This window comes from Bradyrhizobium sp. ORS 278 (genome assembly GCF_000026145.1).
Taxonomy (GTDB): Bacteria; Pseudomonadota; Alphaproteobacteria; order Rhizobiales; family Xanthobacteraceae; genus Bradyrhizobium.
In genome coordinates this window covers 4,963,505-5,047,500 of the sequence record NC_009445.1, presented here as the reverse complement: position 1 = coordinate 5,047,500, position 83,996 = coordinate 4,963,505, and the positions used below count along the sequence as shown (strand labels likewise).

71 protein-coding genes (2 of these 71 running past the window's edge) are annotated in these 83,996 nt (G+C 65.5%); 53 read left to right on the top strand and 18 right to left on the bottom strand.

Going from position 1 to position 83,996, the window contains the following annotated elements; genetic code table 11:
* Window positions 1–923, bottom strand: the 5' portion of a protein-coding gene (locus BRADO_RS22550) for a polysaccharide biosynthesis/export family protein (protein ID WP_011927664.1). Its footprint begins 238 nt before the window's first position; 923 of the gene's 1,161 nt are visible here — the first part of the coding sequence; the start codon lies at window positions 921–923; its stop codon lies beyond the left edge, outside the window.
* A 465-nt stretch (window positions 924–1,388) separates the two neighbouring features.
* On the opposite strand from BRADO_RS22550, the gene BRADO_RS35820 reads away from it, so the two are divergent.
* The 3 genes from BRADO_RS35820 (at window position 1,389) to BRADO_RS22530 (ending at window position 4,001) form a co-directional block, all read left to right on the top strand.
* A complete protein-coding gene (locus BRADO_RS35820) occupies window positions 1,389–1,793 on the top strand; it encodes a hypothetical protein (RefSeq protein WP_244422874.1) in 405 nt (134 codons plus the stop codon).
* Window positions 1,794–2,282: 489 nt separating this feature from the next.
* Window positions 2,283–2,627, top strand: a complete 345-nt coding sequence (locus BRADO_RS22535) for a hypothetical protein (protein ID WP_244422873.1) — start codon at window positions 2,283–2,285, stop codon at window positions 2,625–2,627.
* A gap of 990 nt (window positions 2,628–3,617) precedes the next feature.
* On the top strand, window positions 3,618–4,001 hold the full coding sequence (locus BRADO_RS22530) for an H-NS family nucleoid-associated regulatory protein (protein WP_011927662.1): 384 nt from the start codon (window positions 3,618–3,620) through the stop codon (window positions 3,999–4,001).
* Between the two features lie 253 nt (window positions 4,002–4,254).
* On the opposite strand, the gene BRADO_RS22525 is transcribed toward BRADO_RS22530, so the two are convergent.
* Window positions 4,255–5,730 carry an undecaprenyl-phosphate glucose phosphotransferase gene (locus tag BRADO_RS22525; protein ID WP_011927661.1) on the bottom strand — a complete coding sequence of 492 codons (1,476 nt, stop codon included), beginning with the start codon at window positions 5,728–5,730 and terminating at the stop codon, window positions 4,255–4,257.
* Between the two features lie 485 nt (window positions 5,731–6,215).
* Between BRADO_RS22525 and BRADO_RS22520 the strand changes: the two genes are divergently transcribed.
* Window positions 6,216–7,013 (top strand): glucose-1-phosphate cytidylyltransferase, encoded by a 798-nt coding sequence (locus tag BRADO_RS22520; protein WP_011927660.1) that lies wholly within the window; start codon window positions 6,216–6,218, stop codon window positions 7,011–7,013.
* Window positions 7,010–7,663 (top strand): PIG-L deacetylase family protein, encoded by a 654-nt coding sequence (locus BRADO_RS22515; protein WP_011927659.1) that lies wholly within the window; start codon window positions 7,010–7,012, stop codon window positions 7,661–7,663. The genes BRADO_RS22520 and BRADO_RS22515 overlap by 4 nt, the downstream gene beginning before the upstream one ends.
* A gap of 187 nt (window positions 7,664–7,850) precedes the next feature.
* Here the strand turns inward: BRADO_RS22515 and BRADO_RS22510 are convergent, their stop codons facing one another.
* A complete protein-coding gene (locus BRADO_RS22510; protein ID WP_011927658.1) occupies window positions 7,851–8,951 on the bottom strand; it encodes a hypothetical protein in 1,101 nt (366 codons plus the stop codon).
* A 323-nt stretch (window positions 8,952–9,274) separates the two neighbouring features.
* Here BRADO_RS22510 and BRADO_RS22505 point away from each other — a divergent pair, with 323 nt between their 5' ends.
* The 11 genes from BRADO_RS22505 (at window position 9,275) to asnB (ending at window position 22,652) form a co-directional block, all read left to right on the top strand.
* Window positions 9,275–10,312, top strand: a complete 1,038-nt coding sequence (locus BRADO_RS22505) for an NAD(P)-dependent oxidoreductase (protein ID WP_011927657.1) — start codon at window positions 9,275–9,277, stop codon at window positions 10,310–10,312.
* 70 nt (window positions 10,313–10,382) lie between these two features.
* Window positions 10,383–11,645: a class I SAM-dependent methyltransferase gene (locus tag BRADO_RS22500; protein WP_011927656.1), complete on the top strand. Its 1,263-nt coding sequence runs from the start codon at window positions 10,383–10,385 to the stop codon at window positions 11,643–11,645.
* A gap of 86 nt (window positions 11,646–11,731) precedes the next feature.
* Entirely contained in the window at window positions 11,732–12,274 is a 543-nt protein-coding gene (locus BRADO_RS22495; protein ID WP_011927655.1) for a dTDP-4-dehydrorhamnose 3,5-epimerase family protein, read from the top strand.
* A gap of 52 nt (window positions 12,275–12,326) precedes the next feature.
* On the top strand, window positions 12,327–13,652 hold the full coding sequence (locus BRADO_RS22490; RefSeq protein ID WP_011927654.1) for a DUF4910 domain-containing protein: 1,326 nt from the start codon (window positions 12,327–12,329) through the stop codon (window positions 13,650–13,652).
* 28 nt (window positions 13,653–13,680) lie between these two features.
* Window positions 13,681–14,838, top strand: a complete 1,158-nt coding sequence (locus BRADO_RS22485) for a glycosyltransferase (RefSeq protein WP_011927653.1) — start codon at window positions 13,681–13,683, stop codon at window positions 14,836–14,838.
* A 179-nt stretch (window positions 14,839–15,017) separates the two neighbouring features.
* On the top strand, window positions 15,018–16,517 hold the full coding sequence (locus BRADO_RS22480; RefSeq protein WP_011927652.1) for a lipopolysaccharide biosynthesis protein: 1,500 nt from the start codon (window positions 15,018–15,020) through the stop codon (window positions 16,515–16,517).
* Between the two features lie 110 nt (window positions 16,518–16,627).
* The gene (locus tag BRADO_RS22475; RefSeq protein WP_011927651.1) at window positions 16,628–17,956 is read left to right on the top strand and encodes a glycosyltransferase family 4 protein; all 1,329 of its coding nucleotides are present in this window, start codon (window positions 16,628–16,630) and stop codon (window positions 17,954–17,956) included.
* The gene (locus BRADO_RS22470; RefSeq protein ID WP_011927650.1) at window positions 17,953–18,993 is read left to right on the top strand and encodes a Gfo/Idh/MocA family protein; all 1,041 of its coding nucleotides are present in this window, start codon (window positions 17,953–17,955) and stop codon (window positions 18,991–18,993) included. Before BRADO_RS22475 ends, BRADO_RS22470 begins: the two co-directional genes overlap by 4 nt.
* Window positions 18,990–20,018, top strand: a complete 1,029-nt coding sequence (locus tag BRADO_RS22465; RefSeq protein WP_011927649.1) for an NAD(P)-dependent oxidoreductase — start codon at window positions 18,990–18,992, stop codon at window positions 20,016–20,018. The genes BRADO_RS22470 and BRADO_RS22465 overlap by 4 nt, the downstream gene beginning before the upstream one ends.
* 8 nt (window positions 20,019–20,026) lie before the next feature.
* A complete protein-coding gene (locus BRADO_RS22460) occupies window positions 20,027–20,683 on the top strand; it encodes a hypothetical protein (RefSeq protein ID WP_011927648.1) in 657 nt (218 codons plus the stop codon).
* 28 nt (window positions 20,684–20,711) lie between these two features.
* Window positions 20,712–22,652, top strand: a complete 1,941-nt coding sequence (asnB, locus tag BRADO_RS22455) for an asparagine synthase (glutamine-hydrolyzing) (protein WP_011927647.1) — start codon at window positions 20,712–20,714, stop codon at window positions 22,650–22,652.
* A gap of 21 nt (window positions 22,653–22,673) precedes the next feature.
* Here asnB and BRADO_RS22450 read toward each other — a convergent pair whose 3' ends face one another.
* The 5 genes from BRADO_RS22450 to BRADO_RS22430 all read right to left on the bottom strand — a co-directional run bounded on the left by BRADO_RS22450 (window position 22,674) and on the right by BRADO_RS22430 (window position 28,429).
* Window positions 22,674–23,453, bottom strand: coding sequence for an alpha/beta fold hydrolase (locus tag BRADO_RS22450; protein WP_244422871.1), 780 nt, complete (start codon window positions 23,451–23,453; stop codon window positions 22,674–22,676).
* An 11-nt stretch (window positions 23,454–23,464) separates the two neighbouring features.
* On the bottom strand, window positions 23,465–24,664 hold the full coding sequence (locus BRADO_RS22445; RefSeq protein ID WP_011927645.1) for an NAD(P)-binding domain-containing protein: 1,200 nt from the start codon (window positions 24,662–24,664) through the stop codon (window positions 23,465–23,467).
* On the bottom strand, window positions 24,661–26,001 hold the full coding sequence (locus tag BRADO_RS22440; protein WP_244422870.1) for an ATP-grasp domain-containing protein: 1,341 nt from the start codon (window positions 25,999–26,001) through the stop codon (window positions 24,661–24,663). The genes BRADO_RS22445 and BRADO_RS22440 overlap by 4 nt, the downstream gene beginning before the upstream one ends.
* Before the next feature lie 138 nt (window positions 26,002–26,139).
* On the bottom strand, window positions 26,140–27,396 hold the full coding sequence (locus BRADO_RS22435; protein ID WP_011927643.1) for an acyltransferase: 1,257 nt from the start codon (window positions 27,394–27,396) through the stop codon (window positions 26,140–26,142).
* Between the two features lie 82 nt (window positions 27,397–27,478).
* Window positions 27,479–28,429 (bottom strand): glycosyltransferase, encoded by a 951-nt coding sequence (locus BRADO_RS22430; protein WP_011927642.1) that lies wholly within the window; start codon window positions 28,427–28,429, stop codon window positions 27,479–27,481.
* 301 nt (window positions 28,430–28,730) lie between these two features.
* Between BRADO_RS22430 and BRADO_RS22425 the strand changes: the two genes are divergently transcribed.
* Window positions 28,731–30,572, top strand: a complete 1,842-nt coding sequence (locus BRADO_RS22425; RefSeq protein ID WP_244422869.1) for a glycosyl hydrolase family 28-related protein — start codon at window positions 28,731–28,733, stop codon at window positions 30,570–30,572.
* A gap of 32 nt (window positions 30,573–30,604) precedes the next feature.
* Here the strand turns inward: BRADO_RS22425 and BRADO_RS22420 are convergent, their stop codons facing one another.
* Window positions 30,605–31,993, bottom strand: a complete 1,389-nt coding sequence (locus BRADO_RS22420; protein ID WP_011927640.1) for an O-antigen ligase — start codon at window positions 31,991–31,993, stop codon at window positions 30,605–30,607.
* A 215-nt stretch (window positions 31,994–32,208) separates the two neighbouring features.
* Between BRADO_RS22420 and BRADO_RS22415 the strand changes: the two genes are divergently transcribed.
* Window positions 32,209–33,486, top strand: a complete 1,278-nt coding sequence (locus BRADO_RS22415) for a WecB/TagA/CpsF family glycosyltransferase (protein ID WP_244422868.1) — start codon at window positions 32,209–32,211, stop codon at window positions 33,484–33,486.
* 214 nt (window positions 33,487–33,700) lie between these two features.
* Window positions 33,701–33,961 (top strand): hypothetical protein, encoded by a 261-nt coding sequence (locus BRADO_RS22410; RefSeq protein ID WP_011927638.1) that lies wholly within the window; start codon window positions 33,701–33,703, stop codon window positions 33,959–33,961.
* Between the two features lie 22 nt (window positions 33,962–33,983).
* On the opposite strand, the gene BRADO_RS22405 is transcribed toward BRADO_RS22410, so the two are convergent.
* Together BRADO_RS22405 and BRADO_RS22400 are read right to left on the bottom strand one after the other, a co-directional pair.
* The gene (locus BRADO_RS22405; RefSeq protein ID WP_011927637.1) at window positions 33,984–36,347 is read right to left on the bottom strand and encodes a polysaccharide biosynthesis tyrosine autokinase; all 2,364 of its coding nucleotides are present in this window, start codon (window positions 36,345–36,347) and stop codon (window positions 33,984–33,986) included.
* An 861-nt stretch (window positions 36,348–37,208) separates the two neighbouring features.
* Window positions 37,209–38,207 (bottom strand): LysR family transcriptional regulator, encoded by a 999-nt coding sequence (locus BRADO_RS22400; protein WP_011927636.1) that lies wholly within the window; start codon window positions 38,205–38,207, stop codon window positions 37,209–37,211.
* Window positions 38,208–38,737: 530 nt separating this feature from the next.
* Between BRADO_RS22400 and BRADO_RS22395 the strand changes: the two genes are divergently transcribed.
* The 6 genes from BRADO_RS22395 to BRADO_RS22370 all read left to right on the top strand — a co-directional run bounded on the left by BRADO_RS22395 (window position 38,738) and on the right by BRADO_RS22370 (window position 43,971).
* On the top strand, window positions 38,738–39,892 hold the full coding sequence (locus BRADO_RS22395) for a CaiB/BaiF CoA-transferase family protein (protein ID WP_011927635.1): 1,155 nt from the start codon (window positions 38,738–38,740) through the stop codon (window positions 39,890–39,892).
* A 40-nt stretch (window positions 39,893–39,932) separates the two neighbouring features.
* Entirely contained in the window at window positions 39,933–41,141 is a 1,209-nt protein-coding gene (locus BRADO_RS22390; protein WP_011927634.1) for an ABC transporter substrate-binding protein, read from the top strand.
* 6 nt (window positions 41,142–41,147) lie between these two features.
* The gene (locus BRADO_RS22385; RefSeq protein ID WP_244422866.1) at window positions 41,148–41,747 is read left to right on the top strand and encodes a glutathione S-transferase family protein; all 600 of its coding nucleotides are present in this window, start codon (window positions 41,148–41,150) and stop codon (window positions 41,745–41,747) included.
* Between the two features lie 11 nt (window positions 41,748–41,758).
* On the top strand, window positions 41,759–42,517 hold the full coding sequence (locus BRADO_RS22380) for an SDR family NAD(P)-dependent oxidoreductase (protein WP_011927632.1): 759 nt from the start codon (window positions 41,759–41,761) through the stop codon (window positions 42,515–42,517).
* 38 nt (window positions 42,518–42,555) lie between these two features.
* Window positions 42,556–43,482: a glutathione S-transferase family protein gene (locus tag BRADO_RS22375; RefSeq protein ID WP_011927631.1), complete on the top strand. Its 927-nt coding sequence runs from the start codon at window positions 42,556–42,558 to the stop codon at window positions 43,480–43,482.
* A gap of 72 nt (window positions 43,483–43,554) precedes the next feature.
* Window positions 43,555–43,971, top strand: a complete 417-nt coding sequence (locus BRADO_RS22370; RefSeq protein ID WP_011927630.1) for an ester cyclase — start codon at window positions 43,555–43,557, stop codon at window positions 43,969–43,971.
* Between the two features lie 220 nt (window positions 43,972–44,191).
* Here BRADO_RS22370 and BRADO_RS22365 read toward each other — a convergent pair whose 3' ends face one another.
* Genes BRADO_RS22365 through BRADO_RS22355 form a run of 3 tightly spaced genes read right to left on the bottom strand, consistent with a single transcriptional unit; the run spans window position 44,192 to window position 47,373 of the window.
* The gene (locus BRADO_RS22365) at window positions 44,192–45,217 is read right to left on the bottom strand and encodes a class II aldolase/adducin family protein (RefSeq protein WP_011927629.1); all 1,026 of its coding nucleotides are present in this window, start codon (window positions 45,215–45,217) and stop codon (window positions 44,192–44,194) included.
* 15 nt (window positions 45,218–45,232) lie between these two features.
* Window positions 45,233–46,102, bottom strand: coding sequence for a TIGR01459 family HAD-type hydrolase (locus tag BRADO_RS22360; protein ID WP_011927628.1), 870 nt, complete (start codon window positions 46,100–46,102; stop codon window positions 45,233–45,235).
* Window positions 46,099–47,373, bottom strand: a complete 1,275-nt coding sequence (locus BRADO_RS22355; RefSeq protein ID WP_011927627.1) for an FGGY-family carbohydrate kinase — start codon at window positions 47,371–47,373, stop codon at window positions 46,099–46,101. Before BRADO_RS22355 ends, BRADO_RS22360 begins: the two co-directional genes overlap by 4 nt.
* Window positions 47,374–47,556: 183 nt before the next feature.
* On the opposite strand from BRADO_RS22355, the gene BRADO_RS22350 reads away from it, so the two are divergent.
* The 10 genes from BRADO_RS22350 to BRADO_RS22305 all read left to right on the top strand — a co-directional run bounded on the left by BRADO_RS22350 (window position 47,557) and on the right by BRADO_RS22305 (window position 59,081).
* Window positions 47,557–48,546, top strand: a complete 990-nt coding sequence (locus tag BRADO_RS22350; RefSeq protein ID WP_041756802.1) for a sugar-binding transcriptional regulator — start codon at window positions 47,557–47,559, stop codon at window positions 48,544–48,546.
* Between the two features lie 33 nt (window positions 48,547–48,579).
* Window positions 48,580–50,019, top strand: coding sequence for an extracellular solute-binding protein (locus BRADO_RS22345; RefSeq protein WP_011927625.1), 1,440 nt, complete (start codon window positions 48,580–48,582; stop codon window positions 50,017–50,019).
* A 105-nt stretch (window positions 50,020–50,124) separates the two neighbouring features.
* Window positions 50,125–51,051, top strand: a complete 927-nt coding sequence (locus tag BRADO_RS22340) for a carbohydrate ABC transporter permease (protein ID WP_197535389.1) — start codon at window positions 50,125–50,127, stop codon at window positions 51,049–51,051.
* Window positions 51,052–51,063: 12 nt separating this feature from the next.
* Complete coding sequence (locus tag BRADO_RS22335) at window positions 51,064–51,921, top strand: carbohydrate ABC transporter permease (RefSeq protein WP_011927623.1); 858 nt, start codon at window positions 51,064–51,066, stop codon at window positions 51,919–51,921.
* Window positions 51,922–51,927: 6 nt separating this feature from the next.
* Complete coding sequence (locus BRADO_RS22330; protein ID WP_011927622.1) at window positions 51,928–53,031, top strand: ABC transporter ATP-binding protein; 1,104 nt, start codon at window positions 51,928–51,930, stop codon at window positions 53,029–53,031.
* 15 nt (window positions 53,032–53,046) lie between these two features.
* A complete protein-coding gene (locus BRADO_RS22325) occupies window positions 53,047–54,156 on the top strand; it encodes an ABC transporter ATP-binding protein (RefSeq protein ID WP_041756800.1) in 1,110 nt (369 codons plus the stop codon).
* A 2-nt stretch (window positions 54,157–54,158) separates the two neighbouring features.
* Window positions 54,159–55,739, top strand: a complete 1,581-nt coding sequence (locus tag BRADO_RS22320; RefSeq protein WP_011927620.1) for an FGGY-family carbohydrate kinase — start codon at window positions 54,159–54,161, stop codon at window positions 55,737–55,739.
* Window positions 55,732–56,772 (top strand): 2-hydroxyacid dehydrogenase, encoded by a 1,041-nt coding sequence (locus tag BRADO_RS22315; RefSeq protein ID WP_011927619.1) that lies wholly within the window; start codon window positions 55,732–55,734, stop codon window positions 56,770–56,772. The genes BRADO_RS22320 and BRADO_RS22315 overlap by 8 nt, the downstream gene beginning before the upstream one ends.
* Before the next feature lie 15 nt (window positions 56,773–56,787).
* Complete coding sequence (locus BRADO_RS22310) at window positions 56,788–57,576, top strand: class II aldolase/adducin family protein (RefSeq protein ID WP_011927618.1); 789 nt, start codon at window positions 56,788–56,790, stop codon at window positions 57,574–57,576.
* Window positions 57,573–59,081, top strand: a complete 1,509-nt coding sequence (locus BRADO_RS22305; RefSeq protein ID WP_011927617.1) for a glycerol-3-phosphate dehydrogenase — start codon at window positions 57,573–57,575, stop codon at window positions 59,079–59,081. Before BRADO_RS22310 ends, BRADO_RS22305 begins: the two co-directional genes overlap by 4 nt.
* Before the next feature lie 36 nt (window positions 59,082–59,117).
* On the opposite strand, the gene BRADO_RS22300 is transcribed toward BRADO_RS22305, so the two are convergent.
* The 4 genes from BRADO_RS22300 to BRADO_RS22285 all read right to left on the bottom strand — a co-directional run bounded on the left by BRADO_RS22300 (window position 59,118) and on the right by BRADO_RS22285 (window position 63,828).
* Window positions 59,118–60,098, bottom strand: coding sequence for an ABC transporter permease (locus BRADO_RS22300; protein ID WP_011927616.1), 981 nt, complete (start codon window positions 60,096–60,098; stop codon window positions 59,118–59,120).
* Window positions 60,095–61,075 (bottom strand): ABC transporter permease, encoded by a 981-nt coding sequence (locus BRADO_RS22295; RefSeq protein WP_011927615.1) that lies wholly within the window; start codon window positions 61,073–61,075, stop codon window positions 60,095–60,097. Before BRADO_RS22295 ends, BRADO_RS22300 begins: the two co-directional genes overlap by 4 nt.
* Window positions 61,072–62,613, bottom strand: coding sequence for a sugar ABC transporter ATP-binding protein (locus BRADO_RS22290; RefSeq protein ID WP_011927614.1), 1,542 nt, complete (start codon window positions 62,611–62,613; stop codon window positions 61,072–61,074). Before BRADO_RS22290 ends, BRADO_RS22295 begins: the two co-directional genes overlap by 4 nt.
* Before the next feature lie 90 nt (window positions 62,614–62,703).
* Entirely contained in the window at window positions 62,704–63,828 is a 1,125-nt protein-coding gene (locus tag BRADO_RS22285; RefSeq protein ID WP_041757665.1) for a sugar ABC transporter substrate-binding protein, read from the bottom strand.
* A 554-nt stretch (window positions 63,829–64,382) separates the two neighbouring features.
* Here BRADO_RS22285 and BRADO_RS22280 point away from each other — a divergent pair.
* From BRADO_RS22280 to BRADO_RS22195, 18 genes are all read left to right on the top strand, one after another.
* On the top strand, window positions 64,383–65,633 hold the full coding sequence (locus tag BRADO_RS22280) for an ABC transporter substrate-binding protein (protein ID WP_011927612.1): 1,251 nt from the start codon (window positions 64,383–64,385) through the stop codon (window positions 65,631–65,633).
* A gap of 127 nt (window positions 65,634–65,760) precedes the next feature.
* A complete protein-coding gene (locus BRADO_RS22275; RefSeq protein WP_011927611.1) occupies window positions 65,761–66,582 on the top strand; it encodes an AraC family transcriptional regulator in 822 nt (273 codons plus the stop codon).
* A gap of 408 nt (window positions 66,583–66,990) precedes the next feature.
* Entirely contained in the window at window positions 66,991–68,001 is a 1,011-nt protein-coding gene (locus BRADO_RS22270; RefSeq protein ID WP_011927610.1) for a branched-chain amino acid ABC transporter permease, read from the top strand.
* A 1-nt stretch (window position 68,002) separates the two neighbouring features.
* Window positions 68,003–69,091: a branched-chain amino acid ABC transporter permease gene (locus BRADO_RS22265; RefSeq protein WP_041756798.1), complete on the top strand. Its 1,089-nt coding sequence runs from the start codon at window positions 68,003–68,005 to the stop codon at window positions 69,089–69,091.
* Window positions 69,084–69,866 (top strand): ABC transporter ATP-binding protein, encoded by a 783-nt coding sequence (locus BRADO_RS22260; RefSeq protein WP_011927608.1) that lies wholly within the window; start codon window positions 69,084–69,086, stop codon window positions 69,864–69,866. Before BRADO_RS22265 ends, BRADO_RS22260 begins: the two co-directional genes overlap by 8 nt.
* Complete coding sequence (locus tag BRADO_RS22255) at window positions 69,859–72,078, top strand: ABC transporter permease (protein WP_011927607.1); 2,220 nt, start codon at window positions 69,859–69,861, stop codon at window positions 72,076–72,078. The genes BRADO_RS22260 and BRADO_RS22255 overlap by 8 nt, the downstream gene beginning before the upstream one ends.
* Before the next feature lie 5 nt (window positions 72,079–72,083).
* On the top strand, window positions 72,084–72,929 hold the full coding sequence (locus tag BRADO_RS22250; RefSeq protein ID WP_011927606.1) for a phosphoenolpyruvate hydrolase family protein: 846 nt from the start codon (window positions 72,084–72,086) through the stop codon (window positions 72,927–72,929).
* Between the two features lie 73 nt (window positions 72,930–73,002).
* Window positions 73,003–75,894, top strand: coding sequence for a flotillin family protein (locus tag BRADO_RS22245; RefSeq protein WP_011927605.1), 2,892 nt, complete (start codon window positions 73,003–73,005; stop codon window positions 75,892–75,894).
* Window positions 75,895–75,900: 6 nt separating this feature from the next.
* On the top strand, window positions 75,901–76,338 hold the full coding sequence (locus BRADO_RS22240) for an SRPBCC family protein (protein WP_011927604.1): 438 nt from the start codon (window positions 75,901–75,903) through the stop codon (window positions 76,336–76,338).
* Between the two features lie 4 nt (window positions 76,339–76,342).
* Window positions 76,343–76,786, top strand: a complete 444-nt coding sequence (locus BRADO_RS22235) for an SRPBCC family protein (protein ID WP_011927603.1) — start codon at window positions 76,343–76,345, stop codon at window positions 76,784–76,786.
* Between the two features lie 16 nt (window positions 76,787–76,802).
* Complete coding sequence (locus tag BRADO_RS22230; protein ID WP_011927602.1) at window positions 76,803–77,624, top strand: xanthine dehydrogenase family protein subunit M; 822 nt, start codon at window positions 76,803–76,805, stop codon at window positions 77,622–77,624.
* 3 nt (window positions 77,625–77,627) lie between these two features.
* On the top strand, window positions 77,628–78,104 hold the full coding sequence (locus BRADO_RS22225; RefSeq protein ID WP_011927601.1) for a (2Fe-2S)-binding protein: 477 nt from the start codon (window positions 77,628–77,630) through the stop codon (window positions 78,102–78,104).
* A gap of 11 nt (window positions 78,105–78,115) precedes the next feature.
* Window positions 78,116–79,687 (top strand): xanthine dehydrogenase family protein molybdopterin-binding subunit, encoded by a 1,572-nt coding sequence (locus tag BRADO_RS22220; RefSeq protein ID WP_011927600.1) that lies wholly within the window; start codon window positions 78,116–78,118, stop codon window positions 79,685–79,687.
* A 1-nt stretch (window position 79,688) separates the two neighbouring features.
* Window positions 79,689–80,711 (top strand): xanthine dehydrogenase family protein molybdopterin-binding subunit, encoded by a 1,023-nt coding sequence (locus BRADO_RS22215; protein WP_011927599.1) that lies wholly within the window; start codon window positions 79,689–79,691, stop codon window positions 80,709–80,711.
* Window positions 80,712–80,717: 6 nt separating this feature from the next.
* Complete coding sequence (locus BRADO_RS22210; protein ID WP_011927598.1) at window positions 80,718–81,599, top strand: MoxR family ATPase; 882 nt, start codon at window positions 80,718–80,720, stop codon at window positions 81,597–81,599.
* Complete coding sequence (locus BRADO_RS22205; protein ID WP_011927597.1) at window positions 81,596–82,714, top strand: VWA domain-containing protein; 1,119 nt, start codon at window positions 81,596–81,598, stop codon at window positions 82,712–82,714. Before BRADO_RS22210 ends, BRADO_RS22205 begins: the two co-directional genes overlap by 4 nt.
* Window positions 82,711–83,598 carry an amidohydrolase gene (locus BRADO_RS22200; protein ID WP_011927596.1) on the top strand — a complete coding sequence of 296 codons (888 nt, stop codon included), beginning with the start codon at window positions 82,711–82,713 and terminating at the stop codon, window positions 83,596–83,598. The genes BRADO_RS22205 and BRADO_RS22200 overlap by 4 nt, the downstream gene beginning before the upstream one ends.
* 39 nt (window positions 83,599–83,637) lie before the next feature.
* Window positions 83,638–83,996, top strand: partial view of an MBL fold metallo-hydrolase gene (locus tag BRADO_RS22195; protein ID WP_011927595.1) — the 5' portion only. Its footprint extends 490 nt past the window's final position; only the first 359 of its 849 coding nucleotides appear in the window; its start codon is at window positions 83,638–83,640; its stop codon lies beyond the right edge, outside the window.

The following is an 83,996-nucleotide window of genomic DNA, read 5'->3' as shown; positions in this document are numbered from 1 at the left end:
GTGTCGACGCCCAGCTTCTGCAGCAGCGGCCGCTCCTCGTAGCGATACAGAAAGACCTCGGCCGGATCGGATTGCTGGTCGTTCAAGCCGCCCGCCTTGCCGATCGCCTGCGCCAAAGTGAGCGTCTCCGTGTCGAACGAGATCTCCGAGTTGAAGCCGAAGACATTCTGGTTGAGCGCGCCAAGGGCGGTGAAGGTCGGCGATTCCCTGGTGATGTAGACGACGTCGTTCGGACGAATGAAAATGTTCTCGCGCGGATCCTGAACGACGCGGGCGAGCAGGACGCGAACGCGCCTGCCGTCGCGCTGCAAGGTGACGTAGCTCTCGATCGCTTCGTGCTTGGGGCCTCCGGCGCGCGCAATCACCGCCAGCAGCCGCTCGCCGACGCTGTTGAGTGCGAGCACCCCCGGCGTGTTGACGTCACCGAGAACGCTGACCACGGCGGAATGCTGCTGGTTCAGGCTGACCACGACCTGCGGCTCGAGCGCGCGCTTCTGCAGGCGGAAGACGATCTCCTGCTCGATCTGGGGCAGGGTTCGGCCTGCGGCGACGATCTCGCCCGCGTAAGGCACGCGGATGTTGCCTTGCTGGTCGACGGCCTGTGCCGGCAGATCGACGAAATTGCCGGGACGGGCACCCGCAGCCGTCGGCGGGGTGAACAATCCGCCAGGAGCGGCTTCGAAGATCGAGACGTTCAGGACGTCCCCGATACCGGCCACCTGCACCGGCTTGGGCCGCTTGTCGGGAAACACGCCCTGGAAGGTCACGAGGTTGGGCTGCGAGAGGAAGCCGATCGTCTCTGGACTGACGTCGACCAGCGCATAGGGAAGCGCCGTGTTCGACCGGACGCTGGCGGTGGCATTGTCGCTGACCGCGTCGCTGGTCGGGCCCGTCCCCGGAAGCAGAGAACACGCCGGCAGCAATGCCAGCAGTGCGACGAGGGCAAGGCTCCGCGAACCACGGCCAATCCCACGGAAGCCGAAGCGGCTTACCGCGCTTCTGCCGACGGCAGATTCCGCACCGCCTCCCGCCTTCTGCGAGCGACGCGGATTTATCCAGGCCTTCAAACCCGTCTTCGGATACGACAAAGGAATTCCCCTGGCATCTTCCCCACCCAGAGGGGGCGATGACCATCCCACTCGGTTCCTAAGTTAACCGGCCGCCTTCCGCGGCGAAAGCGCACGCCCGTTCGTCCCAGCCAGCTTTTGCCTCGCCGTGCTAATTAGGCCACAGTTCCATCTCATCAAATCGCCGCGTTCGACGCCGCCGATGGCCATAACGGTGTTCGCAAGCTGGCAAATTTTCTCCGAGTGACCAAACTCCGTAAATCTAAGCAGAAAGCCGTTGAGCATCTGTTATCCCCAGAGGCTGGAATCGGACGCGGGAACGTGGGCGTGATCGTCGTCCGCCGCGAATCGGAAGGCGATCCAGCCGGACCCGCCGGCCAGTTGTGCGCGGCGGCCGTTCAAGTCTATGCTGGGCCCTGTTGCCAACCGATCAGCTTGTGGGGACGCATGCCGCTGTCGAACGTGACCAGGATCGCCGTCCTCGCTCTCCTCCTGGCCGGCGTGTCCGGTCCTGTCTCGGCGCGCGGGCCTTATCCGGTCACCGAATGCGGCCCGGATCTGAGCAGCTTCTGCCGGCTGCACGGTGCGTTCCAGGCAACGCCGTTCCACTACAATCTCGCGATCTATCCGGGGTGCATAAGGACGGTTGCATTGGAGACCTCCCGGGGTCCGAAATATCGGCGCGTCGTGATCTGCGGGGCGCCGGATCGGTCGGTAGTCCGGTAGAGCCCAGCTTTGCGGACGTTTCTGGCGCCCGCGGCAGGACCGTCCTGCGCGACACGCCGCTCTTATTTGCCAGGACCGGGATGACGCCGTTTCGAAGCAAAAACGCGTGTTAACACGGCTGCGCGCCTGGAAATCCGCGCCTTCCTGTCTCAATAGTTGAGCAAATTTAGTCTCTCAACCTAAATTAAATGTTTTGTCCGGCTCTCTCCGGACATAGGAGATATGAAAAGGCACGTAATGAACAAACTAAAGCTTTAATTGTCACAGACGAAGGGTACTTAATAAGTCCCTTCGCTATCGCGGTGGTTTTTACTTTTTGGGCCGCGATTGGCGCCGGACGTATTTAATGCGTTGCCTTGCAGATGGTAGTTAACTTGTCGCGAGTGGTTAATTTCCTCCCGGTCACCGGAGCCGATCGTCGTCGCGATGGCAGTTCGCCGACGATTGAAAGACGATCGCTGAAATCTCGCCAACGAGTGGGGGCCGTCCGTGCGTGACGAGCTTGGTACAGCGTTGAGTGATGAAGAGTTCGATGTCGGCGGTGGGCGAACCCTGAATACCGTCCTGGCATCGTTAATCAAGATCCGAACCGCAAGATCACGCTTGCAACTGCGGCCACCGGAGAATGCGGCGCCTGCCGCATTATTGTCGCAAATCGAGCTGTGCAACATCCTGCTCGAAGAGATCGAGTCGATCAGCTGCAGTCTCGACAAGCGCGTCGACCATCCGGGCGCCCCGAGCCGGCGTTCGGTGTCCGACAGGCGTCAGCGCGGCACCGCTCACCTTGTTCCGCCTCGCCGCGTCACGCCCGGGCGCACCAAGCAACAGCGCTAGCTGCTTGGCCTAATGGACTGTTGCCGCAGCGGCCCGCGGAACGCGGGCCCTGTCGCGTGATGGCCCGCGGGTCGCTCAGATGCCAGCGGCGCGGAACTGCGGCGTCGGATCCATCCGGACGGCCGGGTACTCTCAACGCGACCCGGCATTAAAAAACAGCGGAAATTAGATTTTTCAGTTATTCGGAATCGCGCCACCTTTGCTCCGTTGTGGACGCCGCCGCTTTATTTAATACGTCGGTTTATCGTGCGCGTCTCTGCGTCACAGTCACAACCAACCCATGTGAATGACCGGCGTCGTCCGGCCCGCTATAGGCTGTGTGCGCAGGTAAGTGAATCTGTTCGACGATCAGTCGGATATTGAGGTGGACCTGAGACGCCGGCCGATGGTCCCAGGATGGCTTCGACGATTAGAGTTATGAGTTGTGAGATGTCGGCGGCGTTGGACATTGCGACGGAGGACACGACGGTCGGTTCTGTCATCGAACAGCGCAGGCATCTCGGCCGATTTGCGGCATGTTCCCAACGCCGTGCATAATTTGATCGGGCGGCGCCAGTTTTCGCAGGCGCATAAATATCCCGGTTCGGGTTATCGCATTGATCGCGCGAATAGGTTGTGCAATGTCGTCGGACGCTGAGAGGCCATATGATCCTGCAAGTGGTGCTGCCGCTTTGTTTCGCGGCTCCGTCATGATTGGTACGAAGATTAAGCGCCTTTCCGCCGCAGAGTGCGGAAAATTCTTGCAGACCTCTTTGATTTGACGTTTTTCAAACAGGGTTGTTCGGCGTCCGTAGTTCTGTGCGACTCGGGCCCGCGTTTACCCGGATAGGGTTGCTGGTTGATATTTGATTAAGCTACAACCAAATAAGTCGGTGGAGCGGATATAACTCAAATATTCGGGTTTCCCGACAGCGAACCACTTGCGGATCGAAATACCGAATTATATGACATTAATCCGGCAGGATAGAGATCACAGATAAAGGTCGCTGCATGTCCACCAAGAAGCTCGATTTCGAGGCGATGTCTTTCGATGACCTCTGGTCGCTCCATGAGCAGATCAGCCAGATCCTGGCTGAGCGGATCACGTCTGAGAAGCGCGAGCTCGAACGTCGTCTGGCGGTTCTGAATCGCAGCCGCGGCGTAATCGAGGGGCCGAACAGCGAGGACGCGCCCTCCTATAATGCCAACGGAAAAGCGCGGCGCAAATACCCGCGCGTGCTGCCGAAATATCGCAATCCGCAGACGTCCGAGACTTGGTCCGGGCGCGGCAAGCAGCCGCGCTGGCTGGTCGCAGCCATCAAGACGGGGCGTCGGATCGAAGAGTTCGCCATCAACGGAAGCGGGGCCCCCAAGGGGCGACGTCAGCGGGCCTGAGACCGGCTCGATCACCACAGGCGGCACTCTTCCACCGGTGAGCCGTGCGCTGCTACCGGGTCCGCAGGCACCACGTGCGCCGGATGCGACTTCTCAATTCTGCTGCGACGACTCCAGCGTCAGTCGGACGATTTTCGGGATTTGCCTGTGGCATTGCATCCGGGCACCTGACGTTTCCGACCAGGCAGCGCGCATTTCCCAGCCTTGTCACCGCGACATGTTCCGGCGATGCGATCGCAGGCAGCTTGGCTGCCTAATAGGCGTTGTCGCCTCGGATCAGCTCGATCGGCGTCCTGAGCAAAATCGCGATGTCGAGCGACAGACTCCAATTGTCGATGTACCAGAGGTCGAATTCGACGCGCTGCTCGATCGAGGCGCGCGTCGGCGTCGGTCCGCGGCAGCCATGCACCTGCGCCCAGCCCGTCAGGCCCGGCTTTACACGGCGGCGGAAGGCGTAGTTGCGCACCAGCTTGTCGAATTCGTTGTCGTGCGCCAGGGCGTGCGGGCGAGGACCGACCAGAGACATGCTGCCGTTCATGACATTGAGCAGCTGGGGCAGTTCATCGATGCTGGTGCGGCGCAGCCACGCGCCCAGGCGCGTGAACCGGCTGTCCCCGGCCTTCGCCTGGACGATCGTAGGGCCGTCCTCGAGCACCGACATGGTCCGAAACTTGTAGATCTGGAACGACCTGCCGTTGAAGCCGCAGCGCTGCTGCCGGAAAAAGACCGGCCCCGCCGAATCGAGCTTGATGGCGATGGCCACCAGCAGCAACAAGGGCGACAGCAGCAGCAGAGCGGTGCCCGCCAGGGCTAGGTCCATGAGACGCTTGGTCGCGTGCTCCAGCGGGCTCATCAGGCCGCGATGCAGCTCGACGCAGACGGTGCTGCCGAGATCGTGACGCGGCTGATTGAACAGCTCCGCGGCCGCTCCGACGGGCACGAAGCTTACGGGGAAGGGCAGAACCCTGAGGTCTGCTCCCAGCGTCCGCAGTTCGGACCAGGGATCGGGGCTGGCGCCGACCACAATCTCCTCGATGTCCGAGCCGCGCACATAATCGATCACGCTGGCCACCAGGTGCTGTCGCTGGTCGGGGGCTGCGCCGGGATCCGGAAGCAGGAAGTGCCGCCTGACGCGAAAGCCGGTGTCGACGAGCGCCTGGCTGAGACCTGGATTGTCCTGGCTCGCCTCGTCGGTGATCAGGACGATGTTGCGTCCTGAAAAGCGTTTCTCAGCGAGGCCTTTCGCAAGCAGATATTCGGTCATCCGCCGGTTCAGCACCAGCGCCGTCAGTCCCAGCATCGCGAAGACGATGCTGGTGCCGCGCGAGAACTCGCCGCCGATCTTGAGCGCGAACAGCGCGCCGGCAAGCACCAGGAAGGCGGTGATCCAGGTCAGGCACGTCGCGCGGATCTGTCGCGACAGGATCAGGAGCTCCGCCGGCCGATACATGCCGCGGATCTTCATGAGCGAGACGAACAGGGCCGAGACGAGGATCGCAAGCCCGACCGACTTGCTGACGTCGTTCGCGCCGGCCGCGTCCTGAAAGTGATAGAGATATCCAGACAGCACGCTGGTCACGGCGATCGTCGCGATGTCCGCCGTGATCGCAAACGGCTCCACCGCGCCATAATGGATGGGCCATTTCCGACATTCAATTTGCCGGTCCGCCAATACGGCCCCAGGCATGCCGTTCCGGTCGAGAGTTTCGGGCTGATCCACGTAATGCATGGGATCTCGATGTTCGAAACGCGGTTAAAATAGCTGGCTTGCGCCTTAGTATATTATTCATCATTTAATTGGAACAATTAAAATCGCCGGTTGTTTAAATTCCGCCGTGTGGGTCCCACGATACCGCAGCGCGATGACGGCGTGCGCTGACCGGCCGCGCGGGCTCTGAAAGAGCAATGAAGGCTTGAATATCGGCGTTTCCAACGGCAGGGGCCTCTCCTGATCCCTGTGGCGGATTCATGTCGCGCCAACGAATATTTCAATGTGGCATTGAAAAATTGGAATTTTAATTGTTATTAAATCAGAATAATAATCGGTCGGGTGGGTCGGGACCTCCGCGATGCCTGGGTCCGGCACATCGACCGACGACACTCCTGCAGAATCGCTTGCCGCCAAGGGCGCGGCCAGTCTTCCGGGCGGCCGTGGGGTTGGACGAAAATGATTGCTGATTTCTGAGTTTTAATGAAGCCGAAGGACGTCGAGCCATGAAGGTCGTCTTGTTCTGTGGGGGACTGGGGACGCGGATCCGGGAATATTCCGAGAGCGTTCCGAAGCCGATGATTCCGATCGGCCACCAGCCGATCCTTTGGCACGTGATGCAGTATTACAGCCAGTACGGCCACCGCGACTTCGTGCTCTGCCTCGGCTACAAGGCCAACGTCGTCAAGGACTACTTCCTGAATTACAATCAGGCCGCTACGACCGACTGCACGATCTCGCAATTCGGCAAGAAGATCGAGCTCCTGGGCGAGCGCCCGGCCGACTGGCGGGTGTCGCTGGTCGACACTGGGATCTGGCGCAACATCGGTCAGCGCCTGAGGGCCGTCCGGCATCTCGTCGAGGGCGAGGAGATCTTTCTCGCCAATTACAGCGACGGCCTGACCGATGCGCCGCTGCCCGACATGATCGACCGCTTCAAGCGCAGCGGCAAGATCGGCTGCTTCATCGCCATCCATCCGCCGATCAGCTTCCATCTGGCCGAGTTCGACGACGACGGCACGGTCGGCCGCATGGCCGCGAGCAATGATTCCAACATCTGGATCAACGGCGGCTACTTCATCTTCCGCAAGGAGATCTTCGATTACATCGAGGAGGGCGACGAGCTCGTGGTGCAGCCGTTCAAGCGGCTGATCGATCGTGGCCTGCTGATGGCCTATCGCTACGAAGGCTTCTGGCGGGCCATGGATACGCTCCGGGACCGCCAGGTGCTCGAGGAGATGATCGAGCGCGGCGATACGCCCTGGCATCTCGGCGCGAACCTTCCCGCCGTGGTGAACGGATGAGGGGATTGCAGCTCGCCGGTCGCGGCGACCGTTTGTCGGTGCTTTGTCTCGGCGCGCATTCCGACGACATCGAGATCGGCGCGGGCGGCACGCTTCTGACCTGGCTCGACCAGGGCGTTCGCCTGGACGTGCATTGGTGCGTGCTGAGCGGCAATGGCGAGCGCGGCGTCGAGGCGACCGCATCGGCCAACGATTTTCTCGCCGAGGCAAGCGGCCGCAACCTCGAGATCCTGAATTTCCGCGACGGCTTCTTTCCGGAGCAGGGGGAGGAGATCAAGGCCTGGTTCGAGCAGCTCAAGGGCCGCATCAGTCCCGACGTCATTCTCGCGCATCGTCGCGACGATGCGCATCAGGACCACCGCCAGGTCAATCGGCTGGTCTGGAACACGTTCCGGGATCACCTCGTGCTCGAATATGAGATCCCGAAATGGGACGGCGATCTCGGGCGGCCCAATTTCTACATGCCGGTGTCCGAACGCGTGATGAAGCGCAAGGTCGCGCTGCTGATGTCGCATTTCGGCAGCCAGCGCTCCAAGCAGTGGTTCGACCCGGAGACGTTCATGGGCCTGGCGCGGCTTCGGGGGATGGAGTGCCGTGCTCCCGAGCGCTACGCCGAAGGCTTTGTGGCCCGCAAGCTGTCACTGGGCTGATCGACGCAGGCCATCGGCGAGGCGCCTTCATCACACAAAGACGGGCGGGAAACGCCGCGATCGATGGTCTGCGACCGAACCGGCAGCCGCGGGTCGTCACGTCTTCGGGCGCGATGACCCGGGTACGCATCCCGTCAGTTTTCCAATCAACGGACGGCGATCGTCGTGAGCCGGATGAGACCGCGCCTCAGCCGGCCGCCCGCCTCGGAAGCTCGACGGTCTCCTCGACCTGCGGGCGTTCGATCGCGGTGGCGGGCACCTTTTCCAGCCAGACTTCACGCCACCAGGCGAAGATGCCGCGCGGGCAGAACAGCCGGTTCTCGCTGTAGCGCGACTGGCAGTAGACGCCGTCGAGGATCACCGCGGGCGTCTTCATGCGCCGGATGTAGCCGGTCCGCTCGTCGATGAACTTCTCGACGCGCGTGCGCACCCGGAACACCTTGCCGCAATACGGCACCATTTCCGCGTCGAAGCCCATGCCGCGGTTGTTGGTCTGCTTGTCGATGGTCGCGAGAATTTCCTTGTGCGGCCGGACGCGTACAAGATCGCCCGGCTGCAGCCCGAGATCGGCGATCGGCGCATCCTTGTCGGTGAGGAGATCGCCGCGTCTGCGCGGGAACGGCACGCCGCCCCAGAGCGACTGGATACGATCGTAGATCCAGCGGGCCGGACGTCCCAGGCGCGGACGGCGCGCCATCGTCGCACCGACATAGGCGAAGTAGAGGAAGCCGCGAAACATCTTGCCGGCGGAGACGTTGCCGGATGCGATATCCTCGGCATATTGCCGGGCGTCCCACCATTTGAGCGGCTGCGTGTAGCTCGGCAATTCGGTTGCCTGGCAGCTGTAGCGCGGACCCTTGCCGGCGATCTGATCGGGTGACTCGGTCGCGTCGAGGACCGCGCGCGCCGTGCAGCCGCCGGACGGCTGGCGCGCTGCCGCGTAGTCGTGATCGGCGCTTGCGGCCTGCGCAGGATCGGCCGGCAACAACCAGGCTTCCTTCCAGAAGATGAGGCATGCTGCCTGGCAGCCGCCATAGGCCTCGCCGTCGCAGCGCAGATCGAGATGCACCGCATTGGGCAGGCGCCGTCCGAGCCATTCGCCGGTGTTGTATCCGGTCACCGTATCGCAGGTCTTGTGCGCCCGCTTGTAGACCTGGAAGCGCTGGCCGCACCATTTGAACATCTGCGGCATGAAGGGCAGCCCTTCGAGACGGCCATTGGCATCGAGCGTGGCCAGGATCTCTTCCTTGCTGCGGACCTGAACCCAGTCGCCGGCGGATAGCGTCATGCTCTGTCTCTCAATTCTTCAACCAATGCGTCTCAATGAAAGCTCCCGAGATTTGCGGTCTCGGTTTGTCGGATTCAAGGCATTTATTTAATTCGCTGGAATATAATCAAGCGGCGGTGGCAGGGTGTTGCAAGCCGCCCCGGCATGAACCGCCGATTCAGAGAAAGCGTGTACTTGGCTGGGTTTATCGGGAGCTTCAGCCCGGCTGTTCGTGCGCCCGGCCGCAAGCGGGCGGATTTGCTGGACGTTGCCCGATTATAATTTATAATGCTGCCGGATCATTTAAATCGTGCTTTTGGTTCGCGGCGTAAGGGGTGACGATTTTGAAGGTGCTCATCACTGGAAACATGGGCTATGTCGGACCGGTGGTCGCCAAGCATCTGCGGGCGCAGCATCCGGACGCAACGCTGCACGGCTTCGACAACGCCTATTTCGCGCACTGCCTGACCGGCGCGCCGGTGCTGCCGGAGCGTTACCTCGACGAGCAGTTCCACGGCGACGTCCGCGACATGTCGCTCGATCTGCGCGGATACGATGCCGTCATCCAGCTCGCGGCGATCTCGAACGATCCGATGGGCAACCGCTTCCAGGATGTGACGCTCGACATCAACCAGCGGACGACGGTGTCGCTCGCCCGCGCGGCGGCGGCGGCAGGCGTCAAGAACTTCGTCTTCGCCTCCAGCTGCAGCGTCTACGGCATCGCCGACGGGCCGCCGCGCAAGGAGAGCGACCCGCTCAATCCGATCACCGCCTACGCGAAGTCGAAGATTGGATCGGAGCAGGAGCTCGCCCGGATCGAGACCGACATGGCCATCACCTGCCTGCGCTTCGCCACGGCCTGCGGCATGTCGGACCGGCTCAGACTTGACCTCGTGCTCAATGATTTCGTCGCCTGCGCGCTTTCGCGCCGGCAGATCAGCGTGCTCTCCGATGGCACGCCGTGGCGTCCGCTGATCGACGTCGCCGACATGGCGCGGGCGATCGATTGGGCAATCGACCGGCCGGCCGCCAATGGCGGCCGCTTCCTGACCGTGAATGCCGGGTCCGACGATCGCAACTACCAGGTCAAGGATCTCGCCAACGCCGTGGCCGCGCGCGTACCGGGAACGGCGGTGTCCATCAATACCTCGGCCCCGGTCGACAGCCGCTCCTACAAGGTGGATTTCGGCCTGTATCGCTCGCTTGCGCCGCATCATCAGCCGCAGGTGACCTTGCAGCAGTCGATCACCAATCTGGTCGAAGGTCTCAAACGGATGAACTTCAAGGACGCCGAGTTCCGCTCATCCGATCTGATCCGTCTCAAGGTGTTGCAGGATCATATGGAGACGGCCCGGATCAACGACCGGCTGCAATGGACCTGACCGCGTCCGGCCGAGACCGACGAGGCGTGCCGGACAGGATCTGGCGAGACAGGATAGTGACGGAGTAACCATGGAACTGAGCCTTCCCACCGCCGTCGGCGTTGCCCCCAAATGCCGCCATTGCGGCGATGACCTGACGCTCAAGCTGATCGATCTCGGCGCCTCGCCCGTCGCCAACGACTATGTCGATCCGGCGAACTACATGCGGGCCGAGCCGTTCTATCCGCTGGAGACGTTCGTCTGCCGCGAGTGCCGTCTGGCGCAGACGCGGGACCTGCTGGCGGCCTCCGAGATCTTCCGCGCGGATTATGCCTATTTCTCCTCGCACTCGACCTCCTGGCTCGAGCACGCCCGCTCTTATGTCGAGGCCATGGCAGCGCGCTTCAAGCTGGGACCGGCCTCGCGCCACGTCGAGATCGCCTCGAATGACGGCTACCTGCTGCAGTACTCGCTTCAGAAGGGGATTTCCTGTCTGGGCGTCGAGCCTTGCGAGAGCGTCGCGCTCGCCGCGCGCGCCAAGGGCATCGAGACCCGGGTCGAGTTCTTTGGCCGCAACTACGCGACCGTGCTCCGCGAGGAGGGCTGGTCGGCCGATCTGGTGACGGCGAACAACGTCCTCGCCCACGTTCCGGACATCAACGACTTCGTCGGCGGCGTGAAGATTCTGCTGGCGCCGGAGGGCGTCGCCACCTTCGAGGTCCAGCATCTGCTGACGCTGATGCAGCGGCATCAGTTCGACACCATCTATCACGAGCACTTCTCGTATCTGTCGCTGATCGCCGGCTCGCGCATCTTCGCTCGCGCGGGTCTGCGCGTGTTCGATGTCGAGCTGCCGGAAACCCATGGCGGCTCGATCAGGTTCTTCGTCTGCCACGAGGGCGCATCGCACGCCGAAACGCCGAACGTGGCCGACGTCCTGACGCGCGAGCGAGCCTATGGTCTGCACGAGGATGCCATCTACCTGGCGTGGAACGAGCAGGTCAAAGAGACCAAGCGGGCGCTGCTCGAGCTGCTCACCAAGCTGAAACGCGACAACAAGAAGATCGTCGCCTATGGTGCGCCGGCCAAGGGCGTCACGCTGCTCAACTATTGCGGCATTCGAACCGATTTTCTCGACTTCACCGTCGATCGCGCTCCCTCCAAGCAGGGGCGCTACATGCCCGGCGTTCGCATTCCGATCCTGCCGCCGGAGGCGATCTTCGAAGCCAGGCCGGATTACGTGCTGATCCTGCCGTGGAACATCAAGAACGAGATCAAGGCGCAGATGGCCGATATCTGCAGCTGGGGCGGACGGTTCATCGTGCCGGTGCCGAAGGCGACCATCGAGGAGTGATCGACGAGATCCGTGGGGCCCGCCCTGCATCAGCGGGCGGCTCTCGGATACCGCCGCGTTGGCATCTCGGAGCGAAAGAAATTGCGATGAAGTTTGTCCAGCTGGGACGATCGGATGCGCGGCTGATCGAGCTCACGGTGCGCGGCGATGAGCGCGGCAGCTTCACGCGGACTTGGTGTGCGAAGACCTTTGCCGCCGAGGAGATCGACTTCCAGCCCGTTCAGGGCAACAGCTCGGTGACGCGCCATCGCGGCACCGTGCGTGGCATGCATTTTCAGCGCGCGCCGAAGGCCGATGCCAAGATCGTCCGGTGCACCGCGGGCCTGATCCATGACGTCATCGTCGATGTCAGGCCGACATCAGCGACGCGCGGCGAGGTCTATGCCTGCGAGCTTGGGCCATCGACGGGCCGGATGCTCTACATTCCCGCCGGATTTGCCCACGGCTTCCAGACCCTGACGGATGATGTGACCGTCGAGTACCTGATGGGCATCGACTATGTCGAGGAGCTTTCCGACGGCTTCCGGCACAACGATCCCCTGATCAGCATCAAATGGCCGGGGCCGGTGACGGTGTTGTCCGCGAAAGATGCTGCGTGGCCGTTGCTCGCCGAGCGGCCCTTGTGGTGAGCGCGCCGAAGGACCGAAATCGGGTCAGGCCGTCCTTGAAGAGGTGTGCGTCATGCTGGACATGGTGAAATCGCCCGCCGCGGAGCGAACGCCGGCCATCGATCTGCATGCTCTCGTGGCAGAGCTGTTTCCGATCAACCGCAGCCTGACCGGTGCGGGCGTCCGCCGGACGCTCGAGATCGTCGGCCGGCACGTCGACTTGACGATCCATGAGGTCCCGACGGGGACGCCGGTGCTCGACTGGCACGTGCCCGCCGAATGGAACATTCGCGGCGCGACCATCTCGACCTTGTCGGGCCAGCGGCTGGTCGATTTCGCCGACAACAATCTCCACGTGATGGGGTACAGCAAGCCGGTTCAAGGCGTGCTGAGCCGCGCCGAACTCGCAAGGCACGTTCATACGCTGCCGGATCAGCCGGATCTGATTCCGTATCGAACCGGCTACTACGCGGATGATTGGGGCTTCTGTCTTCCGGACCGTCTCTGGCGGGAGATGACGGACGATCGCTATCAGGTCGAGATCGACAGCGCGATCACGCAAGGGTCCTTGACCTATGGTGAGTACTTCATCCCCGGGGAGACTGCGAACGAGGTCCTCATCACCTGTCACGTCTGCCATCCGAGCCTCGCCAATGACAATCTGTCCGGCGTCTCCATCATGACGGCGCTGGCGATGCGCCAGATGCGGCGGACGAGCCGGCTGGGTTATCGCTTCCTGTTTCTTCCCGCGACGATCGGTGCCTTGGCCTGGCTCGATCGCAACGAAAGCCGGCTTGATCGGGTTGAGCACGGACTTGTCCTCACTTGCCTCGGTGATGCCAGCGGCTTCCACTACAAGGGGAGCCGCAAGGGGGGGCCGATCGACCGGGCCGTCGCCCATGTCCTGAAGCACTCAGGCCATCGGCATGAGATCCTGCCGTTCAGTCCGTATGGCTACGATGAGCGGCAGTTCTGCTCGCCCGGCTTCGACCTGCCGGTGGGGTGCCTGATGCGCGGGGTCCATGGCACATTCCCGGAATACCACACCTCCGCGGACAATCTCGATTTCGTCAAGCCGAAACACCTCGACGAGTCCTACGCGGTGATCGAGGAAGTCCTCGATCTGCTCGACCGCGACCGGATCTACGAGCGCGTCGATGGCCGCGGTGAACCGCAGCTCGGCCGCCGCGGCCTCTATAGGGCGATCGCAGGTCAACGTGAGGCGGGCGGGGCCACGCAGATGGATCTCTTGTGGGTGCTCAACCTGGCAGACGGCAAGCACAGCCTGCTGGACATGGCGATCCGCGCCGATGTGCCGTTCGCGCGGATCGAGGCGGCCGCACGGCTGGCCCTGGATGCCAGCCTGATCAGGCCGACGGAGCAGCGCGCGTCATGTTGATCACGGCACCGCGATGGAGCAGGGCACGATGAGTTCGCAGCCGGACATTCCCCGCATCTTGGTGTTCTCGCTCCGGAACATCTTCGGCAAGGCCTTGAATCGCGGCCCGCATGCCGAATTCGAGGACATCATCTGCGAGGTCGATTCCGCCGAGCTGCTGGCGCCCCGGCTCGATCCGACCAGCCGGCGGGCGAGCTTCGCGACACGGCTCGGCTATCACGCTCCCATCCTGCTGAATCCTGGTCTGCCGCGGATCCCCGCTCGGCAGCCATATGACGTGGTGTTCGCGATCTGCGGCTTTCCGCAGGATCTCATCATGTTCGACGCGATCGAAGATATCCGGGCGTCCTCCAAACTGTCCGTGTGTCTTCTCGACGAGCTCTGGTTGAAAGATATCGCCAAGCACCGGCATTTCCTGAAGGTGATGGCCAAGTTCGACCTCGTGATGCCTTTTCAGATCGGCACGGTGAAGCCGCTCGGCGACGCGATCGGAAAGGCCTGCGCGCATCTGCCGCTCGCCATCGACGCGCTGAAGTTCTGTCCGTATCCCGATCCTCCCGAGAGGGTGATCGACGTCTACAGCATGGGCCGCAGGCCGCTGGCCGTGCACCGCACGTTGTGCGCGATGGCGCGCGACAAGAGCTTCTTCTATCTGCACGACACGATCGGCGGCAGCCAGGCGATCGATCTCGTCGAGCACCGCGCGCAGGTCGCAAATCTCGCGAAGCGGAGCAGGTATTTTCTCGTCAATCCCGGCAAGTTCGACGAGCCGGGCGAAACGGGGCGTCAGGTGGAGTTCGGGTATCGCTATCTCGAGGGCGCCGCCGCGGGGGCGATCATGCTGGGAGAGCGTCCCCGGAACGAGCTGTTTCCGAAAATGTTCGACTGGCCCGACGCCGTGATCGACGTGCCTCACACCTCGAGCGACATCGATCGCGTCATCAAGGAGTTGGACCGCGAACCGGAGCGGCAGGATGCGATGCGGCGGAGCGGCATCGTCCAGACCCTGTTGCGTCATGACTGGGTCTATCGGTGGGAGACCATCCTCGAGGCTGCCGGTTTGCCGCCGATGCCCGGCCTGTCCGCCCGCAAGGACCGCCTCAGGGTGCTCGCCGATGGGGTTTCTGCCCAGGGATCGATGCCACTGGCCAAATTAAATCGAGAGCGGATATTGTCGGCGCAGTGAGATTTAATTCCTTCTCTCCGCCACAAAGCGGCGTCATCGCTGCTGTGCTGCCTTGAAATCGGACCGGCAGGCGTTTTCACGATGCTCTATTTTGACGGATGGATTTCATGCGCCTGATCACTGGCTCGCCACGTGACGTTCGAATGTCGACCGCGGCGGCCGCGAGCGGTTGAAGCCCGATGTCGCAAACCGTCGCCGCCTATTTCGAAGAACATCGGGAATCGAAGGATCTCGGACGCCGGGCGTTGCGTGGCGGGATCATCTCGATCGTCATTCAATACGGTAATGCCGCGCTCCAGATCGTCGCGGCCATCGTTCTCGCCCGGCTGCTCGCGCCGGAGGATTTTGGCCTCGTCGCCATCGTCACCGTGCTGACGAGCTTTGCGCCGCTGCTGATCGACTTCGGACTGCTCGATGCGACCGCGCAGCGGAGCAGGGTGACGCCGGCCCAGGTCAGCGCGCTGTTCTGGGTCAGCACGGCGCTGGGCGTCGCTGTGGCGATGATCGTCGCCGCGTCGAGCCCGCTGATCGCGTGGATCTATGGCGATCACCGGCTGCAGCCGATCGCGCTGAGCGTCGCCATCACCTTCGTGCTGTCGGGTCTGACCAACCAGCATATGGCGCTGCTTCGGCGGACCATGCAGTTCGGCCGCATCGGCCAGATCCAGCTGTTCGGGACGTTGGCGGGAACGATCGCCGCGATCGCTGCCGCCGTCGCCGGCTATGGCTACTGGGCCCTGGTGCTGCGGCCGGTGATCAGCTCGATCTGCCTCGTGGTCGCGGCGTGGTCGGCATGCGCCTGGCGTCCCGGCGCTCCCGTCTTCGACGACGAAGTGAAATCGATGGTGCGGTTCGGCCTCCACGTCGTCGGCTTCACGGTCGCGTACACGCTGTCGCGGGCGGTCGACCGTATCGCGCTCGGGCTGTTCTACCGTCCCGATCAGGTCGGCTACTACCAGAATGCGATGAACCTCTACGATAATTCGATGTCGACGGCGCTCAGCCAGACTCACGCGGTGGGAAGCTCGGCGCTCAGCAAGCTGCAGTCCAACCCGTCCGCGCTGCGCGAGAAATACGCGGCGGCCTTGTCGATCCTCGCCTTCTTTCTGATGCCAGCCGCGGCCATTCTCTCCGTGACCGCCGAGGATCTCACCGTGGTGCTGCTCGGACAGAAGTGGCAGGCCGCCGGCGCGCTGCTTAGCATCATGGCGCTGCGCGGCATCTCGCATGTCGTCGAAGGCTCGCAAGGCTGGTTGCATCTGTCGCTCGGCAGGGCCGACCGATGGCAGACATGGGGGATCGTGTCGCTGGTGGCGCAGGTTGCGGCCGTGTGCGCCGGCCTTCCGTTCGGCCCGGTCGGCGTCGCCTGGGCTGTCGTCATCGGCTATTCGCTGCTCGCCCTGCCGTCGGTGATCTTTGCGGGGCGGCCGATCGACATCGGGGTCGGGCTCGTCGCCCGGGCCGCGGGGCCACAGACGATCGGCGCGATCGTCACGGCCGCGGCCGGATGGTGGCTGCAGGCTGCCTTGCTCGAAAGCTATCCTCCGATCGTTCGGATGATCCTCTCCGGCTGCTTCTGCGGCTGCGTCTATCTCGCTGTCGTCGTCGGCGTGTTCCGGCATGTCGAGCCGCTCCGCGTCGCAGGTACGATCATCCAGGATGTCATCCGGAAACGGTGAGCTGTGACCGGACGGCGCTTATGACCGGCGCCAGCGCGGCGCAAGATTGATGTCGCCATCCATTAAATGCTGTATATAATATTGACGTGATTTAAATATATTAAATGAGCATGGCCCACGACACCTCAGCCCCGGACGTCATGGACCCTGCGCCGACAGCGCAGGGTCGCACTGCGCGCGCGAGCGCCGGTGCCGCGAACGTCCGGCGTCTCAGCATCCTCAATGTTTCGCACATGCCGGCAAGCCCGCCGCGCTCCGGCGCGCAGGCGCGGATGCATGGACTGATGACGCAGCTCGCGCGTCGCCACGATGTCACCGCGGTGACGCTGGTGGACGATGCGTTCGATCTCGAAGAATGCCGGCAGGCGATGCAGGCCTATTGCCGCGACGTCGTTCTGGTGCGTAACGCCTCTGGCCGCGATGGTCTGGCGAAACGTCTTCTGCAGCTACGCTCGCTGGTCTCGCTGCAGAGTTTCGACCGGTTGCGCGTGGCGCTGCCGGAGTTGCAGAGCGTGCTCGACCGGCTGCTGACCACGACGCGGTTCGATATCGTCAATCTCGAATTTCCCTATCTTGGTCACTGCCTGTTTCGTAAAGCTCCAGCCGGCGAGAAGCCGCCGCGCCTGGTCGTGGACTCGCACGAGATCGCCTACGATCTGGCGCGTCAGTTCGCCGACACGGGCGCCAGTCTCGGCCGCCGTCTCTATGCCGGCGTGAACTGGCGGAAGCTGCGGCGCGAGGAGCTCGCTGCCTATACCGAGGCCGATGGTGTCTATCTCTGCAGCGAGGCCGACGAGATCCGGCTCCATGGCGACCTTTCGAACGTCCGCACGGCAGTAATTCCCAACGCGGCGGACACGGATTACTATCAGCCGCGCAGCTCGGACCCGGCGCCGGATGGACGCACGGTGGTGTATTTCGGGCTGCTCTCGACCGTTCCGAACATCGATGCCGTCACGCATTTCGTTCAGGACATCTGGCCTGCGATCGCGGCGCGGCATCCGGATGCGCGCTGCAAGATCATCGGTGGCCGGCCGCCGCCGTCGCTGCAGGCTCTGGCGGGACCCCGCATCGAGCTCACCGGCTTCGTGCCCGACCTCCGGCCGCATCTGGCGGCAGCCGCGGCCGTCGTCGTGCCGCTGCGCCTGGGCGGCGGGACGCGGCTCAAGATCGTGGAGGCGATGGCGATGGGCAAAGCCATCGTCTCGACCAGCCTCGGCGCGGAGGGCATCGAGGCCGTTCCTGATCGCGACATTCTCATCGCCAATGATCCGGCTGATTTTACCGACGCTGTGAGCCGCCTGCTGGGCGCGCCCGATCTGGCGGCCCGCATCGGCAGCGCCGCACGGCAGGTCGCCGTCGACAAATACGCCTGGAGCGCCGCCGCGCAGGCGCTGGAGAGCTTCTATTTCAGGATCCTGGAGACCAGCTCGTCATGAAGGCCGCGCTCATCGGAGCCGGGCAGATCGCCCGACAGCATCTGACCTGCCTCAGCACGCTCCCAGGCGTGCAACTCGCCGCGATCTGCGATCTGTCGCCGGCGACCGCGGAAGCCGCTGCCGAGCGCCACGCGATCCCGTCCTGGTTCACCGATCACCGCGAGATGCTGCGAACCGTGCAGCCTGATGTCGTGCATGTCACGACGCCGCCGACCTCGCATTTCCGTCTCGCGATGGATGCGCTCGAGGCCGGCGCGCATGTGATCGTGGAGAAGCCGGCGACCTCGACCTTCGAGGAGCTGCAGACCCTGACACTGCGAGCAAAGCAGACAGGACGTTACGTCGTCGAGGATTACAACTACGTCTTCAATCATGCGCCGCAGGAGATCCTGCGCAAGATCGAGACCGGTGAGTTCGGCGCCGTTACGCATGTCGACATTCTGATCTGCCTGGACATCCTCGGTCCCGACGGCTTTGCCGACCCGAACGCGCCGCATCCGGCGCTCAAGCTCGCCGGCGGCGCGATCGCCGACTTCCTGCCGCATCTCGCCTCGTTGTCGCATGCTTTCGTCGGCCCGCACCGGACTGCGCAGACGGTGTGGAGCAAGCGCAAGCCGTCGCCGCTGCCGTTCGACGAGTTTCGCAGCGTCATCGAGGCCGAGCGCGGCACCGCGACGCTCGGCTTCAGCGCCAGCGCCCAGCCCGACGCGTTCTGGCTGCGCGTCTATGGCGAGCGGATGCAGGCCACCGCCAATCTGTTCGAGACGCGGCTCACCTTCGACGGACCGCGCAATGTGCCGAAGCCGCTGCGCCCGTTCTTCAGCGGATTGGACGAAGGCCGCGACATCCGGCGAGCCGCGCTGTCGACGCTGTTGCGCAAGTTCAAGGGGCCGGGCGCCTATGAGGGGCTTTGGGCGTGCCTGTCGCGCACCTATCAGGCGCTGGCGGCGAGGGCGACCTTGCCGATCACGGTCGAGGACGTGCTGTCGGTCAACCGGATGGTCGAAGCGATGAAGCCGAGGGAACAGGTCGCATGAAGGCTCTCGTCACTGGCGCCAATGGCTTTCTCGGCCGGCACGTGGTGAATGCGCTGCTGGCGCGCGGCATCGAGGTTCGCGCGATGGTGCGTCCGGCCACGCGGGTCGAGCCATTGGGCTGGCCTGCATCCGTGGATGTGGTCAGGGCCGATCTGCGGACCTCGCAAGATCTCGCAGGCGCCTTCGCCGATGTCGACGTGCTGATCCATCTGGCCGCCGTCGTTGCCGGCGGCGAGGACGCGCAATTCGCCGGCACCGTCGGTGGCACCGAGCGGCTGCTCGAGGCGATGACGGCGAGCGCCTGCCGCCGCCTGGTGCTGTGCAGCAGCTTCTCGGTCTACGACTATACGGCGACATCGGAAGTTCTCGATGAGACATCGCCGCTGCAGCAGACGCCCGATGTCTACACCCGCGGCGGCTACACCGTCGCCAAATGGTGGCAGGAGCGGGTGACGCGACGCTATGTCGAACAGCACGGCTGGGATCTCACCGTCCTTCGCCCGGGCTTCATCTGGGGGCGGGGACATGGCTATCTCGCCGCGCTCGGTCAGCAGATCGGGCGGCATCATGTGGTGATCGGGCCGTTGACGCGGATTCCGATGACCCATGTCGAGAACTGTGCCGATGTCTTTGCGCTCGCGGCGGCCGATCCACGGGCGCGAGGCCAGACGTTGAACATCGTCGATGGTCCTGGCGAACGGGTCTGGACCTATTTGTCCGACTACATGCGCGGCACCGGTGAGCGCGGCTTGCGGCTGCCCGTTCCACATTGGCTGGCCAGCGCCGCGGTGCGGCTGGCCTTTGTCACGGTCTTCCGGCGAGCGACCAAGGTGCCGGCAATCCTGACGCCGAAGAAGTTCGATGCGATGCTCAAGCCGCTGCACTTCGACAATCGCAGGCTCAGGGAGACGCTCGGCTGGACGCCGCCGCTCGACTACAAGCAGTGCCTAGCGCGCACCTACGGCCCGGAGCCGGCTGCGATCGAGGCGGCTGCCTGGCCGTCGGGAAAGGCGGCGTCGATTTGAGGTCGGCGATGACCCTGCGGCGGCCACGACGATGGAGCGCGGCGGTGGTCGCGATGATCCTGGGAGCCGTGCTCGTCGCCGTGGTGCCCGCGACGGCGAAGCCGATCCTGCGCGCCGCGGGACGCGCGCTGGTGCTCAGCGAGCAGGCCGGGCCTGCGGATGTCATCGTCATCACCAACGATTCCGGCGGCGCCGGCGCGCTGCAGGCGGCAGATCTGGTGCAGCAGGGGATTGCGACGCGTGTCGCGGTGTTCACCGATCCGCCGAGCGGGGAGGATCTCGAATTCATCCGGCGCGGGCTTCCCTATGAGGATGCGGCGGCGCGCCAGATCCGCCAGCTGTACTCGCTCGGCATCACCGACGTCATGAAGATTCCGCGCGAGCAGGATGGCTCCGGCGGCGAAGGCCGAAGTCTCGCGGTGTGGTCGGACCAGCATGCGATCGGCTCGATCGTGCTCGTTGCGGCCAGCGATCACTCGCGGCGTCTCCGGCGCGTGCTCGACCGCGACATGAGGGGACATTCGGCGCGCGTGACGGTTCAGGCCGAGCGCTATTCTGGCTTTGACCCGGAGTGCTGGTGGCAGACGCGCCACGGCGCGCGCGTCGGCATCATCGAGCTCGAGAAGCTCGCTCTCGACTTCGTTCTGCATCCTTTGTCGTTCTGATCTCGCGTGTTGCAAACGGATTGGTTTGATGTGCGGTATTGCTGGAATCATCGGACGGCTGGACGACGATAACCGCGCAGCGCTGCAGCGCATGAACGGTGCCATGCTCCATCGCGGTCCGGATGCCGGCGGCACGTGGGCCTCGGAGCCGGACGAGCGCGGCTGGGGGGCGTTGCTGGGACATCGCCGGCTGGCGATCCTGGACCTGTCGCCGGCCGGCGTGCAACCGATGACGGATCCGGTGACCGGGCACGTCATCGTCTTCAACGGCGAGATCTACAATTTCGCTGATCTGCGCGAGCGCCTCGTCGCCGGCGGACAGCGGTTCACATCGACCGGTGACACCGCCGTGATGTTGCGCGCCCTCGGCCTGCATGGGCCGGAGGCCGTGGCCTGGCTGCGCGGCATGTTTGCCTTTGCCTGCTGGGATCCGGGCCAGCGCCAGTTGCTGCTGGCGCGCGACCCGCTCGGCATCAAGCCGCTCTATGTGGCTCGCGCTGTGAACCACGACGCCGGCTGGTCGGTGGCCTTCGCATCGGAACTGCGCGCGCTGCTGGCGTCAGGGCTTCTCGGCACGCCAAGGCTCGACCCCGAGGCGGTCGCGAGCGGCGTTTGGAACGGCTTCGTGGTTGGTCCCGGCACGGCGGTGAAGGGCGTCGAACTGCTTCCGCCCGGTCATCTGACGGCTTTCGACGGCGTCGGCAACACCGTGCGCGACGAGGATTTCTGGACCATCCCTCCGCTCGCGCCAGAGCAGGGGATGGACGAGGAGCAACTCACGGACATCCTTGAGGAGACGCTGCGACTGCATCTCGCCAGCGACGTGCCGCTGGCCGTCTTTCTCTCCGGCGGCATCGATTCCTCCGTCATGGCCAATCTGGCCCAGCGCGCAGCCCCAAATCCGATCCATACCTTCACGCTGGCCTTCGAGGAGCAGGAGCTCAACGAAGGGCCGATCGCGCGGCGCATCGCCACGGCGCTCGGCACCGAGCATCACGAGGTGGTGCTGACCGAGCAGCACTTCGTCGACAATCTCGACGCCGCGCTCGACAGCCTGGATCAGCCGACCTTCGACGGTCTGAACGCCTACTACATGTCTCACGCCATCCGCAGCGCCGGGTTCACGGTGGCCTTGTCGGGCACGGGGGGCGACGAACTGTTCGGCGGCTATACGTCATTCCGCGACCTGCCGGTCTTGCAGCAATGGTCGCAGCGCACATCTTGGATGCCGGGCGGCCTGAAGGTCGCGGCCGCAACCCTGGCCTCACGGATGCTGTCGCCGTCCGGCGGGGCCGTTGCCGCGCAGACGCGCTGGGCCAAGCTGCCGGACATGGTCCGGCGCGGCGATGATCTGCTGGCGCTCTATCAGATGGCCTATGCGCTGTTCCTCCCGGGCTTCCAGCGCGAGCTGCTCGCGCCCGACGTCGCCGCGACGGTGAGCGATGGCCTGCCGGCGGCGATGAAGGCGAAGATCACCGCTGAGACGCGCTCTCGCACGCCGCTGTCGGCGATCAGCGTCATGGAGCAGCGCCTGTTCCTCGGCGAGCGGCTGCTTCGCGACAATGACGTGGCCAGCATGGCTGCCTCGCTGGAGCAGCGCGTGCCGCTGGTCGATCAGGTGCTGCTCGAAGCGGTCGACCGGCTGCCCGATCAGTCGCGCTACGAGCCGTTGCGCAGCAAGGCGATGTTGAGGCGCATCGGCCTCCGTGGGCTCGATCTCTCGATGTTCGACCGGCCGAAGAGCGGCTTCGTGCTGCCGATGGATCGCTGGATCCGACGCGGCCTGCAGGATGCGATGGACCAGACCCTGCGCGACCCGCAGGCCACGGCGCCCGTCGGTCTCGACCCCGCAGCGGTGGAACGCCTCTGGCGCGCATTCCTCGACGGTGCGCCGGGACTGTATTGGTCGCGCGTGTGGTCGATCTATGTGTTCGTCCGGTGGTGCCATCGGCACCGCGTGTTCCGCTGACCGGCGGCTCTGCCGTCGTGCTCAGCGCCAATCCGGCGTGGCGCTCAGGAAGGCCTGGCGCAGCGAGCCCACATTTTCCGGGTCGAACAGCGTGTGATGCTTTCCAGGTATTTCGCGGACATTCAAGCACGGGCAGCGACGTCGCCATGCCGCATCGGATGCATCGTGGAGCGGTGTCCGCAGCAGCACGGCAGGCGCGTCCAGGGCGACCGGATCGCGATCGATCGACGCCAGCGCCGGCGCGAGGAGCCGGAGCAGAAGCCGCATGCTCAGCTCCTGCTCGAAGATCGGGTCGAGCGTGGCCATGACAGACACGGTCCTGGATGCGCGTCTGGCCGTTCCCGGCAGTCCATCGCCGAGCGCGCGCGCAAGACCGCGCCAGAGCCTCGAGCGCAAGAAGCGCCAGAGGTCGATGAGGCGGCGCTCGCGCATCTGCTCCAGGGCCTGTTCCAGAGCGCGCTTCCGCCACCCCGCAGAGGGACCGGACGATTGGATCATCATCGAATCGATCGCGCACACGCCCGAGATCTCGCGACCCTGCGCCCGCAGCCTTAGCGCAGCGGCATAGGCGAGATGCCCGCCGAGCGAAACTCCAACCAGACGAACAGGCCCCGTCGGGATCGTACGCACGATATCGGCGCAAAGATCATCAATCAGTGCGTCGGCTGAATAGGCTTCGGTGATGTAGCGCCGCCAGCCCGGATACGCGATGAGCTTCACTTGGGTCGGATCATCTGGTCCGATGCGAAAGACATCGAGGTCCGGCGCGTCGCCGCCGGCGCCAGGCAGAAAGGCGATCACGTGATCCCGCGTCATGCCGCCTGCGACGCTCTCGGCGCCAGTCGGGCTGACAACACTTGCGCGCTGTACTCTGCGCCGACGACGAAGCGGAACAACGGGCCAAAGCTCATGGCCGAGGCCGGCCCGATGAAGTGGAGGCCCGGGACCGATGATTCGAACACCGCGTTCAGCCGCGGCGATTTCTCCAGGCGAGCGATGGCTTCGCGCATGTCAGGGTCCAGGAAGGCGTATCGCTCCACATCGATGTCGTAGCCTGTGCCGGCGACGACGTGATCGACGTGGATCTGCTGCTCCTGTCCATCAAGCCCGCGAACGGTGAGCGCTGCGCGCCCGCCGGCTTCGCGCGCGTTGACCACGGTCGTGCCGAGATGGATCGGAAGCTTGTCCTCGACGCGGCTGCGAAGCCACCAAGCCCCTTCGGCTGGCAGATGCGTCTGCGTGAAGCGCGTCCGCCACGTGTCCGGCAGACTGTGCATGGCGCCGGGAAAATTGGTGAGCGTCCACGCCTTGGGACCCGTGCCGAGCCCCGCGATCGGCGAGCGCAGGCGTCGCCACAGGCTACGCTCGCGCGAGACACGCGTCTGCCAGTGGACCGCATCCTCGCGAACGAACAATTGTGGCCGCGCGCCGGCCTCCAGCAGCAGCGCAGCCGCTTCAAGCGCCGATTGGCCGGCTCCGACCACCGCAACGTCCCGCCCCGCGAACGTGGCGAAGTTGCGGATCTCCGAGGTGTGGACGATCAGCGGCGCGGGCAGCGCGCGCAGATGCGGGGGGATGTGGGCAAAGCCCGACAGGCCGGTTGCGACGACGACGCTTTCGGCGAAGCAATCGCTGCCGTCCGCGAGGTTGATGACGAAGCGACGGCCCTGCCGGTCGACGCGCGCGACATCGACATCCTCCGCCCAGGGAACAACGTTCTGCTGGAACCATCGGCCATAGGCTGCGAAATTCTGCATCGAACATGGCTCGAAGGTTTCGAGCCCGCGCGGCCGGTTGTGATCGGCGAAGGTGTAGCCCGGCGTCGGTGACGAGAGGTTGGTGCCGAAGCAGTAGGATTTCAGGTAGCGCTCGCCGCCGGCCTCGGCAATCCGCTCCCAGAACTGCATCGGGCGGCCGAAGATGCGGTGCTCGACGTGGCGTGCTGCCAAGTGCGCGGACAGGGAAAGCCCGTACGGGCCGGCTCCGATGATGGCAACCGACACCTCGCTCATGAGTGCTGCTCCTCGAGCTTGCGGCTCGTCTTTGTCGTGGTCATTCCGTTCGCCGCTTTTGCACGCAAGAAGCGGGGGAGGGATCTGAGGCCGAGATAAAGTTCTGAAAACGCGTGAACGATGCCAGGAACCCGGTCGTCGCGATCGGCGGCGAAATCGACGGCGTGGCCTGCGTGTTGTTTCAACCAACGCCGCCATTTCGCAAGCTCCTCCCTCGAAATCCGCGCCGTGAGGGTTTGGGCCAACAGGATGGCTCGCAGCGTGAAGCGATCGCGAAACACCGCTTGCTGATCGTCGAGCGTTTGAGCCCTTGCGACTTCGCGGCGCAGTGCTTCGGTATCTCCGATCGCGTCGAGACAGACGAACAGCGGCAGCGGCATGCCGCGACGGATGTCCATGCCGACTTGGCTGAACATGCGCGGATTGAAATCGATGATGGCCCAGCGGCCATCGAAGCTGACGAACTCCGCCTCGAACAATCCGAAATAGTCCAGCTCCCGGCAGAGATCGCGAACGCGCGCGGGCAGATTCTCCGGCGAGGGCTGCGCCTCGAAGCAGACGCCGACGCCGATCGGCTGCGAACGCTGCAGCACCTTCTTGGCGGCGCGCGTCACGAACAGCTCGCCGGAGCGGTCGATGAAGCCGGTGATCGACAGAACGCCTTCGGCCCCGATGCGCACGAACTTCTGCAGGAGAGGCCGCTTTGCGTCGGGTAGTAACGGCGTATCGACGGTCCTCGGCTGCTCCCGATCGAGGAATCGGCGATATTGCAGTATTAGGTCCTGGGGTGTGTCGACGACGACACCTTTGTCGTTGCGGACCCTGTGCACGTGGGTTCGCGGCTTGATCAGGACAGGGAATGGCAGGGTCGGTGCCAGCTCCGCGAGCTCATCGAGGCTCGTCGGGTCCCAGCTCGGCAGGACCGTCAGCCCCACGCCGGCGGCCGATTCGGAGAACAGTTTCTTGTCGAGGATGCGCCGCAGGCTCGAAATCGGCGGATGATAGAGGCGGAAATGACGCTGCAGCCGTGGCGCGTTCTCCGCGTAGATCCAGGCGGTTTCGTCGGAAGTCGGCAGCAAGATGCGGCCGGGGCTGGATTGGCCGATCGCGAGCAATCGCTCGAGAAAGCGCTCGCTGTCGCTCTCTGGCGGCGCGGAGAATCTTCGCTTCGTATAGCGGGACCACGCCGCGGCTCCCAGGCGGTCGCTCGACACCACGTCGACGTCGAAGCCCTGCGCGCCGAGATTGCGCACTGCTGCGATGGTGCCTCCGGCGGACGCCGTTGCCAGAATGACGGATGGTCCCTTGATCATCGCGTCACCGTCGTTGAGCCGCACGGGATTGAGCATGGCGGAATGTCCCATCTGAAAATTTGATGTCGACGTCGACCAGCGCCAGCGCGAGGCCAAAGCCTTCGCGAACTCTGTTCGAGCCGTTCTGATTGCATCCATGATGCATGGGGCCCGGCCTCCAGCTCATGGACGAGCCAGGCGCTGAGCACGCCGGTCCTCTGCCAGGGCGTCGTTCTGGACCGCGTCTCCGGCGTGGGAAACGCCGGGGGGGACCGATCCCGGCCTGAACTTGTGCCGGAGCTGCTTGAAATAGGGTTCGACGAAGCGCTCGATCGCCGCGGCATAGATGACCGAGACCAGCAGGGTCAGCGGAAACAGCAAATACGGCTTGGCTGCAATCACCGGGAAGTTCTTGTCGATCGCCCTGATCACCACATTGTGGATCAGATAGATCGCATAGGAATAGGTTCCGAGCCGCATCATCCAGCGCCGGTTGAGCTGGTTGAACGGCGCGGCGTTCGCAAAGCGGACCGCGAGATAGAACAGCGGCATCAACGCAAGGCCCTGGATGGTGTAGCGCGCCGTCTCGCGGAAGACGGGGTCACGGTAGAGCAGGGACAGCAGAAGCGCGCCTGCCGCGCCGAGACCAATCGTCCAATGGATCCATGATGGCGCGCGCGAGAGTGGTCGTTGTCGTGCCGGATTCGCCATCAGGGCCAGAATGCAGCCGTAGGCGATCGAGTCGATGCGCGTGTCCGACGCGTAATAAGTGCGGTCGGAAAAGAATCCCGGTGCGTGGACAAGGTGAATACGCCACGCGAGAACGCCGAGACAGACGATCCCGAGCAGCACGCCGATGCTGCGAGGCCGTAGCGCTGCTCCGAGCAGCAGGGTCATCAACAAGGGGTAGACGATGTAGAAATGTTCTTCGACAGCCAGCGACCAGAGAATGCCGGTGCCATCCGGTACAGTGTTGCCGGGGTCGAAGAACAGTCCGTAGTAGTTGGCGAAGTACAAGAGTTGCGCGGCCAGGCCCTTCATCGTGATTCCGCCGGCCAGCAGTCCAGCCGCGGTGAGTCCATAGGCGATCGCCAGGCTGATCAGCAGCGGCGGCATGAGCCGGAATACGCGACGTGCATAGAAGCTCGGGACATCGATCGTGCCTCTCCGCTGGTACTCGGACAGCATCAGGGTCGTGATCAGATAACCACTCAGGAAGAAGAAGATGGTGACGCCGAAGCCGCCGGGGATCAGCGTCTGCAGCCCCGAATGGCCGAGGACGACGATCAGCACCGAAAGCGCGCGGATGCCATCAAGCGAGGGAATGGCCGGAGAGAAGCCAGCCTGCGTTGCAGTCGCCGAAGGTGCGGCGCTAGGACCATTCGGCGTCGCGGGCGGAGCGAGACTGCGTGACCGGCTGAAAGGGAGAATTTTGGCCATGGTGCCCAATCGATGAGGTCGGAGAAAGACTTGCTTTGCAAAAGATCGCTTCAGGGATGTTCGAAAATCGGTTGTGGGATGATTACCTGCTGTCTGTGAGGGGATGGCTCGCCTGCCAAAGCTGAGCCCGCTCGGCATTGATGCGCGCCGTCGCAGCACGTTTTCCGAGGCGCAGGCAGGCGCGCTGATAGGCGCGGAGGAAGCGCCGGAACTCGACGTCGTCGTAGCGTGGCAGACCTTTCAGCCAGCTTCGAAAGTAGCCCCACAGCATCGCTGCGCTGCCGATCAGCGCGGGATAGGCTGGCAGATGATAGACTGCGACGGCCACATGATAGAGCGGCGAGGTGCCCATGAAATACTGGCCAAAGCCCTTGCGCAGGCGGCCCGTCCAGATGCCCTTGTGACTTGCACCCTGCGGCCGCAGGTGGACAAAGCGCAGCGCTTCGGCGTCCGTGCTCTCGGCGATCCAGCCGAGCATGCGGCAGCGGTGGCAATCGATGCCGTCCCACATGACCTCGCGGACGAAGCCGCCGATCTCCTTGAAGCAGGCGACACGGTAGAACTTGGTCATGCCGACCGACATCTCGTCGCCGCAGACCTCCGGCTCCAAGGCGCCTGTCTGCGGATGCACGAACCATGGCTTGCCTGAGGTGGTCCCGACGCGCGGATCTCCCTCCATGCGCTCCATCAGCAATTCGAAGTAGCGCGCGGGCAGGTCGAGATCCATATCGAGCTTGCAGACATAGTCGAAATCTTCCAGCCGCACGGTCTCGAGTCCGGCGTAAAAGGCCTCGATCACCCCGGGACCGACCTTGCGCCCGCCGCGATCGGCACGGCGCACGACGCGCAGATAGGGCAGCCGCCGCGCATATTCGTCGAGAATGGCGGGCGTCTCGTCGGTCGAGCCGTCGTCCACAACGATCCAAACCGCCGGCGGCACCGATTGGGCTGCGACGCTGTCCAGGGTCCGGCGGAGATATTGTGCCTCGTCCCGGCAGGGCGAGATCAACAGGTAGCGGCGCGATGGCGTCACGTCTCAAATCCCTTTGCGGAAGGCCGCGGTCCGGTCGCAAATGCTCCCGGCAAACCGCTGGCGGCATCGGCGTCTTTCAATAAATTAAATCCTGATTTAATATTATGACATGGTGCGTGTCAAAATCATGGTGCTTTTTAATCTGCCGGCGCCGATCGGCCGCCCGCGCCGGTACCGCGGACCGGCTCGTGCCAGAAGTCGCGCTGAATGGTCTTGTCTGCTGTTACTCCTCGTCCTGTTCGCGAGTGGCATGGCCGGGCGCGCTGCGGCAGCCGACAATACTTTGCTTCCAGCTGATCGCATGGTCGCCTGGACTCCCGGCCTAATGGCGGCAGGCGGTATTCCGAACCGTACGACGATCTATCGAACGCTGTCGCCGAGCGGCCGAGACGACACCGCCCCGATTCAGGCGGCGCTTCAGGCTGCACCAGCGGGGCAGGTGGTGCTGCTGGGGCCCGGCACGTTCATCCTCAGCGAGCCGCTGCTGATCAATCGCCCGGTCACGCTGCGCGGCTCGGGAGCGAACACGACCAGGTTGGTCAAGCCCAATGGCGCGCGTGCCCGAACTCCGACCGTCATTCCCGGCACCCGCGGGATCCTGACGCCCGTCGATCCCGCCTCCTACAGCTATGATCCGAAGCCCGTCGTTATCGTCGGACCGTCGCGCTGGAACAATGGTCCTGACAGCGCCGCCTCGCACCCGCTTCTGGCGGATGGTGCGCGCGGAGCGACGACAGTTACGCTGGCCAGCACCGCGAGCTTCAAGGCCGGTGATATCGTGCTGCTCGACGAGGCGTCGGGCGCGTCCTGGCAAGCAACGCCTGCGGGCTTTCCGGAAGCCGCGAAAGTATGGCAGGGCGATCGCGTCGCCTGGAACATGCACCATCCGGTTCAAGGGGGCGACGACAATGCACGTGCGGATGCCGGTGGACCGTACGACCAGACACCCGGCGAGTTGCCAAAATCAATGTCTTGGTTCGCGCGAACCGACCGTGCGACCAACGAGATCAAGGAGATCGCCGAGGTATCTCCGACCACGATCACGTTCACATCGCCGCTGACGATCAGCTATCGCGTCAGCCATCAGGCTCAGCTCACGCCTTACAGCACTGATCAGAACAGCGGTGGCCACGCCGCCAACAATCGCGACATCCATGTCGCCAAGGTCGGCGTCGAAAATCTGAGCATCGTGGGTGGCGCGGATGGCGCGCTGCGGTTCGAGGCCGCGGCTTATTCATGGGCCAGATCCATCGAGGTCACTCAATGGCTCGGCGAAGGCGTCGCGATCGACAATTCCTTCCGGGTCGAACTCCGCGACAGCTTCATTCATGCCGGCTCATGGCCGCAGCCCGGCGGAGCCGGCTACGCGATCAGTCTTGCCTCGGGCTCTTCCGAGGTCCTGATCGAAAACAACATCCTGGTCGATGTCTGCAAGAACATGGTGTTTCGTTCGGCCGGCGCCGGGACCGTCGTCGGCTATAATTATGCGGACGACTCGTTCGATTTCGACAATCCCGGCTGGGTCGAGGTCGGCATCAACGCGTCCCATATGGCCGGCTCACATCATGTCCTGTTCGAGGGCAACCTGTCGCACAATGCCGACAGCGACTACACGCATGGCAACGCGATCTACCTCACCTTCTTTCGCAATCATCTGACAGGGCAGCGCCAGCGTTTCGTTGATCGTTCGGGGATCCGGGCGGTCGGCCTCGCTTATGGATCATGGTGGGATTCGTTCGTCGGCAATGTGCTTGGCCGACCGGGGCGGATGAACGGCTGGACCTACGACGACCCTTCAATGCGATCCGGCACGGCGCGGTGGGGTCAGGGCGGTGTGGGCAATGTCTGGATGCTCGGCTACGACCCGGAGCGGTGGACGATGGCGGCGGACCCGAAGACGTTGGTGACGGTGATCCGCGGCGGCAATTTCGACTATCTCACCAACCAGGTGGTCTGGACTGATGGCTTGGCGGAGCAGGCCTTGCCGGCGTCGCTTTATTTGAGTAGCAAGCCCGGCTTCTTCGGCGCTCGTCCGTGGCCCTGGGTTGATCCTGCCGCCGAGACCAAGCTTCATGTCTTGCCAGCCAAGGAGAGGTTCGATGCCGGCACGCCGTTCGCGACGGCGCCCGGCTCAATGCAATGAACGGCTAGCGCTGCGACAACACGCGGTGCCGGTCAGAGGCGAACACCCAGGCGGGGACGCCACATCGCTCGTGTACCGATCGGGCGAACCGGTGGCTGCGCCGCCGGCTGGTGGATCTGCGTCGTCTGTTGTAACCGGCTCCAGTATCGCGCAGCCTCGACGGTCACGAGCACGAACACCACCCATGTGACGTCGAACGCGCGCAGCCACAGTGTTTCAAGGCCATTGTAGATCATGACGAACAAGGCCATCGAGAGAAGAACCCATGCGCGCTTGAAATCATAGGCCATCACGCGACCGATCACATGCACGGTCGCGGCGAGAAACACCAGGAGGAGGGCGAAGCCCACATAGCCCAGTTCCAAAATCGTGTCGTAGAAGCCGTTATGAGAGTTCGGCATGGCCTTCACCCAGCCGGGCGCCTCGGTCACGCTCGGGGCATCTGCCCCGACCAGCCAGAAGCTCTGATAGCCCCAGCCGAGCAGCGGCCGCTGTGCGATCTCCGACGTCGTAAAGGCCCATATGGTGGTGCGGCCCGTGAAGCTCGAGTCTCCTGTCAACAGATAGGCGATACGTTGGGTGCTGAAGCCTGCGAGCTCGCTCATGACGATGTAGGCCAGAGCCAGCGCGGCGAGAATGAGGACCGGTGAGAGCCGCAAGGTTCGAGCGAACAGCAGCACGATGATGGCAAGAGCGGGAGCCAGAAGGGCGAGCCCAAGCGCCGTCTTGGAGCTGGAGATGAAGATCAAGGTGACTGCCCCGATGGCGACCACGAGCCCCAACACGCGGCGGTGTCCGGCATAACACAGCTCGTGAAGTGCCAGCAGAAGTGCGCTCGCGGAGAACTCACCGAGCAGGTTCTTTCCCGAGAAATATCCCTGGTAGCCGATGTCGACCAGCTGAGCGCCGTATTGCGCGTAGCTCGCATAGCCGCCGGGGATCAAAAGCACGTTGAGGATGACGCCGGCTGCGAAACAGAAGAACATCCCGCGCAGGATGTCGACCGCCGGGTTCGACAACAAGGCGGGCAGCACGATCGCGGTGAGTACCATCGCTTCCTGCACGAAGCGGACGAAGGCGAATTCGGGTTTGAGCGCCCAGCCGATGCTGGCGCCGGCGAAACCGAAATAGGCGCAGAGACTGACGATGTTCGGCGGAACGGGGAGGCGTCCGCCGCGGGCGAGCCGCTGCGCGGCAATGATCATGGCAATGGCCGCCAGAGCCGGCCAGAAGATGCGGTTCTCGATTCGGCTTTCCAGCAGGCCCTGAAGCCCCGGCGATGGCGGGAAGCCGAAATAGATCAGCGGCTGGATCAGCGACGAATAGGCGAAGGCGACGACCGGAATCAGCGCACAGATGTCGAAGCTCGACGCGGCGACGCGGGGCCCTGCTGAAATGTGCGTCGTTGAAGGTCTGGCCATCTGCGCTCTGCCCGAATGTCATGGCTAAAGCCGTCACGCCGGCCGTGCCGTAATGTTTGATTATGACCCTGGGCGGCAATTAAATCAAATATCGCCCCAGTTGTCCGGATTGTTTCCGCCGAACGCGTCTCAAAACGACACTGGCGCCCACAATTAAAACACATTAAATAAATCAGATCATTTAAAATTAAATGATTGATTGAGGTCGTCCGCCTTTGGCGGAGAAGCTCGCCGGCAGGGTCCGGCGTCAGCGCCGCGCGGGGGCGCAGGCTCGAGGGAGGCGGTCGATGTTGACGACGCAGGGACTGCAGGAAACCGGGCGATCCTACTATCGCGTGAGCCGCTCCGGCGCGGGGCGTGACCTGCCCGAGGTGGACGGACTGATGCCGGATCCCGCGGTGGGCGATGACCTGTCCCGCGACGTCTATTGCGTCCTTGGAATCCCGATCGATGCCATCGGAATGCGCGGGGTTCTGCGCCGCATCCGCGACGCGGCCCGACGCCGAACGCGTTTCCTGATCTCGACCCCCAATCTGAACTTCCTGGTCACCAGCCAGTCGAACCGGAGCTTCAGGGAGTCCCTGATCCTGAGCGACCTCTGCACCGTCGACGGCATGCCGGTGGTGTGGATTGCGCGGCTGATCGGTATCCCGATCAAGACGCGGACGGCCGGGGCCGATATCTTCGATGCGCTCAAGTCGGATGCCGGTTCGGCGTCGTCTCTCAAGCTGTTTTTGTTCGGAGGTCCGGAAGGCGCGGCCGAACGCGCGGCGCGGACGCTGAACAGCCAATCCAGCGGGCTGCGGTGTGTGGGCTGGTCGAACCCCGGCTACTGTTCCGCCGAGGAGATGAGCGGCGATCACATCATCGAGGAGATCAACGCCAGCGGGGCCGATTTTCTGGTCGCATCCTTGAGCAGTCAGAAGGGCCAGTCCTGGCTCCAGCGCAACCACCAGCGGCTCGAGATTCCGGTCCGCGCCCATCTGGGCGCCGCCCTCAACTTCCAGGCCGGGACAGTGAGACGCGCGCCGGGATTCATGCGCAGCATGGGCCTCGAGTGGCTCTGGCGCATCAAGGAGGAGCCGTATCTCTGGCGGCGCTACTGGAACGACGGCACCGCCATGCTGCGCCTGCTGTGCACCCGCGTGCTCCCGTTCGTGGTGTCGACGTGGTGGATGCGGCGCACGCATGAGCGTGGCGAGGCGCTCACGATCACGCAGGACTATGGTTCGCGGCAGGTCACGCTCAGCCTCTCCGGGCCCGCCGATGCACGGCACGTGGATCGGGCCATTCCGGTGTTCCGGTCGGCGGTGGCGGTCCGCAAGCATGTGCGACTCGATTTTTCAAACGTCTGCGCCATCGATGCGCGCTTCCTCGGACTGCTGCTGATGCTGCGGAAGCAGCTGGACAGCCAGGGCTGCACCGCGACGTTCGCCGGCGTATCGCCTCAACTCGCCAGGATCTTTCATTTCGGCGGTCTGGAACTGCAATGACGACCTGAGACCATCCCGGTACGCGAGCTCCGGCCCAGGGGCTGGAGAGGCAGATGCGGCAGCCCACCCGTGGCGTGCCGCCGCTCGCCGATCACGGTTATTCCGCGATGCGGTGTTGCTTCCCTGCGCTTGTTCGAATCCGCCCGAACCGCTTAGCTGATCCCTAACCATTGGCCGCTAGCCTCTCGACCTGGCCGAGGAGGCATGAAAACTGATGTGGGTGATCGCGCTTCATTTCGGAGCCGGGACAATCGCGGGAGCGGTCTTCAATATTCGCACCCTGATTGCACTCGTCGCCGTCGTTGCCGTGGAATGCGCCGCGGCTGCGGTGGTCAGCGGCATGTCGGCTGCGCTGTCGGCCATCGGCGGCCTGGTCGCGGTCCAGCTCGGCTACGTCTCCGGCATCTATGTCCGCGGCATCCTCGAGCGGGCCGGCATCGCCCACCCCTCCATCCGGCCCGAGCACCAGCGCTGATCGGCGCCCCGGCCGGTTCTTCTCATTCGGCCATGACGCTGCCGTAACGAGTATAATATTCGTTGTTGTAGTAGTCGCCGAAATGCTTGGCGTAGCGGCCCAGCACCTTCATGTCGGTCTTGTTGAGCACGACGCCAAGCAGGGAGTCGTAGACGTTCGGCGCCGTGTTCAGCGCATGCTCGACGACGTCGGCCGGCGTGCGGCCCCATTCGACGACGAGCACGAAGCTGTCGAGCAGACCCGAGATGGCGCGTGCGTCGACAACCGGCGCCAGTGGCGGCAGATCGACAATCACGTAGTCATAGGTCTCACGCAGCCGGTCGAACAGCTTGCGCATCTCGTCATGGGCCAGGATGTCGCAGGTGTCGCGATGCGCCGCGCCCTTGCCGGGCAGGAAATGCAGGCGGGTGACCGCATCTGTCCAGATCGTGTCCTCGAGCTGCCGCGCTCCGGAAACGATGTCCGCAATCCCTGTTCCCGCCTTGGGCGCAAGCGAGGCCGAAAGCGACGGGTTGCGGAGATCGCAGTCGACCACGATCACGCGCTTGCCGGATCCGGCGATCGACTGGGCAAGCGAGGCGGCGATGACCGATTTGCCTTCATTGGGCAGCGCAGAGACCAGCCCGAACACCTTCCGCGACGTCCGGTTGGGATCCTGGTCGATGGCGACTCTCAGGGAGCGGATCGATTCCGCGAAACGGGATGAGGGCATCGCGGATGCCGCCCAGCATGCTCCGCTGCTTCTGCTCACCAGCCGCTCGCTGCACTCCGCCTCTGTGTTGCCGGCGTGGTCCGAGGCGGTTCCGCGGGTGATCTTGTTCACCTCGCCGACTTTCAGCAGCGGCACGACGGACAGGCAGGGAAGACGCAAGCGGTCTTCGACCTGATGGGTCGTGCGGAAGCTGCGATCTCTCAACTCCCGGAGCAGCCCGAGGCCGCCGCCGAGGGTGAGTCCCCCGAGCAGGCCAATGGCCAGCATGACGATCGATTTTGGCTTGGTCTTCTTCTTGGGCGGCGTGGCGGCGGAGATCACCCGGGCCTTGGTGATCGGAAACGAGCCCTGCTGGACCGAACCCATGTAGCGCTGCAGGAAAGTATCATAGAGGGCGCGGTAGCTCTTGGCGCTGGTTTCGAGTTCGCGGATGCTGATCTCGGCGGCCCTGGTATCCTGGGATCGGGCCACGGCCTGCGCGAGCTCCTTTTCGACCTCCTGCTGCTGCTGCCTTGCCTCGGCATAGTCGTGCTTTGCCACGTCGGCGAGACGCCGGACTTCGTCGAGAATGGCCTGGCGAATACTCTTCATCGTGGCGCGGATGTTCAGAACCGCCTGATGGTCGCTACCGAACTTGGCCGAGTACTCGTACTCCCGCTTGGCGTCGTCGAGGTACTGTTGGCGCAGATTGTTGATGATCTGCGTGCTGTTCGCATTGTTATGCGAAAAGCTGTCGGGCGGATTGATGTTGCCGCTCAGTTCAGCCGGCGCGAAGTCGGATACGCTCGCAAATTTTTCGATCGGCGTATCGCCGTTGGCTGTGGCCAGCATCTCGTCGAACCGGTTCAGCCGGGACATGAGCGAGGTGGCGTTTGTCCGTGCAGCAACCAGGCGGTTGGTCAGGTCGACGACCTGCTGCTGGTCCATGAACCGGCCGTCCGCGGAGACGATGTTGTGGCGGCTCTTCAACTCGTTCACCGCGCGCTCGGCCGAGGTCGCGTCGTTGCCGAGTTCCTGTAGCCGGTCATGCAGCCAAGCCGTCAACGTGCGCTGCTCGTTTGCTTCCGCCTTCAGCTGCTGGTCGAAATATTCCTTGACGATCGCATTGGCGATCATTGCGGCGCGCTGCGGATCGCTGGCGCTGAAGTCGACCTCGACGACGCTGCTGGTGCCGATCCGGAACGCGTTCATCCGGCGTTGAAACTCTTCGAGCAGATCCTCCATCGACGAAGCGTTGGGCTCCGGCGCCGAGCTCACGAACCGGCGGGCGGCGCTCAGAAAGCCGTGCAGCGGACTGGCCTTGCCGCTGAAGTCCGGATCTTCAGCGAGGTTCAGCTTGCTGATGACAGCCGTCGCCACCGACTTTGACTTCAGGATCTCGATTTGGGCTTCGATGTCGAGCGGCGGCGCGTCGTCCTGCGCCGGCTGCGGCTGCAGCACCGGCGGCCTCGCGTTACCGAGCATGATCTTCACGTCGGCCGAGTAGGTCGGCGGAATGATTTTCAGCACAGCGATGCTCGCAACGAGCGCAAAGACGGTCGTGATCCCGATGACCAGAAAGCGCCGGCGAAGGAAGCCCAGCACCAGATCAAGCATACCGGGGCTGTTCCGCTCCCAACCGTGATCCTGTTGAGGATTGAAGGCAGCCGTACTTGCGTTCGGATTGTGCAGCATGTGCGTGAAGCTTCGTGAGTTGCGCTTCGGAGGTCGCGGGCTGTCCGGATGCCTGCCAAAACAAGGGATTAATTTTCTGATCGATCGTACATTTAAATTTATATTAAATCCAATTTTGCCCAGCAAGTGGCGGTTAAAAATTAAATGGCGGGTGTGGCAAAAGCAAGTGTGCCGGTGTCCGTTGCGGGGGTCTCGCGTTCGCCAATCGGGCAGGGAGACCGGCGGTATCTGCAGCGCGGATTGCACAAGCGATGTGACGCTGCGGCCTCGCGGCGCGCAAAGCGTCCGAGCTGTCCTGGTCGTGTCGCCCTCGTGATCGAGAGGGCGCGGGGAATGCGGGGCGCTGGCCGCCCCCATGGCCCGCCTGCAGAAAGATAAGCAGGCGGCAGTCACCACAGGTTCAGCCGAGGCATCCCGGCATTCCCCGCGCGGTGGTTGAGCGGCTTATACGTCGTCTCCCCGGGGACCGGCTGTCTTGCCCCCGTCACGGACGGATCATCGTCACCATCCGCTTGGCCTCGGCGTCGGGAGACCAGGACCCTACGATTTCGCCGGTGTGCCGAACTCGTTCGTCCGCATGACCTACGTCACACTGCGATTCGGCACACCCACCGCATCCACACCCCGCGCGTCGTGACGATCGCGATGCGCCCCTCTCGGCGAAGCGGAACGTCGACACTCAACCATGATTTCGCATAAAGCGAAACAGGAATATTTTTCATGGGAGGACTGGACAGAGATGATGTGACTGAGAACGCAGCCGAAATGACATTTTTCGAGCACGGACTTCGGCGCGCCTCGCAGGATTGTGGCATCGGCATGAGCTGCCCGTCGGGCAGCCCGCGACGGTCGCCGGTTTTATCAGCGGCGCCGACCGGCCCGGGTCGGCTTGTCCGGCTTCCGTTTTGCGGGGCTGTGATCTTTCCTGGGTATCGGCCGGATTTCGCCCGGGTCTTTCGATGAGAGCTCCGCGGACGCCGATGCCCGCGACCGCACCAGGTCGGCGAACAGCACGGCCGAGCGCGGCTCCGCCTGGTTGCGCCGGACCAGTGTGATCTCGGCCTTGGGTGCGTGGGTGAGGGGACGATAGACCACGCCGTCGGTCGACACCTGCGCCATCGAGCGCGGCACGATCGAGACTCCGATTCCGGTGGCGACGAGGTTGACCACCGAGGTGAGTTGCGGCGCGACCTGCAGAATCTTCGGCGAGAAGCCGGCGGCCTGGCAGGCCGAGACGATGCTGTCGAACAGCGCGCGGCCGTTCGGGCGCGGGTACAGAATGAAGGCGTCGTCGGCGAGCGAGGCCAGCGCAACGGATTTGCGCGCCGCCTGCTTGTGCGCGCTCGGCATCGCGACGACCAACGGCTCCGTGACGGCGCGCTGCGAGAGCAGATGGTCCACCTCGCCGGGAGCCGGTCGGATGAAGGCGACGTCGAGCCGGCCGTTGGCGAAGCGCTCGAGCAGGAAGCTGGTGGCCTCCTCGATCAGTTCGATCTCGACGTCGGGATAGGCGGTACGGAAATCACGGATCGCGCCGGTCACGAACGGATTGAACGAGGCGGAGGCGGTGAAGCCGATCCGGAGCAGCCCGAGCTCGCCGCGGCCGGCGCGCCGCGCCTTCTGCACCGCGGCCTCGGCTTCGGCCAGCACGCTGCGCGCGCTCGCGATCAGTACGCGCCCAGCCTCCGTCAGCGTGACGCCGCGCAGGCCGCGTTGGAACAGCGCAAAGCCGATCTCCTGCTCGACCGCCTTGATCTGCCGGCTCAGCGCCGGCTGCGCAATCCGCAACCGCGCCGCCGCGCGCGTGAAGCTCGCTTCCTCGGCAACGGCGACGCAGTAGCGAAACAGGCGCAGCTCCATGGGGGCTCCTAACAACTCATCAGTCGTGCCCGTGCCGCGGCGTCACGACCTTGTCCGCGGCGGCAACGTCTCTCCGATCGTCGTCCCGGCGAACGCTGTGACCCATACCGCGTGATCTCGCTCGAGGCACGCGGGGAGAGATCGAGCGTCACGATAGCCGCCTGTGGTTATGAGGCCCCGCTTTCGCGGTGCGAACGTAGGGACGACGGCGGAGATTGCCGCGCGAGCCGGGCCCGCGCGCGTGCGCGGCATCATGAGACGACATCGGAGAACGGCGCGCGGGCTGGATCGTCATCATTCGACCGTTATCCTCCATCCTGCGCGACCCATGCCTCCAGGGTATGGACAGGCTATCAATTATATATTGGACGGCAAGTCCGGATCGGGGGCAGGGTCCGCGGCACATAACAACCTGTCCGGGAGGAGACGGACCAAGCCGCACAAAGCGGGGGGCGGGGCCATGTCGCGGTGCGGCATGGCCTTCCCCGCGCGGTGCCGCATGCCGTCCACCCGATGCGGTGAGCGTGCCCATGACATCTGCGCCCAAGAAACCCTTGCAAGACGTTCTCGTCGTCGCGTTCGAGCAGGCCGTCGCCGCGCCCTATTGCACCTCGCGGCTGGCGGACGCCGGCGCGCGGGTCATCAAGATCGAGCGTCCGGAGGGTGACTTCGCGCGCGGCTATGATGCCGCGGTCGGCGGCCTGTCGAGCTATTTCGTCTGGCTCAATCGCGGCAAGCAGAGCCTCGTCGCCGACATCAAGAACCCTGACGATGCCGCGCTGCTGCATCGGATCATCGCGCGTGCCGACGTCGTCGTGCAGAACCTCGCGCCGGGCGCCGCCGCGCGCGCCGGCTTCGGGTCCGCGGCGCTGCGCGAAAAGCATCCGCGGCTGATCACGGTCGATATCTCCGGCTATGGCGCAGGCAATGCCTATACCGACATGAAGGCCTATGACCTGCTGGTGCAGGCCGAGAGCGGTCTCGCCGGCATCACCGGTCATCCTGCCGGGCCCGGCCGGGTCGGCGTGTCCGTGTGCGACATCGCCTGTGGCATGGCCGCGCATGCCGCTGTGCTCGAGGCGCTGATCGGGCGGGGACAGACGGGCAGGGGCAGCGCGATCGAAACCGACCTGTTCGCCGGCATGGCCGATTGGATGAACGTACCGCTGCTGTATTTCGAGGGCACCGGCCAGGCGCCCGCGCGCATGGGCCTCGCTCATCCGTCGATCTGTCCCTACGGCGCGTTCGCGACGTCGGACGGCTCGCAGGTGCTGATCTCGATCCAGAACGAGCGCGAATGGCGCAATTTCTGCCGCGTGGTGATGAGCGAGCCGGAATTGCCGGAGCACCCTCACTACACTTCCAACAATGCCCGCGTCGCCAACCGCGCCGAGGTCGACGGCCATGTTGGGTCGGTGTTCGCCACGATGACCAGGGATCAGGCGGCTGCAAAGCTGCGCGAGGCCGGCACCGCCTATGGCTTCGTCAATAGCGTCGCCGAACTCGCGCATCACCCCGCCTTGCGGCGTGTCGGCATCGACACGCCGCACGGGGCGGCCTCGATCATCGCGCCGCCGGCCCTGCGCGACGGCGTCCTGCCTGCGCTCGGCCGCGTGCCCGATATCGGCGAGCACAGCGCCGACATCCGCGCCGAATTCGCCGATCGAAAAGTGCCTGCCGAGTGATCGTTCCGAACCAACCCAACAACGCCCGAGGAGACCTGTCATGAGACGATCCATTGCCGCCGGCGTGACCGCGCTGGCCGCCGTGCTGCTGCTGGCCACGCCGGCCCGCGCCGACGAGAAGCCCTTCCGCATCCTGGTGATCGACGACCTCACCGGCATCTATCAGGGCAATGGCGGCCCGAACACCGTGCTCGCCACGACGATGGCGGCGGAGGATTTTGGCGGCAAGGTGCTGGGCCGCAAGGTCGAGGTGCTCTCGGCCAACCACCAGAACAAGCCCGATATCGCCGCCTCGCTCGCCGGCCGCTACATCGATCAGGAGGGCGTGAGCGCGCTGGTGCTCGGCGGCTCGAGCTCCGCGGGTCTCGCGGCGCAGGCCATCGCCAAGCAGCGCGGCATCACCACCTTGGTGACCGGCGGCTATGCCTCCAACTTCTCCGGGGATCAGTGCTCGCCCTATGGCACGCAATGGGCGCCGTCCACCGACGCGCTGTCGAACGCGGTCGCGAAGGGCCTCGTCGATGCCGGCGCGAAGAAGTGGTTCTTCATCACCGCCGACTACGTGTTCGGCAAGTCCCTGTCCTCGGATGCCTCGAAGGCCGTGACTGCGGCGGGCGGCAGCGTGGTGGGAGAGGCCAAGCATCCGCTCGACTCGCCAGACATGGCCTCGCAGATCCTGCAGGCGCAGGGCTCGGGCGCCGACATCATCGCGCTCGCCAACGCCGGCCCCGATCTCGTCACCACGATCAAGCAGGCGCGCGAATTCGGCATGGGCGACAAGCTCGCGGCCATGCTGGTGTTCACCAACAACGTCGTGTCGATGGGCCTCGACGTCGCCCAGGGCATGAAATTCCCGGTCGCGTTCTACTGGGACCAGAACGACGCCTCGCGCGCCTGGGGGCAGCGCTTCATGGCCCGCAACAACAAGCAGGTGCCGACGATGGGGCACGCGCTCGCCTACGTCGCGACCCAGCACTATCTGAGATCGGTGCAGAAGGCCGGCACGGACGACGCCAAGACGATCGCCAAGACCATCCGCGAAATCCCGATCGACAGCCCGATGGTCTCCAATGCCAGGATCCAGGCCAACGGCCGCGTCGTGATGGACCTGATGATCGCCGAAGTGAAGACGCCGAAGGAGTCCAAGGACCCGGCGGCCGATCTCTACAAGATCCGCACCACGATCCCCGGCGCCAGCCTGTTCACGCCGGCCGAGAAGAGTGGCTGTCCGTCGCTGCTGTCGGAGTAAGGAGCGATGATGCGCATTCTCACCAACACCACCAGCCCCTATGCGCGGATCGCGCGCATCGCGCTCGCCGAGAAGGGGTTCGATCTCGGCGGCACTGAAGTCGTCAATCCCTGGGCCGACGATGCTGGGCTGATCAAGCTCAATCCGGCCTCGCGGGTCCCGACGCTCGAGCTCGACTCCGGCATCCCGCTGACCGAGAGCCTGCTGATCGTGACCTGGTTGGAGCGCAAGGTGCAAAAGCCCTCGCTGCTCGATGGCGATCTCGATCGCATCATCTCGCGCGCGGGCCTTGCGATGGGCGTGATCGACGCGATGGCCAACATCATCACCGGCGTGATGCAGATGGATCCGCATTGGGGCGAAACCCGAGTCGGGCTGAAGCGGCGGCGCACCATCATCACCGGCTTCCGCGCGCTGGAGGCCGATCCGCCGGTCTATGCCGGCGGCACGCCGGACCTCTCGGTGATCCTCACCGCGGTCGCCATCGACTACGTGCGGTTGCGGTTTCCGGAGGCGCCCTGGCGCGAGCCGACACCCAGGCTCGATGCGCTGCGCGACGCCACGGCGGCTCGACCGGCTTTCATGTCGACGCTGCCTTACGTCTGAGGGAGAGAACCATGATACAGCCAAATCTGCTCGACGGCCGCACCATCGTGATCACCGGCGCTGCGACCGGCATCGGCCAGGCTTTCGCGGCCGGCTGCGCGGCCCACGGCGCCAATGTCGTCGTTGCCGACATGAACGCCGTCGATGAGACGGTGGCGCTGGTCGAGCGTGCCGGCGGCCGCGCGCTGGCGGTGCGGGTCGACGTCGCCGATGACGGCTCGGTGCGCGACATGGCGGCGGCGGCGATGAAGGCGTTCGGCCGCATCGACGGGCTGATCACCAATGCCGCGTATTTCCGCGAGGTCAAGCTGACGCCGTTCGATGAGCTCGATCCCGCGGTGTGGGACCGCATCTTCGCGGTCAACGTCAAGGGTGTGTGGCACTGCTGCAAGGCGGTGGCGCCGGCCATGCGCGCACAGCAATCGGGCAGCATCGTCAACATCGCCTCGGTGGTCGCCGTGGCCGGCCAGCCCGGCTACCTGCACTATGTCGCCACCAAGGGCGCGGTGCTGTCGATGACCAAGGGTCTCGCCAAGGAGATGGGTCCGAACGGCGTGCGCGTCAACGTCATCGCGCCCGGCTTCGTGATCACCGATGCGACGCGTAACCGCCCTGTCGAATGGCAACAGAGCTTCCTGAAGGCGCGCGCGCTGTCGCGCGAGCAGAAGCCGGGCGACCTCGTCGGCACGGCGCTGTATCTCTTGTCCGACCTCGCCGGCTTTGTCTCCGGACAGACCATCGTCGTCGACGGCGGCCACATCATGCATTGACGCGCACAACGACAACAACAACGAAGGGAAGACGCCAGATGGCCGAGCTGATTCTGCATCATTACGAGCTTTCGACGTTCTCGGAGAAGATCCGCTCAGCCTTCGGGCTGAAGAAGCTGCCGTGGCGCTCGGTCGACACGCCGCCGGCGCCGCCGCGACCGCTGCTGATGCCGCTGACCGGCGGCTACCGCCGCATCCCGGTGCTGCAGGTCGGCGCCGACATCTATTGCGACACCAACATCATCCTTCCGGCGCTGGAGCGGCTGCATCCCGAGCCGACATTCTATCCGTCCGGCAGCGAAGGGCTGGCGCGCGGTCTGTCGTTTGCCTGGGAGCGCGCGATGTGGATCCCCACCATCGGCGTGATCTCGCATTTCATTGGCGACATGTTTCCGGCCGAGTTCATTCGGGATCGCAAGGAGGGCTATCTCGGCATCGACATCAGCAAGACAGCGATGGCGCCGAGCCTGCCGCTGCATCTGCAGCACCTGCACGCGCAATATGCCTGGCTGAAGTCGGCGCTCGCCGACGGCCGTCCCTTCATCTTCGGCGACAGGCCGAGCGCGCTCGACCTGACCTGCTATCAGACCACTTTTTTGATGCGCAAGAATTGCCCCGGCGAGGTCGACAAGCTGGCCGGCCTCACGCCGCTCATCGGCTGGTACGACCGCATCGCCGCGCTCGGGCACGGCGCACCCTTGGCGATGAGCGCGGACGAGGCCTTTTCCATCGCCAAGGCCGCGCATCCGACGACGCCGAGTCATCTTCCTCCCAATGGAGATCCATCGGGACTCTATGCGGGGCAGAAGGTCACGGTGACGCCCGATGACAATGCGCGCGTGCCCGTGACGGGCACGCTGGTGGCGGCGGATGCGAGCGAAATCGTCATCCATCGCAGGGATCACGACGCCGGTGACCTGCACATTCATTTCCCGCGCCTCGGATTCGATGTGGTGGCGGCGTAGCGCCGGGGCGCGCATCGCGGCGGGATGGACAATCGACAACTGCAAGACCAACGAAGATCAAGGGAGAACAAGATGATGTCCGAGACCAACAAGCAGATCTGCCGGGACTACTTCAAGGCGTTCCTCGCGCGCGATGCGGCGTGGATGGAGAAGCATGTGGCGAAAACCTTCGTCCGCCACGATCCGGGCCTCGACTTCGAGGTGCGCGGGCCGGAGGGCGTGCTGCAACTGCATGATGCGCTGATGCCGGCGTTCCCCGACATGAAACTGGAACTCCTGGATCTCGTCGCCGAGGAGGACAAGGTGCTGGTGCGACTGGTGATCCATGCCACCCACACCGGTCCGTTCGGCGCGATGGCGCCGACCGGCAAGCCGATCCGGGTCGCGGTGCTCGACCTGTTCAAGATCCGTGACGGCGTGCTGGTCGAGCACTGGGCGCAACTCGACAATCTGGGCATGCTGAAACAGCTCGGCGCGCTCGCGGCGTAGAGGTTGGCCGGCAAGCTCCGGGTCGCTTCGGCCATGCGGCCCCCGCTGTCATCGTCCGCGAAGGCGGACGATCCAGTACGCCGTGACATGTCAATTGATCATCTCTGCCGCGGAGTACTGGATGCTCCGCCTTCGCGGAGCATGACACTGGGGGAGACGATGAGAGCTCCACCGGAGACAACCGTTATTTGAAGGAAACGCACAAGCTGTAGGCTTGGCGCTACTGGCGGCTCGCGGTCAATTGCTGCCGGTAGCGCTCAGCGTCCCAATTCAGCAGCATCTGCTCGTGCTGCGACGAGAGATAGCCGATCTCGGCCAACAGCGGCAGGCGGCTGGTCACCAGCGCGAGACAGCTCAGCATCGCCTCGGCGCCGGCACTGGCGTCGCTGCGGATGATGGCGCCGAGCCCCGGCACGAGCGCGGCGACAGGGGCGGGCAGGCCGCTCGCTTGCGTGCGCGCGAGCAGCGTCGCCAGGCCCTCGGCGCCGTCGATCGTCGGCAGGCCCGGGCCGAGGAACACGACATGGTCCGGATAGAGCGAGCCGCCGGTGGCGACGGCGCGGCTGAACGGATCGGTCGCGGTGCCGTGGCTCGCGGCGTCTTGCGGCAGACGATAGGGCGTGCCGGCGCACAGACGCGCCAAGGCGGCCTCATCGGCGACAGGTGCCGCGCGCGGCGGCAGCGCCAGCCGCCGTTCCACATCGTGAACCAGCGCCTCGGCCGCGTCGCAATTGTCGGCGCCGACGACGAGGCCGTGATTGCCGAGGATCAGCACGTCGACCCGCGCCTGGGCGACGACGGCGCTCACCGCGCGCGCCAGCGGCAGGCCGGGATGAAAGTAATCGAGGTGGCGCCAGGCGAGGCCGTCGAGCCGCCTCGCCAACTCCTCGCGCGCGTCGCGGCGCGCGGCCCAGGCGATGGTGTTAACGGCGTGGACGTGCAGCACGACGCGATGCGGCAGCAGCGCATGCAGCGAGGTTTCGATGGAGGCGCGCAACGGGCCGGGGGCGGCGAGGGGAATGCGCTCGTCATCGCGTGCGAGCGCCGCGCGCGCGGCGCTCAGCAGCACCGGCACGAAGATGTTCTTCTCGGTCGCGTCCGACAGCCAGGTGCCGGAGGCCTTCACCCACAGCACGTCGTCCTGCTTGACCGACGAGTTACCGCCGGCGCCCTGCACCAGCAGCATGTTGCGGCCGACGCGCGCCGACATCGCGCGCAGGGCTTGCAGGTCTCCGGGCTCGCGCATCTCTCGTCTCCTCGGTCACCAGGCCAGCTGCTGCATCGTCCACGTCGGCATGCGGCTCGCGGAAGCCGCGAGCTTGCGCGTCGCGGCGGCGAGATCCGGCGCGCCGGCGAGCGTCGTGCGATGCACGCCGTCGGCGAGCAGCAATGTCTGCATCCCCATGGCGCGAGCGCCGGCGACATCGTGGTCCAGCGAATCGCCGATCATCAGCACGCGGTGCGGGTCCGGATGACCGAGCTGCTCCAGCGCGGCCGCGAAGATCGGCTGATATGGCTTGCCGATGAAGGTCACGGCGCCGCCCAGCCATTCATACGCGCGCGCGAGCGTCCCGGGCGCCGGAACGAGGCCGCTTGCGCCGAACATCATCAGGTCGGGATTGGCGCAGATCATCGGCACCTGCCGCGCCGCGGCCTGCGCGAATCGATCGCGCCAGAGGTCGGGCTCGGCCTGATCGTCGTCGAGGCCGCCGAGCAGGATGAAATCGGCATCGCGCGTATCGTTCACGATGACGAGGTCGAGACCATCGATCAGCGAGCAGTCGCCGCCTCTGGTGATCAGGAAGCAGGCATGGCCGCAATCGGTGAAGGGCGCGCGCGTACGCCCGCGCAGGCCCGCCCAGGTCACTTCGCCGGAGGTGAGGATGCCGTCATAGGCCGCGCGCGGCAGGCCGAGCCGCGCGAGACGTTCCGCATTGGGCGCGGCGCGCTTGCCGGAGTTAGACAGCACCAGGACGTGCTTGCCGGCCTCGCGCAGTTTCGTCACGCAGTCATGCGCGGGGGGAAACACCGTGCGGCCGTCATGCAGCGTGCCCCATTGGTCGAGCAGCACGTGATCGAAACGGTCGGCGATCGCGGCGAGGCCGCTGATCTCACACGCGGCAGCAGTCATTGCGGCGGTCCCTGCAGTGCCAGCAGCGCCGTGCCGTAGCTCGCCTCGGTCTGCGCCGCGACGCTGACCGGCGCACCGATGATGCGCTCGCGTATCCGCGTCCATGCCGCGTTCTTCGCGCCGCCGCCGATGCTGATCACCCGCCGCAGCGCCGGGGCGCCGAGCGCCTGCAGCCGCTGATAGGCGAGCGCCTCGACACGGCCGATGCCTTCGAGCAGGGCCTGGAAGAAGCGGTGATCCTCGACGGGCCGCGGCGTGATCCGCGGCGCGAGCGCGGGATCGGCGATCGGAAAGCGCTCGCCCGGCTTGGGCAGCGGATAGTAGTCGAGCCCGGTCGGGTCATCGGGGCGCAGCAGCGGTGTCATCAGGTCCATATCGGCGGCCGAGAAATGCGACAGCAGCGCGGCGCCGCCGGAATTCGATGCGCCGCCGGCGAGCCATTTGTCGCCGAGCCGGTGCGAGTAGACGCCCTGGGCGGCGGCGAAGATCGGTTGGGTGGCGATCAGCTTGACCACGAGCGTGGTGCCGAGCGAGGTCACCGCATCGCCCGGCATGTCGGCGCCGGTGGCGATGAAGGCGGCGACGCCGTCGGTGGTGCCGGCGACGACGCGCGCCGATGAGGAGAGTCCGAGCGCGCGCGCCGTCGACGGATCGATGTCGGCGAACGGTGTGCCGGGCGCCAGAATGCTCGGCAGCAGCTCCGGCGCGATGCCGAGCTGAGCGAGCCAGTCCGGCCAGCGGCGCTGCACTGGATCGTAGCCGAGCTTGAGCGCGTTGTTCTCGTCGCTGATGCCGTGCCGGCCGGCGAGGCGTCCGGCAATCCAGTCGGCCTGGTGCACGGCGCGGCGCGCGGCGCTGCCCGCGGTGAGAAGATGCAACAGCTTGGCGAGCGCGCTGCTCGCGCCATGCGCGCCGCTCTCGGGCGGCGCGACCGCCGCAATGCGTCTGGCTTCGCCGACGGCCCGCGCGTCGTTGTACATCAGGCCAGGCGAGCAGGGCCGTCCGTCCGCATCGATCAGCAGCAGCGTGCCGGAGGTGCCGTCGACAGCGATGCGCGTCACGCCCTGCAGATCGACGCGTGTGCCGAGCTCGACGAGAGCCGCGGTCGTCGCCTGCCACCACAGCTCGGGATCCTGCTCGATCGCTGCGCCATCTTGACGCGGCGCCGGCAGCGGCACGGCCGCCGCACCACGCAGCGTGCCGCTGGGATCGACGGCGCAGGCGCGCACGCCGCTGGTGCCCAAGTCGATGCCGACAAACAACTCCGTCATGCGACCTCATCCCGTTGTGAGCACGCGAGCATGCCGCTGCATGGTCTCGCCGGCAGGCGTGGGCGTTGCGCTGCAGCACGTTTAAGGGATTGACGGCCGGATCAGCGTCTGCAATTTTTTGCAAGGTGTGAAGAATTTTGCAAGTAGGCATTCGGCGTGACGACAGCTTCCGACAGGGCGCCCATGGTGGACGGCGAGGCTTCGCTGGCGACGCGTGCGGCGTGGCTGTATTTCGCGGCCGGGCTGACGCAATCGGAGGTCGCCGACCGGCTCAACATCCAGAGCACCAAGGCGCATCGCCTGATTGCGCGCGCCAGCCGCGAAGGCATGATCCGCGTGTTCGTCGAGGGTCCCGTCGCCGAATGCGTCGCGCTGGAGAATGCGCTCGCCGACCGCTACGGCCTCGACTTCTGCCGCGTCGCGCCGGATCTCGGCGAGGGCGACCTGCCGCTGAAGGCGCTGGCGCTGGAGGGCGCGAGCTTCCTGCGCCAGGTGTTGGAGCGCGGCGACGACAAGATCATCGGCGTCGGCCACGGCCGCACGCTCGCGGCCGTCGTGGCGCAGTTGCCGCAGACGCCCGCGCGCGACGTGCAGTTCGTCTCGCTGCTCGGCGGCCTGACGCGAAAATTCGCGGCCAATCCGTTCGACGTCATCCATCGCCTCGCCGAGCGCACCGGCGCGGAGGCCTATCTGCTGCCGGTGCCGGTGTTCGCCAATTCCGTCGCCGACCGCCGTGTGCTGATGCAGCAGTTCGGCATCGCCGACGTGTTCGCGCTGGCCCAGCAGGCCTCGCTGCTGTTCGTCGGTATCGGCCAGATCCACGCCGACGGCTTCCTGGTGTCGAGCGGCATGATCAAGCCCGACGAGGTCGTCGAGCTGAAGCGCGCTGGCGCCTGCGCCGATCTGCTCGGGCACTTCTTCAACGCCGAGGGCGAGTTGCTCGATCTCGACCTGTCGGCGCGCGCCACCTCGATGGCGGCGAGCGATCTCAAGAAACACCGCATCGTCGCCATCGGCGGCGGCGAAGCGAAGATCACGGCCCTGCGCGCGGTGCTGCGCAGCGGCTTTCTGAACGGCCTCATCATCGATGAGGTGACGGCTCAGGCACTCAGTACCGACAAGCCGGAGAAAACATCCGGTGTTCTTAAAAACAAAAGTCGGAAGGGCAGGTAACGCGAAAAGTCTCCAAAAAATAGGGAGGGTTGAATGTACGACCGTGAGAAGAATCTCTTTGCGTCCTATGCCGGCAAGCACATCAGCCGGCGTGATCTGCTCGACGGCGCCGCCAAGCTCGGCATCGCCGGTGTCGCCGCCAATGCCGCCTTTGCTTCCGAGATGTCGAAGGCGATGGCCGCGGATTTCAACTGGAAGTCCCAGAGCGGCAAGACGGTCAAGCTGCTGCTCAACAAGCATCCTTACGTTGACGCGATGATCGGCGACATCGAGGCGTTCAAGAGCCTGACCGGCATGAACGTCACCTACGACATCTTCCCGGAGGATGTCTATTTCGACAAGGTGACGGCGGCGCTGTCGTCGAAATCGGATCAGTACGACGCCTTCATGACCGGCGCCTACATGACCTGGACCTATGGTCCGGCCGGCTGGATCGAGGACCTCAACACCTACATCAAGGATCCAGCCAAGACCAACCCCGCTTTCGCCTGGGACGACGTGCTGCCGGGCCTGCGCTCCTCGACCGCCTGGGACGGCGTCGCCGGCTCCGAACTCGGCTCGGGCAAGGCCAAGCAGTGGTGCATTCCGTGGGGCTACGAACTCAACAACGTCACCTATAACCGCAACATCTTCAGCAAGGTCGGCGTCAAGCCGCCGACCAATCTCGACGACATGGTGGAGGTCGCCGCCAAGATCACCAAGGATGCCGGCGGCCCGTATGGCGTCGGCGTGCGCGGCTCGCGCTCCTGGGCCACCATCCATCCAGGCTTCCTCTCGGCCTATGCCAATTTCGGCCAGAAGGACTTCGTGATGGAGGGCGGCAAGCTCAAGGCCGCAATGAACACGAAGGCCTCGAAGGACTTCCACGAGAAGTGGGTCAAGATGATCCAGGGCTCGGGCCCGAAGAACTGGTCGACCTACACCTGGTACCAGGTCGGCACGGATCTCGGCGCCGGCGCCTCCGGCATGATCTTCGATGCCGACATCCTCGGCTACTTCATGAACGGCGGTGAGAACAAGGAGCGCGGCAATCTCGGCTACGCCCCGTTCGCGGCCAACCCGGCCGCCAAAGCGCCGACGCCGAACGTCTGGATCTGGTCGCTGGCGATGTCGAGCTTCTCCAAGCAGAAGGACGCGGCCTGGATCTTCATGCAGTGGGCGGCCTCCGTCGAGCACGACCTGTTCGGCGCGCGCAAGATGGACTTCGTCAATCCGGTCCGCACCTCCGTGTGGAAGGACAGCGAGTTCCGCGACCGCATCGCCAAGTCTTATCCGGGCTATCTCGAGCAGCATGACCTCTCGGCACCCGGCGCGAAGATCTACTTTACAGCGCAGCCGCTGTTCTTCGATCTCACGACGGAGTGGGCGGCGTCGCTGCAGAAGATGGTGGCCAAGGAGATCACCGTTGACGAGGGCCTCGACAAGCTTGCCGAGAGCATCAACCGTCAGCTGAAGCAGGCCGGCCTCGGCTGAGGCTGCGCGGCATCTTCCTGACCGCCCGTCGGTCCGGACGCTCCCCACAAGCGTCCGGACCGGCCCCATCTTCCGTGCGATGATGTGATCACGCCTATCATGAGCATGGCCCAACTTGTCGAGACCGAGGCGGCGCCACGCCGCGCCAAGCGCTGGCGCAGACGGCTGCTGCCGTATCTATTGAGCCTGCCGGCGCTGCTGGTGTGCATCGCCATCCTGGTGCCGTTCGTGACCGCCGCGGTCTATTCGCTGCAGCGTTACCGGCTCAACCTGCCATATCTGCGCGGCTTCATCGGTGTCGACAACTATATCGATTTTCTGTCCGATCCCGCGTTCTGGAACACGCTGCGCATTTCGCTGGTCTACACTGCCGTGACGGTCATCGCCGAGCTGCTGCTCGGCCTCGGCATTGCGCTCTTGCTGCGCCGGCCGACGCGCTTCCACAATGCGGTCTCGATCATGCTGCTGCTGCCGCTAATGACGGCTCCAGCGATCGCCGCGCTGATGTGGAAGCTGATGACCAATCCAAGCTTCGGCATCCTGTCCTACCTCGTCGGCCTGCTCGGCGTGCACGACTTCAAATGGGCGTCCGATCCGTCGACCGCGCTGTTCACGGTCGTGCTGGTCGATGTCTGGGTCTATACGCCTTTCATCATGATTCTGCTGCTGGCCGGCCTGCGGTCGCTGCCGCGGCAGCCGTTCGAGGCAGCGGCGCTCGACGGCGTGCCGGCGAGCTTCGTGTTCTTCAGGATCACGCTGCCGATGCTCGCACCCTATATCATCACGGCGTCGCTGTTCCGCCTGCTCGATTCCATCCAGCAGTTCGATATCGTCTATGCGATGACCCAAGGCGGCCCTGGCGACCGGCTGATGGTGTTCCAGGTCCAGGCCTATCTGGAGTTCTTCCAGTACACCAATGTCGGTCGCTCGGCGGCGCTGCTGATGATCCTGTGGCTGATCACCAACATCCTGTCGAACATCTTCATCAAGAACTGGCTGCGGCTGCGCGCACGTGCCCACGGTCACGCCTGAGGGAGGCCGCTGATGGATCACTCCAGTCCCGCCGGGCGCATCTTCCGTGGCATCGCGCTTGCGCTCGTGCTCGTGTTCTTCATGTTCCCGATCGTCTGGATCCTGCTGATGTCGTTCCAGACCAATGAGCAGATCCTGCGCATTCCGCCCCGCCTGCTGTTCGAGCCGACGTTTGCCAATTATGAGGCGCTGATCTCCGGCCAGCTGCGGACCGCGGCGGGCAATCTGCAGATCGAGTTCATGCGCAACCTGATGAACAGCTTCGTGCTGTCGAGCGCCTCGGTGATCCTGGCGCTGCTGCTCGGCGTGCCGGCGGCCTACGCGTTCGCGCGGTTCAAATTCAAGCTCGGCGAGACCATCGCGTTCACGCTGCTGTCGTTCCGCTTCGCGCCGCCGCTTCTGGTGCTGCTGCCGCTCTCGCTCTACTATCAGCAGCTTGGGCTGAACGACACCTATTTCGGCATCGTCTGGGTCTATCAGCTGATCGCCTTGCCACTGATTCTGTGGATCGTGCGCGGCTATTTCGAGGACATCAGCCCCGATATCGAGCACGCCTATAGGCTGGCCGGACATTCCTGGCGCGAGGCGTTCACCCGCATTGCCGTGCCGCTGGCAGGGCCGGGGATCGCGGCGGCGGGCCTCTTGTCCTTCATCTTCTGCTGGAACAATTTTGTCTTCGCGCTGATCCTCGCCTCCGCCGACAAGCAGCCGGTGACAGTCGGCGCGCTCGCCTTCGTCACCGCCTCGGGCATCCAATACGGCCAGATCGCTGCGGCGATCGTGCTGTCGGTGACGCCGACCTTGCTGCTCGCACTCTATGCGCAGCGCTATCTGGTCGAAGGTCTCTCGCTTGGTGCAGTGAAGGGTTGAGCAGCCATGGCGCGCCTCGAACTCAAATCCATCGACAAGAGCTTCGGAGCAGTCAGCTGCGCCAGGGGCGTGTCGCTGAGCGTCGAACCCGGCGAGATCGTCGCCGTGTTCGGTCCGTCCGGAAGCGGCAAGACCGTGTTGCTGCGCATGATCGCCGGCATGTTCGAGCCCGACGGCGGCGACATCCTGGTCGGCGGCCGCTCGATCGTCGATGCGCCGCCGGAGCAGCGTGGCATCGGCATGGCGTTCCAGAATTTTGCGCTATTCCCGCACATGAGCGCGCGCGACAACATCGCCAGCGGCCTGCGCGCGAGCGGCGCGTCCGACATCGCGGCCAAGGTGACGGCAATGAGCAGGCTGCTGAAGATCGAGCACGTGCTCAGCCACCGACCGCGTGAATTGTCCAACGGGCAGAAGCAGCGCACCGCGCTGGCGCGCGCGCTGATCGGCAACCCCGAGGTGCTGCTGCTCGACGATCCCCTGCGCAACGTCGACGCCAAGCTGCGGTACGAGATGCGGCTCGAGCTCCCGAGCCTGCTGCGGCGCGGCTCGGCGGCGGTGCTGTATGTGACGCAGGACTATCGCGAGGCGATGGCGATCGCCGACAGGATTGCCGTCTTGATCAACGGCTGCCTCGTGCAGGTGGCGCGTCCGGAGGACATCTATGCGCGGCCGGCGTCGGTCGCGGTGGCGCGGCTGTTCGGAGATCCCAGCATCAACCTCTCGGAGGTCGCGCCGGTGGCGGAGCAGGGAGCTCTGATCGCGGCGATCGCCGAAACGCCAGTCCGTCTGGACGCGGAGAATCTGCCGTCCAACGCGCGGGAGCGCTGCTGGCTCGGCGTGCGGCCCGACGACGTCGTCGTGACCCGTCAGGGCGGCGAAGGCGCGATCCCCGCACGTATCGTGGCGGTGACGCCGATCCATGAGCGGGCCGTGGTGCTGCTGCGCTTCGCCGACGGCTCGGAATGGCTCGCGGCGCTGGCGCCGGAGGCGCTGGAGGCTGGTGCCGACGAGGACGTGTTCGTGCGCTTTGCGCCGGAGACGGCGCTGTTGTTCGACCATGCCACCGGTGAGCGCATCGGTCTGACGCGACGGCGTCAGGCGGCGTGAGGAGGCATCATGGGCATGCTCGAGATCCGCAACGTCGACAAGATCTATCACACCAGGGGCAAGCCCGATGTCCACGCGGTGCGTGCACTCGACATGGACATCCGGTCCGGCGAGATCGTCGCGCTGCTCGGCTCCTCCGGCTGCGGCAAGACCTCGACGCTGAGGATGATCGCAGGGTTCGAAAGCGTCAGCTCGGGCTCGATCGCGCTGGCGCGGCGGCCGATCCACGATCTGCCGCCGGCCAGGCGGAAGGTGGCGATGGCGTTCGAAGGCTACTCGCTGTATCCGCCGCTGACGGTGCGCGAGAACATTGCGTTTGCGCTGAAGGCGCAGCAGCTGTCGCGCGCCGAGATTGCCCATCGCGTCGATGACATCGCCCGACTGGTCGAGATCGAGGACATTCTCGATCATTACCCGCGCGCGCTGTCGGGCGGACAGCAGCAGCGCGTTTCGCTGGCGCGGGCGCTAGTGCGCGACGCCGACCTCTATCTGCTTGACGAGCCGATGGGGCAGCTCGAGCCGCAACTGCGCGCGGTGCTGCGCGGCCGCATCAAGGGCCTGCTCGCCGAGCGCGGCATGACCGCGATCTTCGTGACCCACGACCAGACCGAAGCGAGCGCGCTCGCCGATCGCATCGCGGTCATGGAGGATGGCGTGTTGCAGCAGTTCGCCAGCGAGAAGGAGCTGAAGAACCGTCCGGCCAATCTGTTCGTGGCGAGCTTCATCGGTGAGCCGCCGACGAACCTGCTGGATACGACGGTGACGCCAGAGGAGGGCGGCTTCCGCCTGTCCGCCGGCTCGGACCTCGCGTTCCATATCTCCCGCCAGACCCTGGACATGCCGGCTCAGCAGGCGCTGGTTCAGGCGCAGCGGATCAAGGTCGGAATCCGGCCGCAGCGAATCGCGATCGGCGGCGGCGAGGCGCGGCTGCGCGTCGTCTCCAACCAGTGGCTCGGCGACCAGTCGCACATTGCCGGTGAATGCGCCGGGCATCTGCTGGTCGCGGTGACCCAGGGCAAGGTGGCGGCGCGGCCCGGTGACGTCGTGCCGTGCACGCTGGACGCGCGTCACCTCCACATCTTCGGCGCCGACGGCGTCTGCGTCCGGCATGCGGAGGCGCGCTGAGCATGGCGGCGACCGCGACCCGCGATGTGATCGTCGGCATCGACGCCGGGACGTCGGTGATCAAGGCGGTCGCGTTCGCGCGGGACGGCCGTCAGATCGGCGAGTTCGCGATTCCCAACAGCTATGCGACCTTGCCGGGAGGCCGTGTCGAGCAGGACATGGCGCGGACCTGGACCGACACGGTGGCTGCTCTGCGCGGCCTCGGTGCCGCGCTGCCGGAGCTCTCCGGCCGTGTCGCTGCGATCGCCGTGACCGGGCAGGGCGACGGCACCTGGCTGATCGACGCCGACGGCCGCCCCGTCGCGCCGGCCCTGTTGTGGCTCGACTCGCGCGCGGCGCGCTTCGTCGAGGCCTTCCGCAGCGGCGAGCGCAATGCGGCGCACTATCAACGGACCGGATCGGGACTCAACGCCTGTCAGCAGGGGCCGCAGCTTGCCTGGCTGCAGGCTCACGGCATGGAGATGCTCGGACGCGCCAGCACGGTGTTCCACTGCAAGGACTGGCTCTACTTCAAGCTGACCGGCGTGCGCGCCACCGATCCGTCGGAAGCGTCCTTCTCCTGTGGTGATTTCCGCAAGCGCTGCTTCGATCGCGAATCTGCTGATCTGATCGGCATCTCCAGCTCGCTGCGTCTGTTCCCCGATGTCGTCGATGGTGTCGTTACCACGCATCGCTTGACGGGGATGGCCGCGGCGGAGACAGGCTTGCCCGAGGGCGTGCCGGTGTCGCTCGGCTATGTCGATGTCATCTGCAATGCGCTCGGTGGCGGGTTGTATGATCCCAACCCCGATGTCGGCTGCACCATCATCGGCTCGACCGGCATGCACATGCGGCTGGCGACATCGGCTGATGACGTCAGGCTCAATGCCGAGGCGACCGGGTATACAATGCCGTTCCCGGTGGCCGGCCACTACGCGCAGATGCAGTCGACGATGGCGGCGACGTTGAACATCGACTGGCTGCTCGACGTCGCGCGGGGCGTACTTGCGATGGAAGGCATCGCACGGTCGCGCAACGACCTGATCCGGCGGCTCGACGAGCGCGTGCTGCAGGCGAAGGCGGGCGAGCTGCTGTATCATCCGTTCATCTCGGACGCGGGCGAGCGCGGACCCTTCGTGTCCCACGAGGCATCGGCGCAGCTGATCGGCCTGCGTACGCGTCATGGCTATTGGGATCTGATGCGAGCCGTCATGGAAGGGCTCGCCTTCGCGGCGCGCGATTGCTACGCGGCGATGGGATCGCTTCCGTCGGAGATCCGGCTGACGGGCGGCGCGGCCCGCAGCCGCGCTCTGGGCGCAATTCTCGGTGCCGCCGTCGGCAGCAGCATCCGGGTCTGCCGGCGCGAGGAAGCCGGCGCGTCCGGCGCCGCGATGATCGCAGCTGTCGCGACCGGGCTCTATTCGAACATGATGGACTGCGCGGAGGAGTGGGTGAGACCGTATCTGGATGAGCCGCAGGCGCCTGAGCCGGCGCTCGCGGAGCGCTATGCGCGGCTGTTCCCGGCCTATGTCGAGGCACGCCTGGCGGCGCGACCCGTCTGGAAGCAGCTTGCGGCGCAGCGCGCGGGAGCCAACCATGTCTAGCTCCATCGCCATCATCGGCGACCGTTTCATGCTGCCCTCGGTGTTCGCCGAACGCATCACGGCGATCTGCGGCGATCATCTCGACATCCGCATGCTCGAGCAGCCCTGGCCGGACGAGCCGATGGAGCATGGCTATGCCGGCTCCAAGCTCGACGGTCTCAAGGAGTTCATGGGCGATCCCGATGAGCTCGCCGATTTCATCGGCGAGGCACCGCTGCTGGTGACCCATCTGGCGCCGATTTCGCGCGCGATGCTGCAGCGGCTGCCGCGGCTGAAATTCATCGCGGTGTCGCGCGGCGGCCCGGTGAATGTCGACATGCAGGCGGCGCGTGATCACGGTGTGCTCGTCGTCAACACACCCGGTCGTAACGCCAGCGCGGTCGCCGAATTCACCATCGGCGCGATGCTCGCCGAGACTCGGCTGATCCGCAGCGGCCATGAATCGATGCGGGGCGGGGAGTGGCGCGGCGATCTCTACCGTGCCGATCGCACGGGCCGCGAGCTCGGCGAGATGACCGTCGGCATCGTCGGCTATGGCGCGATCGGCACCCGCGTGGTGAAGTTGCTGAAAGCGTTCGGCTGCAGGATCCTGGTGACGGACCCCTACGTCCAACTCACCGCCCAGGACCGCAATGACGGCGTCGAGCATGTCGCGCTGGCCGAGCTGCTGTCGCGCGCCGACGTCATCAGCCTGCATGCCAGGGTGACGTCGGAGACCACCGGCTTCATCGATCGCGAGGCGCTGGCGCGGATCAAGCCGGGCGCGATCCTGATCAACACGGCGCGCGGGCCGCTGGTCGACTACAAGGCGCTGTTCGAGGTGCTGAGCTCGGGGCGGCTCGCCGGTGCGATGCTCGACACCTTCGCGATCGAGCCGGTGCCGCCGGACTGGCCGCTGCTGCAACTGCCCAACGTGACGCTGACGCCGCACATCGCCGGCGCCTCCGTCCGAACCGTCACCATCGCCGCCGACCAGGCGGCCGAAGAGGTTCGCCGCTATCTCGCCGGCGAGCCGCCGCTCAATCCCTGCTGACGAAAGGTTTTCCAAATGAATCGCGAGGAACGACAGCTCCGCGAGACCATCATCGCCAAGTGCCGGTGGATGAACGCCTCGGGTCTGAATCAGGGCACGTCCGGCAATATCTCGGCCCGCTACAAGGACCGAATGCTGATTACGCCGTCGGCGACACCCTATGATTCGATGAAGCCGGAGATGATCGCATCGATGCCGCTCGACGGCGAATATGGCTCCTGGGAAGGGCCGTTGAAGCCGTCGACGGAATGGCGCTTCCATCTGGACATCATGCGCGGACGCCCGGATGTCGGCGGCGTCGTGCATACGCATTCGACCTACGCCACCGTGCTTGCGATTGCGCGCAAGCCGATTCCGGCCTGCCACTACATGATGGCGGCGTTCGGCGGCACCGACATCCGTTGCGCCGGCTATGCGCGTTTCGGCACGGCCGAACTGTCCGAGCTGGCGCTGGAAGCGCTGAAGGGACGCAACGGCTGCCTGCTCGCCAACCATGGCATGATCGCCGTCGGCGCCAATCTCGACAAGGCGATGTGGCTCGCGGTCGAGCTCGAGACCATCGCGAAGCAGTATTATCTTTCGCTCGCGCTGGGACAGCCGCACATCCTGGGCGATGCCGAGATCGCCGAGACGGCGCAGGGCTTTTCGACCTACGGGCTGCAGGACCAGAAGACGACAAAGTCAGCGAAGCCCGTCAAGAAGGCGGTCAAGGTTGCTGCCAAGCCAGCTGCCAAAGCCGGCACCAAGACGCGTGCGGCCGCAGCCCGGCGCAAGCCCGAGACGAAGCGTAGCGCGACGCGATGAACGCACCGGTCTCACGCAGCGTATCCGATGATGGCTTGTTGGACCTCGCCGTCATCGGCGGCGGCATCAATGGCGCTGGTGTCGCCCGTGATGCCGCCGGCCGCGGCCTGACCGTGCTGCTGTGTGAGAAGGATGATTTTGCGCAAGGGACGTCGTCGCGCTCCGGCAAGCTGATTCATGGCGGCCTGCGCTACCTCGAATATTACGAGTTTCGCCTGGTCCGCGAGGCGCTGATCGAGCGCGAGGTGCTGCTGGCCTCGGCGCCGCACATCATCTGGCCGATGCGCTTCGTGCTGCCGCATTCGCCGGAGCAGCGGCCGGCCTGGCTGGTACGCACCGGACTGTTTCTCTACGACCATCTCGGCGGCCGCAAGCAGCTGCCGGCGAGCCGCAACGTCGATCTCGCGCATGAGCCGGAAGGCGCGCCGCTGCGTCCCGAATTCCGCCGCGGTTTCGAATATTCGGACTGCTGGGTCGATGATGCCCGGCTCGTCATCCTCAATCTGGTCGATGCCGCGCGCAAGGGCGCCGTCATCCTTCCGCGCACGCGCGCAGTCAGCGCGCGCCGCGAGGGCGAGTGCTGGCGGCTGGAGATGCGGTCGGACAGCGGAGAGCTGCGCAGCGTGCGCGCGAAGGCGCTGGTGAATGCGGCAGGTCCCTGGGTCCAAGACGTCGTGCAGGGTGTCGCCGGCCTCAACTCGGCGCACAATGTGCGGCTGGTGAAGGGCAGCCATCTCGTGGTGCCGAAATTCTGGGGCGGATCGCAGGCCTATCTGCTGCAGAACACCGACCGCCGCGTCATCTTCGTCAACCCCTACGAGACCGACCTCGCGCTGATCGGCACCACCGACATCGTGCATGACGGCCGCGCGGAGGATGTTGCGATCGATGGCGGCGAGATCGACTACCTGCTGGCGGTGCTCGATCGCTATTTTCGCGCAGCGCCGGTCAGGGCCGACATCATTCATGCCTTCTCCGGCGTGCGCCCCTTGTACGACGACAATGCCGACAATCCCTCGGCTGTGACACGCGACTACGTGTTCGAGGTTCACGGCACGGCCGAGCAGCCGCCGCTGCTGTCGATCTTCGGCGGCAAGATCACGACCTTCCGCAAGCTCGCCGAGCACGCGCTGGAGCGGCTCGGGCCGTGGTTTCCGCGGATGGGTCCGGCCTGGACGGTGGCCGCCTGCCTGCCGGGCGGCGATCTGGGCGGATCCTTCGACCGGTTCCTCGACGGCCTCGCGCGCGACTATCCGGACCTCCCGCGCGAGACGGTCGCGCATTACGCCCGGCTCTATGGCAGCTGCGCGCGCGATCTGCTCGGCTCGGCGCGCCGGCGTGATGATCTCGGCCGCCATTTCGGTGGCACGTTCTACGAGCGCGAGCTCGCCTATTTGCGCGAGCGCGAGTGGGCGATGACGGCGGCCGATGTGCTCGATCGCCGGACCAAGCACGGCCTGCACCTGACCCGCGCCGAGCGCGAGGCTTTCGAGGCGCAGCTGTAGAGTTCAGCGCAGGCTCCGCGAGCGTCGTCGCGCTGATCACTCCTTTTGGCGGCCGTAGATCAGCAGCATCAGGATGATCACCGCGCCATAGATCAGCTGGCGGCCGGCCTCGCTGATCTGCATCACCGAGAGGATCGACTGCAGCAGCGTGATCAGGATGACCCCGGCGATGGTGCCGAGATAGCTGCCGCGGCCGCCGAGGATATGTGTGCCGCCGAGCACGACCGCGGCAATCGACGGCAGCAGATAGGCATCGCCCATCGACTGCGCCGCCTTCGAGGCGTAGCCGGCGAGCAGCACGCCGCCGAAGGCAGAGAGGGCGCCCGACAGCATGAACGCCAGCATCGTGATCCGGCGCGTATCGATGCCGGAGAGATACGCGGCGCGCTCGCGGTTGCCGATGGCATAGATGGCGCGGCCGAAGGTGGTGCGAGACAGCAGCCAGACCGCGGCGGCTCCGATGATCGCCCAGGCGAGCACCGCATTCGGAAGGCCGGGAACGGCCGTTCCGGTGGCGAGATAGCGCATCGCCCTGGAGGCGGAATCCTGCGGCGAGAAGCCGCCGGTGTAGGCGACCATCAGGCCTTGCGCGACCGCGTTGGCGGCCAGCGTGATGATCATCGAGGGAATGCGCAAATAGGCGACGCCGATGCCGTTGAGCAGACCGATGGCGGCGCCACAGAGGATGCCGAAGGGGATCGCGAGGATGGCGCCGGTCGTGCCATGCGCCGCGGCGGCGCAGGCCATCATCGCGCCTGTCGTAACGACCCAGGGCACCGAGAGATCGATCTGGCCGAGCAGGATCACCAGCATCATGCCGGTGGCGATCACGCCGAGAAAGCTCGCGACCTTCAGCTGCTGCAGCAGATAGTCCGGCGACAGGAAGCTGCGCGAGTAGAGGCTGCCGACGAGCAGCAGCAGCAGGATGCAGCCGAACGAGGCCGCCACCGCCGGATCGATTCGCCGCAGCCAGCCTATCCCGCGAGCGACCGGCCGGGTTGCCGTTGCGTCGCTCATCCGAACCACTCCAGTCGATTGCGCACGCGCAGCAGCCCGAACGCGCCAATCGAGACCGCGAGCATCAGCACCAGGCCCTGGAACAGCGGCTGCCAGAGCGGATCGAAGTCGAACACGAAAAGCAGATCGCCGATCGTGCGGAAGGCGAGCGCGCCGAAGATCGCGCCGATGGCGCTGCCGCGTCCGCCCATCAGCGAGACGCCGCCGAGCACGACGGCCGCGATCGAGAACAGCGTATAGGCGTTGCCGCTCGCATGGGCCGCTTCGCCGGTGTACGAGAAGAACGTGAGAAACAGACCTCCGATCGCCGACAACAGGCCGGCGAGTGTGTAGGCCATGAACTTGGCGGCGCGCACCGGAGCGCCCGACATGTAGGCGGCGACTTCCGAAGAGCCGGTGGCGAAGGCGGCGCGGCCGATCGTCGAGCGGCTATAGGGCAGCCAGATCAAGACCGCCGCCGCGGCCAGCGCTACGAGGCTGGTCGGCACGACGCCGAACAGCCGGCCCGTCAGCGCATCCGCCAGCGTCTCGTTCACCGAGCCGCCGGGATTGGGGCGCAGCATCAGCGCGACGCCGTAGTACATCGCCCCGGTGGCGATCGTGGTGACGATCGGCTGCAGGCGGCCGAAGATCACGATCGCGCCGTTGACCATGCCGCAAAGGATGCCGGTGCCGAGTACGCCGATCACGCCGAGCGCCGTCTCGGTGGCGGTGCCGACGACGATCCAGGAAGCAAGGCAGTTGGTGAGCGTCAGGATCATGCCCACGGAGAGATCGATGCCGGCGGTGATTACCACGATCGCCTGCGCCATGGCGACGAAGGCGAGCAGGGTCGCCTTGTTGGACGCGGTCTGCACCATGTTGGCGCTGAAGCCGGCCGGATGATTGGTCGCATAGATCAGGAACATCGCGACGAAGATGCCGATCGCGAGCAGGGTGCCGCGCCGCTCGGCGAGCCAGTACCGCCACTCGCTCATGGCGCGCTCGCTTTCGCCGGTTCGCCATCATCGACATTGAGGGCGCTGCTGACCAGCGCGCGCTCGGTGATCTCGGCGCCCGCGAGCTCGCGCCTGACAGCCCCGTCATACATCACCAGCACGCGGTCGCAGCAGCCGATCAGCTCGTCATAATCCGTCGAATACAGCAGGATCGCGGCGCCCTCGTCGGCGAGCCGGCGCAGCAGCCGGTAGATTTCCTGCTTAGTGCCGACATCGATGCCGCGGGTAGGATCGTTGAGCAGGATGATGCGCGGCCTGTTCATCAGCCATTTCGCGATCACCACCTTCTGCTGATTGCCGCCGGACAGCGCGCTGACCGGCAGGTCAGGGGAGGCGGTCTTGATCTCGATCAGGCGGATCATCTCGTCGATCAGCGCCGACTGCCGCTTCCGGTCGATGATGCCGAACCGCGCGAAGCGGTCGAACGCGGCCGCGGAGAGATTGTCGCGCACCGACATCGGCAGCATCAGCCCCTCGGTCTTGCGATCCTCCGGGATCAGCGCGAGACCGGTGCGCTCGGACTTGGCGGCGACGGGGCTATCGATCGCGACCTTGCTGCCGTCGATGGAAATGTCGCCGCTCACATCGCGAAGCACGCCGAAAAGCGCCAGCAGCAGCTCGCGCTGGCCCTGGCCGTCGAGACCGCCGAGGCCGATGATCTCGCCTTGATGCAGCGCGAAGGAAATGTCTCTGAGCCGGTCGCCCCAGCCGAGAGCCTTGCAGCGCAAGGCGGGTGGCCGGCCGTCGGGATTTCGGACCGGCTTGTCAGGGAAGGCGTGCTTGTATTCGCGGCCGATCATGAGCTCGATCACCTCGGCGTCGGTCTTGGCGCCGGCGGCGAAGGTCGAGATCCTCCGGCCGTTGCGGAACACGCTGCAATCGTCGGCGAGCTCGGCGATCTCGTGCATGCGATGAGAGATGTAGAGCAGCGCGAGGCCTTCACTGCGCAGCCGCTTCAGCACCTCGAACACCTTGGTGACGTCGGCGGCCGTCAATGCCGATGTCGCCTCGTCGAGGATCAGGATCTTGGGCTGCCGCGCCAGCGCCTTGGCGATCTCGACCATCTGCCGGCGCGACAGCGGCAGGTCGCGCACGAGCGCCCGCGGATGGATATCGCCGGCGCCGGCGCGGCGCAGCGCCTGCTCGGCGACGCGACGCTGGGCGCGCCGGTCGATCATGCCGAAGCGGGTCGGCGGATGACTGATCAGGATGTTGTCGGCGACCGACAGATCGGGGATCAGCGACAGTTCCTGGAAGATGCAGACGATCCCAGCATCATTTGCCGCGGAGGGATTGGTGAAGGCGACCTCGCGTCCCTCGAGCGTCATGCGGCCCTCATCGGGCGCAACCACGCCGACCATGAGCTTGATCAGCGTCGACTTGCCGGCCCCGTTCTCGCCGAGAATGGCATGGATGCGGCCCGGATGAACCTCGAGGTCCGCCCGGTCGAGCGCGATCACGCCGCCATAGCGCTTGGATAACCCTTCCGCGCGAAACAGCGGCTCGGCCGCGATCATCATTGGCTTCCTCGGCGCTGGCGCGACGGTCACATCGAAGCCGCCGCGCAATCACCTCGAGATTGCGCGGCGGCTGAGAGCGGCGCGAGCTTACTGGTTTTCCTTCGACTGGCCCATGATCTCCTGCGCCGTGAAGTTGATGCCGCAGGTCGGGAAGGAATTGCCGACGAAGAAGTTGTCGGACTGCGACGGGAAGTAGTCCTGATCCTTCTTGAAATTGGGATCCTCGACGACCGCCAGCGGCAGCTTGACCGACTGCGGCACGACCTTGCCTTCCAGCGCGGCGAGCGCGACCTTGATCGCGACCGCGACCTGCGCCGGCCCCGTGCCGGCCGACGAGCATTTCAGGCCTTCCGATGCCTTGGCGGCGCAGAACTTGCGGAAGCCGTTCTCGGTCTCGCCGCCGAACGGTACCATCTTGTGCTTGGCGTCGAGCATCGCCTGCACGATGCCGGTGTCGCCGCCCTGGCCGGAGATCGCATCAAACGGGCCGTTGGTGGCGATCGCGTCCGCCGTGGCCTTCTGCGCGACGCCGTCGTCCCATTTGCCGACGACCTCGGTGACCTGCCACTTCTTGCCGGAGCCGTTGAGTACGGAGTGGAAGCCATTGTGCCGGTCGGTGTCGACCGACGTGCCGGCGACGCCACGCACCTCGAGAACCTTGCCGCCATCGGGCACGTTCTTGACCAGCCAATTCGCCCAGAGCTCGCCGAGGCCCTTCTGGTCGACGTTGACGTTGATCGCATCCTCCGTCGCGAGGATGTTGTCGAAGGCGACGAGGACGACGCCGGCCTGCTTGGCGCGCTTGATCACCGGACCGAAGGCCGTCGGGTTCTGCGCGTTGACGACGATGGCGTCATAGCCGGAGTCGATGAAGTTGTTGATGGCCGAGATCTGCGCCGGCACGTCCTCGCCGGTGGAGACGACCTTGAACTCCTTCAGCTTCGTCTTGACCTCTGGCTGCGCCGCATAGGCCTTCGCCGTCTGAATCATCTGGATGCGCCAAGTGTTGGCGATGTAGCCATTGGCGAGCGCGATACGATACGGCCCCTTTTTCGCCGGGTATTTGAAGAATTTCGTGTCGGCGGTCCACGGCACCATGCATTCCGGCTCGGCCGCCGGGCCCTTGACAGCCTCGGGTTCCGCAACCGCCTTGCCGGCGAACGCCGACAGCAGCACGAGCGATGCGCATGTCGCAAGGCATCGCGCCTTCATCGGCTTGGCGTTGGACTTGCCCTTGGACTTACACTTGGACTTGGCCGTGATCAGCTCGGAAGACATTGGTGACCTCCCCATTGTTGCAGCGCCGATGATTGACGCATGTCCGAGATGCCTCACTTCTTCGCGGAGGTTGTTCGAGCATCGCTCGTCATCTCGACGATCGCAGCGATACTGGCCAATGACAGCGCTGTCAATTGCCGCACCTATCGGAGTCGAAACGTTGGCGGCGCATGCGCGCACTGCACAAGTAGGCCGTAATTAGAATGCCTCCCTGGTGCTGAGTGACGGCCGGGTTGCTCATATCGCTGATGTCAGCGCTATCACTCAGGCGCAGCAGTTTTTTGCGTCGCATCAAGGAAAATGAGACTGCTCGTCAAGGTCGCCAGTCGGAGTCGCATCCGGGCCTGCGCGCCGTCAGCTAGCCTCCACGGCTGATGGGGGCCCACCGCTGCTTGCAGACCGTGGCGAGGCCTGCCGCCAACACGGCCAGCAACGACTGGCCGGCAGATTCGTGTGCTCCAGCGATGGGCAACAAGGGAGGGAGTTCGATGCACATGCGACGCGTGGGGTTCGCCGTGGTCACGGCGCTTTTGCTGTCCGGCACGGCATACGCTCAAGAGAAGATCAAGGTCGGCGTCACGGCGACGCTCGAGGGCACCTACACGGTGCTCGGCGAAGACGGCATGCGCGGCCATATCACCGCGCTGAACGTGCTCGGCAAGAAGGTCGGCGACAAGGAACTGGAATTCGTGGTCGCTTCGACCGACGCGACGCCGGATTCCGCCGTGCGCGCGGTGCGCAAGCTGATCGAGCAGGACAAGGTGCAGATCCTGCTGTCGCCGCTGTCGGGCGACGAGGGCATCGCGGTCAAGAACTTCGCCAAGACGCATCCGGAGCTGACATTCGTCAACGCGGCCTCGGGCGCGCAGGAGACGACCTATGTCGATCCGGCGCCGAACTTCTTCCGCTATAACATGGACGGTGCGCAGTGGCAGGTCGGCCTGGGCAAATATGCTTATGAGACCAAGGGCTATCGCAAGATCGCGACGGTCGGCGAGGACTACTCCTTCATCTACACCCAGGTGTTCGGTCTCGCCCTGGAGTTCTGCGGCCTCGGCGGCAAGATCACCAGCCGGCAATGGGTCCCGCTCGGAACCAAGGACTTCGCTTCGGTCATCGCCGCTCTTCCTGACGATGTCGACGCGATCTATCTCGGCCTCGGTGGCGCCGACGCCGTCAACTTCCTCAATCAGTATCAGCAGGCGGGTGGCAAGGCCCACCTGATGGGCGGTTCGATCATGATCGACCAGACCATCCTGTCCTCCAAGGGCAATGCCAAGAACGCCTTGATCGGCACCATCGCGGCTTCGGGTCAGGCCGATACCTGGGAGGACCCGCGCTGGCAGAAATTCGTGAAGGCCTATCAGGACTCGTTCCCGCCGGAGAAGCGCTTCCCCAGCCCGTCGCTGCTCGCCACCAACTATTATGGCTCGACCATGGCGCTCATCCTGGCGCTGCGCGAGGTCAATGGCGACCTGTCCGACAATCAGGCGAAGCTGAAGGCTGCATTGGCCAAGATCGAGATCGACGCGCCAAATGGCAAGATCAAGCTCGACTCCAATCGCCAGGCGATCGGTACAAATTTCGTCACCGAGGTCGTCGACGACGGCAAGGGCGCGCTGTTCAGCAAGGTCGTGAAGGTCATCCCCGACGTCAACCAGACGCTCGGCTATGATGCCGCCACATTTGCCAAGATCGGCCTCCCGAGCCGGACCGTGCCCGAATGTAAGAAGTACTGACCGATTGTGCTTTGCAGTCGGCGCGGCTGGAGCGCTCGCTCTGGCCGCGTCGTCGCGTCTCTTGCTTTCTGGAGAGCAATGATCGACGCTAGCGGGATAAACAAGAAGTCATATCGGTGAGGAAGTGATGAGTAGGGCGCTCGCCGTCTTTCACGCTCGCTTCGGCCGCGCGACGGTCTATCAGCTCAATCGGCCGTTCAACGTGCATGCCCATCGCGAAGGCCACCTGATTTTTCACGTCGGCGGTTCGCCGGCCCATATCGATGTCTGCGATCGGCGCCATGTCATCGAAGAACAGTCCATCGTGGCGGTGAATCCCTGGGAACCGCACAATTTCGTGCCGACTGATACGGACAATGGCGCGATCTTCTTTGTGCTTTACGTCAACGGGGAATGGTTTGCGCCGCCGGCTGCCCGTGAGGGTCTGAAGTTCGGCCGAACCTGCTTTCGCCGCACGGCCGCGCTCGACCGCTGCATTCGCCGCACCGCGGCGCTGGTGTGTGGCGCGCCATCGCTCGGCTGCCTCGATGGCGAACTGCGTCAGCTGATCGACAGCTGCTATGAGGAGAGCTGGCGGGTGACCGAGCTGATGCCGGAGCGGCCAAGCGCCGAGGTCACGGATTTCCGGGTTCGCAAGTGCATCAAGCTGATGTCGGACAGCCCCTGTGCCGAGATCGAGCTCGACCACATCGCGCGCGAATCGGGGCTGTCCCGACCGCACTTCTATCGCTTGTTCCGCAGCCAGACCGGCGTGACGCCGAACCTCTATCTCAACACGCTGCTGATGGAACGGGCGCTGGATGCGCTGGTTGCGACGGAGGCGCCGATCGCCGACATCGGCTTCGACCTCGGCTTCTCGTCGCAAAGCGGCTTTACCCGCTTCTTTGCCGGCAATGTCGGCATGGCCCCGACCGATTATCGTCGCGCTGCAAAAGTGCTGCGCGCCTGACGTGCTGCTGCGCACCGCGCGAAAAGAGACTGTCGATCAAACAGGCGGTCGCGTCTGCCGCTAGTCTTGCCCGAACGCGATCCGGCAAAAGGGATCCGACAAGGGAGGACGAGCGATGGCCGGCAACACCGGCGATCTTCGGCGAAGCATGTCCAGGCGAGGTGGCGATGTCGTCGCTCGGGTCGCTATCGTCGACATAGTCTTCCATGCTCGGAGTTTTGCGCTCGCCTGTCTCCACGTCGTCATGGCCGGGCTTGCCCCGGCCCTCCACGTCGCTCCGCGCGCTGACGGCGACGTGGATGCCCGGGACAAGCCCGGGCATGACGCAGTGACTAAGTGGCGAAATTGGCCGTCGCGGCAGCGTCGTATTTCAGGATACCCTTGTGCTGCGCTCGCGAGGGGTCGCCGATGAGCCGCTTCATCGAACGTCACCCGATCTGGTCTCTCGTCATTCTCATCGCCATCGCGTGCCTCGCATGGCTGATCATCGCCGTCTGGCCGCCGGGTCTGGAGGACGCGATCGGCCGCAAAAAGGTCTTTCTCAGCGCCGTCTTCAACGGCATCACGCTCGGCGGACTCTACTTCCTGGTCGCGAGCGGCTTCACCTTGATCTTCGGGCTGATGCGCAATGTCAATCTCGCGCATGGCTCGCTCTATCTGTTCGGCGGCTATGTCGGCTACGGCATATCGGCCGCGACGGGCTCCTGGATCCTCGCCTTCATCGCGGCCTTCGTTGTCGTCGCCGTGATCGGCGTGCTGCTTCAGCTGCTCGTGTTCCGCCGCATGGAGGGGCAGGATCTGCGGCAGACGATGGTCACGATCGGTCTGTCGATCGTGTTCGCCGACCTGATGCTGTGGGCGTTCGGCGGCGATTTCTATCAGATCCAGACGCCGGCCTGGCTGATCGGGCCGGTCCAGCTGCCGCTGATGACCGCAATGAAATCATCGGGCGAGGCGGTGTTCCTGCAATATCCGCTGGTGCGGCTCGTGATCTTCTGCGGCTCGGTCGTGATCGGCATCCTGATGTGGCTCGCATTGAACCGGACCCGGGTCGGCATGATCGTGCGCGCCGGCGTCGACGATCGCGAAATCCTGGCCGCGACCGGCGTGCAGATCCAGCTCGTCTTCGTCCTGGTGTTCGCCTTCGGCGCCGGATTGGCCGGGATCGCCGGCGTGGTCGGCGGCACGTTCCAGTCGATCTCGCCCGGCGAGGATACGCGATTCCTTCTGGCCTCCCTTGTCGTCGTCATCGTCGGCGGCATGGGATCCATTCCCGGCGCCGCGCTCGGCGCGCTCATCATCGGTCTCGCCGAGCAGCTCGGGTCGGTCTACATCCCGACCTACGCGATCGTCGTGACGTTCCTGATCATGGTCCTGGTCCTGGCGCTGCGGCCGCAGGGCCTGCTGGCGAGGCGGTGAGATGTCGCTGATCCAGGAGGCGCGGGCGAGGGAGGGCTTGCTGTCAGGCGGCGCGGCGGAGCGGCCCGCCACATGGTCCGTGACCGAGCAGCCCTGGGCATGGGCGCTGGCGGCGCTGTTGCTGATCCTTCCCGTCATCGCCAACGGATTTTTCCTGATCGAGATCTTCGGCACGACGCTGATCCTGGGGACCATCGCGCTGAGCCTGATGTTCCTTGCGGGTTACGGCGGCATGGTCAGCCTGATGCAACTGACCATCGCCGGCTTTGCCGGCTACATGGTCGCGGTGTTCGGGGTCAGCGGCAACGCCAATATCAGCCTGGGCTGGCCGTGGTGGCTGGCGACGCCGGTGGCGCTGGTGCTCGCGGTGCTGTTCGGTACGCTCGGCGGCGCACTGGCGGTGCGCACCGAAGGCATCTACACCATCATGATCACGCTCGCGATCGGCGCGGCGTTCTACTATTTCACCAATCAGAACTGGGCGATCTTCAACGGCCACACCGGCATCAACACGATCGCAACGCCGCACTTTCTCGGCATCGATTGGCGCGCCGATGTCGCATTCTACTACCTGATCCTGGCCGTGGCGGCGCTGTGCTATTTCGTCGTGGTGTATCTGTCGCGTGCGCCGTTTGGACTGGCCCTTCAGGGCGTTCGCGATAACCCCAGGCGCATGGCCGCGCTCGGCTTCAACGTCAATGCGCATCGCATCGCGGCCTATGCCTTTGCCGCCTTGATCGCCGGGCTTGGCGGCGTGCTGCAGGTCTGGAACTACCGGCAGATCTCGCCGGGCTCGGTGGCGGTCGAACGCTGCATCGACATTCTCATCGTGGCGGTCGTTGGGGGCATCACGCGACCGGTCGGGCCTTATATCGGCGCCTTCATCTTCGTGATCCTTCGCACCTTCGCGCTGGACTTCCTGGTCAAGGTCGGACTCGACGGCAACAGGTTTCGCCTGCTGATCGGCCTCGGCTTCCTCGCCATCGTGTTCTGGTCCTCCGACGGCGTCATCGGCCTGTATGAGCGATGGCGCCGGCGCGGCGAGCGGAAGGAGACGCGGCCGCGTTCCGGAGGTCACGGCCATGGATAGGGTGGCGGACCGGCTTTCGGCCCTCGGCTCGACCGCCGCGCTCGAGCTCCGCGGCGTCACCCGGATGTTCGGCGCGCTGGCGGCGTTGACCGACATCACCATCACGGTGCGACCGGGCGAGCGCCGCGCCGTTCTTGGCTCGAACGGCGCCGGCAAGACGACCTTGTTCAATTGCGTGACCGGGGACTTCCTGCCGACCTCAGGCACCATCCGCTTCTTCGGCGAGGATGTGACCGCATTCCCGCCCTATGAGCGCATTCGGCGCGGACTGCGCCGGACCTATCAGATCTCGGCGCTGTTCCTCGGCCTCACCGTGCGCGACAACGTCTATCTCGCCTGCCGTGGCGTCTCGCGCGCGCGCTTCTCGATGCTGCGCCCGCGCGCCAACGACGCCCTGATGCAGGCGGCCGAACGCCTGATCGAGGCGGTGCATCTGACGTCGGTGCGCGACCAGCTGGTGTCCGAGCTCGCCCATGGCCAGCAGCGCCAGCTCGAGATCGCGCTCGCGCTCGCCGGTGCGCCGCGCTTCATCCTGTTCGACGAGCCGGCAGCCGGCCTGTCGCCGACCGAGCGGCGCGAGCTGGTCGAGATCCTCACCGCGCTGCCGCCGCATATCGGCTACATCATCATCGAGCACGACATGGACGTGGCGCTGCGCGTCGTCGAGAGCGTGACGATGATGCATAACGGCCGCATCTTCAAGGAGGGGGCGCCGCAGGAGATCGAATCCGATCCGGAGGTGCAGGAGCTCTATCTCGGAGGCGGCCATGAATGAGGTCCGCCGCTCAGCGCCCGCACTCGAGGTTCGCGGCCTCGACGTCTATTACGGCCATTCGCATGCCTTGCAAGGTGTCGATCTTCGCCTGGACAGCGGCGTGTTCTCGCTGGTGGGCCGCAATGGCATGGGCAAGACGACGCTGTGCAAGGCCATCATGGGCCTGCTGCGGCCGTCCGGCGGATCGGTGCGTCTGCGCGGCGAGGACATCACCGGACTGAATCCGGCGCGCATCGCACGGCTTGGCGTCGGCTATGTGCCGCAGGGGCGTCGGCTGTGGCGCTCGCTCAGCGTCGACGAGCATCTGCGTCTGGCGGCTGGAATGCGCCGCGGCGCCTGGACGGTCGATCGCGTCTACGAGACGTTTCCGCGGCTCGCCGAGCGTCGCAACAATGGCGGCGGCCAGCTGTCCGGCGGCGAGCAGCAGATGCTCGCGATCTCGCGCGCGCTGCTGACCAATCCGCAGCTCCTGATCATGGACGAGCCGACCGAGGGGCTTGCGCCGGTCATCGTCAGCCAGGTCGAGGACATGCTGATCCGGCTCGGCCAGGATGGCGACATTGCCGTGCTGGTGATCGAGCAGAACATCGGCGTCGCCACCGCGATCTCGCCACGCGTGGCCATCATGGTCAACGGCCGGATCAACCGTATCATCGACTCAGCGCGGCTTGCCGCCGACCGGGAATTGCAGCAGAGGCTGCTGGGTGTCGGCCAGCATGCCGGCGATGAGACGGATCTCGGCACGGAGCAGGTTAGGGAGGAGCCGGTCGTACGCCCCGCGGTCCCGGAGGCGCCGAAGGCTGCACCGGTCAAGGTCTATGTCTCCAATCCGGTGCTGCCGACGCGCTGGTCGCAGCCCGTGCCGATCGCGCAGATCGAATCCAAGGCGCGCACGCTCTCCACCAGCGTCACGCGGCTGGATGAAACCGCGCGAGCAGGCCGCGAGCGGCCCGGGTCGATCACATCCGGTCCGCCGGCGGTGATCGTGGCCGGCACGCTCGACACCAAGGGCGACGAGCTGCGCTTCATGCGTGACATCATCGCAAGCCACGGCCTGCGCACGCGGCTGGTCGATGTCTCCACCAGCGGCAAGCATGCGAGCTGCGATGTCTCGGCCCAGGAGATCGCGCTGAATCATCCGCGGGGCGGCTCCGCCGTGTTCGGCTCCGATCGCGGCGCCTCCGTCACCGCGATGGCCGAAGCCTTTGCGCGCTGGCTGCGCCGGCAAGACAATGTCGCCGGGATCATTTCGGCCGGCGGCTCCGGCGGTACGTCGCTGGTCGCGCCAGGGATGCGTGAGCTGCCTGTCGGCGTGCCCAAGCTGATCGTCTCCACGGTCGCGTCGGGGGATGTCGGCGCCTATGTCGGCGCGGCCGATATCGCGATGATGTACTCGGTCACCGACGTGCAGGGTCTCAACTCGATCTCGCGGGCCGTGCTGAGCAACGGAGCCAACGCGCTGGCCGGCATGGTCACGGCGCGGCAGCAAGGGTCGGCCGCCGTCGATCGCACCAAACCGCAGCGGCCGGCGATCGGCATCACGATGTTCGGCGTCACCACGCCTGCGGTGCAGAAGATCACGACGGACCTGCGCGACGATTTCGAATGCCTCGTGTTTCACGCCACCGGCGTCGGCGGCCGTTCGATGGAGAAGCTGGTCGACTCCGGCATGCTCGCCGGTGTCATCGATCTCACCACCACCGAGGTCTGCGACCTCTTGATGGGCGGCGTGTTCCCGGCCACCGAGGATCGGTTCGGCGCGATCATCCGCTCGCGCGTGCCCTATGTCGGCTCGGTCGGTGCCTTGGACATGGTGAATTTCGGCGCGCCCGAGACCATTCCGGAGCGCTATCGCGGCCGCAAGTTCCATGCCCACAATCCGCAGGTCACCCTGATGCGGACGACGGCCGCGGAGAATGCGCAGATGGGGCGCTGGATCGGCGAGCGGCTCAATCGGATGGACGGTCCGGTCCGCTTCTTCCTGCCCGAGAAGGGCGTCTCGGCGCTCGACGTGCAAGGGCAGCCGTTCTTAGACCGCGAGGCGGATGAGGCGCTGTTCCACGCGCTCGAACAGACCGTGCGGCAGACCTCGAACCGGCGGCTGATCCGCGTGCCGCATCACATCAACGACAATGAATTCGCAGCGACCCTCGTCGGCGCCATCCGGCCGATGCTCGGGCGGCTGCCGGTGCGGCGCAGACGGGCGAGGTGATGGGCATGCCGAGATATGAGCGCGCTCCACTGCTGAAGAAGTTTCGCGACATGGTCCGGCGAGGCGTGCCGATCATCGGCGGCGGCGCCGGCACCGGCCTGTCGGCGAAATGCGAGGAGGCCGGCGGCATCGACCTGATCGTGATCTACAATTCCGGCCGCTACCGCATGGCCGGGCGCGGCTCGCTCGCCGGGCTGATGGCCTATGGCGACGCCAACGCGATCGTCGTGGAAATGGCGAGCGAGGTGCTCCCGGTGGTGAAGAGCACGCCGGTGCTCGCCGGCGTGAACGGTACCGATCCGTTCCGCGACATGGATGTGTTCCTCGACCAGCTGAAGGCTCTCGGCTTCTCCGGCGTGCAGAACTTTCCGACCGTCGGACTGATCGACGGCACCTTCCGCGCCAATCTCGAAGAGACGGGCATCTCCTACGCTCTGGAGATCGACATGATCGGCCGCGCCCACGACAAGGATCTGCTGACGACGCCCTATGTCTTCAACGAGGCGCAGGCGACGGGGATGGCGATCGCCGGCGCCGATATCATCGTCTGCCATCTCGGCCTGACCACCGGCGGCTCGATCGGCGCGCAGACAGCGCCGAAGCTCGAAGACTGTCCGGGATTGATCGACAGCTGGGCTTCCGCCGCGCTCAGCGTCAATCCGGAAATCCTCGTGCTAGCGCATGGCGGCCCGATCGCGGAGCCGGCCGATGCGGAGTTCATCATGAAGCACACCAAGAATTGCCACGGCTTCTATGGCGCCTCGTCGATGGAACGGTTGCCGGTGGAGCGGGCGCTGACCGAGCAGGTGCGGCACTTCAAGGCGATCAGCTCGCGACCACGCCGCGTCTGAGACGACAACATGAGATCCGGCAGCAAAGGCGCCAAGCGCCGCGCGCCAGGCAAGAGACTGAGGGAGGAATGAGATGTCCGGGGCATTGATCGGTGAGCTGATCCTGTGGCTGATCGTTGCGATCGTCGTCATCGTGGTCGCCGTCTACATCGTCAACTGGCTGTACCACCGCTCCTCGAAGGAGGTCTCCTTCGTCCGCACCGGCTTCATGGGCGAGCGCGTGGTGATCAATGGCGGCGCCTTCGTGATGCCCTTCATTCACGACTACACGCCCGTCAACATGAACGTGCTGCCGATGGGCATCACGCGCGCGAAGCAGGATGCGGTGATCACGCGCGACCGGATGCGGGTCGACGTCGAGGCCGACTTCTACGTGCGGGTGCAGCCGACCCGCGAGGCGGTCTCGATTGCGGCTGCGACTCTCGGCCGTCGCACCCTCGAACCGGAAAAGCTGCACGCGCTGCTCTCCGGCAAGTTCATCTCCGCCCTACGCTCCGTAGCGGCCGAGATGACGATGGAGCAGATGCATGAGCAGCGCGGCGATTACGTCTCCCGCGTGAAGGCCGCCGCCTCCGAGGCGCTGGCGCAGAACGGCCTGGAACTGGAATCGGTCGCGATCACCGACCTGGACCAGACCGACCTGGAGTTCTTCAACCCGTCGAACCGGTTCGACGCCGAAGGCCTGACCCGGCTGATGGAGGACATCGAGAGCAAGCGCAAGCTGCGCAACGACATCGAGCAGGACTCGATGATCAAGATCCGCACTCGCAATCTCGAAGCCGAGCGCGAGGCGCTGGAAATCGAGCGCGAGAGCGAGACGGCGCGGCTGGAGCAGGAGCGCGACATCGAGATGCGTCGCGCCTTGCAGCGCACGGAGGTGGCGCGCGAGCGGGCGCTGCGCGAGACCGAGGCCGAGCAGGCGCAGATTTCCGCGCGGGAGGCCATTGAGAAGGCCCGTATCGCCAATGAGCTGACCATTGCGGAGGCGCGGATCGCGGCCGAGCGCGACACGCGGCAGCGCGAGATCGAGCGCACGCGTGCGGTCGAGGAGCGCGAACTGCTGGCCCGCGAGGACATCGAGAAGGCGCGCATCGCCAACCAGCGCGCCATCGATGCGGCCCGCATCGAATCCGAGCGCGAGGTGCGCCAGCGCGACATCGAGCGCACCCGCACGATCGAGGAAGCGGAGATCGCGGCGCGCGAAGCGGTGGAGAAGGCGCGGATCCAGCAGGACCGCGTCGTCTCCGATGCGCGGATCGCCAATGACGAGGAGACTCGGCGCCGCGAAATCGAGCGCACCCGCGCCATCGAGCAGGCCGAGATCGCGGCGCGCGAGGCGACCGAGAAGGCGCGCATCGCACAGACCATGATCGTCAATCTGGAGCGCATCAGCTCCGACGAACGCACCCGCGCCACCGAGATCGCGCAGGTCCGTGCCATCCAGGAGGCCGAGATCGAGGCGCAGAAGGCGGTCGAAGCCGCGCGGATCGCCCGCGAGCAGGTATTGTCGGCCGAACGCATCGCGGCCGAGCATGCGACGCGCAAGCTGGAGATCGAGCGCAATCAAGGCATCGAGATTGCCGGCATCGCCGCGCGGGAAGCGACGGACGCGAGCCGCATCGCGCAGGAGGAGCGGGTGCGAACCTTAGAGATCGCGCGCGTCAGGAGCATCGAGGAGGCCGACATCGCCTCGCGCGAAGCGATCGAGGCGGCGCGCATCGCGCAGGAGCAGGCGGTCGCCGCCAAGCGGATTCTCTCCGAGCAGGAAACGCGCAGCCTGGAGATCGCGCGGACCGAGGCCGTCGAGGCCGCCGATCTCAAGCGGCGCGAAGCGGTCGAGCGGCGGCGCATCGAGGTCGAGCTGGCGCTGGAGGCCGAGCGCATTGCCTCGTCGCGGACGCGCGAGGTGCTCAACATCGATCAGAAGAAGGCGATCGAGCTCGCCGATGAGACGCGCGTCATCGAGCTTGCGGCGAAGCGCGCCGAGCGCATCGATGCTGATCGGCAAGTCAAGGAGGCCGAGATCGTCGCGCGCAAGCAGGTCGAGACCGCCGACGTGTCGCGCGAGCAGGCTCTGGAAGCGGTTCGCCTGGAACGTCGTCGGGCCATCGAGCAGCTCGAAGTCGCCCGCGTGCAGTCACTGCAGGAGGCCGAAATCGCTGCCCGCGAGGAGGTCGAGCGCGCCCGTATCGCCTCGGATCGCGGCCTCGACGAGGCCCGCATCGGCAGGGAGCGCGAGCTGCGCAAGCTCGAGGTCAACCGCGAGAAGGACGTCGAGACGGCGCTGATGGAGAAGGCGATCGCGCTGTACCAGAAGTCGCTGGAGGAATCCGCGGCCAAGGTGACGGCGGAGGAGGCGCGCACACGCGCGACCGAGGCCGCGGAGAAGGTGATCACGGCACGGGAGAGCGAGATCGCCCGCCGGCGCAAGACGGTGGAAGTGCTGCTCGCCGAGAAGCACGCGGAGGAGACCCGGATTGCGGCCGAGGCCGAGCGCGTGCGCGCGGCCGTGGAGGCCGAAGCGCAGCGGCTGCTCAACGAGGCCGAGAACGTGCTGACCGACCAGGCGCGCTACTCGCTGTTCCGCCGCAAGCTGCTCGACCGCATCGAGGGCATCGTGCGCGAGAGCGTCAAGCCGATGGAGAAGATCGAAGGCATCCGCATTCTCCAGGTCGACGGCCTCAACGGCAACGGCGGCGGCGGAAATGGCGGCCGCAGCGCGACCGACGAGGTGATCGACTCCGCGCTGCGCTATCGCGTCCAGGCGCCGCTGATCGATTCCATCCTGTCCGACATCGGCGTCGAAGGCGGCAGCCTCGCCAAGATGCCGGGCCTGATCCGCGAAGCCAGGGACATGCAGGGCATTCGCAAGGACACCGCGGCGCGCAAGGACGCTGGCGGTGGAGCCGGCGATGGCGCGCCGCCCGAGCCGCCGGCGGATCGCGGTCCGCGCAAGAAAGGTTGATGCGCCATGGCGAGGGTCTACGTCTCCACCGTCGTCAACGCCCGCAACGACCGGGTGTGGGCGCGCGTGCGCGACTTCAACGGCCTGCCGAACTGGCATCCGGCGATCGCGGAGAGCCGCATCGAAGGCGGCGAGCCGGCCGACAAGATCGGCTGCGTCAGGGACTTCCGCTTACGCAACGGCGACCGCATCCGCGAGAAGCTGCTCGGCCTGTCGGACTACGACATGTTCTGTACCTATTCGATCCTGGAGTCGCCGATGGGCGTGTCGAACTACGTGGCTACCTTGCGGCTCACGCCGGTGACCGACGGCGACAAGACCTTCCTGGAATGGACCGCCGAATTCGACTGCGCGCCGGAGCGTGAGAGCGATCTCGTGGCCTCGATCGGCGGCGGCGTGTTCCAGGGCGGCTTCGATGCGCTCAAGCGCGCGTTCGGAGGCTGACGCGGTGCCGCACATCGTCAAGAGCACCATCATCGACGCCCCGACCGATCGGGTGTGGGAAGTGCTGCGCGACTTCAACGGCCATGATCGCTGGCACCCGGCGGTGGCGACCTCGGCGATCGAGCGATCCCAGTCGTCCGACAAGATCGGCTGCGTCAGGCGCTTCCGGCTCAGGGACGGCTCGGAGCTGCGCGAGCAATTGCTGGCGCTGTCCGATCTCGAACAAAGCTTCAGCTATTGCCTGCTCGATACGCCGGTCGCGTTGTTCAACTATGTCGCCCATGTCCGGCTGCTGCCCGTCACCGACGGTGACCGCACGTTCTGGCACTGGGAGAGCCGCTTCACGACGCGGCCGGAGCAGGCCGAGGCGCTGACCCGCATGGTCGCGGAAGACATCTACCAGGCCGGTTTCGAGGCGATCCGATCGCATCTGAAGCAGGCCGCATGACAGACGAGGTGAATCGATGTCGGTGACGGTGAAGACGTTCCAGGCGCTGAGCGAGGCGGCCTCCGCGCTGTCGTCGGACCGCGCCGCGCGCTATCTCGGTGGCGGCACGCTTGTCATGCGCGATCTCAACGAAGGCGACGTCTCGATCGCGACGGTGGTCCGCGCGACGGATCGCGCTCTGCAGAGCATCGATGCGGCTGGTGCACGGATTCGCATCGGCGCCGGCGTCACCTTTGCCCGGGTGCTGGCCGAGCGCGAGCTCGCGTTCCTGCATCCGGCGGCGCGTTCGATCGGCGGCCCCGCGGTGCGCAACATGGGCACCGTCGGCGGCAATTTGTTCGCGCCGGCGCCGTTCGGCGATTTCACCGTGGCGTTGCTGGCGCTCGACGGCATGGTCTCGCTGCAGGGTGGCTTCGGCCTGCGCGACATGCCGCTCGAAGAGTTCCTGCAATCGCGCGACCGCCAGGCCGGTGCGCTGGTCGTGGCGGTGTCCTGTCTTCGGCCGGCGTCGGGCGATGCGTTCCGCTACCGCAAGATCGCGCGCATCAAGCCGAAGGGCGGATCGGTCATCACGCTCGCCGCGCACGTTCCGCAGAGCGGAGGCCGGGTCAGCGGCGCGCGCATCGCGCTGGGTTCGATGGCCCCGACAGCCATCCGTGCCAAGGCAGCCGAGCGCGCGCTCGAAGGCCGTCCGCTCGACGGGAGCGCGATCAGCGCCGCGGCGAGCGCGGCAGGCGAGGGGACGGCGCCCACGGACAACTCGCTGGCGAGCGCGTGGTATCGCCGCGAGGTCGTCGGCGTGCATCTGCGGCGCTTGCTGTCTGGACAGGAGAGCTGAAGCGTGGCCAAGACTCCCTTGCAATTCCGCCACAACGGCCGCGACGTCGCGCTGTTCGTCGATGGCGGCACCAATCTCCTGGTCGTACTGCGCGAGATGCTCGGCGATGTTACGCCGAAATTCGGTTGCGGGCAGGGCGGCTGCGGCGCCTGCACCGTGCTGATCGATGGCGAGGCGCATCTCTCTTGCCTGACACTCGCCGAGGCCGTCGAGGGCCGCGCCGTCGAAACGCTCGACGGCATCAAGACCGGGCCGAACCTGCATCCGCTGCAACGCGCCTTCGCCGAAGGCTTTGCCGCGCAATGCGGCTATTGCACGCCGGGCATGCTGATGGCGGCGAAGGCATTGCTCGATCGCAACCCGCAGCCGAGCCGCGAGCAGGTGGTGGAGGCGATCTCCGGCAACATCTGCCGCTGCACCGGCTACGAGCCGATCATCAACGCGGTGCTGGCCGCGGCGGCGTCGCGCGCGAGCGCTTGAGGGAAATCGTCATGCTGGAACTGCGCAAGGACATCTTCGCCGACGAGCGCGACGACAATCTCAACGAGGTCGGCAAGGGCACGCAGCGGCAGGACATGCTGGGCCACGTCACGGGCACCTCGACCTATTTCAACGACCACAAGCTGCAGGGCATGCTGCATCTGCGGGTCGTCAGATCCACACAGCCGCATGCAAGGCTGCGCCGCATCGATACCAGCGAGGCCGAGCGAAGCGAAGGCGTCCGACGGATCATCCGCGGCGCTGATGTGCCGCGCAATCTGAACACGCTGCTCAGCCTGATCAATTTCGGCAAGGACGACGAGCCGACGCTGGCGGTCGACAAGGTGCGCTATCGCGGCGAGCCGATCGTGGCCGTCGTTGCCGAGACGCCGCGCCTCGCCGCCGAGGCGGCGGCCAAGGTGCGCGTGGACTATGAGACCTTGCCGGCGGTATTCGACGTCGAGGAGGCGCTGAAGCCGGGCGCGCCGACGGTCAATGAGACCTATCCGAAGAACACGTTCACCTATCACGAGCGCTACGACCATCAGAAGCTGCGCTTCGGCGACGTCGAGCGCGGTTTTGCCCAGGCCGACCATGTGCTGGAGCAGCGCTACCAGATGTCGCCGATCGAGCATGCGCCGGTCGAGACCAACGGCTCGATCGCCGCGCCCGATACGAACGGCCGCTACGTGGTCTACACCTCGACGCAGGCGCTGTTCTTCTCGCTCGATACCTGCGCCAAGATCCTCGATCTGCCGTCCAACACGTTCCACTTCATCGGCGGCACCGTCGGCGGCGGCTTCGGTGGCAAGGTCGACACCTTGACCGAGCCGCTCGCGATCCTCGCGGCGATGCTGACCGGGCGGCCGGTGCGTTACGTGTTCGGGCGCGAGGAGGAGATGCAGTTCGGGCCGCCGCGCGGCGCCGAGCGCATCTACATCAAGGACGGCGTGATGCGCGACGGCCGCATCGTCGCGCGGCAGATCCGCGGCTATTTCGACTCCGGCGCGTACACGCGGCTGTCGAGCTATGCCGTCGTCAAATGCGCGGCGCATCTCCCCGGGCCCTATACGATCCCGAACGTCCATGGCGATATCTACTGCGTCTTCACCAACCGGACGCCGGCCACCGCGATGCGCGGCTTCGGTATCACCGGCATGGACTTCGCGCTCGAATGCCAGATGGACAAGCTCGCGCATCTCATCGGCATGGACCCCATGGAGTTCCGAATCCTGAACGCGTATCGCGACGGCGACATGAAGGCGCATCGCCGCGAGGCCAAGAACACGGCGTTGATCGAATGCGTGCAGGTCGCGGCCGAGAAGGCGAAATGGCCGATCCGCGAGGAGTTTCGCCGGATGTCGTCACGCAGGGATGGTGGCGGCGCGCGGGCGGCGGTGCCGTCCACGCCGCGGGAGCCTGCGCAACCGCGCTCTGTACCGGCGCAGCAGCGCACCAGCTACGATCGCGGGCTTCCGATCTCGCCACAGCCCGAACCGCCGCCACCACCGCCGCCTTCGGCGCCATCGTCGGGGCACGGCGCCACCCGGTTCTCATCCGTGTTCGGCACGAGGAGGCGCTGAGATGACGAGGCACCGCGGCCGCGGCATGGCGGCGATCAACTATCCCATCGGCATGAATCTCGGCGGCGATCCGAGCCAGGCACTGGTGCATTCGAACCCGAGCGGCAAGTTCACGGTTGCGCTGTCGTCTATCGATCTGGGCCAAGGCATGAAGTCGGTGACGCGGCAGATCTGCGCCGAGACGCTCGGCGTGCCCGTCGAGGACGTCTATGTCGACACCGCGGATTCCGACACCGGGCCGCATTGCATGGGCTCGTTCGCCTCGCGCGGCACGCATCGCGTCGGCAACGCCGTGATGGCCGCAGCCAAGGAGGCGCGCGGCGTCATGATGGAGGCGGCCGCCGAGGAGCTCGAAGTCAATGCCAGCGACCTCGAAACCGACGGTCGCGGCAACATCCATGTCAAGGGCGCGCCGCACCGCTCGATCTCGGTCAAGGACGTCGCCATCGCCGCGCAGTTCCGCCAGGGCAAGACGATATCGGGGCGCGGCATCTTCCTGGTGCCGCTGTCGGACGTCGATCCCGAGACCGGCGAGATGTCGCCCGCGACCTGCTACGCGCATGCCTGTCTGGTCGCCGAGGTCGAGGTCGACGACGAAACCGGCGAAGTCGGCGTGATCAGGATGGACTCGGCCTATGAGCTCGGCCGCGCGCTCAATCCGCGACTCGTCGAGCAGCAGCTGGTCGGCGGCGCCTGGATGGGCATGAGCCACGCGCTGTATGAGACGACCGAGCCGTATTATCCCGATCCCAAGCAGGGCCCGCGCGACTTCGTCGAATATCTGATGCCGGGTCCCGGCGACATCTGCCCGCACGACATTGCCGTGCTGGAGCGGCCGGCGCCTGACGGTCCCTTCGGGGGCAAGGGCCCCGGCGAGATGTGCGCCAATCCGGTGCTGCCGGCGATCGCCAACGCGATCTTCAACGCCGTCGGCGTGCGCATCGACGAGCTGCCGATCACGCCGGAAAAGGTGCTGCGCGCGATCAAGGCCCAGGGCGGCGCTCGGCCGCAGATCCGGCGGTAACGGCGCATGGTGGTCCGCAGCAGCATCGTCGGCATCGACTCGCCGCAGGCGCTGGAAAAGGCGCTGCGTGCGGCCTATTACCTCGCCGATGACGGGCTCTCGACCGCCGCCTTTCTCGCGCTGGCGCTCGGCAAGCCGCTGCTGCTCGAAGGCGCGCCCGGCGTCGGCAAGACCGAGGCGGCGAAGGCGATCGCCGCGGTGCTCGGCCGCAGGCTGATCCGGCTGCAATGCTATGAGGGCATCGATGCCGCCGCGGCGCTCTACGAGTGGAACTATCCGCGCCAGATGCTGGCGATCCGCCAGGCCGGCGAGGAAAGCATCGACATCTATGGCGAGAGTTTTCTGATCGAGCGTCCGATGCTGGCGTGCCTGCGCGCGCCGGACTCGACGGTGCTGCTGATCGACGAAATCGATCGCGCCGACCAGGAGTTCGAGGCGTTCCTGCTCGAATTCCTGTCCGACTTCCAGATCTCTATCCCTGAGCGCGGCACGGTGCGCGCGGCCGAACGGCCGATCGTGATCCTGACCTCGAACCGGACGCGGGACCTGCATGAAGCGTTGCGCCGACGCTGCGTCTATCATTGGATCGACTATCCCGACGCGGAGCGCGAGGCGCGGATCGTGATGATGCGCGCCTCCAGCGTCGCCGAGGCGACCGCGCGTGCCGTGGTGTCTGCCGTCGCCAAGCTCAGGCGCGAGCCGTTGAGCAAGGCGCCGGGGATCGCCGAGGCGGTCGATTGGGCCGAGGCCGCGACGCTTTTGAACAGGACCGGCGCGCGCTGGCCGGATGCCTTCAGGCGCTCGATTGGCGTCGCGCTGAAGGACGAGGAGGACCTGTCCTTCGTGGCGCCGCGGCTGGATGCATTGCTGGCGGAGGCGATGACATGAGCGAGCTCCGCCTGCCGCAGCCTGCAGAGATCTTCGTCACCTTCGCGGCCTTGCTGCGGCGGAACGGCTTTGCCGTCGCGCCCGAGCAGACGACGGCCTTTCTTGCCGCCATCGAGCTGCTTGGCCCGACAAGCCTCGATGACATCCGCCGCGCCGGCGCAGCAATGCTGGCGCCGCCGCCCGAGCGGCTTGCGACCTACAATCTGCTATTCGACATCCACTTCGGTGTGAGCGAGCCGTCGGCCCTCGGCGAGTCCGACCAGCAGGATGACGTCGTGCGGCTGCAGGAGGAAGGCGAGGGCGCCGTCGATCCCGATCTTGCCCAGGAGCAGAACGAGTCCGGGATGGCGGCGACCCGTGCCGAGGCTCTGGTCGCGCGCCGCCTCGGTGTCGCGACCGGCCGCAATGCTTTGCAGCAGCTCGCCCGTCAGGCGCGCGCGAAACTGCCGAAGCGGCGCGGCCACCGGCGCATGCGCGCCCGGCGCGGCAGTTTCGTCGACCTGCGCCGCACCTTGCGCGAGAGCGTGCGCCGCGACGGCGAGGTGCTGACGTTGCGCCGCCTGAAGCGGCGGCCGCGCCTGCGCCGCCTGCTGGTGCTGATCGACGTGTCCGGCTCGATGAAGGCGCGCACCGAGGACAATATGCGGCTGGCGCATGTGCTGGTGCAGGCGATCCCGCAAGTCGAGGTGTTCACGCTGGGCACGCGGCTGACGCGCGTCACGCGGCAGCTGCGGCTGAAGCGGCGCGAGCAGGCGCTGCGCGCCGCCTCGCATCTCGTCAGCGACTGGGACGGCGGCACGCGGATCGGCGAGGCGCTGCAGGCCTTTCTCTCGGTGCCGCGCTTCTCGACCTATGCGCGCGGCGCCGCCGTGCTGGTGATCTCCGACGGGCTGGAGCGCGGCGACCACCAGGCGCTTGGCGAGGCCGTCTGGAAGCTGTCGCTGCGCGCCTGGCGCCTGAGCTGGCTGACGCCGCTGGCGACAGGCCCAGGCTTCAAGCCGCAGACGGAGGCGCTGCAGGCGATCGCGCCGTTCGTTGACGACATCGTTCCCGGCGGCTCCGACGAGGCCATCGTCGCGCATGTTCTGTCACTCGGGCAGAGGAGGGCGGCATGACCGGATATGTCGATGCGCATCATCACATCTGGCGCCAGGCCGATCTGCCCTGGCTGGTCGGACCGATGCAGCCGCGGATCTTCGGACCCTACGAGCCGATCCGGCGCGACTACACGATCGAGGAGTATCTCGGCGACATCGTCGGCAACGGCGTGACGCAATCGGTCTACGTCCAGACCAACTGGGCGAAGGATGGCTTCGAGGAGGAGGCCGCCTGGGTGCAGCGAACCGCCGACGAGCACGGCTTTCCCCATGCCATCGTCGCCTATGCCGATCTCGCTGTCGATGACGCCCGGCCGCAGTTCGATCGGCTCGCCCGCTATCCGCTCATGCGAGGCGTCCGGATGCAGCTGCACTGGCACGACAATCCGCTGTATCGCTTCGCGAGCTCGCCTGACCTTTGCAACGACTCCACGATCCGCGCCAACATTGCGCGGCTGGCCGACTATGGCTGGTCGTTCGACCTGCAGGTGTTTGCCGGGCAGATGGAAGGCGCTGCGGCGCTGGCCGAGAGTTGTCCAACGGTCACCTTCATCCTGCAGCACGCCGGAATGCTGGAGGATCCCTCGCCCGCGGGGCGGCAACAATGGCGTGCCGGCATGCAGCGGCTTGCCGCCTGCCGCAACGTCGTCACCAAGCTCTCCGGCCTCGGCACTTTCATCCGCCGCAATGATCCGGCGCATGTCGCCGATGTCGTGCGCGAGACGATCGCCATGTTCGGCGCGGACCGCTGCCTGTTCGGCTCGAACTTCCCGATCGAGAAGCTCTGGACGGACTACTGCGCGCTGGTGGCGGCGTACGAGGCCGCACTTCATGGCCTCGACAAGCACGCGCAAGTGCAGGTGATGGGAGAAACCGCGCGGCGGGTCTATCGGCTGGGATGACGCCGCACGCAACGACAACAAAAGCAACAGGAAACGGTCATGGCGCTGGAAATCAAGGTTCTCGACTATGGTGATATCGAGCTGGAATCCAGCTTCCTCGTGCTCGGCCGCGACTGCGGCCGCACCCGCCGGGTGCTGACGCTCGGCTTCCTGATCCTGGGCGGGCCTTACCCTGTCGTGGTCGACACCGGCTACCGCTCCAACCAGATCATGGAGACGCTGGGCATGCGCGGGCTGCAGTATCATGAGAACATGATCGAGAACCAGCTGGCGCGCCACGGCGTGCGCATGGGCGACGTCCGCTACGTCTGCCATACGCACCTGCACATCGATCACGCCGGCAAGGACGATCTGTTCCCGATGAACACGACGGTGGTGCTGAACCGCCGCGAGTTGGA

Excerpts from the sequence above, each read along its gene's own strand:
- BRADO_RS22530 (WP_011927662.1), top strand. The coding sequence starts at position 3,618 with ATGTCCACCAAGAAGCTCGATTTCGAGGCGATGTCTTTCGATGACCTC.
- BRADO_RS22525 (WP_011927661.1), bottom strand. The coding sequence starts at position 5,730 with ATGCATTACGTGGATCAGCCCGAAACTCTCGACCGGAACGGCATGCCT.
- BRADO_RS22520 (WP_011927660.1), top strand. The coding sequence starts at position 6,216 with ATGAAGGTCGTCTTGTTCTGTGGGGGACTGGGGACGCGGATCCGGGAA.
- BRADO_RS22515 (WP_011927659.1), top strand. The coding sequence starts at position 7,010 with ATGAGGGGATTGCAGCTCGCCGGTCGCGGCGACCGTTTGTCGGTGCTT.
- BRADO_RS22510 (WP_011927658.1), bottom strand. The coding sequence starts at position 8,951 with ATGACGCTATCCGCCGGCGACTGGGTTCAGGTCCGCAGCAAGGAAGAG.
- BRADO_RS22500 (WP_011927656.1), top strand. The coding sequence starts at position 10,383 with ATGGAACTGAGCCTTCCCACCGCCGTCGGCGTTGCCCCCAAATGCCGC.
- BRADO_RS22495 (WP_011927655.1), top strand. The coding sequence starts at position 11,732 with ATGAAGTTTGTCCAGCTGGGACGATCGGATGCGCGGCTGATCGAGCTC.
- BRADO_RS22490 (WP_011927654.1), top strand. The coding sequence starts at position 12,327 with ATGCTGGACATGGTGAAATCGCCCGCCGCGGAGCGAACGCCGGCCATC.
- BRADO_RS22485 (WP_011927653.1), top strand. The coding sequence starts at position 13,681 with ATGAGTTCGCAGCCGGACATTCCCCGCATCTTGGTGTTCTCGCTCCGG.
- BRADO_RS22480 (WP_011927652.1), top strand. The coding sequence starts at position 15,018 with ATGTCGCAAACCGTCGCCGCCTATTTCGAAGAACATCGGGAATCGAAG.
- BRADO_RS22475 (WP_011927651.1), top strand. The coding sequence starts at position 16,628 with ATGGCCCACGACACCTCAGCCCCGGACGTCATGGACCCTGCGCCGACA.
- BRADO_RS22470 (WP_011927650.1), top strand. The coding sequence starts at position 17,953 with ATGAAGGCCGCGCTCATCGGAGCCGGGCAGATCGCCCGACAGCATCTG.
- BRADO_RS22465 (WP_011927649.1), top strand. The coding sequence starts at position 18,990 with ATGAAGGCTCTCGTCACTGGCGCCAATGGCTTTCTCGGCCGGCACGTG.
- BRADO_RS22460 (WP_011927648.1), top strand. The coding sequence starts at position 20,027 with ATGACCCTGCGGCGGCCACGACGATGGAGCGCGGCGGTGGTCGCGATG.
- asnB (WP_011927647.1), top strand. The coding sequence starts at position 20,712 with ATGTGCGGTATTGCTGGAATCATCGGACGGCTGGACGACGATAACCGC.
- BRADO_RS22445 (WP_011927645.1), bottom strand. The coding sequence starts at position 24,664 with ATGAGCGAGGTGTCGGTTGCCATCATCGGAGCCGGCCCGTACGGGCTT.
- BRADO_RS22435 (WP_011927643.1), bottom strand. The coding sequence starts at position 27,396 with ATGGCCAAAATTCTCCCTTTCAGCCGGTCACGCAGTCTCGCTCCGCCC.
- BRADO_RS22425 (WP_244422869.1), top strand. The coding sequence starts at position 28,731 with ATGGTCGCCTGGACTCCCGGCCTAATGGCGGCAGGCGGTATTCCGAAC.
- BRADO_RS22420 (WP_011927640.1), bottom strand. The coding sequence starts at position 31,993 with ATGGCCAGACCTTCAACGACGCACATTTCAGCAGGGCCCCGCGTCGCC.
- BRADO_RS22410 (WP_011927638.1), top strand. The coding sequence starts at position 33,701 with ATGTGGGTGATCGCGCTTCATTTCGGAGCCGGGACAATCGCGGGAGCG.
- BRADO_RS22405 (WP_011927637.1), bottom strand. The coding sequence starts at position 36,347 with ATGCTGCACAATCCGAACGCAAGTACGGCTGCCTTCAATCCTCAACAG.
- BRADO_RS22400 (WP_011927636.1), bottom strand. The coding sequence starts at position 38,207 with ATGGAGCTGCGCCTGTTTCGCTACTGCGTCGCCGTTGCCGAGGAAGCG.
- BRADO_RS22395 (WP_011927635.1), top strand. The coding sequence starts at position 38,738 with ATGACATCTGCGCCCAAGAAACCCTTGCAAGACGTTCTCGTCGTCGCG.
- BRADO_RS22390 (WP_011927634.1), top strand. The coding sequence starts at position 39,933 with ATGAGACGATCCATTGCCGCCGGCGTGACCGCGCTGGCCGCCGTGCTG.
- BRADO_RS22385 (WP_244422866.1), top strand. The coding sequence starts at position 41,148 with ATGATGCGCATTCTCACCAACACCACCAGCCCCTATGCGCGGATCGCG.
- BRADO_RS22380 (WP_011927632.1), top strand. The coding sequence starts at position 41,759 with ATGATACAGCCAAATCTGCTCGACGGCCGCACCATCGTGATCACCGGC.
- BRADO_RS22375 (WP_011927631.1), top strand. The coding sequence starts at position 42,556 with ATGGCCGAGCTGATTCTGCATCATTACGAGCTTTCGACGTTCTCGGAG.
- BRADO_RS22370 (WP_011927630.1), top strand. The coding sequence starts at position 43,555 with ATGATGTCCGAGACCAACAAGCAGATCTGCCGGGACTACTTCAAGGCG.
- BRADO_RS22365 (WP_011927629.1), bottom strand. The coding sequence starts at position 45,217 with ATGCGCGAGCCCGGAGACCTGCAAGCCCTGCGCGCGATGTCGGCGCGC.
- BRADO_RS22360 (WP_011927628.1), bottom strand. The coding sequence starts at position 46,102 with ATGACTGCTGCCGCGTGTGAGATCAGCGGCCTCGCCGCGATCGCCGAC.
- BRADO_RS22355 (WP_011927627.1), bottom strand. The coding sequence starts at position 47,373 with ATGACGGAGTTGTTTGTCGGCATCGACTTGGGCACCAGCGGCGTGCGC.
- BRADO_RS22350 (WP_041756802.1), top strand. The coding sequence starts at position 47,557 with ATGGTGGACGGCGAGGCTTCGCTGGCGACGCGTGCGGCGTGGCTGTAT.
- BRADO_RS22345 (WP_011927625.1), top strand. The coding sequence starts at position 48,580 with ATGTACGACCGTGAGAAGAATCTCTTTGCGTCCTATGCCGGCAAGCAC.
- BRADO_RS22340 (WP_197535389.1), top strand. The coding sequence starts at position 50,125 with ATGGCCCAACTTGTCGAGACCGAGGCGGCGCCACGCCGCGCCAAGCGC.
- BRADO_RS22335 (WP_011927623.1), top strand. The coding sequence starts at position 51,064 with ATGGATCACTCCAGTCCCGCCGGGCGCATCTTCCGTGGCATCGCGCTT.
- BRADO_RS22330 (WP_011927622.1), top strand. The coding sequence starts at position 51,928 with ATGGCGCGCCTCGAACTCAAATCCATCGACAAGAGCTTCGGAGCAGTC.
- BRADO_RS22325 (WP_041756800.1), top strand. The coding sequence starts at position 53,047 with ATGCTCGAGATCCGCAACGTCGACAAGATCTATCACACCAGGGGCAAG.
- BRADO_RS22320 (WP_011927620.1), top strand. The coding sequence starts at position 54,159 with ATGGCGGCGACCGCGACCCGCGATGTGATCGTCGGCATCGACGCCGGG.
- BRADO_RS22315 (WP_011927619.1), top strand. The coding sequence starts at position 55,732 with ATGTCTAGCTCCATCGCCATCATCGGCGACCGTTTCATGCTGCCCTCG.
- BRADO_RS22310 (WP_011927618.1), top strand. The coding sequence starts at position 56,788 with ATGAATCGCGAGGAACGACAGCTCCGCGAGACCATCATCGCCAAGTGC.
- BRADO_RS22305 (WP_011927617.1), top strand. The coding sequence starts at position 57,573 with ATGAACGCACCGGTCTCACGCAGCGTATCCGATGATGGCTTGTTGGAC.
- BRADO_RS22300 (WP_011927616.1), bottom strand. The coding sequence starts at position 60,098 with ATGAGCGACGCAACGGCAACCCGGCCGGTCGCTCGCGGGATAGGCTGG.
- BRADO_RS22295 (WP_011927615.1), bottom strand. The coding sequence starts at position 61,075 with ATGAGCGAGTGGCGGTACTGGCTCGCCGAGCGGCGCGGCACCCTGCTC.
- BRADO_RS22290 (WP_011927614.1), bottom strand. The coding sequence starts at position 62,613 with ATGATCGCGGCCGAGCCGCTGTTTCGCGCGGAAGGGTTATCCAAGCGC.
- BRADO_RS22285 (WP_041757665.1), bottom strand. The coding sequence starts at position 63,828 with ATGAAGGCGCGATGCCTTGCGACATGCGCATCGCTCGTGCTGCTGTCG.
- BRADO_RS22280 (WP_011927612.1), top strand. The coding sequence starts at position 64,383 with ATGCACATGCGACGCGTGGGGTTCGCCGTGGTCACGGCGCTTTTGCTG.
- BRADO_RS22275 (WP_011927611.1), top strand. The coding sequence starts at position 65,761 with ATGAGTAGGGCGCTCGCCGTCTTTCACGCTCGCTTCGGCCGCGCGACG.
- BRADO_RS22270 (WP_011927610.1), top strand. The coding sequence starts at position 66,991 with ATGAGCCGCTTCATCGAACGTCACCCGATCTGGTCTCTCGTCATTCTC.
- BRADO_RS22265 (WP_041756798.1), top strand. The coding sequence starts at position 68,003 with ATGTCGCTGATCCAGGAGGCGCGGGCGAGGGAGGGCTTGCTGTCAGGC.
- BRADO_RS22260 (WP_011927608.1), top strand. The coding sequence starts at position 69,084 with ATGGATAGGGTGGCGGACCGGCTTTCGGCCCTCGGCTCGACCGCCGCG.
- BRADO_RS22255 (WP_011927607.1), top strand. The coding sequence starts at position 69,859 with ATGAATGAGGTCCGCCGCTCAGCGCCCGCACTCGAGGTTCGCGGCCTC.
- BRADO_RS22250 (WP_011927606.1), top strand. The coding sequence starts at position 72,084 with ATGCCGAGATATGAGCGCGCTCCACTGCTGAAGAAGTTTCGCGACATG.
- BRADO_RS22245 (WP_011927605.1), top strand. The coding sequence starts at position 73,003 with ATGTCCGGGGCATTGATCGGTGAGCTGATCCTGTGGCTGATCGTTGCG.
- BRADO_RS22240 (WP_011927604.1), top strand. The coding sequence starts at position 75,901 with ATGGCGAGGGTCTACGTCTCCACCGTCGTCAACGCCCGCAACGACCGG.
- BRADO_RS22230 (WP_011927602.1), top strand. The coding sequence starts at position 76,803 with ATGTCGGTGACGGTGAAGACGTTCCAGGCGCTGAGCGAGGCGGCCTCC.
- BRADO_RS22220 (WP_011927600.1), top strand. The coding sequence starts at position 78,116 with ATGCTGGAACTGCGCAAGGACATCTTCGCCGACGAGCGCGACGACAAT.
- BRADO_RS22215 (WP_011927599.1), top strand. The coding sequence starts at position 79,689 with ATGACGAGGCACCGCGGCCGCGGCATGGCGGCGATCAACTATCCCATC.
- BRADO_RS22210 (WP_011927598.1), top strand. The coding sequence starts at position 80,718 with ATGGTGGTCCGCAGCAGCATCGTCGGCATCGACTCGCCGCAGGCGCTG.
- BRADO_RS22205 (WP_011927597.1), top strand. The coding sequence starts at position 81,596 with ATGAGCGAGCTCCGCCTGCCGCAGCCTGCAGAGATCTTCGTCACCTTC.
- BRADO_RS22200 (WP_011927596.1), top strand. The coding sequence starts at position 82,711 with ATGACCGGATATGTCGATGCGCATCATCACATCTGGCGCCAGGCCGAT.